At 72.0% G+C, this 81,436-nt stretch carries 68 protein-coding genes and 6 pseudogenes; 43 read left to right on the top strand and 31 right to left on the bottom strand.

The features are described from left to right. The 3 genes and pseudogenes from ACGF8A_RS18455 to ACGF8A_RS18445 all read left to right on the top strand — a co-directional run. Positions 1 to 390: pseudogene (locus ACGF8A_RS18455) on the top strand (hypothetical protein); the annotation flags it as partial. 64 nt (positions 391 to 454) lie between these two features. Beyond that, positions 455 to 825, top strand: a pseudogene (locus tag ACGF8A_RS18450) (FAD-dependent monooxygenase); the annotation flags it as partial. 224 nt (positions 826 to 1,049) lie between these two features. Then, the gene (locus ACGF8A_RS18445) at positions 1,050 to 1,952 is read left to right on the top strand and encodes a Bax inhibitor-1/YccA family protein (RefSeq protein ID WP_393109329.1); all 903 of its coding nucleotides are present in this window, start codon (positions 1,050 to 1,052) and stop codon (positions 1,950 to 1,952) included. A gap of 107 nt (positions 1,953 to 2,059) precedes the next feature. Here the strand turns inward: ACGF8A_RS18445 and ACGF8A_RS18440 are convergent, their stop codons facing one another. Beyond that, positions 2,060 to 2,287: a DUF4287 domain-containing protein gene (locus ACGF8A_RS18440; RefSeq protein ID WP_141311429.1), complete on the bottom strand. Its 228-nt coding sequence runs from the start codon at positions 2,285 to 2,287 to the stop codon at positions 2,060 to 2,062. 94 nt (positions 2,288 to 2,381) lie between these two features. Here ACGF8A_RS18440 and ACGF8A_RS18435 point away from each other — a divergent pair, with 94 nt between their 5' ends. Continuing rightward, positions 2,382 to 2,693: a hypothetical protein gene (locus ACGF8A_RS18435; RefSeq protein ID WP_393109327.1), complete on the top strand. Its 312-nt coding sequence runs from the start codon at positions 2,382 to 2,384 to the stop codon at positions 2,691 to 2,693. A 49-nt stretch (positions 2,694 to 2,742) separates the two neighbouring features. On the opposite strand, the gene ACGF8A_RS18430 is transcribed toward ACGF8A_RS18435, so the two are convergent. The 4 genes from ACGF8A_RS18430 to ACGF8A_RS18415 form a co-directional block, all read right to left on the bottom strand. Continuing rightward, on the bottom strand, positions 2,743 to 3,531 hold the full coding sequence (locus ACGF8A_RS18430) for a hypothetical protein (RefSeq protein WP_393109325.1): 789 nt from the start codon (positions 3,529 to 3,531) through the stop codon (positions 2,743 to 2,745). A 279-nt stretch (positions 3,532 to 3,810) separates the two neighbouring features. Next, on the bottom strand, positions 3,811 to 5,028 hold the full coding sequence (locus tag ACGF8A_RS18425; RefSeq protein WP_393109323.1) for an acetyl-CoA C-acetyltransferase: 1,218 nt from the start codon (positions 5,026 to 5,028) through the stop codon (positions 3,811 to 3,813). A gap of 40 nt (positions 5,029 to 5,068) precedes the next feature. Continuing rightward, positions 5,069 to 6,130, bottom strand: a complete 1,062-nt coding sequence (locus ACGF8A_RS18420; RefSeq protein WP_393109321.1) for an acyltransferase family protein — start codon at positions 6,128 to 6,130, stop codon at positions 5,069 to 5,071. Positions 6,131 to 6,376: 246 nt separating this feature from the next. Continuing rightward, positions 6,377 to 7,414, bottom strand: coding sequence for an SGNH/GDSL hydrolase family protein (locus ACGF8A_RS18415; RefSeq protein WP_393109319.1), 1,038 nt, complete (start codon positions 7,412 to 7,414; stop codon positions 6,377 to 6,379). A gap of 215 nt (positions 7,415 to 7,629) precedes the next feature. On the opposite strand from ACGF8A_RS18415, the gene ACGF8A_RS18410 reads away from it, so the two are divergent. Then, complete coding sequence (locus ACGF8A_RS18410; RefSeq protein WP_393109317.1) at positions 7,630 to 9,021, top strand: cystathionine beta-synthase; 1,392 nt, start codon at positions 7,630 to 7,632, stop codon at positions 9,019 to 9,021. Positions 9,022 to 9,361: 340 nt separating this feature from the next. Here the strand turns inward: ACGF8A_RS18410 and ACGF8A_RS18405 are convergent, their stop codons facing one another. After that, the gene (locus ACGF8A_RS18405) at positions 9,362 to 9,799 is read right to left on the bottom strand and encodes a hypothetical protein (RefSeq protein ID WP_393109315.1); all 438 of its coding nucleotides are present in this window, start codon (positions 9,797 to 9,799) and stop codon (positions 9,362 to 9,364) included. A gap of 315 nt (positions 9,800 to 10,114) precedes the next feature. Between ACGF8A_RS18405 and ACGF8A_RS18400 the strand changes: the two genes are divergently transcribed. The 3 genes from ACGF8A_RS18400 (at position 10,115) to ACGF8A_RS18390 (ending at position 13,264) form a co-directional block, all read left to right on the top strand. Next, a complete protein-coding gene (locus ACGF8A_RS18400; RefSeq protein WP_393109313.1) occupies positions 10,115 to 11,623 on the top strand; it encodes an aromatic amino acid ammonia-lyase in 1,509 nt (502 codons plus the stop codon). Further along, positions 11,620 to 12,480, top strand: a complete 861-nt coding sequence (locus tag ACGF8A_RS18395) for a MurR/RpiR family transcriptional regulator (protein ID WP_393109311.1) — start codon at positions 11,620 to 11,622, stop codon at positions 12,478 to 12,480. Before ACGF8A_RS18400 ends, ACGF8A_RS18395 begins: the two co-directional genes overlap by 4 nt. Positions 12,481 to 12,682: 202 nt before the next feature. Then, complete coding sequence (locus ACGF8A_RS18390; RefSeq protein ID WP_393109309.1) at positions 12,683 to 13,264, top strand: hypothetical protein; 582 nt, start codon at positions 12,683 to 12,685, stop codon at positions 13,262 to 13,264. A 9-nt stretch (positions 13,265 to 13,273) separates the two neighbouring features. On the opposite strand, the gene ACGF8A_RS18385 is transcribed toward ACGF8A_RS18390, so the two are convergent. From ACGF8A_RS18385 to ACGF8A_RS18365, 5 genes are all read right to left on the bottom strand, one after another. Beyond that, positions 13,274 to 13,648 (bottom strand): hypothetical protein, encoded by a 375-nt coding sequence (locus ACGF8A_RS18385; RefSeq protein WP_393109307.1) that lies wholly within the window; start codon positions 13,646 to 13,648, stop codon positions 13,274 to 13,276. A 16-nt stretch (positions 13,649 to 13,664) separates the two neighbouring features. Continuing rightward, positions 13,665 to 14,150 carry a roadblock/LC7 domain-containing protein gene (locus tag ACGF8A_RS18380; protein WP_393109305.1) on the bottom strand — a complete coding sequence of 162 codons (486 nt, stop codon included), beginning with the start codon at positions 14,148 to 14,150 and terminating at the stop codon, positions 13,665 to 13,667. Positions 14,151 to 14,262: 112 nt separating this feature from the next. Then, the gene (locus tag ACGF8A_RS18375; RefSeq protein WP_393109303.1) at positions 14,263 to 15,237 is read right to left on the bottom strand and encodes a transcriptional regulator; all 975 of its coding nucleotides are present in this window, start codon (positions 15,235 to 15,237) and stop codon (positions 14,263 to 14,265) included. Further along, entirely contained in the window at positions 15,234 to 15,680 is a 447-nt protein-coding gene (locus ACGF8A_RS18370) for a hypothetical protein (protein ID WP_393109301.1), read from the bottom strand. The genes ACGF8A_RS18375 and ACGF8A_RS18370 overlap by 4 nt, the downstream gene beginning before the upstream one ends. Before the next feature lie 147 nt (positions 15,681 to 15,827). Beyond that, positions 15,828 to 17,204, bottom strand: a complete 1,377-nt coding sequence (locus tag ACGF8A_RS18365) for a diaminopimelate decarboxylase (protein ID WP_393109299.1) — start codon at positions 17,202 to 17,204, stop codon at positions 15,828 to 15,830. Between the two features lie 196 nt (positions 17,205 to 17,400). Between ACGF8A_RS18365 and hutU the strand changes: the two genes are divergently transcribed. The 4 genes from hutU to hutI all read left to right on the top strand — a co-directional run bounded on the left by hutU (position 17,401) and on the right by hutI (position 22,932). Further along, positions 17,401 to 19,065: a urocanate hydratase gene (hutU, locus tag ACGF8A_RS18360; protein ID WP_393109297.1), complete on the top strand. Its 1,665-nt coding sequence runs from the start codon at positions 17,401 to 17,403 to the stop codon at positions 19,063 to 19,065. A gap of 98 nt (positions 19,066 to 19,163) precedes the next feature. Continuing rightward, positions 19,164 to 20,366, top strand: coding sequence for an allantoate amidohydrolase (locus ACGF8A_RS18355; RefSeq protein ID WP_393109499.1), 1,203 nt, complete (start codon positions 19,164 to 19,166; stop codon positions 20,364 to 20,366). Continuing rightward, positions 20,363 to 21,697 carry a formimidoylglutamate deiminase gene (locus tag ACGF8A_RS18350; protein ID WP_393109295.1) on the top strand — a complete coding sequence of 445 codons (1,335 nt, stop codon included), beginning with the start codon at positions 20,363 to 20,365 and terminating at the stop codon, positions 21,695 to 21,697. Before ACGF8A_RS18355 ends, ACGF8A_RS18350 begins: the two co-directional genes overlap by 4 nt. Positions 21,698 to 21,729: 32 nt before the next feature. Next, on the top strand, positions 21,730 to 22,932 hold the full coding sequence (gene hutI, locus ACGF8A_RS18345) for an imidazolonepropionase (protein ID WP_393109293.1): 1,203 nt from the start codon (positions 21,730 to 21,732) through the stop codon (positions 22,930 to 22,932). A 7-nt stretch (positions 22,933 to 22,939) separates the two neighbouring features. Here the strand turns inward: hutI and ACGF8A_RS18340 are convergent, their stop codons facing one another. Together ACGF8A_RS18340 and ACGF8A_RS18335 are read right to left on the bottom strand one after the other, a co-directional pair. Continuing rightward, entirely contained in the window at positions 22,940 to 24,520 is a 1,581-nt protein-coding gene (locus ACGF8A_RS18340; RefSeq protein WP_393109291.1) for an RICIN domain-containing protein, read from the bottom strand. Between the two features lie 273 nt (positions 24,521 to 24,793). Next, a complete protein-coding gene (locus ACGF8A_RS18335; protein ID WP_393109289.1) occupies positions 24,794 to 25,732 on the bottom strand; it encodes an RNA polymerase sigma factor SigF in 939 nt (312 codons plus the stop codon). A 252-nt stretch (positions 25,733 to 25,984) separates the two neighbouring features. Between ACGF8A_RS18335 and ACGF8A_RS18330 the strand changes: the two genes are divergently transcribed. The 5 genes and pseudogenes from ACGF8A_RS18330 to ACGF8A_RS18310 form a co-directional block, all read left to right on the top strand. Further along, positions 25,985 to 26,368, top strand: a complete 384-nt coding sequence (locus ACGF8A_RS18330) for an STAS domain-containing protein (RefSeq protein ID WP_393109287.1) — start codon at positions 25,985 to 25,987, stop codon at positions 26,366 to 26,368. 176 nt (positions 26,369 to 26,544) lie between these two features. Further along, the gene (locus ACGF8A_RS18325; protein WP_393109285.1) at positions 26,545 to 27,081 is read left to right on the top strand and encodes an ATP-binding protein; all 537 of its coding nucleotides are present in this window, start codon (positions 26,545 to 26,547) and stop codon (positions 27,079 to 27,081) included. A gap of 119 nt (positions 27,082 to 27,200) precedes the next feature. Then, positions 27,201 to 27,458, top strand: a pseudogene (locus ACGF8A_RS18320) (peptidase); the annotation flags it as partial. Further along, positions 27,458 to 27,709 (top strand): annotated as a pseudogene (locus ACGF8A_RS18315) (hypothetical protein); the annotation flags it as partial. The pseudogenes ACGF8A_RS18320 and ACGF8A_RS18315, both read left to right, overlap by 1 nt. Continuing rightward, positions 27,648 to 28,796 (top strand): annotated as a pseudogene (locus ACGF8A_RS18310) (hypothetical protein); the annotation flags it as partial. The pseudogenes ACGF8A_RS18315 and ACGF8A_RS18310, both read left to right, overlap by 62 nt. A gap of 64 nt (positions 28,797 to 28,860) precedes the next feature. Here ACGF8A_RS18310 and ACGF8A_RS18305 read toward each other — a convergent pair. Then, a complete protein-coding gene (locus tag ACGF8A_RS18305) occupies positions 28,861 to 30,354 on the bottom strand; it encodes an oligopeptide:H+ symporter (RefSeq protein ID WP_393109283.1) in 1,494 nt (497 codons plus the stop codon). 488 nt (positions 30,355 to 30,842) lie between these two features. On the opposite strand from ACGF8A_RS18305, the gene ACGF8A_RS18300 reads away from it, so the two are divergent. After that, the gene (locus ACGF8A_RS18300) at positions 30,843 to 31,520 is read left to right on the top strand and encodes a response regulator transcription factor (protein ID WP_141311399.1); all 678 of its coding nucleotides are present in this window, start codon (positions 30,843 to 30,845) and stop codon (positions 31,518 to 31,520) included. Positions 31,521 to 31,572: 52 nt separating this feature from the next. Further along, a complete protein-coding gene (locus ACGF8A_RS18295) occupies positions 31,573 to 32,841 on the top strand; it encodes an ATP-binding protein (RefSeq protein ID WP_393109281.1) in 1,269 nt (422 codons plus the stop codon). Positions 32,842 to 32,893: 52 nt separating this feature from the next. On the opposite strand, the gene ACGF8A_RS18290 is transcribed toward ACGF8A_RS18295, so the two are convergent. After that, a complete protein-coding gene (locus ACGF8A_RS18290) occupies positions 32,894 to 33,397 on the bottom strand; it encodes a GtrA family protein (protein ID WP_393109279.1) in 504 nt (167 codons plus the stop codon). Between the two features lie 145 nt (positions 33,398 to 33,542). Here ACGF8A_RS18290 and ACGF8A_RS18285 point away from each other — a divergent pair, with 145 nt between their 5' ends. From ACGF8A_RS18285 to ACGF8A_RS18270, 4 genes are all read left to right on the top strand, one after another. Then, the gene (locus tag ACGF8A_RS18285; RefSeq protein ID WP_393109277.1) at positions 33,543 to 34,682 is read left to right on the top strand and encodes a 5-(carboxyamino)imidazole ribonucleotide synthase; all 1,140 of its coding nucleotides are present in this window, start codon (positions 33,543 to 33,545) and stop codon (positions 34,680 to 34,682) included. After that, on the top strand, positions 34,679 to 35,203 hold the full coding sequence (gene purE, locus ACGF8A_RS18280) for a 5-(carboxyamino)imidazole ribonucleotide mutase (RefSeq protein WP_393109275.1): 525 nt from the start codon (positions 34,679 to 34,681) through the stop codon (positions 35,201 to 35,203). The genes ACGF8A_RS18285 and purE overlap by 4 nt, the downstream gene beginning before the upstream one ends. A 21-nt stretch (positions 35,204 to 35,224) precedes the next feature. Next, a complete protein-coding gene (locus tag ACGF8A_RS18275) occupies positions 35,225 to 36,403 on the top strand; it encodes a dipeptidase (RefSeq protein WP_393109273.1) in 1,179 nt (392 codons plus the stop codon). 477 nt (positions 36,404 to 36,880) lie between these two features. Continuing rightward, complete coding sequence (locus ACGF8A_RS18270) at positions 36,881 to 38,002, top strand: dipeptidase (protein WP_393109271.1); 1,122 nt, start codon at positions 36,881 to 36,883, stop codon at positions 38,000 to 38,002. A 140-nt stretch (positions 38,003 to 38,142) separates the two neighbouring features. On the opposite strand, the gene ACGF8A_RS18265 is transcribed toward ACGF8A_RS18270, so the two are convergent. Then, complete coding sequence (locus tag ACGF8A_RS18265; protein WP_393109269.1) at positions 38,143 to 38,502, bottom strand: VOC family protein; 360 nt, start codon at positions 38,500 to 38,502, stop codon at positions 38,143 to 38,145. 83 nt (positions 38,503 to 38,585) lie between these two features. Here ACGF8A_RS18265 and ACGF8A_RS18260 point away from each other — a divergent pair, with 83 nt between their 5' ends. Beyond that, on the top strand, positions 38,586 to 39,092 hold the full coding sequence (locus ACGF8A_RS18260; protein WP_393109267.1) for a CGNR zinc finger domain-containing protein: 507 nt from the start codon (positions 38,586 to 38,588) through the stop codon (positions 39,090 to 39,092). Between the two features lie 93 nt (positions 39,093 to 39,185). On the opposite strand, the gene ACGF8A_RS18255 is transcribed toward ACGF8A_RS18260, so the two are convergent. Next, a complete protein-coding gene (locus ACGF8A_RS18255; protein ID WP_393109265.1) occupies positions 39,186 to 40,529 on the bottom strand; it encodes a UDP-glucose dehydrogenase family protein in 1,344 nt (447 codons plus the stop codon). 184 nt (positions 40,530 to 40,713) lie between these two features. Here ACGF8A_RS18255 and ACGF8A_RS18250 point away from each other — a divergent pair, with 184 nt between their 5' ends. Together ACGF8A_RS18250 and ACGF8A_RS18245 are read left to right on the top strand one after the other, a co-directional pair. Then, positions 40,714 to 41,871: an acyl-CoA dehydrogenase gene (locus ACGF8A_RS18250; protein ID WP_393109263.1), complete on the top strand. Its 1,158-nt coding sequence runs from the start codon at positions 40,714 to 40,716 to the stop codon at positions 41,869 to 41,871. Between the two features lie 232 nt (positions 41,872 to 42,103). Further along, positions 42,104 to 42,454, top strand: coding sequence for a four-helix bundle copper-binding protein (locus tag ACGF8A_RS18245; RefSeq protein ID WP_393109261.1), 351 nt, complete (start codon positions 42,104 to 42,106; stop codon positions 42,452 to 42,454). A gap of 27 nt (positions 42,455 to 42,481) precedes the next feature. Here the strand turns inward: ACGF8A_RS18245 and ACGF8A_RS18240 are convergent, their stop codons facing one another. Both ACGF8A_RS18240 and ACGF8A_RS18235 read right to left on the bottom strand, forming a co-directional pair. Continuing rightward, positions 42,482 to 43,105 (bottom strand): HAD family hydrolase, encoded by a 624-nt coding sequence (locus ACGF8A_RS18240; RefSeq protein WP_393109259.1) that lies wholly within the window; start codon positions 43,103 to 43,105, stop codon positions 42,482 to 42,484. Then, positions 43,098 to 44,387 (bottom strand): LCP family protein, encoded by a 1,290-nt coding sequence (locus ACGF8A_RS18235; RefSeq protein ID WP_393109257.1) that lies wholly within the window; start codon positions 44,385 to 44,387, stop codon positions 43,098 to 43,100. The genes ACGF8A_RS18240 and ACGF8A_RS18235 overlap by 8 nt, the downstream gene beginning before the upstream one ends. A 118-nt stretch (positions 44,388 to 44,505) precedes the next feature. On the opposite strand from ACGF8A_RS18235, the gene ACGF8A_RS18230 reads away from it, so the two are divergent. After that, on the top strand, positions 44,506 to 45,072 hold the full coding sequence (locus ACGF8A_RS18230; protein ID WP_393109255.1) for an acyl-CoA thioesterase: 567 nt from the start codon (positions 44,506 to 44,508) through the stop codon (positions 45,070 to 45,072). A gap of 41 nt (positions 45,073 to 45,113) precedes the next feature. Here ACGF8A_RS18230 and ACGF8A_RS18225 read toward each other — a convergent pair whose 3' ends face one another. Next, positions 45,114 to 46,577, bottom strand: a complete 1,464-nt coding sequence (locus tag ACGF8A_RS18225) for an LCP family protein (RefSeq protein ID WP_393109253.1) — start codon at positions 46,575 to 46,577, stop codon at positions 45,114 to 45,116. Between the two features lie 137 nt (positions 46,578 to 46,714). Between ACGF8A_RS18225 and ACGF8A_RS18220 the strand changes: the two genes are divergently transcribed. After that, positions 46,715 to 47,749 (top strand): glycosyltransferase family 2 protein, encoded by a 1,035-nt coding sequence (locus ACGF8A_RS18220; protein WP_393109251.1) that lies wholly within the window; start codon positions 46,715 to 46,717, stop codon positions 47,747 to 47,749. Positions 47,750 to 47,787: 38 nt separating this feature from the next. Here ACGF8A_RS18220 and ACGF8A_RS18215 read toward each other — a convergent pair whose 3' ends face one another. From ACGF8A_RS18215 to ACGF8A_RS18200, 4 genes are all read right to left on the bottom strand, one after another. Then, on the bottom strand, positions 47,788 to 49,458 hold the full coding sequence (locus tag ACGF8A_RS18215) for an LCP family protein (RefSeq protein ID WP_393109249.1): 1,671 nt from the start codon (positions 49,456 to 49,458) through the stop codon (positions 47,788 to 47,790). Between the two features lie 93 nt (positions 49,459 to 49,551). Then, positions 49,552 to 51,309 carry an LCP family protein gene (locus ACGF8A_RS18210; protein ID WP_393109247.1) on the bottom strand — a complete coding sequence of 586 codons (1,758 nt, stop codon included), beginning with the start codon at positions 51,307 to 51,309 and terminating at the stop codon, positions 49,552 to 49,554. Between the two features lie 247 nt (positions 51,310 to 51,556). After that, positions 51,557 to 52,804 (bottom strand): LCP family protein, encoded by a 1,248-nt coding sequence (locus tag ACGF8A_RS18205; protein ID WP_393109245.1) that lies wholly within the window; start codon positions 52,802 to 52,804, stop codon positions 51,557 to 51,559. A gap of 347 nt (positions 52,805 to 53,151) precedes the next feature. Then, positions 53,152 to 53,907: a TIGR03089 family protein gene (locus ACGF8A_RS18200; RefSeq protein ID WP_393109243.1), complete on the bottom strand. Its 756-nt coding sequence runs from the start codon at positions 53,905 to 53,907 to the stop codon at positions 53,152 to 53,154. A gap of 129 nt (positions 53,908 to 54,036) precedes the next feature. Here ACGF8A_RS18200 and ACGF8A_RS18195 point away from each other — a divergent pair, with 129 nt between their 5' ends. Continuing rightward, positions 54,037 to 55,413, top strand: a complete 1,377-nt coding sequence (locus tag ACGF8A_RS18195; protein WP_393109241.1) for a peptidoglycan recognition protein — start codon at positions 54,037 to 54,039, stop codon at positions 55,411 to 55,413. 242 nt (positions 55,414 to 55,655) lie between these two features. Then, positions 55,656 to 56,738 (top strand): sugar phosphate nucleotidyltransferase, encoded by a 1,083-nt coding sequence (locus tag ACGF8A_RS18190; RefSeq protein ID WP_393109239.1) that lies wholly within the window; start codon positions 55,656 to 55,658, stop codon positions 56,736 to 56,738. A gap of 351 nt (positions 56,739 to 57,089) precedes the next feature. Here ACGF8A_RS18190 and ACGF8A_RS18185 read toward each other — a convergent pair whose 3' ends face one another. From ACGF8A_RS18185 to ACGF8A_RS18170, 4 genes are read right to left on the bottom strand one after another with little or no spacing between them, the layout of a single operon-like run. After that, on the bottom strand, positions 57,090 to 58,094 hold the full coding sequence (locus tag ACGF8A_RS18185) for a DNA-3-methyladenine glycosylase family protein (RefSeq protein WP_393109237.1): 1,005 nt from the start codon (positions 58,092 to 58,094) through the stop codon (positions 57,090 to 57,092). 59 nt (positions 58,095 to 58,153) lie between these two features. Continuing rightward, positions 58,154 to 59,449: a coenzyme F420-0:L-glutamate ligase gene (locus ACGF8A_RS18180; RefSeq protein ID WP_393109235.1), complete on the bottom strand. Its 1,296-nt coding sequence runs from the start codon at positions 59,447 to 59,449 to the stop codon at positions 58,154 to 58,156. After that, positions 59,446 to 60,405 carry a 2-phospho-L-lactate transferase gene (cofD, locus tag ACGF8A_RS18175; protein WP_393109233.1) on the bottom strand — a complete coding sequence of 320 codons (960 nt, stop codon included), beginning with the start codon at positions 60,403 to 60,405 and terminating at the stop codon, positions 59,446 to 59,448. Before cofD ends, ACGF8A_RS18180 begins: the two co-directional genes overlap by 4 nt. Positions 60,406 to 60,446: 41 nt before the next feature. Continuing rightward, positions 60,447 to 60,938, bottom strand: a complete 492-nt coding sequence (locus tag ACGF8A_RS18170) for a cysteine dioxygenase (protein WP_393109231.1) — start codon at positions 60,936 to 60,938, stop codon at positions 60,447 to 60,449. A gap of 711 nt (positions 60,939 to 61,649) precedes the next feature. On the opposite strand from ACGF8A_RS18170, the gene ACGF8A_RS18165 reads away from it, so the two are divergent. The 3 genes from ACGF8A_RS18165 (at position 61,650) to ACGF8A_RS18155 (ending at position 67,239) form a co-directional block, all read left to right on the top strand. Beyond that, positions 61,650 to 61,913: a WhiB family transcriptional regulator gene (locus ACGF8A_RS18165; protein ID WP_003975777.1), complete on the top strand. Its 264-nt coding sequence runs from the start codon at positions 61,650 to 61,652 to the stop codon at positions 61,911 to 61,913. Between the two features lie 197 nt (positions 61,914 to 62,110). After that, on the top strand, positions 62,111 to 65,782 hold the full coding sequence (locus ACGF8A_RS18160) for a glycosyltransferase (protein ID WP_393109229.1): 3,672 nt from the start codon (positions 62,111 to 62,113) through the stop codon (positions 65,780 to 65,782). Beyond that, positions 65,779 to 67,239 (top strand): DUF5719 family protein, encoded by a 1,461-nt coding sequence (locus tag ACGF8A_RS18155; protein ID WP_393109228.1) that lies wholly within the window; start codon positions 65,779 to 65,781, stop codon positions 67,237 to 67,239. The genes ACGF8A_RS18160 and ACGF8A_RS18155 overlap by 4 nt, the downstream gene beginning before the upstream one ends. Before the next feature lie 17 nt (positions 67,240 to 67,256). On the opposite strand, the gene ACGF8A_RS18150 is transcribed toward ACGF8A_RS18155, so the two are convergent. Next, positions 67,257 to 67,706 carry a metallopeptidase family protein gene (locus ACGF8A_RS18150; protein ID WP_393109497.1) on the bottom strand — a complete coding sequence of 150 codons (450 nt, stop codon included), beginning with the start codon at positions 67,704 to 67,706 and terminating at the stop codon, positions 67,257 to 67,259. A 294-nt stretch (positions 67,707 to 68,000) separates the two neighbouring features. Between ACGF8A_RS18150 and ACGF8A_RS18145 the strand changes: the two genes are divergently transcribed. The 7 genes from ACGF8A_RS18145 to ACGF8A_RS18115 all read left to right on the top strand — a co-directional run bounded on the left by ACGF8A_RS18145 (position 68,001) and on the right by ACGF8A_RS18115 (position 75,438). After that, on the top strand, positions 68,001 to 68,423 hold the full coding sequence (locus ACGF8A_RS18145; RefSeq protein ID WP_053760356.1) for a DUF3499 domain-containing protein: 423 nt from the start codon (positions 68,001 to 68,003) through the stop codon (positions 68,421 to 68,423). Between the two features lie 181 nt (positions 68,424 to 68,604). Further along, positions 68,605 to 69,783: an L-lactate permease gene (locus ACGF8A_RS18140; protein WP_393109226.1), complete on the top strand. Its 1,179-nt coding sequence runs from the start codon at positions 68,605 to 68,607 to the stop codon at positions 69,781 to 69,783. A 37-nt stretch (positions 69,784 to 69,820) separates the two neighbouring features. Beyond that, a complete protein-coding gene (locus ACGF8A_RS18135) occupies positions 69,821 to 71,185 on the top strand; it encodes a phosphomannomutase/phosphoglucomutase (RefSeq protein WP_393109224.1) in 1,365 nt (454 codons plus the stop codon). Positions 71,186 to 71,637: 452 nt separating this feature from the next. Continuing rightward, the gene (locus tag ACGF8A_RS18130; protein ID WP_125493546.1) at positions 71,638 to 71,808 is read left to right on the top strand and encodes a Trm112 family protein; all 171 of its coding nucleotides are present in this window, start codon (positions 71,638 to 71,640) and stop codon (positions 71,806 to 71,808) included. 90 nt (positions 71,809 to 71,898) lie between these two features. Next, a complete protein-coding gene (locus tag ACGF8A_RS18125; RefSeq protein ID WP_393109221.1) occupies positions 71,899 to 73,032 on the top strand; it encodes an SIS domain-containing protein in 1,134 nt (377 codons plus the stop codon). A 145-nt stretch (positions 73,033 to 73,177) separates the two neighbouring features. Next, positions 73,178 to 74,329 carry a mannose-6-phosphate isomerase, class I gene (manA, locus tag ACGF8A_RS18120; RefSeq protein WP_393109219.1) on the top strand — a complete coding sequence of 384 codons (1,152 nt, stop codon included), beginning with the start codon at positions 73,178 to 73,180 and terminating at the stop codon, positions 74,327 to 74,329. A 131-nt stretch (positions 74,330 to 74,460) separates the two neighbouring features. Beyond that, complete coding sequence (locus ACGF8A_RS18115) at positions 74,461 to 75,438, top strand: cation diffusion facilitator family transporter (protein WP_393109217.1); 978 nt, start codon at positions 74,461 to 74,463, stop codon at positions 75,436 to 75,438. Between the two features lie 240 nt (positions 75,439 to 75,678). Here the strand turns inward: ACGF8A_RS18115 and ACGF8A_RS18110 are convergent. After that, positions 75,679 to 76,099: pseudogene (locus ACGF8A_RS18110) on the bottom strand (PTS sugar transporter subunit IIA); the annotation flags it as partial. Between the two features lie 429 nt (positions 76,100 to 76,528). Here ACGF8A_RS18110 and ahcY point away from each other — a divergent pair. Continuing rightward, positions 76,529 to 77,986 (top strand): adenosylhomocysteinase, encoded by a 1,458-nt coding sequence (gene ahcY / locus ACGF8A_RS18105; protein WP_393109215.1) that lies wholly within the window; start codon positions 76,529 to 76,531, stop codon positions 77,984 to 77,986. Positions 77,987 to 78,161: 175 nt separating this feature from the next. Continuing rightward, positions 78,162 to 78,776: a hypothetical protein gene (locus tag ACGF8A_RS18100; protein WP_393109213.1), complete on the top strand. Its 615-nt coding sequence runs from the start codon at positions 78,162 to 78,164 to the stop codon at positions 78,774 to 78,776. A 58-nt stretch (positions 78,777 to 78,834) separates the two neighbouring features. Here ACGF8A_RS18100 and ACGF8A_RS18095 read toward each other — a convergent pair whose 3' ends face one another. Further along, positions 78,835 to 79,947: an RDD family protein gene (locus tag ACGF8A_RS18095; protein ID WP_393109211.1), complete on the bottom strand. Its 1,113-nt coding sequence runs from the start codon at positions 79,945 to 79,947 to the stop codon at positions 78,835 to 78,837. A gap of 131 nt (positions 79,948 to 80,078) precedes the next feature. On the opposite strand from ACGF8A_RS18095, the gene ACGF8A_RS18090 reads away from it, so the two are divergent. After that, on the top strand, positions 80,079 to 81,086 hold the full coding sequence (locus tag ACGF8A_RS18090; protein ID WP_393109209.1) for a stage II sporulation protein M: 1,008 nt from the start codon (positions 80,079 to 80,081) through the stop codon (positions 81,084 to 81,086). The last annotated feature ends 350 nt before the right edge of the window (positions 81,087 to 81,436 follow it).

The following is an 81,436-nucleotide window of genomic DNA, read 5'->3' as shown; positions in this document are numbered from 1 at the left end:
ACCGACACCGGTACGGACACGGACACCGGCACTGATGACGGCACCGACACCGGTACGGACCACGGCACCGACACCGACACCGGTACGGACACGGACACCGGCACTGATGACGGCACCGACACCGGTACGGACCACGGCACCGACACCGACACCGGTACGGACACGGATACCGATGACGGCACCGATGACGGCACCGATGACGGCACCGATGACGGCACCGACACCGACACCGACGCCGGCACGGACGACGGCACCGACACCGGTACGGACGACGTCCAGGTCGACCCCGGCGCCGGTGACGCGGACGACACGGGCGGTTCCGACAACGGCGGCGACATGGGCGGCGGCGACATGGGCGGCTCCGACTCCGGTGAGGGCATGAGCGAGTAAGTGAGGGAGAGAGCTGCGAGTCCCCGCCACCGAAAGGTGGTGGGGACTCGTCGCGTGCACGGCCGTTGCGGACGGCACGGACGCCGGGGAGTGGGACGACGAGGAGATCTGGGCGGAGCTGGAACGCCGCTTCGAGACCGCCGACGGCTGGCGGCTGGGGCGCGGGCCCCTCACCCAGAAGTCGGTGACGCCGATGCGTTCCTTCGTGCACGAGCCGACGCGGCACGGCCGGCTCTTCCTCGCCGGTGACGCCGCGCACATCGTGCCGCCGACCGGCGCCAAGTGGCTCAACCTGACCGTCGGTGATGTCGTCGTCTTCGCGCGGGCCCTGACGCACCAGAAGGAGACGGGCTCGCCCGGCTGGAACGGATCGCCTCCTCGCGGGCCGCCGAGACCGATCTGGCGGAGGGGTACACCGGATTCCCGCCGCACTGACTCACCCGGCCGGCGCGCACCGGCCGTCCGGTCTGATCACCGGTCGGTTCCGGGCATGTACCGGGTTCGTCAGGAATGACACCCTCCGTCGGCGGGAATCACGCATCCGGTTAGCGTGTTGCTCAGCACGAGGGGGAAAGATCCTCCCCAAGCACTAGGGTCATTCCTTTGCCTGTCTATTACTCTTGAGCCAAGGCTACGCAGGGTGGCCATGGAGGAGTGAAATGAGGAGCAGCAACCCGGTCTTCTCGCGACGGGGGTTCAGCCGCGACAACGGCTACGCGGGCTTCAACACCGCGCCGCAGGCCGGGGGCGCAGCTGTTGGCACCCAGGGCAACCCGTACGCGCAGGGTAACCCCCACGCCCAGCCCGGCGCCGGTAACCCGTACGCCCAGAACCCGTACGCGCAGCAGGACCTCCAGTACGGCGCGCCGCCGCAGGCGCCCGCCGGCACCGACCGGATGACGATGGACGACGTCGTCATGCGCTCGGCGATGACGCTCGGCACGGTCGTCGTCGGTGCCGTCCTCGCCTGGGCGCTGCTGCCGGTGTCTTCCAGCAGCTACGGCCTGGCGATCGGCGCAGCGATCATCGCCTTCGTCCTGGCGATCGTCCAGTCGTTCAAGCGCAAGGCCTCGCCCGCGCTGATCCTGTCCTACGCCGCGTTCGAGGGTGTCTTCCTCGGCGTGATCAGCGAGATGTTCAACACCCGGTGGTCCGGCGCGCCCTTTCAGGCGGTGCTCGGCACCATGGCGGTCACGGGCGCGACGCTGCTCATCTACAAGGCCGGGTGGATCCGCGTCACGGCGCGCTACGCCCGGATCGGCATGGCGATCGCCATCGCCTTCGTCCTGGTCATGGCCGTCAACCTCCTGCTCGTCGCCTTCGGCGTCGCCGAGGACGGCGGACTGCGCAGCATGGGCCCGCTCGGTGCGATCGTCGGCATCATCGCGATCGTGCTCGGCGCGTTCTTCCTGACCCTGGACTTCAAGCAGATCCAGGACGGCATCGCCTACGGTGCGCCGCGCGAGGAGTCCTGGCTGGCCGCCTTCGGCCTGACCCTGACGCTGGTGTGGATCTACATCGAGATGCTCCGTCTGGTCGCCATCTTCAGCGGCGACGACTGACCGGCACCGCGCGGCTGACCGGATGCCGGTGAGGTCGCGCGGGACGCGGAGGACGTATGAAGGGGCCTCGGGTTCTCCAGGGGCCCCTTTCGCTGTCCGGTGCGCGCTCAGAGCAGTTTGCGCGCCGCCCTCCTCAGGTCGTACTCGTGGATGATCGCCTTCGCGTGGCCGTACGCGAGGTCGTATTCGTGACGCAGCCAGCTGACCTTCTCCTCGAAGCGGAGAGCGGGGCCTTCCTCGACGGTGCGCAGCCAGTCGGATACTTCACGACCGGTGCAATGGGGGATACGGGCGAGCAGATTGCGATGGGTCTCCTCGGAGAAGACTTGGGACATCGGCGCCTCCGGATGCAATCGGGTGTAAGCCGGTCCTTCAGGTCACCGTGCCTGAGCGTTCGTCCGTTGGCAACAGTGCGGGTAGCCTGCCGGCGTGGTTGATACGACGCGTCTGATCAGTGCGGTTGATCAATTTGCCGATCGATTGAGGGCGGCGCCGCAGAGCCGGTTGCAGCGGGGGGCCGCGGCGGAGGCGTTGGCGCTGGCCAGAGCGCTGGCCCGGTGGACGCAGTCGGTGGAGGAGCCGGGGAGTGAGCCGCGGGAGATGCCGGACGCGGGGATGTTCGCCGCGGCCGACCAGATCAGTGTCGCGGGGCGAGATCTGGCCGTCGTGCTGACCAGCGAGGCCGAGGTGGAGGAGGCCGTGCGGGTGGTCGCGGAGGCCCAGACACGGGCGGGGGTCTGACCGAGGGGACCGACCGGGGGGACCGGCGTCCCGGGTCACCGTCCGTCCGCTAGAGCGACGCGATGACCCGGTCCGCCAGGATGTACACCGTCTCCCCGCCGCACGTGAAGGTCAGCGTGTAGGCGCCGGAGATGCCCGAGCCACCGAGCAGGGTCGGGGTCTCCCCGCAGCGGAGGGCCGCGGCGAGGCGCTCGGCGGTCTCGCGGTGGCCGGGGGTCATGCACAGGGTCGTCCCGTCGGCGAAGACGTAGACGTCGAGGGTGCCGAGGGGGCCGGGGCGGACGTCGGTCAGCTCGACGCGGGACGTGGCCAGTTCCTCCAGGACGGACACCGTGCGTTCGTGGTCGCCCACGGCCGGTGACGGGGCCGGTGTGAAGTCCGGGTGGGAGGGGTGGCGGCGGCGGGCGGCGGCCAGTTCGGCGGAGTCGCCGGCGAACTCCTCGGGTTCCGCGGCGGCCTCGGACACCGGCTCCAGCGGCTCCAGGCCCGCGAAATCGGCCTGCCGGGGGAGGAACAGGTCGTTCTCGGTCAGGCCGAGCGGTGACGGCGCGTCGGAGACGTCACGTGCCTCCTGGGCGGCCCAGAAGGCGCGGGCCTCGGCCAGTTCCCGCTCCCGTTCCTCGGCCAGCGCCTCCGTCACGGCGGCGCGTATCTCGTCGGCGTCGGCCGGGGTGCGGGCGGCGGGCAGCAGGGCATGGGTGGCGGCGCGGCCCGCGGCAAGCTCATCCCGCAGGGCCGCGACCTGGCGGCGCAACTGCATGAGGGTGCGCAGGACGGCTACGCCCACGGCGCCTGTGGCGGCCGTGGTGACCAGCAGGGCGATCGGCATGGCGCTCACTGACGTACTCCCGGTTCAAGGTCGACCCCCGACTTCCTACATCAGCTTGATGGGTGAACTAACCAGCTGTCAGTGCGTAACGTCACGAAACGGACAGTCCTTTGGGGCGAATGTTTGGTGCGGTACGGCCCTGACCTGCGGTGATTCCTGTGGCGAGGGAGATAGGTCACATCCTGGGGGAGATTGGGTCACAAAACGGCCCAGAACCCCGGTGCTTGCGGAGTTCTGGGCCAATGCGTGACGTGGGGTGCCGCCCCCGTCACGGAGGGGGTGCGGGTATCAGCTGAGGCGCTCGACGACCATCGCCATGCCCTGGCCGCCGCCGACGCACATCGTCTCCAGGCCGAACTGCTTGTCGTGCCACTGCAGGGAGTTGATGAGCGTGCCGGTGATCCGGGCGCCGGTCATGCCGAAGGGGTGGCCGACGGCGATGGCGCCGCCGTTGACGTTCAGCTTCTCCAGCGGGATGTTCAGGTCGCGGTAGGAGGGGATCACCTGGGCGGCGAACGCCTCGTTGATCTCGACGAGGTCGATGTCGTCGATGGTCAGGCCGGCGCGGGCGAGGGCCTGCTTGGACGCCTCGACGGGGCCGTAGCCCATGATCTCGGGGGACAGGCCGGAGACGCCGGTGGAGACGATCCGGGCGAGCGGGGTCAGGCCCAGCTCGCGGGCCTTGGTGTCCGACATGATGATCAGGGCCGCGGCGCCGTCGTTGAGCGGGCAGCAGTTGCCGGCGGTGACCAGGCCGTCGGGGCGGAAGACCGGCTTCAGGCCCGCAACGCCCTCCATCGTGACGCCGGCGCGCGGGCCGTCGTCCTTGCTGACGACCGTGCCGTCGGGGAGGGTCACCGGGGTGATCTCGCGCTCCCAGAAGCCCTTCTTGACGGCTTCCTCGGCGAGGTTCTGCGAGCGGACGCCGAACTCGTCCATGTCCTGCCGGGTCACGCCCCACTGCCGGGCGAGGTTCTCGGCGGTCTGGCCCATCGCGATGTACGGGTCGGGAAGCAGGCCGTCCTCGCGCGGGTCGTGCCAGGTCGAGCCTTCGGACTCGGCGACCGCGGCCGTGCGGGCCTCGGCGTCGGCGAAGAGCGGGTTGCGCGCGGTCGGGATGTCGGAGCTGCCGTTCGCGAAGCGGGAGACCGTCTCGACGCCGGCCGAGATGAAGACGTCGCCCTCGCCGGCCTTGATGGCGTGCAGGGCCATCCGGGAGGTCTGCAGCGACGAGGAGCAGTACCGGGTGACCGTGCAGCCCGGCAGGTGGTCCATGCCCATCTGGACGGCGACGATCCGGCCCAGGTTGTGGCCCTGCTCGCCGCCGGGCAGGCCGCAGCCGAGCATCAGGTCGTCGATGTCCTTCGGGTCCAGCTCGGGGACCTTGGCGAGGGCGGCCTGGATGATCGTGGCGGTGAGGTCGTCGGGGCGCAGGTCCTTGAGGGAGCCCTTGACGGCGCGGCCGATGGGGGAGCGGGCGGCAGAGACGATCACGGCTTCGGGCATCACGGCTCCAGACGACGTGGGAAGGGGTGCACGGGGGAAGTTACCCGTACGTAGGCTGCCGGTCACCGGCATCCTCGTGTGACGCGGACCTCTTTTCCAAGCGCTTGCTTAGCGTATCGGACGGAGCCGCCGGCGTCTGCTGGGCGGGCAGGGGGGCGAACAGCCAGTCCACCGGCGGCCTGGTCAGCGGCTGCGCCAGCCGGCGCACGAACGGGGACCCGAGCGCTGCCGCGAGCAGGACGGCCGCCAGCACCAGGCCGGCCAGCTCCAGGCGGGTGTCGGCCCGCTGGATCACGCCGAGCTCCCGCACCGGCAGGATGATCAGCGGATGCAGCAGGTAGATGGTGAAGCCGCCGGCGCCCAGCGCGGAGATCAGCGGGAGCCGCTTCCTGGGCATCACGCGCAGCAGGCACAGCGCGAGGGCCACGGACGTGGCGAGCAGGGCCAGCCGGATCAGCCAGGCGCCTTCGAGGCCCAGCTGGGTGTCGGCGACGTACGGGTGGCGCATGGAGGTCCAGTTGCCCTTGAGCTCGGCGTGCCACAGCCAGGCCACGGTGAACCAGGCGAGGATGCCGCCCACGGCGACCGGCAGGCTCCAGCGGCTGTCGAACCACTCCCGCAGCATGCCCTGGCCCAGCCGCCAGCCGAGGTAGAACAGCGGCAGGTACACGAGGGTCCGGCTGGCCGAGAACAGCAGGTTGAACTCCTCCAGGTACCCCACGCCCAGTGACACGATCGTGGTGATCAGCAGCGGGTGGCGCAGTTGCACGACCAGCGGCAGCAGCAGCCGCCAGAAGAAGAGCGACATCAGGAACCACAGCGTCCACGGCAGCTGGGCGATGTGCAGCCGGAACGGGCCGCCGAGCGCGTACACCTCCAGCGAGTAGAGCAGGCTGCACAGGAGGGCGGGTATCGCGATGTTGCGCAGCAGCGTGCGCAGATGGCGAGCGCCCAGCGGCCCCGCGCTGCTGAAGACCCCGGCGAGGACGACGAACATCGGGACGCGGAAGGCCCAGGTCGCGACGTTGAAGGCGTGCAGCGAGTCGTGGCGGCTCATGATGCTGCCGATGGTGTGCAGGACCACGATCAGTGCGGCGGACACGAACCGGGTGTTGTCCCACCAGGGGTTTCGGATCCGGCTCGGGGAGCCTGCGGTTCTCGGAAGCGGCTTTTCCATCGCGGCCTTGTGCTCCTGACAGACGCATGACAGTGAAGTGACAGTGAAGAGGTCACCTTCGTCGCGTCCGGGAGTGCTGGGGTTACGCCGGGCGGCTCCTGGGGTGAACGCTGCGTGTACGAAAGGGGACGCGGCCCGGGTGCGGGCCGCATCGGGCGCGGTCGGGGCGGGTCACGGCGGGGACGAGTGGCCCGTCCGCTCCGGCGGGGCCGCGTCGGGCTCCTGCACCCGGCGCCGGCGGCGGCGTTTCAGCAGGGCCCACGGACCCCGTTGCCCTGTCGGCAGGGCGGCCGTGACCTCCGTGCCCGCCTCGGAGGCTGCCTCGGCGGCGGCGCGGGCGACGGGGAGGAAGCCCTCGCGGCGGGAGACGTCCGGGCGCTCCTCCTCCGGCCACAGGCCGAGCGCGGCACAGACCGTCGGCAGGACCGCCATCGCGGCGGTGGCGTAGCCCTCGGCGGACGGGTGGTAGTTGTCGGGGCCGAACAGCTCACGCGGGTTCGCGGCGAACTCCGGACCCAGCAGGTCACCCAGCGACACGGTGCGGCCGCCCTGCTCGACGACTCCGATCGTCTGGGCGGCGGCCAACTGGCGGGAGGCACGTCTGGCCAGCCAGCGCAGCGGCTGCTGCACCGGCTCGATCGTGCCCAGGTCGGGGCAGGTGCCGACGACCACCTCGGCGCCTGCGGTGCGCAGCCGTCGTACCGCGGACGACAGGTGCCGCACCGAGCGGGTGGCCGGGATGCGGTTGGTGACGTCGTTCGCGCCGACCATGATCACGCAGATGTCCGGGATCCGGTCCTGGTCCGCGAGGGCCAGGGTCACCTGACGGTCCAGGTCGTCGGACATCGCGCCGGGCAGGGCGACGTTGCGCAGGTCCACGCGGCGTTCGGCGACCGCCGCGAGGCCCGAGGCGAGCAGCGCGCCCGGGGTCTGGCCGGCCCGGTGCACGCCCTGGCCGGCGGCGGTGGAATCGCCCAGTATGGTCAGCAGCAGGGGCGGGGCACCCGGGGTGTCGTACGTCTGTCCGTACCGCCCGTCCGCGTTCGGCACGTACGGCGTCGAGCCGTTGCCCACCTGGCGCCGGGCCAGCTGCACCTCGGCCAGCACCAGACCGACGACCGCCGCACCGGCCAGGCCGATGCCGCCACCGCCGTACGCCGCCCCGGCTGCGATGCGCCGGGCCACCCTCGCCCTGGACATCCTTGTCATGCGTCGCCGCCACCTCCTCGCACCCGTACATCCACTCCTTGCCCCGAAGCGAGCCCCCGCCAATCTCAACGACGCGTGAACGGCGGTGACCGGGCGCAGGACCCGTCCGGCCGTGTGATCACCCGCTGCGGGTTTCCTGAGGTCCGTCCCGACGGTCAGGCCATAGGCTGGCGGCATCACCCAGACCACTACTTCTGCGGCATCCGGAGACAACGGTGCAGTTCCACGACTCGATGATCAGTCTCGTCGGCAACACCCCGCTGGTGAGGCTCAACAACGTGACCAAGGGCATCAGGGCGACCGTCCTGGCCAAGGTCGAGTACTTCAACCCCGGCGGTTCGGTGAAGGACCGCATCGCCCTGCGCATGATCGAGGCGGCCGAGGAGAGCGGCGCGCTCAAGCCCGGCGGCACGATCGTCGAGCCGACCAGCGGCAACACCGGCGTGGGGCTGGCGATCGTGGCGCAGCAGAAGGGGTACAAGTGCATCTTCGTGTGCCCGGACAAGGTGTCCACGGACAAGATCAACGTGCTGCGGGCGTACGGCGCCGAGGTCGTGGTCTGCCCGACGGCCGTCGCTCCCGAGCACCCCGACTCGTACTACAACGTCTCCGACCGGCTGGTGCGTGAGACGCCGAACGCCTGGAAGCCGGACCAGTACTCCAACCCCAACAACCCGCTCTCCCACTACCACTCGACGGGCCCCGAGCTGTGGCAGCAGACCGACGGGCGGATCACCCACTTCGTCGCCGGCGTCGGCACCGGCGGCACCATCTCCGGGACCGGCCGGTACCTCAAGGAGATCAGCGACGGCCGGGTGAAGGTCGTCGGCGCCGACCCCGAGGGCTCGGTGTACTCGGGCGGGTCCGGGCGTCCGTACCTCGTCGAGGGCGTCGGTGAGGACTTCTGGCCGACGGCGTACGACCGCACCGTCGCCGACGAGATCGTCGCCGTGTCCGACAAGGACTCCTTCCAGATGACCCGGCGCCTGGCCAAGGAGGAGGGCCTGCTGGTGGGCGGCTCCTGCGGCATGGCCGTCGTCGCGGCGCTGCGGGTGGCCGAGCGGCTCGGCGAGGACGACGTGGTGGTCGTGCTGCTCCCGGACAGCGGGCGCGGCTACCTCAGCAAGATCTTCAACGACGAGTGGATGGCGGACTACGGCTTCCTGGAGGACGCCGGCCCGAGCGCCCGCGTCGGCGACGTGCTGAACGACAAGGAGGGCGGCGCCATCCCGTCCCTGGTCCACATGCACCCCGACGAGACGGTCGGCCAGGCCATCGACGTGCTGCGCGAGTACGGCGTCTCGCAGATGCCGATCGTCAAGCCGGGCGCCGGGCACCCGGACGTGATGGCCGCCGAGGTCGTGGGCTCGGTCGTGGAACGGGAGCTGCTGGACGCGCTGTTCACCCAGAGCGCCTCGCTCGACGACCCGCTGGAGAAGCACATGTCGGCGCCGCTGCCGCAGGTCGGCTCCGGCGAGCCGGTCGGGGACCTGATGTCCGTGCTCGGTACGGCGGACGCGGCGATCGTCCTGGTCGAGGGCAAGCCGACCGGAGTGATCGGCCGCCAGGACCTGCTGGCCTTCCTGGCCAGGAGCACGAAGAAGTGACGGCGAACCGCCGGTGAACGGGCCGTGAGGGCGGCGAACTCGCGGTGACGTGCGCGTTTGCGGACTTCGCGGAAGTGGTACGAGCGCGTCACGTCCGCGCAGCACCCGCTTAACACGGGTCCGGCACATTGGTGGGTGTCGGCAGGGCGGGAGCGGCTCCCCGCCCGGGCCGGCCCGAACGGCGCCAGGAACCTCCGGAGCGGCTCCCGGACCTCCATGGACGCCACGGACGCGCAAGCCCGGTCCTGACCCGGCCCGCGTCCCTCGCGGGGACCGCCGTCGTCCCGCCCCCCGGCAACGGGGGTGCGGCGGTTCCCGCGCACAACTCCTCCCCGGGAGGTCAGTCCTCCCAGTCGCCGTCCTGCCCGGACCGGTGGCGCCGCCCGCCGAACAGCCCCGGGTTGACCCGGGCCGCCTGGAAGGCGTTGACGCCGACGATGCCGGCCCAGGCGACGAGCAGGCCGGGCAGGCCGGCCACACCGCCGCCGATCGCCGAGAGCGGCACCGCCAGGACCAGCGAGACGATGCCGAAACCGAAGCGCTCGCCCCAGGAGTCCGTCGGCCTCGGCGAGCGCGCGTCCCGGGCCGTCACCATCTGCTGCTCGGCCAGCCGGCGCCGCAGACGGCGCTCCACGGCCCCGTCGATGCGCTGCTCGACCTTCTCGAGAAACGAGTCGACCAGCGCGGAGTCGTACTCCTCGCCCAGTTCTCTGCGGGCCTGCAGGGTGGCGTCGAGTTCCTTCTTCAGCTCGGTGTCCCGCGCGTCCGTTCCGCTCATGCGCTTCACGGTAAGGAGCGCGGACGCCGGTCGCACTGGGGGTAGCCCCCGTGTCGGCGGCGGGGGCAGCCGGTGGTCCGGCAGGGCCTTGCGGTGGCGTGGCCGGCCGGCCCGCCGCCTCCCGCCGCCGCCTCCCGCCGTCGCCGGCCGCAAGGCCCGCGTCGGACGGGATCATGAGATGCCCTTGCCCGGCCTGTATAACGTCATGCAGAGTTCTTGATGTCTGAATAGGCCGTCGAAGCTCCGGTGTCATCCGTCATGGCGGGTGACCGGCAGGCGAGAGCGGGTGTCCGGGTTGAGGAGGTTCTGCGCGTGATGTCATCTCGGACCGTGGACATTCCGGCGGGCGACGTGACCGCCCTCGTGGTGCTGGACGGGCGCGGGACGGGCGTCGCGGACGTCGTCCGGCTGGCCGACGGAACCGCGCGCCCGGTGCCCGGGACCGAGGCGATGAAGCGGGCGGAGGAGTCCTGGAACGCCGCCCGCATGATCGCCGCGACCGGGCGCGTCTACGGCCGGTCCACCGGAGTCGGCGCCAACCGGAACGAGGACGTGCCGACCGAGGCCGCCGCCGCGCACGGACTGCGGCTGCTGCGCAGCCACGCCGGAGCCATCGGCGAGGAACTGCCCGCGCGGCAGGTGCGGGCGATGCTCGCCGTCCGGGCCAACCAGCTGCTCGCGGGCGGCGCGGGACTGCGGCCGTCCGTGGTCACCGCGCTGTGCGAGGCGCTGGACTCCGGGGCCTACCCGGTGGTCAACGAGTTCGGCTCGGTCGGCACCGGCGACATCGCCGCGCTGGCCCAGATGGGGCTCGCGCTGGCCGGCGAACACCCCTGGCGGGGAGCGGGTGCCCCCGGGGCGCAGCCGCTGGACAACAACGACGCGCTCGCGCTGATCAGCAGCAACGCCCTCACCCTCGGCCAGTCCGCGCTCGCCCTGCACGAACTGCGCGGCCTGCTCGCCGCCACCCAGGTCGTCGCCGCCCTGTCCCTGCTGGCCGTGGACGGCTCGCACGAGGCCTACGCCGCTCCCGTGCACGCCGCCCGGCCGCACCGCGGCACCGCCGACGTCGCCCGCCGGATGCGGTGGCTTATCGGCGCCGCCGACCGGCCGCACCCGCCACTCGGGCGGATCCAGGACCCGTACGGCTTCCGCTGCCTGCCCCAGATACACGGCCCCGCGCACGACGCCGCCGACGCCCTGGAGGACGTCCTCACCGTCGAGATCAACGCGGCCGCCGAGAACCCGCTGATCTCCCCCGAGGACCTGGCCGCCTACCACCACGGCGGCTTCTACCAGGCCCAACTCGCCCTCGCCCTGGACCACTTCCGGCTCGCCGTCACGCAGGTCGCCCGCCTGTCCACGTCCCGGCTGTCGACGCTGAACGAGCCCGCCTACACCCGCCTGCGCCCCTTCCTCGCCGACCACGAGCCCGCCTCCTCCGGCGTGATGATCCTGGAGTACGCCGCCGGGGCCGCCCTGGGTGATCTGCGGGCCTTCTCCGCACCCGCGTCGCTCGGCCACGCTGTACTCTCCCGAGGCGTCGAGGAACAGGCCAGTTTCGCCTCCCTCGCCGCACGTCAGACACTGCGCGCGTGCGACGCGTACCGTCTCGTCGTCGGCTGCGAACTCGTCGCCGCCGTAAGGGCGTTGCGCCAGCGCGACCTGCGCCCCGAACCGGACCTGCCGGTGGGCCGGGCGCTGGAGCTCGCCGAGTCGGTGCTGGACGCGGACCCGGCCGACCGGCCGCTCACGCACGACGTGACGGCGGCGGCCGGCCTGCTCGACCGGTTCACGGACATCTGGAGGGGGAGCACGTCATGAGCGGGGACATGAGCACAGGGGGGCCGGACAGCCCGGCCGCCCGGTTGCAGGCGCTGTTCGAGGGACACCGGCTGACACCGACACAGCGGCGCATCGCGCACAGCATGGTACGGCGCGCCGCCGACGTGCCGTTCCTGTCCAGTGTGGAGCTGGCCGAACTCGCCGGGGTCAGCCAGCCGTCCGTCACCCGCTTCGCGGTCGCCCTCGGCTTCGACGGCTACCCGGCACTGCGCCGGCACCTGCGGGAGGTCGCGCCCGTCGAGCAGCCGGCCGGCGCGGCGTCGTACAACGAGTACCAGCAGGCCGTCGAGGCCGAGATCGAGAACCTCAAGCACCTCGCCGAACTGCTCGCCGACCCCCGCCCCGTGCGGGAGGCCGGGCGGCTGCTGGCCGCCTCCCGCCCGCTGCCGGTGCTGGGACTGCGGGCGGCGGCCTCCCAGGCGTACGGGTTCGCCTACTTCGCCGCCAAGGTCCATCCGGACGTCCGGCTGCTCCACGAGGGCGGCACCATGATCCACGACCGGATCGACGGGACCGTACGGGCGGGTGCCTCGGCGCTGCTGTGCTTCGCGCTGCCCCGGCACCCCCGCGAGGTGGTGGACACGCTGGCCTACGCCAAGGAGGCCGGGCTGACGGTGGTCACCGTCGCCGACTCGGCGTTCGCGCCGGTCGCGAAGGTGTCCGACCTGCTGCTGCCCGCCGCCGTCGGCACCGGGCTCGCCTTCGACACGGCCTGCGCGCCGATGCTGCTGGGGCGGGTGCTGCTGGAGGCGATGTGCGACGACCTGCCGGACGCGCAGGCGCGGCTGGAGGAGTTCGACGCGCGGGCGGCGGCGCGGGGGCTGTTCGTGGAGTGAGTGGCCGGCGCCGGCAGCAGTACCGGAAGGTGGCCGCCGGAGGCCGCCGCCCGCGGTCCTTCGGTGCCGCGCAGGCCACCCGGGCCAGTCCCGGACCGCGCCCGCCCCGTCCCGCGGCTTCTCAGACTCGTCTCACCTCGCCTCGCTAGCCTGCCCGTCCAAGGACCAGGTACGGCATGGGACATGGGACGGGAGGCGGGAGATGGTGCGCGGCGGTCAGGGACTGGCCCGGGTGGCCTGCGTCGTACGGGCGGGGGCCGCGCCGCTGTGGTGGCTCGGGGTGTGCGCGGCCGGTGCCGGGGCGCTGGTGCCGGGACTGACCGGGCGCCGGATCGGCGTCCTGGCCGGGGCGGTGCTGTTCATCCTGGCGGCTGCCCTGGTGGCGTACCCGCGCCGCAAGCGGTACGCCGACCTCGCCCGCGGCGCCGCCCGCGCCGCCAAGCACGACGTGCTCCAGGACCGCGCCGTGACCGTGCGCAACTGGCGGCGCGGCCACCGCTGGTGGCTGCTCCTCGCCTTCCTCGCCGCGCTGGGCGGCTCGTTGGCCGCGCCCGCCGCCGGCGGCATGCTGCTCGCCGGATGCGGTGCGGGGCTGTGGCTGAAGGCGGCGTGGCTCGGGCGGCGTGAGCGGGCCGGCGAGGCGTTGCTGTGGGTGCGCGTCGACTGGCTGCGCCGAGGCGGCCGCCCGGCCGGCAAGGCCGTCAAGGCGTACCGCAGCACGGGCGTCGCGGCGGGCGACGCGGCACCGGGTGGCTCGCGTCGCCGTACCGCCGCGCCGGTCTGAGCGGCTTTGTCAGACCTCGAGTTCCGACTCGATCCGCCGCAACTGGTGGCGGGCCATCGCGAGGTTGGCGCGCTTGGCGTCGAGGGCGAGGTAGAGGAAGAGCCCGTTGCCGCTGCGGCCGCTGAGCAGGCGGATCAGGTGGTACTGGTCGGTCAGGGTGATCAGGATGTCCTCGATCTGGCCCTTGAGCCCGAGGTGCTCCATCGTGCGCATCTTGGCGCGGACCACGTCGGTGTTGCCGGCGGCGGCGACGTTGAGATCGAAGGTCTTGCTGCCGCCCAGCGTGCCCAGCGCCATGCCGGTGGTGTAGTCGACGAGGGCGACTCCGGTGGCGCCCTCGATCGAGGTGAGGGCTTCCTTCAGAGTGATCTCGGTGTTGGCCATGGTGGTGGTGTTCCTCTCAGCTTTCCGTGGTGGTGGGTGTGTTCGTGGGGGTGCGGGGAGTCCGGCGGACGGGTTTCTGCCGCGTCGTGGGGGCCGTCTCGGGCTTCGCCGGGAGTGCGAGCGGGACCGGTGGCAGGGCGTCGACCAGCTCGCCGATCCGGGCGCCGGTGCGGCGGCCCTCCAGGTGCAGCCGGCCGACGTTGACGCGGTCCTCGGCGAGCAGGGTCAGCACGGCGGTGTGGCCCGCGGAGTACGTCGCCACATAGCCGCGCATGCCGCGCACCAGCAGTTCGCGCAGGTCCCCCCGGCCGGTCGCGTCCGTGACCCGTACCGCGACGCCGAGCGCGGCGGCGGTCAGCGCGGCGAGCCCCTCCGGCTCCACGCCGGGGGTGTCATGGGCGATGACCAGGCCGTCCACGCTGGCGGCGAGGGCGCCGGTCAGCTGCGGGACGCGGGCTCTCAGCCGGTGCAGTTCGTCGAGGATCGGGGGTTCCACCGCCATCAGGGCTCTCCTCTCGGCGGGCGGTCGAGGCGGTTGCCGCGGTGTCGCATGTCGTGGTGCGAGCTGTCCCGGCGCCGGCGGTCCCTGCGCGGGCTGTCGCGGCTGCTGCCGTTCAAAGGGCCTCCAGCGCATCCCTGACCCTCTTCAGCAGTGCGATGTCGGGGTGCTCGGCGGGGAGCCCGAGGGGGATGCTCGTCGTGCGGGCGGGGGTGCGGGGGGTGAGCGCACCGGCAGGTGGGGCGCCGACGGGGGACGGCCGGCCCTGGGCGACGGGCGCCGGCGGTGCGGGGCCTGCGGGATCGGGATGCCCGGCGGCGGGATCGCCCGGCGTCCGGTGCCCCGGCCAGGAGGCGCCGTCCGTGGCCGGGTGTGGTGTGCGGGGTGCCACCAGGCCGGCCGCGGCCAGACGGCGTATGGACACCAGGGTGTGGAAGGCCGGTCTGCCCAGGGCGCGGGCGATGTCCGTGGCCGTGCGCAGGCCGTCCACACGTGCCAGGACCGCGCTCTGCCGGGGCGGCACCGCGGGGGCCGCGGCGGTGTCGAGGCGTTCCAGCGGTGCGCTGTCGGTCGCCGGGTCCGGCCAGATGCGATGCAGCAGGGCACGGCGGCGCAGGGTCTCCTGTTCGACGGAGCCGACCGGGACCGGGTGCACCGAACCGAGCCAGTGTGTGGGGCCGTACCGGAAGCGGCCCGGCGTGCTGCTGGGCGCGAGGGCGAAGTAGGCGGCGTCGTAGAGCGCGCTCAGGTGGCACAGCTCAAGGGCGCCCGGGGCGAGCCGGCCGCCGTCGAAGAGGGCGCGGTCGGCGTCGCCGGACTGGTCGGCCCGGTCGACGGCGGCCTGCCAGTGCCGGGCGTCGAGGGTGCCGTGGGCCGTGAGGAGGATGTCCAGGCCGGGCGCGAGAGGGCTCTCGGCGTGCACCACCCGGCCTTCGGCGAGGTACAGGGTGCCGCTCGCGCGGACCAGGACGCCGGTGGCGCGCTCGGCCGCGAGGCGGGTGAGCATCGGGGAGACGCCGCCGGCCCGGTGGCGGGCCGCCTTGTCGCGTATCGGCAGTCCGGGGGGCGGGGTGGTGCCGACCATGGTCATCCCAGCACCAGCCGTCCGGCCATCTCGCCGAGCCGGATCCGGGCCAGCGCGAGGTTGCCGTCCGCCCGGCCCAGCCACAGGTGCAGGAAGACGCTGCTGTCGAACGACGTGCGCACGAACCGCAGGACGTGGTAGCTGTCCCGGTTGCTGAGAATCAGGTCCTCGACCGGCGGGTCGGCGGTTTCCGCCCCGTACTCGCCGTTCTCGCCGTACTCGCCGTTCTCGCCGCCCTCGCCGTCCGCGTCGCTCCTGGGCGCGAACGCCCGCTGCTCGGCGGCCAGCCGGGCCAGTTCCGCGGCCTCGGCGGCCGCCGCCTCGTGGTCACCGCCCGGCGCCTCGCCGACGGTGCCCAGCGCCAGTCCGCTCGTCCAGTCGACCAGCGCGGCCCCCCGGGCGCCGGGCAGCCGCATGGCTTCCAGTAAGCACTCGTCGATTCCGGGCACCCTGGACTCCCCTCCTGCCTGGGTTCGGCTGAGTGACCCAGAGACTACGCAACGTGTGTGCGGCAGGTGAGCGTTCTGGCATTTTCCGGTGGAACATGCGGCGAGTGGCTAATGTGGGTCAACTGTCGCCGTTTCCCGGCAAGTTGATCACCCCTGCGGCGGTGCGGGAAGCGCGCTCAGTGTGCCCGCGTGCGCCCCGCCGGACTCGGCCACGATCTCGTCGAGCGTCTGCGGGGTGCGTACGGTCGCGAAGGCAACGCCCCCCACGCCGTCCGGGACGAAACCGTAGACACCGGGGCGGGCCAGGGAGTTGTACGCGTAGTGGTGCGCGAAGTAGTACGCGCCCGTGTCCAGCGCCGCCGCGTAGTCACCCTGCTCCAGCAGCGGCAGCTCGCGGCCCTCGGCCAGCAGGTCGCCCGCGAAACAGGCCGGTCCCGCCACGTCCTGCACCACCGGCGTCCCCTCCTTCGGCCGCCCCTTGCCGTCGTACGCGGCGATCCGCAGGGGCCACGACCCCGGCGCGTACACGGTCCGCGTCGCCACCTGCACGCCCGCGTGCGTCACCGCCACCGGCCGGCCGCCCGCGCTCTTGGCGTACTCCACCCGCGCCACCACCGTGCCGTGCTTGGCCAGCAGCGACCGCCCGAACTCGGTGACGAGCCCGTACCGCCCGTCGAACAGACCCGGCACCGCCTCCTTCAGCATCCGCGCGTACTGCGCGTACGTCGGTGTCGTGGTCTCCGAGGCGAAGTTCACCGGCAGCCCGCCGCCGATGTCGAGCGTGTCGACCTGCGGCCGCCCGATCCGCCGGTTGATCTCCTCCGCCAGCGCGTACGTCGCCGCCACGCCCTCGGTCATCCGTGACAGCGGGATGCCCTGCGACCCGGTGTGCGCGTGCAGCCGCGTCAGCCAGGGACGCTCGGCGTACGCCCGTATCACCCATGCGCGCGCCCCCTCGTCCCGCAGTGCCACGCCGAACTTCGAGGTCGCCGTGGCGGTGGACAGCGCCTCGATGGAACCGCCGCCGACCTGCGGGTTCACCCGGATCCCGATCGGGGACCGGCTCGGCGCCGACCGCATCAGGGCGTCGAGGCGGGCCAGCTCCTGCGGGTTGTCCGCGTTGACGGCGATGCCCAGCGCCAGCGCCTGGCGCAGCTCCGCCGGGGTCTTCGCGGGCGAGTCCAGCACCGTCCGCTCGGGCGTCACCCCGGCCGCCCTGGCCAGTTCCAGCTCGCCCGGGCTGGCCACCTCCGCGCCGATGCCCTCGTCGTGCAGCAGTCGCAGCACCGGGACCAGCGGGGACGCCTTCACCGCGAAGGCGTGCAGCACGGGCGTGCCGGGCGCCGTCACCGCGTCGAACGCCGCGCGCAGTTCCGCCGCCGACCGCCGGATGCCGGTGACGTCGAGCAGTCCGGCGAGGGGAGCGTCCGGGCCCAGCAGCCCTTGCTCCACGGCGGCCCGCACCGCCTCGTCCCGCCGTGCGGCCCGCTCGTCGCCCGCCCGGTCTTCGAGGACGTCGTCCATGTGGCTCCCTGTTCTGCCGGTAACCCTGTCGCTTCGCTGCCCGTGGTCCATGCACCAAGCCAAACATCCGGGCCGGCGCCGTGCCGGGGCACCCCTCTATTGACTAGCTCTATTCATCTCGCCAGGATGTGAATAACCTTAGCAACATCCAGTGACATCCCGCAGGGACCCGCGAGCCATCACCAGGAGGCAGACCATGTCAGGACCCCGCCCCGTACGAGCGCCGCGCGGAACGCAGCCGAGCGCCCTGGGCTGGCAGCAGGAGGCTGCCCTGCGGATGCTGCAGAACAACCTCGACCCGGAGGTCGCCGAACACCCCGACAAGCTCGTCGTCTACGGCGGCACGGGCAAGGCGGCGCGGGACTGGCCGTCCTTCGACGCGATGGTGCGCACGCTGCGGGGCCTGAAGCAGGACGAGACGATGCTCGTCCAGTCCGGCCGCCCGGTCGGCGTCATGCAGACCCACGAGTGGGCGCCGCGTGTCCTCATCGCCAACTCCAACCTCGTCGGCGAATGGGCCAACTGGGAGGAGTTCCGCCGCCTGGAGGCCCTCGGCCTGACCATGTACGGGCAGATGACCGCCGGTTCCTGGATCTACATCGGCACCCAGGGCATCCTCCAGGGCACCTACGAGACCTTCGCCGCGGTCGCCGCGAAGAAGTTCGGCGGCTCGCTGGCCGGGACGATCACCCTGACTGCCGGACTCGGCGGCATGGGCGGTGCCCAGCCGCTCGCCGTGACCATGAACGACGGTGTCGCGATCTGCGTCGACTGCGACCCGCGGGCCATCGAGCGCCGCATCGAGCACCGCTACCTGGATGTGCGGGCCGACTCCCTCGACCACGCCCTCCAGCTCGCCACCGAGGCCCGCGACGCGCGCCGCCCGCTGTCCGTCGGAGTCCTCGGCAACGCCGCCGAACTCGTCCCGCAACTGCTGGCCATGGGCGCCCCCATCGACATCGTGACCGACCAGACGTCGGCGCACGACCCGCTGGCGTATCTGCCGCTGGGCGTCGGGTTCGACGAGATGGCGTCCTTCGCGGCGAAGGACCCGGCGGGCTTCACCGCGCGGGCCCGCGAGTCCATGGCCCGGCACGTCGAGGCGATGGTCGGCTTCATGGACGCCGGCGCCGAGGTGTTCGACTACGGCAACTCCATTCGTGGCGAGGCCCGACTCGCCGGATACGACCGCGCGTTCGCCTTCCCCGGCTTCGTCCCCGCCTACATCCGCCCGCTGTTCTGCGAGGGCAAGGGCCCCTTCCGCTGGGCCGCGCTGTCCGGCGACCCGGCCGACATCGCCCGGACCGACAAGGCGATCCTCGACCTCTTCCCGGAGAACGAGTCCCTCGCCCGCTGGATCAGGATGGCCGGCGAGCGCGTCCACTTCCAGGGCCTGCCCGCCCGGATCTGCTGGCTCGGGTACGGCGAGCGGGACAAGGCCGGCGAGCGGTTCAACGACATGGTCGCGAGCGGGGAGCTGGCCGCGCCGATCGTCATCGGGCGCGACCACCTCGACTGCGGCTCCGTCGCCTCCCCGTACCGCGAGACCGAGGCGATGCTCGACGGCTCCGACGCGATCGCCGACTGGCCGCTGCTGAACGCGATGGTGAACGTCGCCTCGGGAGCGTCCTGGGTCTCCCTGCACCACGGCGGCGGCGTCGGCATGGGCCGCTCGATCCACGCCGGCCAGGTGACGGTGGCCGACGGCACGGCGCTGGCCGGCGAGAAGATCCGCCGGGTCCTCACCAACGACCCCGGGATGGGCGTCGTGCGGCACGTCGACGCGGGCTACGGCATCGCCGAGTCGGTGGCGTCGCAGCGGGGCGTACGGGTGCCGATGTGTGAGGGTGACCAGGCGTGACGCGTGACGAGGGCGAACAGGGCAACGGTGCGGTGACGACCGGCGGTCCGTCGGCGGCCCCGGCACCCGCCGCCCCGCGCGGCGCCTCCTTCCAGGAGATGTGGCGCGAGCTGCTCCCGGTCGGCCGGCACCCCGGCACCCGTGGCTACCGCCGCTACGCCTGGACCGGTGCCGACGCCGAGTGCCGGGACTGGTTCCGGGCGCAGGCCGAGGCGCGGGGGCTGGTCTACGAACTGGACCGCAACGGCAACCAGTGGGCCTGGCTCGGGGATCCGGCGCAGGGGGACGCCGTCGTCACGGGGTCGCATCTCGACTCCGTGCCCGACGGCGGGGCCTTCGACGGGCCCCTCGGGGTCGTGTCGTCGTTCGCCGCGCTCGACGAACTCCGGGGCCGCGGCGTGCGCCTGGCCAGGCCTCTGGCCGTCGTCAACTTCGGTGACGAGGAGGGCGCCCGGTTCGGCCTCGCCTGCGTCGGCTCCCGGCTCGCCGCCGGGCAGCTCACCGTCGAGCAGGCGCATCGCCTGACCGACGGTGACGGGATCACGCTGCCGCGGGCCATGGAGGCCGCCGGGTACGACCCCGGCGCCATCGGAGCGGACCCGGAGCGGCTCGCCCGCATCGGTGCCTTCGTCGAGCTGCACGTCGAACAGGGCCGCGCCCTCGACCTGTCCGGCGACCGGGTGGGCGTCGCCAGCGCCATCTGGCCGCACGGCCGGTGGCGGTTCGACTTCCGGGGCGAGGCCAACCACGCGGGCACCACCCGGCTCGTGGACCGGCGCGACCCCATGCTGCCGTACGCCGAGACCGTTCTCGCCGCCCGCCGTGAGGCCCACCTCGCGCAGGCCGTCGCCACCTTCGGCAAGATCGCCGTCGAGCCCAACGGCGTCAACGCCATCCCCTCCCTGGTGCGCGGCTGGCTCGACTCCCGCGCGGCCGACCAGGCGACCCTCGACACCGTCGTCACCGGGATCCAGCGGGCGGCCCGTAGTCACGCCGACGCGCACGGCGTCGACCTCGACGTCGTCCAGGAGTCGTTCACGCCGGTCGTCGAGTTCGACCACGCCCTGCGCGACGAACTCGCCCGCATCCTCGGCGAGGACACCGGCCTCAAGGTCCCCGTCCTGGGCACCGGCGCCGGACACGACGCCGGAATCCTGTCGGGGACGATCCCGACCGCCATGCTGTTCGTGCGCAACCCCACCGGCGTCTCGCACTCCCCGGCCGAGTTCGCGGCCGAGGACGACTGCGTGGCCGGAGTGAACGCACTCGCCGACGTACTGGAAGGGCTGGCCCGCGCGTGACACGGACGTACTGGCTGGAGCACGCCTGGCTCGGCACTTGTGTCGAGCCGGGAGTCGCCGTCGACACCGCGGACGGCCGGATCACCGCGGTCCGCCAGGACACCGGGGCCCCGCCCCCCGGTGCCGAGATCCTCCGCGGCCTCACCCTTCCCGGCCTGGCCAACACCCACAGCCACGCCTTCCACCGCGCCCTGCGCGGCGTCGTGCAGGTCGGCTCGGGCACCTTCTGGACCTGGCGCGAGGTGATGTACGCCACCGCCGACCGGCTGACCCCGGACACCTACCACGCGCTGGCGAGGGCCGCCTACGCCGAGATGGCCCTCGCCGGCGTCACGGCCGTCGGCGAGTTCCACTACGTGCACCACGCCCACGGCGGTACCCCCTACGCGGACCCCAACGCCATGGGCGAGGCCCTCGTCGCGGCGGCCACCGAGGCCGGGATCCGCATCACCCTCCTCGACACCTGCTACCTCTCCGCCGGCTTCGGACAGCCGCCCAACGCCCACCAGCTGCGCTTCTCCGACGGGACGGCCGAGGAGTGGGCCGAACGCTGTTCAGTTCTCAAGGAACGGGATCACGCACGGATCGGTGCGGCGATCCACTCCGTGCGGGCCGTGCCCGCGGACCAGTTGTCGACCGTGGCCAGGTGGGCCGAGGAGCGGCGGGCCCCGCTGCATGTGCACCTGTCCGAGCAGACCGCCGAGAACGACGCCTGCCTCGGCGCACACGGCCGCACCCCCACCCGGCTCCTCGCCGACCACGGCGTCCTCGGCCCCCGCACCACCGGCGTCCACAACACGCACCTCACCGCCGAGGACATCGCCCTGATCGGCGGCAGCTCCACCGGCACCTGCATGTGCCCCACCACCGAGCGCGACCTGGCCGACGGCATCGGCCCGGCCGCCGCCCTCCAGAAGGCGGGCTCCCCCCTCAGCCTCGGCTCCGACAGCCACGCCGTCGTCGACCTGCTCGAAGAGGCGCGCGCCATGGAGCTGAACGAACGACTGCGCACCCGCACCCGCGGTCACTGGACGGCCGCCGCCCTGCTGCGGGCCGCCTCGGCGGACGGACATGCCGCGCTCGGCTGGGCGGACGCGGGCACCCTTGAGCCCGGCGCGCTCGCCGACTTCACGACGATCGCGCTCGACTCGGTCAGAACCGCGGGGCCGCTGCCCGGACTCGGCGCCGAGACGGCCGTATTCGCCGCGACGGCAGCGGACGTGCGCCATACGGTCGTGGGTGGGCGGCATGTCGTACGCGACGGGGCGCACACCCTCGTACCCGATGTTCCGCAGGCACTCGCGCAAGCCGTCGACGCCCTGCGCGCCTGACGACCGCCGACCCGAGCCCCCACGAGGACGCCATGAGCAGCAGCGCCACCAGCACCGACGCCGGCACCACGACGGTCATCACCAACATCGCCACACTGGTCACCAACGACCCCTCCCTCGGTGACGGATCCCCCCTGGGCCTGATCCGGGACGCGGCCGTCGTCATCGACGGCGACCGCGTCGCGTGGACCGGTGAATCAAGCAAAGCACCCGCCACTGACAACAGGGTCGACGCCGGCGGCCGTGCGGTGATCCCCGGCTTCGTGGACTCCCACTCCCACCTCGTCTTCGCGGGCGACCGCACCGAGGAGTTCAACGCCCGTATGTCCGGCCGCGCGTACAGCGCGGGCGGCATCCGGACCACGGTCGCCGCCACCCGCGCCGCCTCGGACGCGGCACTCGAAGCCAATCTCACCCGTCACCTGGCCGAGGCCCTGCGCCAGGGCACCACGACCTTCGAGACCAAGTCCGGCTACGGCCTCACCGTCGAGGACGAGTCGCGGGCCCTGCGCATCGCCGCCGCCCACACCGACGAGGTCACCTTCCTCGGCGCCCACGTCGTCTCCCCCGACTACGCCGAGGACCCGGCGGCGTACGTCGCCCTGGTCACCGGCGAGATGCTCGACGCCTGCGCGCCGTACGCCCGCTGGATCGACGTCTTCTGCGAGAAGGGCGCCTTCGACGGCGACCAGGCCCGCGCCGTCCTCACCGCGGGCAAGGCCCGGGGCCTGCATCCGCGCGTCCACGCCAACCAGCTGACGTACGGCCCCGGTGTCCAGCTCGCCGTCGAGCTGGACGCGGCCTCCGCCGACCACTGCACCCACCTCACCGACGCGGACGTCGACGCGCTGGCGGGCGGCTCCACCGTCGCCACCCTGCTTCCCGGCGCCGAGTTCTCCACCCGCGCCGAGTGGCCGGACGCCCGCCGGCTGCTCGACGCGGGTGTCACCGTGGCGCTGTCGACGGACTGCAACCCGGGGTCGTCGTTCACCTCGTCCGTGCCGTTCTGCATCGCGCTCGCCGTACGGGACATGCGCATGACCCCGGACGAGGCGCTCTGGTCCGCCACGGCGGGCGGCGCCCGCGCCCTGCGCCGCGACGACATCGGCCGCCTGAGCCCCGGCGCCCGCGCCGACCTCGCGCTCCTCGACGCCCCGAGCCACGTCCACCTCGCCTACCGGCCGGGCGTCCCCCTGGTGACGGGGGTGTGGCGGCGCGGCAGGCGCGTCTGCTGAGGTCCCGTCAGGCCGCGCCCGCCCGCCACCGCTGGTCCGGATCCCCGTCCGAGTCGTCCAGCGAACGGAGGTCCAGCCCGCCGTCGCCGTCCGGCGTCACCGCCGTCTCCTGGTCGAGGGCGGGCCGGATCAGTCCGGCGCCGTCGACCAGGAACATCAGGTTCCGGGCGTTCCTGCCCTCGACGGACGAGCAGGTCCAGATCCCGACCCCCCGGTCCGTCGAGCCCCGGCTGTCCAGGCAGTACTCCGGGTCGGCGGCCGACTGGAGCACACCCCGCCCGGTGTCCACCCTCCAGCGCTGTGTGACGGCAGGCGCACAGGGCGCCGTGATCACGTCCACGCCCTTGTCCAGCTCCCCGTCCCGGATGTCCAGGCAGAGCTCCGAGGCGACGTTCACGACCTGCGCGTAGGCGCTGCCCGGCGGATGGGCGGGCGGGGACGGCGGCGGGGTCGGGGACGGCTCCGGCGGCCGGGCCGTCCGCGACGGTGACGGACTCGCCGTCGGGGAGGGCGACTCGGCGGTCCTCGTGGGCGAAGGTGAGGGCGGTGCGTGGGGCGCCGGCACCGTCGCCGTCACCGTCACCGGCGGCGGGGTGGCGCCGATGTGGTGCGCGGCGTTCCCGGCGGGGGAGTCGCCGGGCGACAGCAGGAAGAACAGCAGCGGAGTGAGCGCCACCCCCAGTCCGGCCGAGGCCAGCGCGACCCGCCGGGCCCGCTCCCGCACCCCAGCGCCGTCCGGGCCCGGCGCGCCGGTGAGCCGCGACGCGTTCCCCGCGTCCGGCGCGCCGCCGGCCCGCGCCGCGTACGCCGCGCCGGCCCACGGCAGCAGCCCCTCCGCCAGCGCGGTCCGCGGGGCGTCGCGCAGGGCGGTCAGCTCCTCGTGTGCGGTGGCGCAGTGCGGGCAGCGCGCCATGTGGGTGGCCAGGTCGGGACTGTGCCGGGGCGAGCCGGGCCGTACCGACTCCTCGATCAGGCGCCGGAAGTCCTGGCACGCGGGGTCCTCGGAGGCGGCGAGCCGGGCCCGCAGCAGGGACCGGCCGAGCGCGCCCAGCGCCGGCTCGATGCCGTACGTCACGTCCTCGCGGGTGATGCCCAGCAGTACGGCCGTGCGCTCGGGGCTCTCCTGTTCCACGAGGCCGTACCAGATCAGGCCGCGGGAGCGGTCCGGCAGTGCCTTGTACGCGGCGAGCATGGGCGGCACGGGCCCGCCGGGTCCGCCCGTGCTGAGGACCAGCAGCAGGCCCGCGTCGAGCGCCGCCGAGCGGCCGCCCTCGGCCCAGGTCGCGGCCGCCCGGGCCGTCAGCAGCAGGAGCTGGTGCCGCCACGGGGTGGCCGGATCGGTTCCGTGGGCCGCCTTCCGGGCCGCCAGTGTGAACGCCTGCGCCGCCAGCTGACGCGCCGCCGAGTCGCCGGTCGTGCACAGCCGGGCATAGGCGAGGACCGACTCGCGGTGGCGGGCGCGCAGTTCCTGGAGCGCCGGGTAGGCGGCGGCGGTGCCGGCGCGCAGCAGTTCGGTCAGCCGTGCGTCCGGCGCGCCGGAATGCCCGCCGTCCGCCGCGCCGTTGTCGGTTTCCTCGGGCCGAGCCATCCACCCGCCTCCTCGCGTCCCCGCCGGAGCCCGGCCAAGTCCCTGACGTACCGGCCAGTTTGGAGGCTGACCATAGTGGTGGAGAGGGGCCTGCGGGGAAAGATGTTACCGAGGGTAATGAGATGGGTGGGACTCCGGGAGGGGTGGCGGGAGAGGCGACGCGGCGGAGACGAAAAGGCGCGTCCGGCGCCCGAGGGCGCCGGACGGAAAGCCTGTTGGCGGTCCGGTAGCACCGGCCCGATCTCACCCCGGCCCGGTAGCACCGGCCCGGTCTCACTCCTCGACCGTCAGCCCCTTGCGCAGCCGTCCCAGAGTGCGCGACAGCAGCCGCGAGACGTGCATCTGCGAGATGCCCAGCTCCTCGCCGATCTCCGACTGGGTCATGTTGGCGACGAACCGGAGGGAGAGGATCTTCCGGTCCCGGTGCGGGAGTTCCGCGATCAGCGGCTTGAGGGACTCGACGTACTCGATGCCCTCGATCCCGTGGTCCTCGTACCCGATGCGGTCCGCGAGGGCGCCCTCGCTGTCGTCCTCCTCGGGCTGCGCGTCCAGCGAGGAGGCGGTGTAGGCGTTCGACGCGGCCATGCCCTCGACGACCTCGTCGCGGGAGAGACCGAGCCGTTCGGCGAGTTCCGCCACCGTGGGCGCGCGGTCGAGCTGCTGGGCCAGCTCGTCGCCGGCCTTGGCCAGGTCGAGCCGGAGCTCCTGCAGCCGGCGCGGGACGCGCACGGACCACGAGGTGTCACGGAAGAAGCGCTTGATCTCGCCGATGATGGTTGGCATGGCGAAGGTGGGGAACTCGACGCCACGGCTGAGTTCGAAGCGGTCGATCGCCTTGATGAGGCCGATGGTGCCGACCTGGATGATGTCCTCCATCGGCTCGCTGCGGGAGCGGAACCGGGAGGCGGCGAACTTGACCAGGGCGAGGTTGAGTTCGACGAGAGTGTTGCGCACGTAGGAGTACTCGTGCGTGCCTTCCTCGAGCGATTCCAGCCGCTCGAAGAGGGTCTTGGACAGGGCCCGCGCATCGACGGGACCGACCTCGTCGTACGGGGGGATCTCCGGAAGTCCGGCCAGTACGTCGTCCTGGACGGCGAGAGCGTCCTCGGGGACGGCGAACGTCTCGCTGTCCTGCGCGATGGGATCCAGATGTTCCGAAGGGAATGTCGACGTCGCCGTCCGGGTATGCGATGCGTCGAGCCGGGGTGACATGATGTCCTCCATCGTTCTCGGCATTTGGCTGCCGAAGCCAATACGTGCACTGCGGTGTGCGGCGCCTCCAAAGCCGGCCGTGTTGGTTTACGTGTCTCTACTAGCCCTACCCGCTTTCCCGAAGCCTTCGCAAGTGCATTCTGTGTGCATATGTCCGTTTCTGGGCGGATGTTCGGCTGTCGAATGGCGTACGGAGGGCGTAGTGTTCGGGGGCGACAGTCAGCAGCCACGACCTCGGGAGAGAGAGACGGCATGGACCACGGGACGGTCGGCAGCGCACAGTCGGGCCGGCTTCTGGTGGAGGTGCGGGAGGAGGGCTCCAGCGCCGTTGTGACTCCGGCGGGTGAGCTGGACCACCACACCGCCGATCTGTTGCGCGAGCCACTGGACGAATGCCTCGCCAAGGGTTTCAGCCGCCTGGTCGTCGACTGCTCGCGCCTGGAGTTCTGCGACTCCACCGGGCTGAACGTGCTGCTCGGCGCGCGCCTGAAGGCGGAGGACGCCGGCGGTGGAGTGCATCTGGCCGGGATGCAGCCCGTGGTGGCTCGTGTGTTCGAGATCACGGGAGCGGATGCGGTCTTCACCGTGCACGACACGGTGCAGGCGGCCCTGTCCGGCGAGGGTGAGGCCGACTGAGCCATCCGGGTCGTCCCGAACTAGGGGGTGTTCCCCCGGATCGGTCGGGCAGGAGACATCCTGAACATGTCGGCGGCAATCATGATCGAGCGTGCGGACAGTGAGTACTGAGCACCGACCTATTCGTAACTGAACTCTTGAATCGTGAACTGGTGAATCGGTGAGGTGAAGCGCTGATGAGCACCACCCGGCCCTACTCGCCGGGCGACCGCGGCCCGGAGCCCAGCGGCGCTTCCGGGGCGTCCGAGGGGGGCGTGCCAGGGGCGGGGGCGTCCCAAGGGGGCGCGGCCGTGTCGTCGGGGACGCGTCAGGTCCGCAGGCTGTCGTTCGACGGCGAGAGCGGCGTCGTGCCGCTGGCCCGCGACTTCGCCCGTCAGGCGCTGTACGCGTGGGGCTGGCTGCCGGCCGCGACCGCGGACCGGCGGGCGGCGGCGGAGGACGTACTGCTTGTCGTCTCCGAGCTGGTCACGAACGCGTGCCTGCACGCGGAGGGGCCGGACGAGATGTTCATCACCTGTGACAACAAGGTGATCCGGATCGAGGTCTCGGACCGCGGGACGGGCCAGCCCGCGCCGCGGACGCCGCATCGCGCCGGCCGGCCCGGCGGGCACGGGATGTTCATCGTGCAGCGGCTCTGCCTGGACTGGGGGGTCGTGCGGGCCCCCGGGGTCGCCGGCAAGAAGGTGTGGGCGGAGCTCGGAGCGCCCGCGTAGCGCGCCTCACATCCCCGCACTCCCGATACTCCTCACGTCTTCCCTCCTCATCTCCCCGGGCGTACCTTGACGGCCCGATCTGATGTGCCGTCAGGAATGAGGGGGCGACGATGTCCACCGTGTCGTACCGGAAACGAACCGCGGCGCTCGTGTCCGCCGCGGCCCTGGCCGGCTCCGCCGTGCTGCTCGCCGCCCCGACCGCCCATGCCGAGGCCGTCGACGTCAACTACCGGTGCAGGACGCCGATCGGTGACAAGAGCGCGATCTCCCCGATCGACATCAAAGGCGTCGAGAGCGGCTCCGGCTACAAGATCACCATGTCCTGGCAGAAGGGCGTCTCCTCCAGCCCGGTCGAACTCGGCAAGGGCGCGATGAACTGTTGCTGCTCGCGCCGCCGCATGCCGCCGTGGCCGCCGGTGGGCCGGACGTGAGGCTGTCGAAGTCGCAGGCCGGAACCGGCGGTTCGGTCACCGTGACCGGCAGCGGGTGGCGGGAGCGGGCGCTGCTGATGATCCTGATCTGCGGGCAGTCCGTGCCGTCCCGGGGCGTGATCGGCGGCACCAACTCCTGTGCCAACGCGGACGACGGTGCAGCTCACCGCGCCGGCGACGGCGAAGGTGGGCGACGAGGTGGAGGTGGTCCGGAAGTTCGTGCAGGCCGCCTCCAAGAACCCCGGCCTCGTGGATCTGCCGGCGAACTCGGTGCAGCCGAGCGGCACCCTCAAGGCGGCCGGCGCCCAGGTCGCGGACATCGCGATGCGGGGGCCGCGGGAGAACCCGCCGATCCCCAGGGGCGGCGCCATGGTGCTGACCGACATGAAGGGCACGCTGACACTGACGACGCCGGGCGCGGTGACGCTCACACCCGGCGCGTACGCCATCAACGCCATGTCGACGGACACGAAGTGCGCTCCGCAGGAGGCCGTGCGGGCGGCGGCGACCATCAACGTCACGCCGGGCGACGGCGGCTCGGGAACGGGAAGCCCCACGCCCGGCCCCACGGGAAGCGGCTCCCCGTCGCCCACCTCCGCACCGACCGGCAGCCCGGCCCCCTCCGGCACTCCCGCGCCCACGGCGAGCGGGCAGACCGACTTCACCGGCAAGGTGGTCCAGGTCCCCTAGCGGTGCAAGACGCCGATCGGTGACAAGGAGGCCACCTCGCCGGTGCAGATCGACGCCCGCAGGAACGGCGGGAGCTTCGATCTCACCGTGCGGTTCAAGAAGTCGGTGATGGACAGCCCCGCCGAGATCCCCGAGGACTCGGTCAAGCCGTCGATGGAGGTGGCGCTGGGCGGCGCCGACACGGGCACGGTCCATGTCGGGGGACCCACCAACACCGAGGCGATCAAGGCGGGCGAGCCGATCGGGATCCCGGATCTCACCGGCACCTACAAGCCGGGCGCCAGCGGTGGGTCGACGCTGTCACCGGGCGTGCTGACCATCGAGGCCCTCGGGACGACGACGACGTGCACGCCGGCGAGGACCGAGGTCTCCCTCAGCCTGGACACCACCCAGCAGCCGGGCGGCGCCGCGGGCGGCTAGTCCTCGGGCGGCTCGTCGTCCGGCGGCTCCGGCTCGGGCGGTTCGTCCTCGGGCGGCGGCCTCGCCGAGACCGGATCCGGCGACCACGCCACCCTCAAGGCACTCGCCCTGGTGGCCGGCACGGCGGTCCTGCTGGGCGGCGCGGTCTTCACCTTCCTGCCCCGCAGGTCCTGAGCAACGACGAGGGCCACCGCGTCCGGCGAGGATGCGGTGGCCCTGCGAACCGTCCGGGCGTGCGTCAGTGCACGTCGCCCATGAGTTCCTTGACGCGCTTGCGGTACATGAAGACCGCCACACCGGCGAGGACCGCGAGGGCGGCCTCCGCGGCCACGACGCCCGTCTTGTTCAGGTCGACGCCGTAGGTGGAGAGCAGACCGGTGACGGCGTCGCCCGCGGTGACCGCGAGGAACCAGACACCCATCATCTGCGAGGCGTACTTCGCCGGTGCCATCTTCGTGGTCACGGACAGGCCCACCGGGGACAGCATCAGCTCACCGGCCGTCTGGCAGAAGTAGATCAGCACGATCCACCACGGCGAGACCTTGCCGCCGTCGGACGCCGTCAGGGGCAGCAGGAAGACGAAGAACGAGATGCCGACCAGTACCAGGCCGCCCGCGAACTTGGCGATCGTGCTCGGCTCCTTGCGGCTGCGGGCCAGCGCCAGCCACACCGTGGCGAACACCGGGGCCAGCGCCATCACCAGCACCGGGTTGACCGACTGGAACCAGGAGACCGGGAACTCCCAGCCGAGGACCTGGTTGTCGACGTGCTCGTCCGCGAAGATCGACAGGGTCGAGCCGCCCTGGTCGTAGATCATCCAGAACACGGCCGCGGCGACGAAGAACCAGATGTAGCCGGAGACGCGGGACTGCTCGGCGCCGGTGAGGTCCTTGTCGCGCTTGATCCGTGCCAGGACGGTGATCGGGACGACCAGACCGATGATCATCAGCGGGACCATCACCCAGTTCAGGGTGTAGTGGCCGGTGCCCACCACGATGGCGTAGAACACCACCGCGATCAGCAGCCAGATCATGGACTTGCGCAGCGTGGCGTTGCGCTCGTCCGTGCTCAGCGGCTTGGGGACGACGCTGGAGCGGTCCGACAGGTGACGGCTGCCGATCAGGAACTGGACCAGGCCCAGCGCCATGCCGAGCGCGGCGAGCGCGAATCCGAGGTGCCAGTTCACGTTCTGGCCCACGGTGCCGATGATCAGCGGGGCGGCGAAGGCACCCAGGTTGATGCCCATGTAGAAGACCGTGAAGCCGCCGTCGCGGCGCGGGTCGTTCGGGCCGTCGTACAGATGGCCGACCATCGTGGAGATGTTGGACTTCAGCAGGCCCGAGCCGATGGCCACGAGCAGCAGACCGAAGTAGAAGGTGCCCGAGGTCGGAAGCGCCAGGACCAGGTGACCGGCCATGATGACCGCTCCCGCGACCGCGACCGTCTTGCGCGGGCCCCAGACCCGGTCGCCGAACCAGCCGCCGGGCATGGCGAGCAGGTACACCGTCGAGACGTAGACGGAATAGATCGCGATCGCCGTACCGGCGTCCAGGCCGAGCCCGGCGGGGGCGACCAGGTAGAGGGGAAGCAGTGCCCTCATGCCGTAGTAGGAGAACCGCTCCCACATCTCGGTCATGAAGAGAGTGGCCAGTCCGCGGGGGTGGCCGAAGAAGGTCTTCTCGGAACCCGGGGTTCCCGGGGAGGCCGAGTCCTTCGTCAGGCTGGACGCCATGGTCGATCCTTGCTGGTCGGGACGCGCTCAGACAGCGATGCGCGCCCGGTGGGGGACGGCCGGCACCGGCGGGTCGGTCGTCCACCCCACGCCCAAGGGAGTCCGCTCCGGATCACGGAGCGGTGGACGACGCCCACCGGGATCCACGCCTCGCGTGCCTGGAAGTGCGCGCGCGGCCCGGCCACAGGTCATTCCTTCGAGGCCGGCCGGGGCCGGCCCGCACACAAAAGAGACCTCTGGCGACATGAAGTCCGCCAAAGGTCCCCGCGGTGCTACAGGCGTTCAATCACCATACGACAGGACACTGCCGGAAATGGAAGGACCTGAGGCAGGGATCACAGGTGTCGCCGGAACCACAGTCGCCCTTTCGAAGGTCCTTGCCAGAATCTCACGCTACAGAAGCAGGTTCGTACCAAAGCACGACAGGGCAAGGACATGGGCCTCGTCATCGCCCCCGGCCCAGGCCACGGGCGGACTACCATCAGCTCATGACCCGTGTACTGCTCGCCGAGGACGACGCGTCCATCTCGGAGCCGCTGGCGCGCGCACTGCGCCGGGAGGGTTACGAGGTCGAGGTGCGTGAGGACGGACCCACCGCGCTCGACGCGGGCATCCAGGGCGGCGTCGACCTGGTCGTGCTGGACCTCGGGCTGCCCGGCATGGACGGCCTGGAGGTGGCCCGCAGACTGCGCGCCGAAGGCCACACCGTGCCCATCCTGATCCTCACGGCACGCGCCGACGAGGTGGACACCGTCGTCGGTCTCGACGCCGGCGCCGACGACTACGTCACCAAGCCGTTCCGCCTCGCCGAGCTGCTCGCCCGGGTCAGGGCCCTGCTGCGCCGCGGTGCCGCCGAGCCCCAGCAGCCGCCCGCCACGCACGGGGTGCGGATCGACGTCGAGTCGCACCGCGCCTGGATGGGCGACGAGGAGCTCCAGCTCACCGCCAAGGAGTTCGACCTGCTGCGCGTCCTGGTGCGGGACGCCGGCCGGGTCGTCACCCGCGACCAGCTGATGCGCGAGGTCTGGGACACCACCTGGTGGTCGTCCACCAAGACCCTCGACATGCACATCTCCTGGCTGCGCAAGAAGCTGGGCGACGACGCGGCGAACCCCCGCTACATCGCGACCGTCCGCGGCGTCGGCTTCCGCTTCGAGAAGAGCTAGTCCCGCGCCGCCCCCCGGGGTGAGCCGCGGGTGATACACGGGTAAGAGGGACATGCGCCGCCGACTGATCCAGTCCACGCTCGCCGTGGTGCTCGTCGTGATCGCCGTCTTCGGCGTCTCCCTCGTCGTGGTGGAGACCCGGACGATCAGCAACAGCGCCCAGGAACGGGTCGAGTCCGAGGCGGTACGGCTGACCGGCATCGTCGACAGCCGGATCCTCGGCCATGAGCAGATCACCTCCGAGATCCTCGTCGACCAGGTCGGCGACGAGCGGTACGCCGTCGTCCACATCCCCGGCCAGCCGCCGATCGAGATCGGCGAGAAGCCCTCCGGCGACGTCATCGAGTCGACCCGGCAGGGCGAGCAGGGCGAGACGGTCACCGTCCAGGAGCCGCGCTCCGCGGTGACCCGGGAGGTCGGCCGCACCCTGCTGATGATCGGGGCGGTCGCGCTGCTGGCCGTCATCGCCGCGGTGCTGCTCGCCCTGCGGCAGGCCAACCGGCTCGCCTCGCCGCTCACGGACCTCGCGGAGACCGCCGAACGCCTGGGCTCCGGCGACCCCCGTCCCCGCCGCAAGCGGTACGGCGTACCCGAGCTGGACCGCGTCGCCGACGTCCTGGACGCCTCCGCCGAACGCATCGCCCGGATGCTCACCGCCGAGCGGCGCCTCGCCGCCGACGCCTCCCATCAGCTGCGCACCCCGCTCACCGCGCTGTCCATGCGGCTGGAGGAGATCACCCTCACCGACGACCCGGCCACCGTGAAGGAGGAGGCCACCATCGCGCTCGCGCAGGTGGAACGCCTCACGGACGTCGTCGAACGGCTGCTCACCAACAGCCGTGACCCCCGGACCGGCTCCGCGGTCACCTTCGATCTGGACGAGGTGATCCAGCAGCAGCTCGCCGAGTGGCGCCCGGCCTACCGCAGTGCGGGCCGTGCGATCGTCAGCTCCGGCAAGCGGCATCTGGAGGCGGTGGGCACCCCGGGCGCGGTCGCGCAGGTGCTGGCGGCGCTGATCGAGAACTCCCTGATGCACGGGGGCGGCACGGTCGCCCTGCGGACCCGGGTCACCGGCAACCAGGCGGTCATCGAGGTCACCGACGAGGGCACCGGCGTGCCGGCCGACCTCGGCGCCCGCATCTTCGAGCGCGCGATCAGCGGCCGCAACTCCACCGGCATCGGCCTGGCCGTCGCCCGCGACCTGGCGGAGGCCGACGGGGGGCGCCTGGAGATGCTCCAGGCCCATCCGCCGGTCTTCGGGCTGTTCCTGTCGCGTACGCCGGTCGCGAAGGCGTCGGACCAGGACCGGACGGTCCGCTGAGGCGAGGACCGGGGCCCGAGGAACCAGGGGACCGGGGCTCCCGGCCCCGGTGTCACACCCGGGCCCGCTGCGGCGGCCGGACCGGCTCGGAGGCCCCCAGGAACGATTCCGCGTTCGCCACGGCCTCGCGGGCGGGCAGCGCCCGGAACACCCAGCTGCGGTAGGACCAGAAGCGGAAGAGCGTCGCGACACCGATGCCGAGGAACTTGAAGATGTTGCTCTGCAGCGGGCTGTCCCAGCCGAAGCCGTAGGTGGCCGCGTACAGCACGCCGTTCTCGATCACCAGGCCGACCGCGCTGAACAGCAGGAACAGCGTCAGTTCCCGCGTACGGCCGCTCTTGTCGCGGTCGCGGTAGGCGAAGTAGCGAAAGCCCAGGTAGTTGAAGGCGATCGCCACCACCGTCGCGATCACGCTGGCACGCACCACCTGGAGCTCGGTCACATGCCGTACCAGGTTGAACACGAGGAGGTTGACGAGGAGACCCGCACCGCCCACAGCCCCGAACCTGGCGACCTCCCGTACGAGCCTGCGCAGCCCTGCGGAACCACGTCCCATGGTCGTACAGGCCCCCAGTCGGTCGCTTCGGTCAACTCCGCCATGCTAACCACCGCCTTCCCGTGATCGCCTGTGTATGTCCTCACGTCCGGCCCGGCGAAGAGGCGGAATCCGGCCGACCTGGCGTGGCCGTTACCCTGGGTGCGTGACGTTCCCGGTAGTCGGCATGGTCGGCGGGGGCCAGCTCGCGCGTATGACACACGAAGCGGGCATCCCGTTGGGCATCAGGTTCAAGCTCCTCAGTGACACCCCGCAGGATTCCGCGGCGCAGGTGGTCGGCGATGTGGTCGTCGGCGACTATCGCGACCTGGACACGCTGCGTGACTTCGCGCGCGGGTGCGACGTGATCACGTTCGATCACGAGCACGTGCCCACCGAGCATCTACGGGCCCTGGAGGCGGACGGCATCCCCGTGCGCCCCGGCCCCGACGCTCTCGTGCACGCCCAGGACAAGGGTGTGATGCGCGCGAAGCTCGACGCGATCGGCGTGCCGTGCCCGCGCCACCGCATCGTGAGCGACCCGCAGGACGTCGCCGCGTTCGCGGCCGAGGGTGACGGGTTCCCCGTCGTCCTCAAGACCGTCCGCGGTGGCTACGACGGCAAGGGCGTGTGGGTCGTGCGATCCGCCGAGGAGGCCGCCGAGCCGTTCCGCGCCGGCGTGCCCGTCCTCGCCGAGGAGAAGGTCGACTTCGTCCGGGAGCTCGCGGCGAACGTCGTCCGCTCCCCGCACGGCCAGGCCGTGGCGTACCCGGTGGTCGAGTCCCAGCAGGTCGACGGCGTCTGCGACACGGTGATCGCGCCCGCCCCCGGCCTCGACGAGGCGCTCGCCCTGCGCGCCGAGGAGATGGCGCTGACCATCGCCAAGGAACTCGGTGTCGTCGGCCACCTCGCCGTCGAGCTGTTCCAGACCCGCGACGGGAACATCCTGGTCAACGAACTGGCGATGCGCCCGCACAACTCCGGCCACTGGTCGATGGACGGCGCCGTCACCTCCCAGTTCGCCAACCACGTCCGTGCCGTTCTCGACCTCCCGCTCGGCGACCCGCGCCCGCGCGCGAAGTGGACGGTCATGGTCAACGTGCTCGGCGGCGACTACCCCGACATGTACTCCGCGTACCTGCACTGCATGGCCCGCGACCCCAAGCTGAAGATCCACATGTACGGCAAGGACGTGAAGCCCGGCCGCAAGGTCGGACACGTCAACACCTACGGCGACGACCTCGACGACGTGCTGGAGCGCGCCCGTCACGCTGCCGGCTACCTGAGAGGCACGATCACCGAATGAGCCCCGTTGTTGGCATCGTCATGGGGTCGGACTCCGACTGGCCCGTCATGGAGGCCGCCGCCAAGGCGCTCGACGAGTTCGAGATCGCCTACGAGGTCGACGTCGTCTCCGCGCACCGGATGCCGCGCGAGATGGTCACCTACGGCGAGCAGGCCGCGGACCGGGGACTCAAGGTGATCATCGCCGGGGCGGGCGGTGCCGCGCATCTGCCGGGCATGCTCGCCTCCGTGACCCCGCTGCCGGTGATCGGCGTCCCCGTGCCGCTGAAGTACCTGGACGGCATGGACAGCCTGCTCTCCATCGTGCAGATGCCGGCCGGCGTGCCGGTCGCCACGGTCTCGGTCGCGGGGGCCCGCAACGCCGGGCTGCTCGCGGCACGCATCCTCGCCGCCCACGACGAGGAACTGCTCGGCCGGATGCGGGACTTCCAGCAGGAGCTGAACGACCAGGCCACCGAGAAGGGCAAGCGGCTGCGCGCCAAGGCCGACGGCGCGGGCAACGGCTTCGGCTTCGGCAACTGACGCAACGACACGGGAACGGCGATGACGACACTGGACGAGGCCCGGGAACTGCTGCGCGAGTTCCCGGTGGCCGACGGGCACAACGACCTTCCCTGGGCGCTGCGCGAGCAGGTCCGCTACGACCTCGACGCCCGGGACATCGCCGCTCCCCAGGGCGCCCATCTGCACACCGACCTGCCGCGGCTGCGCGAGGGCGGGGTCGGGGCGCAGTTCTGGTCGGTGTACGTCCGCTCGGATCTGCCCGGCGCCGTGCCCGCGACGCTGGAACAGATCGACTGCGTACGGCAGTTGCTCGCCCGGTACCCCAAGGTGCTGGCACCCGCCCTGACGGCCGGTGACATGGAGACGGCGCGCGCGGAGGGCCGGATCGCCTCCCTCATGGGTGCCGAAGGCGGCCACTCCATCGCCGACTCCCTCGCGACGCTGCGGTCGTTGTACGCGCTCGGCGTCCGGTATCTGACCCTCACCCACAACGACAACGTGGCCTGGGCGGACTCCGCGACCGACGCGCCCGGGGTCGGCGGCCTGTCCGCCTTCGGCCGTGAGGTGGTGCGGGAGATGAACCGCGAGGGCATGCTGGTCGACCTCTCGCACGTGGCCGCGACGACCATGCGGGACGCGCTCGACACCACCGCCGCGCCGGTGATCTTCTCGCACTCCTCCGCGCGTGCCGTCTGCGACCATCCGCGCAACATCCCCGACGACGTGCTGGAGCGCCTGCCCGCCAACGGGGGCGTCGCCATGGTGACGTTCGTGCCGAAGTTCGTGCTCCAGGCCGCCGTCGACTGGACGGCCGAGGCCGACGAGAACATGCGCGCGCACGGCTTCCACCACCTCGACACCACGGCCGAGGCCATGCAGGTGCACCGGGCCTTCGAGGAGCGCCACCCGCGCCCCGTCGCGACCGTGGCGACCGTCGCCGACCACCTCGACCACATGCGCGAAGTGGCCGGCGTCGACCACCTGGGCATCGGCGGCGACTACGACGGCACCGCGTTCACCCCCCAGGGCCTGGACGACGTCTCCGGCTACCCGAACCTCGTCGCCGAACTCCTGGACCGCGGCTGGTCCAAGTCCGACCTGGCCAAGCTGACCTGGCGCAACGCGGTACGGGTCCTGGGCGCGGCGGAAGACGTCTCCCGCGACCTCCAGGCCACGCGCGGGCCGTCCAACGCGACGATCGAGTCGCTGGACGGCTGACGACGGGGTGCCGGGGCTGGCGCGGCGGCCGGGCTCCTGCCGCGGTCTTCCGGGGCCGGGCTGCGCCAGGCGCCGGGCGGCGGAGCGGGCTCGCCGGTGCGAAGGCGTCGGCCGGTTCGGCGGGGCCGGGCTGTTGCCGGGGGCCGGCACGGTCCCGGGGCTGACGTCCGGGTGAGCCGGCGTTCGGTGACGGCTCGTCCGGGGGCGGGCTCGGCGGGCCGCGCCGGGTGCCGGCGTTCGGTGACGCCGGGCCTTCGCACGACGCCGCGGCCGGCTCCTTCCGGCTGGGCAGGGCCGGCATCGCCCCACTCGTCGGCGGGCTGCGCCGGGTGGGGCATGCGGTGTTGCGGGGGCTCGGCGGTCCGGCCCCTCGGGCCGCTTCGCCGCCTCCCCCGAACGCCCCGCTCACCAGGAGCCCTCCGGTGGCCCGTGCGACGGTGACCGTAAGCGATCGCACGCCCACGTACGGAGCCCGCCATGGCCGATCTCCACAACGACCTGCAGACCACCGCGGAGGTCGGCGAGCTCGACGCCCTGTCCCTGGACCCCCCGTTCCCGCCGGAGCCGTACACCCGCGCCGACGACCCCGACGCCGAGCTCCTCGACCGGGCCCACGCCCTGCTCGCCGCCCATCCCGTCGCCGACGGCTACAGCGGGCTGCCCTGGGCACTGCGGCATCTGCCCTGGTACGACCTGGAGCTGGGGGAGATCGCCGTCGACACGGATGTGCCGCGGATGCGGCAGGGCCACGTCGGCGCGCTGCTCTGCTCGCTGCACCTCCCGGACGGACTGGCCGCCGACCGGGCCGTCGCCGCGACCCTGGAGCAGCTGGACCTGGTCCGCACGGTCATCGCCCACCATCCCGAGGGCCTGCGGCTGGCCCGCACCGCGGGGCAGGTGCTCGACGCCCGCAACTGCGGACGCACCGCCGTGCTGCTCGGCCCGGCCACCGCCGCCGCGCTCGACGACTCCGTGAGCCTCCTGCGCGTCCTGCACACCCTCGGCCTGCGCATCCTCACCCTCACCGGCACCTCCTGGGCCAGCGAGGCCGGGCTGACCCGGTTCGGCGAGGAAGTCGTCCGCGAGATGAACCGCCTGGGTGTGCTCGCCGACCTCTCCGGCGCCTCCGAGGGGACCATCGAACGCGTCCTGGCCGCCTCCAAGGCGCCCGTCCTGTGCACCCGCTCCGCCGCCCGCGCCCTGCGCCCCCACCCCGCCAACCTCCCCGACGCCCTGCTCGCAGCGCTGGGCAGGGCGAAGGGGCTGTGCCTGGTGCCGCTGACGGCGGAACAGACCGGGCCGACGGTCCGTGACGTCGCCGACCACCTCGACCACGTCCGCACGGTCGCCGGTCCCGGCAGTGTGGGCCTCTCCGGCACCTACGACGCCGGATGTGCCCATCCGCAGGAGCTGACCGACGCCTCCTGCTATCCGCACCTCGTCGCCGAGCTACTGCGACGCGGCTGGCCGGAGACCGACCTGGCGCTGCTGACCTGGGGAAATCTTCAGCGGGTCCTGCGCACGGCCGACTTCACCGCCCGGGCGGCGCAGGAGCGGCGCGAGCCGTCGACGGCACGGATCGCGGAGCTGGATGCCTGAGCGGGCGACGAAGGGGCTGCCGGTGTCAGGGAAGCGCGTCACGGACCTGCCGGTGTCAGGCGTCCTCGATCCGGCAGAGGCAGAACGGATGCCCCGCCGGGTCGGCGTAGACCCGGAAGTCCTTGGGGTCACCTTCCGGCTCAGCAGGCGCAAAGGCAGAACGGGTGCCCAGCGGGGTCCGCGTACACACGCCACGTGCGTGAGCGGTCCCCGGCGTCCAGCACCCGGGCGCCCAGCGCCAGCACGCCCGCCTCGGCCGCGTCCAGGTCCCCGACCGTGAGGTCCAGATGGAACTGCTGGGAGCCCTCGGCGGACGGCCACTTCGGCGGTACGAATCCGGGGGCCGCCTGGAAGGCCAGTTGCTGACCGCCGGGGACCTTGAGGTCCACCCACTCCCCGTCGCCCTCGACGGTGCCGCCGAGCAGCCCGGCGTAGAAGCCGGCCAGTGCGCGGGGGTCGGGGCAGTCCAGGACGACGACGCCGAGCTGTGCGAGAGCCATGACAACTCCTAGGGGTTACCCATGAGCGGGTCCAACCGGTAACGGTTACCCCATGGTGGCCCACGGGCGGTAACGTCGCAAGCATGAGTGAGAGATTGCCCGCGCCCGGTGGCCTCGCGCTGGTGGAGGCCCTGGTCAACACGGTCGACCTGGAGTCGGGCCGCGACGCGCTCGACTCGGCCGAGGGCCGGGCCCCGTTCGGGACAGGGGAGCGGGACCTCAGGGACGTACGCGAACTGCGCGAGTCCCTGCGCGCCGCCTGCCTCGCGCACGCCGGGCACCCCCCGCACCGTGCGGTGACACCGCTGGGCGAACTGCTGGCGCGGGCGCCGCTGTACGTCGCGGTCGACGAGCGGGACGGCTCCGCGCACCTCGCGCCGGTCGACGGGGAACCGCTGCTGTCACGGATCGCGGCGGCGGTGGCGCAGGCGCTGACCGAAGGCACCTGGCAGCGGCTGAAGGCCTGCGAAATGCCCGGCTGCCACTGGGCGTACTACGACCGCAGCCCGGCCGGCCGCGGCCGCTGGTGCTCGATGTCGGTGTGCGGAGCGCGGGCGAAGATGCGGCGGTACCGGGCGAAGGGAGCCTGAGGGGCGGGCCGGTGGTGCAGAATGCGTGAAGACGCCGGTTCGGCCGACTGAGCCTCGGCCGAACCGGCGTCGCCCGTCGCCCGTCGTCCGGCTTCAGGCGGCCGGGCGGCCCATCGCGCGGTACGTCCAGCCCGCCCGCCGCCACAGCTCGGGATCGAGGGCGTTGCGGCCGTCCAGGATGACGCGCGACTTCACGCTCTCGCCCAGCGCCGCCGGGTCCAGCTCGCGGAACTCGCGCCACTCGGTCAGGTGCAGCACCACGTCGGCACCCCGCACCGCCGCCTCGGCCGAGCCGGCGTACCCCAGCGTCGGGAACAGCCGCCGGGCGTTGGCCATGCCCTTCGGGTCGTAGACCGTCACCTGGCCGCCCTGGAGGTGGATCTGCCCTGCCACGTTCAGCGCGGGCGAGTCGCGCACGTCGTCGGAGTCGGGCTTGAACGCGGCGCCGAGCACGGCCACCCGCCTGCCCAGGAAGGACCCGCCGCCGAGCGCCTCCCGCGCCATCTCCACCATCTGCCCGCGCCGCCGCATGTTGATCGAGTCGATCTCGCGCAGGAAGGTCAGCGCCTGGTCGGCCCCGAGCTCACCGGCGCGCGCCATGAACGCCCGGATGTCCTTCGGCAGACAGCCGCCGCCGAAGCCGATACCGGCCCGCAGGAACTTGCTTCCGATGCGGTCGTCGTACCCGATGGCCTCCGCCAGCCGCAGCACGTCGCCGCCCGCCGCCTCGCAGACCTCCGCCATCGCGTTGATGAAGGAGATCTTGGTGGCGAGGAAGGAGTTCGCGGAGGTCTTCACGAGCTCCGCGGTCGGGAAGTCGGTCACCACGAAGGGCGAGCCGTCGGCGACCGGCGTGGCGTAGACCTCGCGCAGCAGCTTCTCGGCCCGGTCGCCGCGCACACCGACCACGATCCGGTCCGGGTGCAGGGTGTCCTCGACGGCGAAGCCCTCGCGCAGGAACTCCGGGTTCCAGGCCAGCTCGGCGTCCGCGCCGGCGGGGGCGTGCTCGGCGAGGTAGGCGGCCAGGCGGTCGGCGGAGCCGACGGGCACGGTCGACTTGCCGACGACCAGGGCGGGGCCGGTCAGATGCGGGGCGAGGGAGGCGAAGGCGGAGTCGACGTAGCTCATGTCGCAGGCGTACTCGCCGTGCTTCTGCGGGGTGTTCACGCAGACGAAGTGGACGTCGCCGAACGCCGCCACCTCGGCGTAGTCCGTGGTGAACCGCAGCCGCCCGCTGGACCCCTCGATCCCGGCGACGTGCTTGCGCAGCAGCTCCTCCAGGCCCGGCTCGTACATCGGGACCTCGCCGCGGCGGAGCATCTCGATCTTCTCCGGGACGACGTCGAGCCCCAGCACCTCGAACCCGAGCTCGGCCATCGCCGCGGCGTGGGTGGCGCCGAGGTAACCGGTACCGATCACGGTGATCTTGAGGGCCATGGGGACTCCACTGGGTAGCGTCGGTAGTGCGGGGCCGAGCATAACCGGCGACCTTGACGGGCAACTTTCCCGCTGTCGTCAAGCTCACGTACCCCTGGCGTGAGCCGGACCCCTAAAATTTGGGTTACTTAACGGTAATTAGCGCCAGCAGCATCACAGCGTCTTCCTTGGAGCGTGAGAGACCTTGGCCGGATCGGCTGACTTCGACCTGTACCGCCCGTCCGAGGAGCACGAGATGCTCCGCGACACCGTTCGCGCCCTGGCCGAGGCGAAGATCGCGCCGTTCGCCGCCGCGGTGGACGAGGACGCCCGCTTCCCGCAGGAGGCGCTGGACGCGCTGGTGGCGAACGACCTGCACGCGGTCCACGTACCCGAGTCCTACGGTGGCGCCGGCGCGGACGCCCTGGCCACCGTGATCGTCATCGAGGAGGTGGCGCGCGCCTGCGCCTCGTCCTCCCTGATCCCCGCGGTGAACAAGCTGGGCTCGATGCCGGTCATCCTGTCCGGCTCCGAGGAGCTGAAGAAGCGGTACATGACCCCGCTCGCCAAGGGCGACGGCATGTTCTCGTACTGCCTCTCCGAGCCCGAGGCGGGATCCGACGCGGCCGGCATGAAGACGCGCGCCGTGCGCGACGGCGACCACTACGTGCTGAACGGCGTGAAGCGCTGGATCACCAACGCGGGCGTCTCCGAGTACTACACGGTGATGGCCGTGACGGACCCGGAGAAGCGCTCCAAGGGCATCTCCGCGTTCGTCGTCGAGAAGTCGGACGAGGGCGTCTCCTTCGGCGCCCCCGAGAAGAAGCTCGGCATCAAGGGCTCCCCGACCCGCGAGGTCTACCTCGACAACGTCCGCATCCCCGCCGACCGCATGATCGGCGACGAGGGCACCGGTTTCGCCACGGCGATGAAGACCCTGGACCACACCCGCATCACCATCGCCGCCCAGGCCCTCGGCATCGCCCAGGGCGCCCTCGACTACGCCAAGGGCTACGTCCAGGAGCGCAGGCAGTTCGGCAAGCCGATCGCCGACTTCCAGGGCATCCAGTTCATGCTCGCCGACATGGCCATGAAGATCTCGGCCGCCCGGGCCCTGACCTACCAGGCCGCCGCCGCCTCCGAGCGCGGCGACGCCGACCTCACCTACCAGGGCGCCGCCGCCAAGTGCTTCGCGTCCGACGTGGCCATGGAGGTCACCACGGACGCCGTCCAGCTCCTCGGCGGCTACGGCTACACCCGTGACTACCCGGTGGAGCGCATGATGCGCGACGCCAAGATCACGCAGATTTATGAGGGTACGAACCAGGTTCAGCGGATCGTGATGGCGAGGAACCTGCCGTAGTCCCCGCTTCCGGCCGCGACGTCGGCCGTTCGGCGTATCGGCACACAGGCCCCCGGAGCGAATCCGGGGGCTTGTGTCGCTTCGCAGGGCCCTTGTCGCGATCTGATGCCGTCGCATTCGTAGCGAATTGTGGCTGTTCGCCCGATGGCGCGCGAGGTCCGGGAGGCGTACGACGGAAGGGCACGGGGTCCCACGAGGACCCCTCCCGCCCCCACCCGTCCCAGGAGGAGCCATGACCCAGCCCGGAACCATGACGGCGATGAGCAAGGCGATGCAGGACTGCGTCGACGCGTGCATGTCCTGCCACTCGGTGTGCGAGGAGACCATGAGCTCCTGCATGCAGAAGGGCGGTCAGGCGCAGATGCAGATCATGCGCGCGCTGATCGACTGCTCCGAGATGACCCGCATGTGCGCCGACATGATGATGCGCCGCTCACCGCTGTCGGCCGAGATGTGCGCGATGTGCGCCAAGGCCTGCGACATGTGTGCCGAGGCATGTATGTCCATGCCGGACGACGAGCAGATGATGCGCTGCGCCGAGTCCTGTCGCCGCTGCGCCGAGATGTGCCGCGCGATGGCGTAGGCCCTCGTGGACGGGCCCGGCGCCGGCTCAGAGCAGCGGCGTCAGGGCCCGTTCCAGGTCGGTGGGCCGCCGGAAGTGCACGGTGGTCATGCCGAGCGCGGCCGCCGTCTCCACGTTCTCGAGGGTGTCGTCCACGAAGAGGCAGCGGTCGAGCGGTACGCCCGCCAGATCGGCGGCGATGCGGTAGATCCGCGGGTCCGGCTTGACCAGCCCGACGCGCGCGCTGCTCACGACGTGGTCGGCGAGGTCGGACAGGCCGAGTGCCTCCAGGTCGGCCTCCAGGGTCACGGAGGCGTTGCTGACCAGGACCAGCGGCATCAGGGTCCGCGCCCGGCGCAGCAGCGACACCACGGTCCCGTCGGCGTGGGAGGGCGCTCCGGCGAGGGCGCGGGCGAGGTCGTACGCCACCGGCTCGGGCGCGAGCCCGTCGAAGCCGGCCACGATCGCCTCCACCCACTCGTCCATGTCGATCCGGCCCAGCATCAGCGGCAGGTCGGTCTCCGGCGCGAACGCCACCTTCATCGTGATGCCCTCGGCCAGCCCGGCGGCCCGCTCGATCGCGGTCACGCGGGAGGAGTCGTAGAACCGGATCACGTTGTCGACGTCGCACAGCACCGCGTCGAAGGGCCGCCGGCTTCGGGGGTCAGTCACCGGAGACGGTCACCTTCTCGTCGTTCTTCAGCTGTTCGACGAGCGTCTTCACCTTCTCCTTGTCCCACAGCAGGTTGCCGCCGGAGCTGCCCGCGAGCGGCATGTTCATCGACTTGCCGTCGCCGCCGCTGACGCCCTTCATCGCCCAGAACATGTCGGCCAGGCCGAACAGGCTCATGTCCTTGTCGACGACGAGGGAGTCCAGTCCCGCGCCCATGGTCGGGTACAGCTTGAAGGGGTTGAGGACCGTGCCCGGCGTGGCCACCTGGCTGGCGAGCGCGGAGAGGAACTTCTGCTGGTTCTTGGTGCGGTCCAGGTCGGAGCCGGCCAGCGCGTAGCGGGTGCGGACGAACGCGAGGGCCTGCTGGCCGTCGAGGACCTGCTTGCCCTTCTTGAGGTCCGCGCCGGACTTGGAGTCCTTGATGTCCTGCGGGATGTCCATCTCGACGCCGCCGACCGCGTCCACGATGTTCGCGAAACCGGCGAAACCGATCTCGACGTAGTGGTCGATGCGCAGCCCGGTGTTGAACTCGACGGTGCGGACCAGCAGTTCGGGCCCGTCCTCGGCGTAGGCGGCGTTCAGCTTCACGTGCCGGCCGGTGCCCTGGTAGGTCTTGCCGGACTCGGATCCGACGAACGTCGGGATCTCCACGTCCGAGTCGCGCGGCAGCGAGATCAGCGTGGGGGCGCCGCCGCCGGTGTGCAGGATCATCATCGAGTCGGTGCGCTTGCCCTCGGCGGAACCGGTGTGCAGGTTCTTCTTCTGCTCGTCGGTCATGCCCGCACGGCTGTCGGAGCCGACGATGAGGTAGTTCGTGCCCTCACCCGCCTCGGGCCGGTCGATCACCTTCGAGAGGTCGACCTCGCGGTTGAGCTTGGAGTCGGCCCAGAAGTACGTGCCGACGAGTGTGACGACCAGCACGGTGACCAGCGTGATCGATGTCACCTTGATGCGGCGCCGCCAGTCCGGCGCGGGCCGCGGCGCGCCGCCGCCGTAGCCGTCACCGTGTCCGCCGTGTCCGCCGGGGCCCCGGCCGCCCGGACCGCCGTAGACCTGGCCCGTGTTGTAGCCGCTGTCGTAACCGTCGTACCCCTGCCCGTCGACGTACGACGGCTGCTGCGGGACCCCGTACTGGGGAGCCGGCCGGCCGCCGGGCGGTGCCGCCGGGCCGCGCCGGACCTGGCGCATCACGCGGGCGCTCTCAGGCTGCGCGCCTGCGCTGCCGCGTCCGTACCGGTTGCCGCGGTCGTCGTCGGACCATCCCTGGGGCCAGTCATTCATGGGCCCAGTGTGCAGGGCAGGGATGTGTGCCTTACAAGGTTCGGCGGAAAATCACAGCGGTGCTGTTGCCAAGCTGACACAAATTCCGCGGTCCCGGCCTCGGCATAAGGTGGAGCCCATGACAGACCAGGCCAGTGCCCCGGAGCCGGAGACCCCGGACGCTCCGGACATAGCGGGTAAGCCCACCTCGGCGTCCCGGACCACTCTCAGCCACATCATGACCAACAGCGACACCAACCTGCTGGGCACGGTGCACGGCGGTGTGATCATGAAACTCGTGGACGACGCGGCGGGCGCGGTGGCCGGCCGGCACAGCGGCGGTCCCGCCGTCACCGCGTCCATGGACGAGATGGCCTTCCTGGAGCCGGTCCGCGTCGGCGACCTGGTCCACGTCAAGGCCCAGGTCAACTGGACCGGCCGGACCTCGATGGAGGTCGGGGTCCGCGTCCTGGCCGAGCGCTGGAACGAGTCCGCCCCGCCCACCCAGGTGGGCTCCGCCTACCTCGTGTTCGCCGCCGTCGACGCCGACGGCAAGCCCCGCCGGGTGCCGCCGATGCTGCCGGAGACGGAGCGCGACAAGCGCCGCTGCCAGGAGGCCCAGATCCGCCGCACCCACCGGCTGGCACGCCGCCGGGCCATCATGGAGCTGCGGGCGAAGCGGGCGGCTGACGGCATCGAGGACTGACGGGGCAGCGGCGGCGGCGTGCCCCGGGAACTGTTGCCGTCCTACGAGCACTTCACCTCGTCCCCCCGCACCACCCCGAACTCCCCCTCGCGCACATCCGCCGCCTTCACCTTCCGCACCTGCCGGTAGTCCGACCCGACGATCACCTTGAGCGTCGCCCCCTGCCCCTTGACCGGCCGCAGTTCGCTGCCGGGCAGCGCCGCCGCCAGGGACTTCGCGGAGCGATCCCAGCGCGGGTCGTAGGCGATCACCGTCCGGCGTACGGACTGGATCGTGGAGTTCGTGGGACGGCGGGTGGTGCTGAAGCCCGTCGCCGCGAGCGCCGCGTCCGCGCGGCGGGCGAGGCCCGGGGTCTGTGTGCCGTTCTCCACCTGGACGCGGATCTGCTGGGGGGCGACGTCGACGCGCACCGAGGTGTCCCTGGGCCGGTTGGTGGCCAGCGGCTTGTCGTCGCGCAGGGCCGTGAAGAGGCGGCCGGACTTCACCGGGTCCCACTTCAGCGTCGAACCGATGCCCTTCACGGCGTATCCCATCCGTCCGATGGGGACGGTCGTGAACTCCGAGGAGGAGGGCGAGAAGTTGCGCATCGCCCGGCCCAGGTCGAGCAGTTCGTCGGTGCCGAACCCCTTGTCCGCGCGCACCGAGCCCAGCACGGCCCGGGTCACGTCCCGGAACTTCATCGGGTTCAGCAGCACCCCGGAGGACGTCGACTGGTCGATCAGCCCGGCCAGGAAGTTCTGCTGGCGCTGCATCCGGCCGAGGTCGGAGGCCCCGTCGACGTGCCGGGCGCGAACGTACTGCAGGGCCTCGCCGCCCGAGAGCCGGTGCGTGCCCGCGGGGAGGTTCAGGCCGGTGTGGGAGTCCTTCAGCGGGCGGGCGGTGCAGACCTTCACGCCGCCGAGGACGTCCACGGTCCGCATGAAGCTGGCGAAGTCGATCTCCAGATAGTGGTCGATCTTCAGCCGGGTCATGTTCTCGACCGTCCGTACGGTCAGCTGCGGCCCGCCCTCCGCGTAGGCCGCGTTCAGCTTCACCGGATGCGCCGCGTGCGGTTTGCCGCTGTTGCGGTCGGTGTGCGCGGGCAGTTCGGCGTAGGAGTCGCGCGGCAGGCTCACCACGCTGGCCCGTTCCCGGTCCTCCGAGATGTGCACGATCATGATCGTGTCGGTGCAGTGGCAGGGCGCTCCGCCGAGGCGGTACCTGCGCCGCTCCGCCTCGGAGATCTTGTCCCGGCCGTCGGTGCCGACCAGCAGCACGTTCATCCCGTGCCCGGCGCGCGGCCGGTTCTTCATGTCCTTGAACGGGTCGATCCGCGTGATGCCCGCGTCCAGGCTGGAGACCACCGCGTGCCCGATCCCGGCCGAGGCGAGAATCACCACCGACAGCGTGGTCACCGCCCGCATGGCCCAACGCGGCTTCCTGCGCCGCACGGGGGGACGCACCGCACGGCGCGGCTGAGGGCGGTGCTGCGGACGGGCGGGGGACCGAGGCGGCGAGGCGGGCATGGGAAACCTCCGCTGGAGCGGGCGCTACGGCCGTACGTGGGATCATCAGCACCGTAGGCCCATACGATCTGCGGACCGGTGCACCGCCACGGGCGGGGCGGCTCGCTGTCCCCCGTTCGCGGTAACGTGAGCCCCCTATGAACGCGAAGCCCGACGTGCAGCTCCCCGCCGTGTCCGTGATCATGCCCGTCCTCAACGAGGAGCGGCATCTGCGCGGCGCCGTCCACGCGATCCTCGCCCAGGAGTACGCCGGCGAGATGGAGGTCGTGATCGCTCTCGGCCCCTCCACGGACCGTACGGACGAGATCGCCGCCGAGCTGGTCGCCGAGGATCCCCGGGTGCACACGGTCCCCAACCCGACCGGCCGGACCCCCGCCGCGCTGAACGCCGCGATCAAGGCCTCCCGGCACCCGGTCGTGGTCCGCGTCGACGGCCACGGCATGCTCTCCCCGAACTACATCGCGACCGCGGTCCGGCTCCTGGAGGAGACCGGCGCGCAGAACGTCGGCGGCATCATGCACGCCGAGGGCGAGAACGACTGGGAGCACGCCGTCGCCGCGGCGATGACCTCGAAGATCGGCGTCGGCAACGCCGCGTTCCACACCGGCGGACAGGCGGCCCCCGCCGAGACCGTGTACCTCGGCGTCTTCCGCCGCGCGGCCCTGGAACAGCAGGGCGGGTACAACGAGGAGTTCATCCGCGCCCAGGACTGGGAGCTCAACTTCCGCATCCGCGAGGCGGGCGGGCTGATCTGGTTCTCGCCCGAGCTGAAGGTGTCGTACCGGCCGCGGCCCAGCGTGAAGGCGCTGGCCAAGCAGTACAAGGACTACGGCCGCTGGCGCCACGTCGTCGCCCGCTACCACGCCGGCTCCATCAACCTGCGCTACCTCGCCCCGCCGACCGCCGTCTGCGCGATCGCGGCCGGTCTCGTCGTGGGCGCCGCGCTGACGCCGTGGGGATTCGTGATCCCCGGCGGCTATCTGGCGGCGATCGCGCTGGGTTCCGTACCGGCGGGCAAAGGCCTTCCGCTGAAGGCCCGGCTCCAGATCCCCCTCGCCCTGGTCACGATGCACATGTCGTGGGGGTACGGCTTCCTGACCAGCCCCAGGTCCCTGGCCAGGCGGGTCATCGCGTCGCGCCGCCCGGCCGTGCGGGACTCCGCCACGGCGTGACCGTCAGGGGGCACGCCCGCTCGCGCGCCCCGGCACGGTTACCAGCGGTAGGGCGCGTACACGTCCATGCACTGGCCACGGTCCGACCCGTTGATCGCGCCCGCCGACTCGGGAACGTCCCCCGCCCGGGGCGCCCCCTGCTTCGGGTACTTCGTGCCGTCGCGCCAGTCGGCGCCCACCACCAGCGTGACGCCGGTGACGTCGGTCGACTTCCGCACCGAACTCAGCGGAATCCCCAGCGACTTGGCGACCCGCTGGGCATCGCCTTCCAACTCGGCGCTCGGGTAGCGGACGAGCGTCTTCTGCACGGACAGCCCGCCCGCCGTGTCCGCCGCCGCCCGTGTGAAGCCCTTCGCCACCAGTGCCGCGGCGAGCGCGTTCGCCCGTCCGTCGACCGGCCCTTCGGCGGCGCTCCCGGTGGCGTTGCGCACCAGCACCCCGATCTCGGCGTCGTCGGTGGCGGGGTCGGCCGACGCCTTGCCCTGGTCGCCGTCCGTGCTTCCGGGCTTGCTCGTGGAGGCCTTCCCGTTCTTGTCGAAGGGCACGTCGTCCCGGATCATCGACCAGACCTGCTCGGCGTCCGCCCCGGCCGGCACCAGGTGGTTGGCGTTCTGCGGGTCGGTGGCGGTCGGCATGGTCGTCATGGTGATGCGGTTCGTCGGCACCGTCTTGAGCTGCAGGGCGAGGTCGTACAGGCTCCTGACCGTGCCGATCTCCTCCGAGACCTTCAGCGCCTTCGTGGCAGTCTCGGCGAGGTTCATCAGCCGGCCGGTGTCCGTGAAGACGTTCTGCTGCTTCAGGGTGCGGATCATCGCGTTCATGTACATGTGCTGGGCCTTGGCCCGGCCCACGTCGCTGTAGAAGGCGTGCCGGGTACGCAGCCACTGCAACGCCTGCTTGCCCTGCACCTTCTGCCTGCCCTGCGCCAGCTTGAGGCCGGAGCCGCCGGGCACGCCCGGCAGCGGGCGGTCCCACACGTTCTGCCTGACGCAGACCTCGACGCCGCCGACCGCGTCGGCCATGTCCACCACACCAGCGAAGTCGATCGTCATCCAGTGGTCGATGTAGACGCCGGTGAGGTTCTCCCAGGTGGTCAGCGTGCAGCCGGCGCCGCCGCGGGCGAGGGACTCGTTGATGATCCGGTTGGTCGCGGGGTAGCTCTCGCCGGTCTCCGGGTCCTTGCAGGCGGGTATGTCGACCCGGGTGTCACGCGGAATGCTCACCACCGACGCGCTCTTGCGGTCCGCCGAGAGGTGGATCAGCATCTGCACGTCCGCGAGCGGTTTGCCGCCCACGCTGCTCCGGGAGCCCCCGAGTTCCAGGTTCTCCGCCGTGTTCCGGCTGTCCGAGCCGATCAGCAGGATGTTCAGCGGCGTCTGCCCGGCCGCGTTCGGCTCCGGCCGCTCGGCCTTGGAGTCGCCGCCGCTGCGCCGGCCCGTCTCCAGGTTGTCGTTGAGATGTTCGTAGTAGAGGTAACCGGCGCCCGCGGTGGCGAGTATGACCACCGACAGCACCGTCGCCGACCAGCGCAGCACGCGCCGTCTGCGGGGCCGCCGTGGGGTGCCGCGGCGCCCCACGGGCCGCCCGGGCCCACCGTGCCGCCCGCGGAGGTCCGACGCGTCCGTGGACCTCTCGTCCCGCGTGGTGCGGGACTCCGTGCCCTCGTCCTCCACTGCCGGAACGTTCCCGCGCACACTGCTCCGCGCCACCTGCCCGCCCTCCCACCCCTGCGCCTTCACCAACGGCTACGCCCCGCGACAAGTCAGACGCGCGAGGGACCCGTTGGGTTACCCCCCAATTTGCTACTTGGCGCACACGACCTTGTCGGCCGTGGACTTCTCCACGTCCGGCGCCTTCGTCGGAGCGGTGAGGGAGACGCCCGCACCCTTGAAGTCCTTGCCCAGCGTCAGCGTCATCGTGGGCAGGCCCTGGGAGTTGGTCTCGCTCTCGCCGGGCTTCATCGCGGACCCGGACAGGCCCATGATGTCGGCCAGCCTGCGTGCCTGGTCCGCCTGGTCGGGCGCGTACTCCAGGGTGGTCCTGCCCAGCTCCTCGTCGGCGTTGCCGGCGTTCTCGGACTTGCCGACGCCCTCTTCGATCTGGAGCCAGTTGAGGGTTTCCTGCGCGCTGCCCGACGGGGCGCCGCCGTTCAGGATCCGCACCCGCACCTCGGACGGGTCGGCCTTGCTGCCTTTCAGCCGGGCGGCCACGGCTGCCTTCTCCTCGGCCTTCTGCTGTTTGACGGCGGTGAAGGAGACGTCGTTCTGGATGGCCGCGAAGACCTCGGGCGCCTTGGTCTCGTCGACCACGACGGTCGCCTTGACCGTCTCGGCCGGGTTGTCGACGACCGGCACCGTGGTGAACGTCAGGTTCTTGACGTCGAGCTTGCCCAGCTCCAGACCCAGGTCCTTGAGCTTGCCGATGGTGTCCAGCTGGGAGTCGACGGTCAGCGCCTCGGTGCCCGCCTCGGCGAGCTTCAGCATCTTCGACGGGTTGGTCAGCGTGTCGTTGGACTTCAGCTTGCGCATCAGCGCGCTGAGGAACTGCTGCTGCAGGCCGATCCGGCTGAGGTCGCCGCCGGTGCCGACGGAGTGCCGGGTGCGGACGAAGGCGAGGGCCTCCTCGCCCGCGATCGTGTGGTTGCCGGCCGGCAGGTCGAGCTTGGAGTCGGGGTCGTCGATGTCCTTGGCCAGGCACACCTCGACGCCGTCGACCGCCGTGGTCAGCGTCTTGACCGCGTTGAAGTCGGCGACCATGAAGTTGTCCGGCTTGATGCCGGTCAGTTCGGTGACCGTGCGCATGGTGCAGGACGGCGTACGTCCGCTCTGGCCGAGGCTGGTGTTGAAGCGGACGCCGGTCGAGCCCGGGATCACCTCGGTGCTGCCGTCCTCCTGGGTGGTGGGGCAGTCCGGGATGTCCACGATGAGGTCGCGGGGGATGCTCAGCGCGGTGGCGTTGGAGCGGTCCTTGGAGACGTGCAGCAGGATCGTGGTGTCCGCGTGACCCGGGCTGCCCGCGTCGCCGTACCGGTCGTTGCCGGCGCCGGTGCGCTTGTCGGTGCCGATCAGCAGGATGTTGATGGCCTTGTCCTTCTGGAAGCCACCGGTGCCGGCACCGTCGTCGGCGACGGAGGTGATGTTGCCGTTGAGGTGCTCGAGGTAGAGGTATCCGGCTCCGGCCCCCGCGACGAGGAGGAAGGCCAGGACACCGCCGGTCCACAGCACGGCCTTCTTCGCCTTCGCCTTCTTCGCGGGCCGGCGTCCGCGTCGCCCGGGCGCGGGTTCGGCGGGCGCGCCACGGCGCCTGCGCGGACCCGGCACCTCACGGTCCGGCGCGTCCTGCGTGTCGCGTCCGGCGGGCGGCTTGTCCCGGCCCGCGGGCGACGTCCGGGCGCGGGGCACCGCGCCGGAACCGCGGGTGCCTGCTCGGCGCGGGCCGGGAACAGTCGACTGCGGTGCGGAAGGGCTCAGTCGCAGTTCGTATTCGCCGGTGTTCGGGTTGAGTACCCACTGGTCTGCGGGATCGACGTTCTCCGCCCGCCCACGGCCTTGCGCGTCCACGGTTGCCTGAATCCTCCGTCGGGGCCACGCGGCGCCTTCCCCCTTGAGGCGCTCGGTCTCGTACAAACCTCGTACACAGTGCGCGACCCCGGAAAAGGACTGCGTGGCCGGGGGCCGGTTGCACCGGAAGCGCTCACACTATCCGGCCGGTTCGACGGCAAGCGACGACGGTGACAAATTCCACGTCCCTACAACTGGGCAATCCGCCCATTTCCCGGAACGAATGTGGGCCGGCCTGGCGCGCGCTTTACCGGCAGTCGTCCTCGGCGGCGGTCTTGCCGCTGAAAGTGGGTGCCGGAGAAGCGGGGGAGAGGGCGGAACCGGCGTACGCACCGTAACCGTACGACTGCGAAACCGTACCGCCGTTCCCCTCGTACGTGCTTCCGGCGAAATCCAGAACGGTCTTTCCGGAGACTTCCACGGGCGCGTCCGAGCGCAGCCGCTCGAAGAGCCGCTCCGCCGCGGGCTCCGTCAACTGGTCGCGATTGGCATTGCCCTCGTACGACTCCCGCGGCACCGTCAGGAACTGCACCCGTTCCGTGGGAATGTCGCGCAGGCCACGGACGAGGTCGTACAGACCACGCAGACTCGCCAGTCCCGGGTCCGTGGTGAGCGACGACGTGGCCGCGTCCAGCACGGGATACAGCTTCACCGGATTCAGCAGTACGTCGTTGCCGCGCAGCTTCTGCACCAGGGCCGCGAGGAATCGCTGCTGGCGCTCCATGCGGTCGGTGTCGCTGCCGTTGCCGAGGGACTTGCGGGCGCGGACGTAGCCGAGGGCCTGCTCGCCGTCGAGCGTCACGACGCCCGCGGGCAGCCGCAGCTTGGCCTCCTTGTCGACGATCGGCTCCTCGAGGCAGATCCGCACGCCGCCGACGGCGTCCACCAGCTTCTTGAAGCCGCTGAAGTCGACGACCATGTGGTGATCGATCCGGATGTCCGTCATCCGCTCGACGGTGCGGATGGTGCAGGCGGAACCGCCCGTCTCGAAGGCGTAGTTGAACATCGCGAACATCGGGTCGGTGCGCTTGCCGTCCGGGCGCAGGCAGCTGGGGACGTCCACCATCAAGTCTCGGGGGATGGACACCGCGGTGGCGCTGCCGCGCCCTGCCGAAAGGTGCAGCAGGATGGTGGTGTCGGACCGCTCGGTGCCCAAGTCCCGCCCGTACGCGCCGTTGCCCTCGCCCGCCCGCGAGTCCGACCCGATGAGCAGGATGTTCTGGGCGCCCCGTACCAGGGCGGTGGGCCGCTCCCGCTCGTAGCGCGCGAGCTCGGCGGCCGCGGCCTCGTCGGGCGTGATGTTCCCGTCAAGCTTGGTGTACACGATCCAGCCGGCGACCAGCGCGCCGGCGACGACCCCCGCGACACCTGCCGTCCCGCCCCGTGTCCAGCGCCGCCGACGCCGGCGTATGAGCCCGTCGCCGGTCGCCGAAGCCCCGCCGGCCGGCCCGGGAACCACCGCCGGCGCGTTGTCGTCCGGGCCCCCGGATGGCAAGCCTGCGGTGTCCCTCACGACGGAATCCACCCCTCATGGAGTACGACCGTGTACGAACGGTACGAGCGTGTCGTGCTGCCCTTACTGCTCTTACGACCATGACCCGGCTGGGGTGGGGGCGCGGGTGCTGGGGGGCCGATCGGGTGACACCGGGGGTCCGAGGGGCGCCCTCCGGCGGGCGTGCGGGGAGCCCGCTGCGGGACCCGGCGGGGCTTCTTCCCGGCAGGGCCCGGGGTCCGTCGTGCGGATCGGGCCGCTGGGAGGCGACGGTGCTGACCGGTGCCGGCGGACGGGGTCGGCCGCGGATGCCGGACCCCGCGTCCGCGGTCTGATCCGGACGGCGGGGCCTAGCGGGCCGTCGCCGTGACGCGTTCGGACTCGATGCGCTTGGCCAGGGGCTCGCCGTCCAGGCGGTCCAGGTTCCGGCACAGCACCACGGACCCCCCGATCGCGAGCGGGGCGTACAGCCCGGCGCTGAGCCCCTCCCAGGTGTCGTACGGGCGTGCGGACAGGATCCTCGATCCGGGTCCCGTCAGGTCCAGCCCCGGCGCGTCGGCCACCGCGTGTTCCACGACCTCCGCCCCGGTGTACTCCGCCCCCGCCACGATCAGCGCGGGCGCCTCCGGGTCCACGGGCGCGTACGGCGCGAACCGGTCGCCGTGGCTCGGCACGTCCACGGCGTAGTCGGCGTAGCCTTCCGGCGGCGTCGGGAAGCGCCGGCCCAGCGGTGCCAGGGACAGCGCGTACCGCTCGCCGCGGCAGGCGAGGCCGTCCTCGAAGCGGCCGGGACCCGCCACCACGAAGTCCGCCCGCGACGGGTCGCCGTCCATGTCGGCGAGCGCGCCCACCGACGAACAGGCCAGCAGCCACACGGCCGTCTGCCAGTGCGCGGGCAGCAGCAGCGCGATCCGGTCGCCGGGCTCGGCCGACAGTCCGTCCTGGATCAGGTTCGCCGTCTTGGCCACCCAATTGGCGAAGGTGGCCACGGACAATTCGACCCGTTCTCCGGTGGCGTCGTCGTAGAAGGTGACCAGGGGGCGCGCGGGGTCCGCGGCGAGCGCGGAACGCAGCAGGTCGGCAGGGGTGCGGTCGGTGGCGTTCACCCGCGCAAGCGTACGCGCGCGGCGGGGTGCGCATCGAGTGGCGGGGCCACCGGTTCGGGCGAATACCTGCCGACGCCGCGTCAATTCCCCGATGGACAGATTTGTATGGCTATGTCCAGGATCAGGAGCATGCGTGGATTCCTTGCTTCCTCCATCGGCGTGACGTGTGCCGCCGCCCTCGCCCTACCGCTGACCCTGCCCTCCAACGCCTTGGCGGCGCCCGCTTCGAAGGCCGCACAGACGGCCGGCCGGTCCGTGCAGCCCGGCATCCCGGGCAGCACCCAGTCCATTCCCCTCGTCACCCTGACCGGTGAGCGTGCCCCCGGCGCGCCCGCCGCGCAGGGACTGCCCCGCCGCGACGTGCAGCGGTTCTCCCTCATCGGCGTCGTCTGGGACGACCCGGCCGCCCAACTCCAGGGCCGCGTCCAGGTCCGGACCCGGGCCGCCGGAACCGGTGCCTGGTCCGGCTGGCAGGACGTCGAGACCCACACCGCCGAGCACGCCCCCGACCCGGGCACCCCCGAGAGCACCTCCGACCGCCTCCGTGGCGCCACGGCACCGCTGTGGGTCGGGGACTCCGACGGCGTGGAGGTGCGGGTCGAGCCCGGGGGCACTGCCGAACGCACTGCCGCCCCGCTCCCCTCCGGCCTGCGCCTCGAACTCGTCGACCCCGGCCGGGCGGAGACCGGCGGTACCACCGCCCCTCGCACCGGTGCCGACGGCGACCCCCCGCTCACCGGCCCCCTCAGCGCCGAGACGGCGGCCTCCGCGGAGCCCAACGCCCTGCTCGCGCCGATCGGCGCCACCGTGATCCCCGAGCTGGGCCGGGCGGACACCGAGGACGAGCTGTTCGTGCTGCGCGCCGGCGAGATGACGCAGGAACAGCTGGCCCAGCCGTACATCGGCCCGCGCCCGCGCATCACCACCCGGCACGGGTGGGGGGCCGACGAGAAGCTGCGCGAGAAGGAGTTCCTCTACACCAAGTCGGTCAAGGCGGCCTTCGTGCACCACACCGCCACCGGGAACAACTACACCTGCGCACAGGCCCCGTCCGTCATCCGCAGTATCTACCGCTACCACGTCCAGAGCATGGGCTGGCGGGACATCGGCTACAACTTCCTCGTCGACAAGTGCGGAAACCTCTACGAGGGGCGCGCGGGCGGCGTGGCGAAGGCGGTCATGGGAGCTCACACCCTCGGCTTCAACAACGACAGCACGGGGATCGCCGTTATCGGCACGTTCAACACCTCGTCACCGACCGCGACGACCGTGAAGGCCGTGGGGCAGTTGGCCGCCTGGAAGCTGGGCCTGTTCGGAGGCAACCCGGGAGGCACGACATACCTGAAGTCCGGGGGAGGCAACCTCTTCAAAAAGGGTACGAACGTACGACTGAGCGTCATCTCCGGACACCGGGACGGTTTCGCGACGGACTGCCCAGGACGGCTTCTGTACGGCAAGCTCGGATCCATCCGTGAGCAGGCGTCACGCCTCCAGGGGCGGCCGTGATGGCCGGGGGCGTGGCGCGGGAGCCGGGACGAGTGACGGGGGCGTGCGGTGGGGGCGCAACCGGCGGTCGCGTTCGGCGGACGTGTTCAACGGACGCAGTAGGCAGACATATCGGGCGGACGTGTTCAGTGGGGGGCTTTCGGTGAAGGCGTACGGCCGTCGAAGGCGCCGGACATCGGTCTGCATACACTGGCCGGCCGAAAGACAGTTCGGCCGGTCCCGGCAGGAAGCAGAGACGACAGGTGACAGAAGCGATCCTCCTGGTCGGCGGCAAGGGCACCCGGTTGCGCCCGCTCACGGTGCACACGCCCAAGCCCATGGTCAGGGCGGCGGGGGTGCCGTTCCTCACGCATCAGCTGGCGCGCGCGAGGGCGGCGGGCGTGGAGCACATCGTGCTCGCCACGTCCTATCTGGCGGAGGTCTTCGAACCGCACTTCGGGGACGGTTCGTCGCTGGGGCTGCACATCGAGTACGTCACGGAGGACGAGCCGCTCGGCACGGGCGGGGCGATCCGGAACGTGGCGTCGCGGCTGCACTCCGGTCCTGACGATCCGGTCCTCGTCTTCAACGGGGACATTCTGACCGGGCTGAACATCAGGGCGCTGGTGCGTACGCACGAGACGTCGGGGGCGGATGTGTCCCTGCATCTGACGCAGGTGACGGATCCGCGGGCGTACGGGCTGGTGCCGACGGACGAGACCGGGCGGGTGACGGCGTTCCTGGAGAAGCCGCAGACGCCGGAGGAGATCGTCACCGACCAGATCAACGCGGGGGCGTACGTCTTCCGGCGGTCGGTCATCGACACGATTCCGGCGGGCCGGCCGGTCTCGGTGGAACGGGAGACCTTCCCGGATCTGCTGTCGGCCGGCGCGCATCTGCAGGGGATGGTCGACTCCACGTACTGGCTCGACCTGGGGACGCCTGCGGCCTTCGTGCGTGGTTCGGCGGACCTGGTGCTGGGCCGGGCTCCCTCTCCGGCGGTTCCCGGCCGCTGCGGTGACCGTCTCGTCCTGCCTACGGCGAGGGTGGCGCCGGACGCCAAACTGGCCGGCGGCACGGTGGTGGGCGAGGGGGCGTTCGTCGCGAAGGGCGCGCGCGTCTTCGGCAGCACGATCCTGCCGGGCGCGGTGATCGAGCCCGGCGCCGTCATCACCGACTCCCTGATCGGCACCCGCGCGCGCGTCGGCCGGCGATCCGTCCTCACCGGCGCGGTGATCGGCGACGGAGCGGTGGTGGGGCCGGACAACGAACTCCGGGACGGGGCGCGGGTGTGGTGCGACGTCCGGATTCCGGGGGGCGCGGTGCGGTTCTCGTCTGATCAGTAGGGGGCAGGGGGTGTGGTGCCTGCGGCGGCTGGTCTCTGGCCGGTGGGGGGTGCTGTAGCGCCTGCGGCGGCTGGTCTCTGGCCGGTGGGGGGTGCTGTAGCGCCTGCGGCGGCTGGTCTCTGTCCGGTGGGGGGTGCTCCAGCGCCTGCGGTGCGTGTCGTGTCGGGGCCGCGCCGGGGGTGTCCGTCCTCCGAACGGCGCGGAGTCGGTCTCTTGCCGACTCGCCCGTGTCGACGCGCCAACCGCTGCGGGCCGACACCCCCGACACGGCCCCTTCCCGCCGTACGCGACTGCGGGTCCGCGAGAACTGCGGTGGGCCGTGCGCGGCCGGTTCGCGAGAGTCGGCCGGCCTCACAGCCGGCCGATGTCTCCTCGCGACATCCGCGGTGCCCTCCTCGGTGGGACCCTGCCGCTCAGGAGGATGAGCCGGGCCGCGCGATGCCGTTGCCCGGCGTAGGGCTCCAGCAGGGAGAGCATCACGGCGTCGTCCGCGTCCCGGTCGCCGGCCAGGGCCCACCCCACGATCCCCGGCAGATGCAGATCCCCGACGGTCACCTCGTCCGGCGCTCCGTGGCTGCGCTGGACGGTCTCCGCCGACGTCCACGGGCCCACCCCGGGTACGACCTCCAGGCGGGCCCGCGCCGCCGGGGGTTCCATCCCCATCGCCTGTTCGAGCCGCGCGGCGACCCGTACCGAACGCTGGATCGTCGACGCCCGCTTGTCGTCGACGCCGGCCCGGTGCCACTCCCAGGAGGGGATCAGCGCCCAGGTCCGCGGCGCCGGCATCACGTACATGCCCCCGGGCGCCGGCCCCGGCGCGGGCGTGCCGAACTTCCGTACGAGCAGCCGCCACGCCCGGTACGCCTCGTCGGTCGTGACCTTCTGCTCCAGGATCGAGGGGATCAAGGACTCCAGCACCAGCCCGCTCCGCCCCAGCCGCAGCCCCGGCCGGCGATGCCGGGCGAGCGCGACGATCCGGTGCCGAGGGGCGAAGGGGGAAGGGTCGTCCGAGGCGCCGAGGAGGTCGGGTAGCTGGTCGAGGAGCCAGTCGGCGCCGGGTCCCCACGCCTCGCCGCGCACCCGACCGGCGCCGGCCGACACCCGCAAGGTGCCCGGCCCGGCCGGCGTGAGGCACGCTCGCCACACCGAACCGTCCGGCGTGGTCCGGAACGTCGGGTCCCCGGGGCCCCGCCGCAGCGGTCCCAGCGCCAGCCCCGCATCGAGCGGCCCCTCCGGCGCCCAGGTCCGCACCCGCGCCGCCGCGCGCGCCGGCTGCCGCGGCACGCTCGCGGGCACGGCGACCTCCCCACCGCGCACCGTCGTACGCGTGGGCCGGGGGGCGAAACGTCCAGCCACGAATGTGATCCAAGGGGTAGAGGAACTGCTCTCTGAGGGTAGGCGCCGCCAGGGCGTGATCACCGCACCTCGATGAATCTCCCCGCGTCCCGGTCCGGACGTGGCCGCGGCTCCTCTGCCGGGTGGCCGATCGCCACCGCCCCCATGGGGTCCCAGTCGGCCGGCAGTCCCAGCACCGCACGCACCACGTCCCGGCAGAACATCGTCGACGACACCCATGCCGAGCCCAGCCGCTCCCCGGCCAGTGCCACCAGGAAGTTCTGTACGCCCGCCCCGGCGGCGACCACGAACATCTCCCGCTCGGCACCGTCCCGCCGGGCGTCCCCGTAGGTGTGCGACCCGTCCATGACCAGGCAGGGAACCACGAGGTACGGCGCGTTGCGCAGGACGTCCCCGCGCTTCACCCGCCTGGCGACGGACTCCTCCGTCTTGCCGTCCCGCCGCAGGTCCGCGATCCAGGCGTCCCGCATGGCGTCCAGCAGCGCGGTCCGCGACCCGGGCGACTCCAGCAGGACGAAACGCCACGGCGTCGTGTGGTGCGGCGCCGGTGCCGTGACCGCGGCGGCCACGGCCCGGCGTACCGCCTTGGGGTCCACGGGTCCGTCCGTGAAGGACCGGACCGTGCGCCGCTGGGTCACCGCCTCGCGCACCGCCTCCGACGTGCCGAGCCGGAACATGTCGTCCCGCGCGCCCCGCACCAGCGCCCGTGCTCCTTGGCCGTCCTCCTCGGCCACCGTGTGCGCCAGGCCGCGCACGACGGCGACCGGCAGCCCGGACGCCTTGCCCTTGACCAGGTCGCCCGCTGCCGCCAGTTCGTCGGCGGTGGCGACGACGGTGGCGCTCAGCGGATTGCCGTGCGCGTCGGTGCCCCCGCGCAGGTCGTCGAGGACGCGCACGCCGGCGGCGCCGATCGCCACATCGGTGAGTCCCGATCGCCAGGGGCGCCCGAAGGTGTCGGTGACGATCACTCCGACGTCGACGCCCAGGGCGCCGCGCAGGCCGTCGCGGATCGTCCGCGCCGAGGCGTCCGGGTCCTCGGGCAGCAGCAGCACGGTTCCGGCCGGGGTGTTGGAGGCGTCGACGCCGGCGGCGGCCATGATCAGGCCCTGCCGGTTCTCGACGATGCGCAGTGGCCCGCGCCGGGCCACCACCCGCACCGTCTCGGCGTCGATCGCGGTCTCCCGGTCGTCCGCCCGGACGATCCGCCCCTCCGCCTTGGAGACGATCTTGGACGTGACGAGCAGTACGTCCCCGTCGGCCAGGCCCGGTTCGGCGGTGGCGATCAGCTTGGCGAGGTCGTCGCCGGGAGCCACCTCGGGAAGGCCGGGCACCGCCCAGACCCGGTAGCCGGTCACGACGCCCGCACCTCGTCCGCCAGTGCCAGCGCCTCGCGCGCCATCTGCGCGGCCGCCTCCTCGTCGGTCATCAGCAGCGGTACGGCACGGCAGCGGATGCCCGCCGCCTCGACCCGCTCCACCGCGCCCGCGTCCACCATGTCCACGAGCCAGCCGTCGAGCAGCCCGGAGCCGTAGTGCTCGGCGACCGCCGCCGCCGTGGCCTGCACGCCGACCGCCGCGAGCACCTTGTCCGCCATCCCGCGCACCGGCGCGTCCCCGATGATCGGGGAGAGGCCGACCACCGGCACGCCGGCGTCGGCGATCGCCTCGCGGATGCCGGGCACGGCGAGGATCGTGCCGATCGAGACGACCGGGTTGGACGGTGGGAAGAGGACGACGTCCGCCTGGGCGATGGCCTCAAGCACGCCGGGCGCGGGCTTGGCCTGCTCGGCGCCGACCGGCACCACCGCGTGGGCGGGGACCGACGCGCGCAGCCGGACCCAGTACTCCTGGAAGTGGATCGCCTTGCGCACGCCGTCGAGCTCGACCGCCACATGCGTCTCGACGCGGTCGTCCGTCATCGGGATGAGCCGGACCCCGGGCTGCCAGCGGTCGCAGAGGGCCTCGGTCACCGCGCTCAGCGGGTACCCGGCGCCCGTCATCTGCGTGCGCACGATGTGGGTGGCGAAGTCGCGGTCGCCGAGGCCGAACCACTCCGGCCCCACGCCGTACGCCGCGAGTTCCTCCTTCAGGTGGAAGGTCTCGTCGGCACGCCCCCAGCCCTGCTCCTCGTTTATGCCGCCGCCGAGCGTGTACATCACCGTGTCGAGGTCCGGGCAGACCTTCAGCCCGAAGAGGTGGATGTCGTCACCGGTGTTGCCGATGACGGTGATGTCCGCGTCCGGCACGGCCCGCTTCAGACCGCGCAGGAACCGGGCACCGCCGATGCCGCCTGCCAGAACCACAATCCGCATGGAGCAAGTGTTGCAGGCGGGTACGACAGCGTGGCACGCGGTTACCGGAGCTCGGCGAGTGCCGTGCACTGCGGGGTGTGCATCGGCATCTCCGTCAGGCCCGGGTGGTAGAGGTGCAGGCTGACCGCCGGTTCGAGGGTGTCGTTGAGCACCTCGTGCGCGTAGCCAGGCGCGAACACGCGCTGCCGGCCCGGCCCCAACGCGCGCGTGCCCCGCTCCGTCCGCTCGGTGAGGGTGCCGTCCAGGACGGTGAGGACGCCGGAGGAGGGGCCGTGGTCGTGCAGCCCGCTGCCCTGACCGGGCACCCAGGACAGCAGCCACACCTCGTAGCCGGGGCCGGTGCGCAGCCGGTGGTACCAGCGGCTGGTGGCGTCGTACCGGACGAGGTGCTCCCACTGGGCGCGGTCGGCGGCGACGGAGCGCGCCAGGCCGACGAAGTCGGCGACGGTGGCCGGGTGCTCGCGCGGGGCCTGGAGCAGGTGCGGGACTTCGAGGATGTCGCCGGCGATCTGGAGGTCGCTGTCGCTGTTCATGGGGTGGGGAGGTTCCTCGGCGGGGAGAGGTGCGGGGCTGGATGTCACGGCCGTCCGCCCGGATCGCGGGCGGGAGGAGCGCCCGGGTGGGGCGTGGGGAACAGCAGCCGAGTCGCGGTGGACTCAGAGGCAGCCGGAGCGCGCTGGGCTCAACAGCTGGAACAGCAACAACAGCTACGGCGAGCGTGGGCAGCACCGAGGGACCCGGCGGAGCGGGTCGAGGTGGGCGCCAAGTTCGCGAGCATGCCCCCTAGGACAGCGGCTGACACCCCCACTGTCAACTCGGCGCCCGAAATGTGGGACATGTTTCACCTCTTCCGGTTCATCGGTCAGGTGAAAGGTTTGCTCAGGCCTTCACCGGGACACATGGCGCACAACCGGGCGCGCAAGCCCCGTTGCGATCCTGTGATCCGACTGTGATCCGGTTCGCTTCGGCGTGTGCGTCGGAACGAGATTGAGCCACTGGGCGTCCTTCTCCGTACAGGGTGCGTGTGAGGCCGACGGCCTCCCGGGCCCCAACAGCGTGTCAAGGTTTATGGCGATTTGAACACTTTCCGCACGGCCTTGGTTCCGCAGAGTGAATAAGGGGCTCAATAGCAGATCTCGGCTTGACTCGCCCGGAGCAGCACACTTGTAATTTCACTCGTGTCGTTCAGCCGGAATCGGTAACGGCTACATCACGGGGACGCGAAAGACAGACGAGGGGCGCACATGACCGAGCTGGTGCAGCAACTGCTGGTCGACGACGCGGACGAGGAACTCGGCTGGCAGGAGCGCGCGCTGTGCGCCCAGACCGACCCCGAGTCCTTCTTCCCCGAGAAGGGCGGCTCGACCCGAGAGGCCAAGAAGGTCTGTCTCGCCTGCGAGGTCCGCTCCGAATGTCTTGAGTACGCCCTGGCCAACGACGAGAGATTCGGCATCTGGGGCGGCCTGTCCGAGCGGGAGCGCCGCCGCCTGAAGAAGGCGGCCGTCTGAGCCGACGGCACACAACGTCCTCGTACATACGGGGCGAAGTACATACGGGGCGAACGGCCCGTCGCGGGTGGGTTGTCCACAGGCGGCGGGCCGTCGTCATGGGCAGCCGATAGTGTGGGCGCTCGTCCGAGACACCCCGCCGCCCCCATGCGGCACAGGTGTCCACCGCAGTCCACCGAACCGGGGCCCGTACCTCGATGTCCGTGCACAGCCACACGGCAGCCCATCACGATGCCGCTGCCACACCAGAGTTCCCGCGTCATGTGGTGACCGCGGTCCTCGTCTCCCACGACGGCGCCCGCTGGCTGCCCGACGCGCTCGCCGGGCTGCTCGGCCAGGAGCGGCCGGTTCAGTTCGTCATGGCCGCCGACACCGGCAGCGGCGACGACTCCGCGGAGCAGGTCACCGCCGCGCTCGGCCCCGACCGCGTGCTGCACCTCGCCCGGCGCACCGGCTTCGGCCAGGCCGTTGAGGAGGCCAACCGCTCGGCGCCCGTCCTCACCCCGGACGAGCTGCCGTACCTGAAGCGGCCGAGCGGCTGGGACCCCGTCACGCGCACCTGGCGCGACGACGCCTACGACATGCCCGAGCTGCCGCACGGAGAGCCCGTGCAGTGGTTGTGGCTGCTGCACGACGACTGCGCGCCCGAACCCGACGCGCTGGCCGAGCTGCTGCGGGTGGTGGAGAACGAACTCGAACTCGGCCGCGACGACGTGGCCGTGGTCGGCCCCAAGCTGCGCGGCTGGTACGACCGCAGGCAGCTCCTCGAAGTCGGCGTCAGCATCGCCAACTCGGGCCGCCGTTGGACCGGCCTGGACCGCCGCGAGCAGGACCAGGGACAGCACGACCACGTCCGGCCCGTGCTGTCCGTGTCCACCGCCGGCATGCTGGTCCGGCGCGACGTCTTCGAAGAGCTCGGTGGATTCGACCGGCGCCTGCCGCTGATGCGCGACGACGTCGACCTGTGCTGGCGTGTCCACGCCGCCGGGCACCGCGTCCTCGTCGCCCCCGACGCCGTCGTACGCCACGCCGAGGCCTCCTCCCGCGAGCGCCGGGCCGTCGACTGCGCCGGCCGCACCACCGCCTCCCCGCACAAGGTCGACAAGGCCGGCGCCGTCTACACCCTCCTCGTCAACGCCCGCACGGCCACGCTGCCCTGGGTGCTGTTCCGCCTCGTCCTCGGCACCCTGCTGCGCACCGTCGCCTACCTCGTCGGCAAGGTGCCCGGGCAGGCGGTCGACGAGATCCGCGGTCTGATGGGCGTGCTGCTGCGGCCCGAGCGGATCGTCGCGGGCCGCCGCAGGCGCGGCCGGCCGATGGTCGACAAGGGCGAGTTGCGCCCCCTGTTCCCGCCGCCGGGCGCGACGGTGCGGGCCACCGTCGAACAGGTCGCGGGCAGCGTCATGAGCAGCTCCGACCCGGAGGTCACCTCCGGCGCGGGACGCCACGGCGGCGCTGTCGAGTCCGGGCCCGGCGGCGATGACGCGGAATTCCTGGAGATCGAGCAGTTCGCCCGCCTGAAGCGGATCGCCCGCAACCCCGGCCCCGTGCTGTTCCTGGTGCTGCTGCTCGTGTCGCTGGCCGCCTGCCGCGACCTCCTGGGCGGCGGCTCCCTCGCGGGCGGCGCCCTGCTGCCCGCACCCGGCGACTCCGCTGAGCTGTGGTCGCGTTACCTCGACTCCTGGCACCCGGTGGGCGCCGGAGGGGACGGCTCCGCGCCGCCCTACCTCGCGCTCGTGGCGATGCTGGCCTCCGCGCTGTTCGGCTCCGCGGGCCTCGCGGTCACGGTGCTGCTGGTCTGCTCGGTGCCCCTGGCCGGAGTCACCGCGTACTTCGCCTCCCGCCCGCTCGTCGAGTCCCGCCTGCTGCGCGCCTGGGCCGCCGTCGTGTACGCGTTCCTGCCCGCCGCCACCGGCGCCCTCGCCGGCGGCCGGCTCGGCACCGCCGTCCTCGCCGTGCTGCTGCCGCTCCTCGCGCGCGCGGGCGCCGCCGCCGGCGGCCTCGCGAACGCCTCCGGCGCGCGCGGCAGTTGGCGCGCCACCTGGGCCTACGCCCTGCTGCTGACCGTCACCACCGCGTTCACGCCGATCGTGTGGCCGCTCGCGCTGATCCTCGGCGTCGGGCTGCTCGTGGTGCGCCGCGGCGACATCACCGCCTACGGCCTGCGCTTTGCTACCCAGCTGGGCACGCCCCTGCTGGTCCTCGCCCCCTGGTCGCTGTCCCTGCTGCCGTTCGGCTTCTTCCGCGAAGCGGGCCTGGAGTACGGCGCCTCGGCCGCCTCCGCCTTCGACCTGCTGGGCGCGAGCCCGGGCGGGCCCGGCACCGTCAGCGGACTGATGCTGATCGGCATCGTGCTGGCGGCGCTTGCCGCCCTGCTGCGCGACGAGCGCCGGCGGGGCATCAGGGCGGCCTGGGTGGTCGCCCTGGTGGGCCTCGTCCTCGCGGTGCTGTCCAACGGATCAGCCTGGGCCGGCCCCGCGACGCTGGTCTACGCCCTCGCGCTGCTGACGGCCGCCGTCATCGGCGCCGAGGGGGCACGCACGCGGGTGGCCGAGCAGAGCTTCGGCTGGCGCCAGCCGGTCGCCGCGCTGATCGCCTTCGCCTCGGCCGCGGGCCCGCTGCTCGTCGCCGCCGGATGGATGATCCGCGGCGCAGACGGACCACTGGAGCGCCGTGACCCGGTGCAGGTGCCCGCGTTCGTCGCCGAGGAGAGCGGCACCCGCGACCAGGCCCGCACCCTCGTCCTCGACAGCGACTCCACGGCCCGCGTCGGCTACACCCTGGTCCGCGGTTCCGGCGCCCGCCTCGGCGACGCCGAACTCGCGGCGGCCGACGGCGGCCACGCCGTGCTCGACAAGGTCGTCGCCAACCTCGTCGCCGGTTCCGGCGCCGACCAGGCCGACCAGCTCGGCGCCTTCGCCGTGCGCTACGTCCTCGTGCACAAGGGCGCGCCCCGCGAGGTCAGCCGCGTCCTGGACACCACGCCCGGTCTGAGCAGGCTCAGCCAGCAGGACGGCGGCGCCCTGTGGCGGGTCGACCGCCAGGTCGCGCGCGCGGTCGTCGTCCCGGCCTCCGGCTCGGGTGCCCCGCAGCCGGTGGCCGCCGGACCCGTCGAGATCCACACCGACGTCCCGGCCGGCGCCGACGGCCGGGTGCTGCGCCTCGCGGACACCGCGTCCGACGGCTGGACAGCCACCCTCGACGGCAAGCCGCTCACCCGCACCACCGTCGACGGCTGGGCCCAGGGCTTCGAACTCCCTGCGGGCGGCGGCACCCTGGACGTGACCTACGACGATCCGATCGGCCACACCGCCTGGCTGTGGGCGCAGGGGTTCCTCGCCGTCGTCCTCGTCGTGCTCGCCCTGCCCGGGCGCCGGCGCGACATCGACGACGACCTTCCCGAGGAGCCTGTGATCCCCGTTCAGGCCGTCGCAGGCGAGGGCCGCCGGGCCCGCCGCCTGCGCGCGCAGGCAGAGGCCGAAGAGGCCGCCCGGGACGAGGAGTTCCCGCCTTCTGCGCAGGAGGAGCCCCAGGTGCCGATCCCGCAGCAGCAGGCCTACGGCCAGTACGACACCGCCGGCTACGCGGGCGCCGAGTACGGCACCTACGGCGGCGAGCGGTACGAGGGCGCCGGCCCGCACTACTCCACGGACGGTTACGGGCAGCCGTACGGGCACGAGCAGTACCAGGCGGACCCCTACCAGGGCGGGCAGTACGACCCGTACGCGTACGGCGGTCCGCAGCAGCCGGGGACGTACGAGCAGCCCTACGACCAGTACCCGCAGGGCTACGACCCGGCCTACGACCCCGCCCAGCAGCAACACCCGCATCGCAGCGGCAACGAGCGCCCCGACGGGAGCCAGCAGTGAAGCGCACCACCCTGTCCCTGATCGCCGGCGCCGGCGCGCTCGCCGCGGTCACCGGTTTCGCCGCGCTGTCCGCCCCGGAGGCGACCGGCACGGACACGACCAAGGCGGCCGCCCAGTTGCCGGTGGAGCGTTCAAGCCTGGCGTGCCCCGCGCCGAGCACCTCCGACCTCGCCGAGACGACGTACACGTCCTTCACTCCGGTCACCGACGGCACGGGTGGTGAGGGCAAGGGCGAGCTGCTGCCCGCCGGCGGCGGCAAGGCCGAGAAGCCGGTGCTGAAGCCCAAGGAGCCCGGCTCGCCGGTCTCCGGCGACAGTTCGGGAGGCGAGGCGCCCGCGCTGATCGGCACGGCGGAGGGGAAGTTCGCGCCCGGGTGGACCGTGCAGCAGACGACCGAGGTCGCGGCCGGTGCCGGGCGCGGGTTGCTCGGCGTCAGCTGCTCGGCGCCGGACACCGACTTCTGGTTCCCGGGGGCCAGCACGGCCGACGGGCGCACCGACTACGCCCACCTGACCAACCCGGACGACTCCGCCGCGGTCGTGGACATCGAGTTGTACGGCAAGGACGGGGCGCTCGAGTCCACGGTGGGGGAGGGCATCACCGTCGCCCCCCGGTCCAGTGAGCCGATCCTGCTGTCGACCCTGACGGACGCCGAGGAGACCGACCTCACGGTCCATGTGAACGTCCGCAGCGGACGGGTCGGCGCCGCGGTGCAGGCACTGGACGACAAGGCGGGCGGCGACTGGCTGGCCGCGGCCGCCGACCCGGCGGGGAGCCTGGTGATGCCGGGAATCCCCAAGGACGCGACGGCGGTGCGCCTGGTCGCGTTCACGCCGGGGGGCACCGACGCGGACCTCACGGTGCGCCTGGCCTCGCCGAACGGGCTGATCACCCCGGCCGGGAACGAGACCCTGCGCGTGAAGTCGGGCATGACGACCGCGCTGGACCTCGGCGACGTCACCCGCGGTGAGGCCGGTTCGCTCGTGCTGACGCCCTCGGACCAGGCCGTGCCCGTCGTCGCGGCCGTGCAGGTGGTGCGTGGGAAGGACGGCTCCCAGGAGACGGCGTACATCCCCGCCACGCGGGCCGTCGGCACGCGCGCGACATCGGCGGGCAACGCCGGCAAGGGCGTGACCCTGTCGCTGACCGCGCCGGGTGAGGCGGCGCAGGTCAAGGTCACGGTGTCGGCGGGCACCGAGGGCGGCACGGCGGCGTCGAAGACGTACTCGGTCAAGGCGGGCACGACACAGGACGTCCAGGTGCCGGTGCCGAGCGGGCTGGAGGGCACGTTCGCGCTGACGGTGGAGCGGGTCTCGGGCGGCCAGGTCTACGCGTCCCGGACGCTCGCCGCGACGCAGGACGGCGTCCCGGCCTTCACGGTCCAGACCCTGCCCGACGACCGGGGGACGGTGGCCGTGCCGGAGGCGGAGCAGGATCTGTCGGTGCTCCAGAAGTAGGCGCCGTGCCGGGCTGCTCAGTCCTCGCCGTACCGGGGATCCACCGTCTCCGGCGTCAGACCGAGCAGCTCGGCGACCTGCTCCACGACGACCTCGTGCACCAGCGCCGCCCGCTCGTCGCGTCCCTTGGTGCGGATCTCGACGGGACGCCGGTAGACGACCACCCGCGCGGGACGCCCCTCGCGTGCCGCGACGATGCCGCCGAGGGGTACCGCCTCGTCGTTCCACGCCTGGCCGGGGCCGTCCAGCCGCGGTACCTCGAGGACGAGGAAATCGATGTCGGCGAGCTGCGGCCACCGCCGTTCGAGGCGCTCCACGGAGTCCTGCACCAGATCGGCGAACGCCTCGGCACGGCTTGCCGCGAGCGGCACCTGAGGGGGCGCGATCGGGCCGCGCATGCCCCGGCCGTGACGATCACGGCGACGGGGCCCGGGGTCTGCGGCACGGGGCGGTACTCGGTTGTCCATCACTGGTGAAGCGTAGTCCTCGCGCGAGGCGTGTGCCGGGCGTCCACACGGCATTCCGGACCGCCGCACGACGCCGCACCGCCTGTCGCCGGATGACCATTCCAGCCAAGATTGGGCTCGATTCCGTATCCCTCCGCGACCGGCGATCACGAGGCAATTGACGGCGTTTATGTGGGGTGTTGACCACTTTCGTGGTCGTACGAGACCGCGCACAAGCGTGTCCGCGCAGGTCAGCGGCGTGTGCCGGAAGGGGCCTGTGGGGTGCTTCACAACACGACACGGTGGAGTGACCTGGTGGAGAGTCGTCGCGGCCCGCTCAAGAGTGCGGTACCGTCCAACGTCGTGAGCCCTGTACGTCGCTGTTCGCGCACCGCTTGCGGCCGTCCTGCCGTAGCGACGCTGACGTACGTCTACGCCGACTCGACCGCCGTTCTCGGCCCGCTCGCCACCTACGCGGAACCCCACTGCTACGACCTGTGCGCCGAGCATTCCGAGCGCCTCACCGCCCCCCGCGGCTGGGAGGTCGTCCGGCTTCTCGACGGCTCCGCTCCGGCCCGCCCCAGCGGGGACGATCTGGAAGCGCTCGCCAACGCGGTGCGCGAGGCCGCGCGGCCTCAGGAGCGCGCTGCGCAGGCGGGCGGCGGTGGCCGCGCGGCGGATCCGATGGAGGTCGCGCGCCGCGGTCACCTGCGGGTTCTGCGTTCCCCCGACAACTGAGCGCCCGGTCGGGGCCCGCATCATTTCGTTGCACGCCGCACATCCATTGACCAGCGCTTGTCGCGTACACGATCGTTTCGTCACCCGTGAGAAATCGCTTACCGCATGGCGGCACCCGGGAAGGCGTTCGTGTACGTCCCGGAACTGGCCCGTCGCCGGCTCGCCCGGTCCGTCCGCCCTGGTGGCGGCGCTGCCGCTGGTGATCGTCCTGATCCTGCCCGGCGGCGTGCGCATGAAGGCCCGTCTGGCGGGTCTCACCGGCCTGCCGACGGCCTTCCGCCCTCGATCCGGTGAAGGGCCGCGATCGTTCGCGCTGGTCGCCAGCACCGCGCTGGTCGCCAGCACCGCGACGGCCGCCAACACCGCGCCGGTCGCCTTCGGCGCCATGGGCACACCGGTGGCGACGCTCGCTCAGGTAACCGGGCTGCCCCCGGAGGACGTGGCGTCCGTGGCGGGGCGTCAGACACCGCTGCCGGCGCTCGTGGTGCCGCTGATGCTGGTCGGCCTCGTGGGCGGACGGCGCGGCCTGCGGGAGACCTGGGTGTCGGCCGGGTGGCATGCGGAATCGCCTTCGCCACCTCCCAGTTCGCCGCCTCGAACCACTTCTCCCGGGCAACTCGCCGACATCGCCGCCGCCTTGGCGGGCGCCGGCGCCCTGGTCGCCGTGCCGCAGTCGCGCGGGCCCGCCGCCGGGCCCGTCCGCGCGTCGGTGCTGACCGGCGCCGGCATCGAGGAACTGGACGCGGAGGAGCGGCGCGCGGAGGTCGTGCGGGCGTACGGGCCGTACGCGCTGATCGTGGCCGTCTTCTCCGAGGCGCAGATCCCGGTCGCCAAGGACTGGCCGGCCGGGGCCACGCAGACCTGCCACCGGCCCCTCCTGGACGTCGTCGGCCCGGACGGGGAGCGGGTCGGCGGCAACGTCTTCATCTGGCCGGTCGTGTCCACCGGCGGCACGCTCGTGCTGCTCGGCGGTGTGCTCCTGGGCTGGTTCGGACTCGCCGTGTCCGGCTCCGACACCTCGGCCAACGCCCTCTTCGGGGCGCTCCAGGTGACCGCCGCGCGCGAGTCGGGGCTGTCGCCGGCGCTGCCGGCCGCCGCCAGCAGCTCGGGCGGTGTCCTCGGCAAGATGATCTCCCCGCAGAACCCGTCCATCGCCTGCGCGGCCGTAGGGCTCGCGGGCCGCGAGGGTGACCTGCTGCGCAAGGTGCTTGCCGTGGAGTCAGGCGCTGTTGCTCGTGGTGTGTCGGATCGTGGTCGGCCAGAGTTCGCCGGTGCTCGGCTGGATGCTGCCCTGACCTCACGGTTACGGCTGGGGGACCAGTTTCGGTCCCCGCCGTGCGTTGGCGGCTGCGGCGGGTAGTTTGGGGGCACCGATAGGACTTTCAGGAGGGTTGGCCGTGGCTGCTGATCTGTCGCAGATCGTGAAGGCTTACGACGTGCGCGGCGTCGTTCCCGACCAGTGGGACGAGCCGCTGGCCGAGCTCTTCGGGGCGGCCTTCGCCCAGGTGACCGACGCCGAAGCGATTGTCATCGGGCACGACATGCGGCCGTCGTCCCCCGGACTGTCACGCGCCTTCGCGCGCGGGGCGGCGCTCCGTGGCGTCGACGTCACCGAGATCGGCCTCTGCTCGACCGACCAGCTGTACTACGCCTCGGGCGCGCTGAACCTGCCGGGTGCCATGTTCACGGCCTCGCACAACCCGGCCCGCTACAACGGCATCAAGATGTGCCGCGCGGGCGCAGCGCCGGTCGGTCAGGACACCGGCCTCGCCGAGATCCGTGAACTTGTCGAGCGGTGGAGCGACTCCGGCGCTCCCGAGCCCGCCGCGCGGCGGGGAACGATCACGCAGCGCGACACGTTGGAGGACTACGCGGCCCACCTGCGCTCGCTCGTCGACCTGACCTCGATCCGCCCCCTGAAGGTCGTCGTCGACGCGGGCAACGGCATGGGCGGCCACACGGTCCCCACGGTCTTCGAGGGCCTGCCCCTGGAGCTCGTGCCGATGTACTTCGAGCTGGACGGCACGTTCCCCAACCACGAGGCCAACCCGCTGGACCCGGCCAACATCGTCGACCTCCAGGAGCGCGTGCGCACCGAGGGTGCCGACCTCGGCATCGCCTTCGACGGCGACGCCGACCGCTGCTTCGTCGTCGACGAGAACGGCGACCCGGTCCCGCCGTCCGCGATCACCGCCCTGGTGGCCGCGCGCGAGCTGGCCAGGCACGGCGGCGAAGGCGTCGTCATCCACAACCTGATCACGTCCTGGACGGTCCCGGAGGTCGTGAAGGAGAACGGCGGCACGCCGGTCCGCACGCGCGTGGGCCATTCCTTCATCAAGGCCGAGATGGCCCGCACCGGCGCGATCTTCGGCGGTGAGCACTCCGCGCACTACTACTTCCGCGACTTCTGGAACGCCGACACGGGCATGCTGGCCGCTCTCCATGTCCTGGCGGCCCTCGGCGGCCAGAAGGGCACGCTCTCCGCCCTGGTGGACGAGTACGACCGCTACGCCGGCTCCGGCGAGATCAACTCCACCGTCGACGACCAGCAGGGCCGCCTCGCCGCCCTCAAGTCGGCCTTCGAGGACCGCGAGGGCGTCACCCTCGACGAACTCGACGGCCTGACGGTCACGGCCGGCGACTGGTGGTTCAACGTCCGCCCGTCCAACACGGAGCCGCTGCTGCGCCTGAACGCCGAGGCGCGGGACGAGGCGACGATGGTGAAGGTGCGGGACGAGGCGCTGGAGATCATCCGGGGGTGAGGCCGGGGTGAGGCCGGGGTGAGGCGGGGTGAGGCGGGGTGAGGAGGGGGTGGGGTGGCCTGGGGCGCGGGGTCGGGCGGCGCGGCGGCATCCCCGCCGCGGGTCCGGCCGGCTGCCGGGCTCGATGGGGGCGCGGCGGCGTGTCCGGGGCGCGGCTCGGTTTCGTGGCAGCGCCCGCGTAGGGGCGTCGGCTTGGCTTCGTGGGGGGCGAGTACGTCATCCAGCCCCTCCCCGTCGGTCACCGCACGTGTGGCCCGCCCACCGGTGACCGCGCACCGACGACTCCTGCCCCCGTCCCCCGGCGCCACTCACCGTGCCTCCGCCGCAACGCCCTTGACGGCACACCACAACCCCCCACGCCCCCGCCTCCACGGCGGTACCCTGACCAGGCACAACCGCACAGCCACACGTACCCGGACCGGTACGCACACCCCGCCCCGAAGGGACCCCCCATGCCGCTCGAAGCCGGCCTCCTGGAGATCCTCGCCTGCCCGGCCTGCCACGCCCCTCTCAAGGAGCAGGACGCGGAGCTGCTCTGCACCGGCCAGGACTGCGGCCTGGCGTACCCCGTCCGCGACGGCATCCCCGTCCTCCTCGTCGACGAGGCCCGCCGCCCGGCGTAACGGCCCGCAGACGTCCGCGCAGACCGGGCCCGCCCCCAAGGACCCGCCGCCCGCACAACCGCCGACCCCGGCGTTCGGAGGCTGCCGCACATGCTCGACGAATCGCTGCTCGACTCCCCGGAGGGCCTCGCAGAGGCCGACCAGCGCGGCCTGCTGCGCGGCGCCGCAGAAGCCGGTGCCCGCGTGCGTACCGCCGCCCGGTTCGCCGTCGAGGCCGGAGTCGGTGAGCTGAAACCCGACGGCCGGCCGCGGGCCGTCCTCATCGCCGGCCCCGGTGCCGCCGCCACCCACGCCGCCGACTTCCTCGGCACGCTGGCCGGCCCCGGCAGCCCGGTCATCCGCCTCGCACCGACCGGCGTGGCACCCGCCGCGGGCGCCCTGCGCTGGGAACTCCCCGGCTGGGCCGGCTCGGTCGACCTGCTCCTGATCGCCACCCCGGACGGCACCGAACCGGGCCTCACCCTGCTTGCCGAACAGGCCTACCGGCGCGGCTCCACGGTCGCCGCCGTGGCCCCGGCGGGCACCCCGCTCGCGGAGGCCGTCGCCGGCGCCCACGGTCTGTTCGTACCGATGGCGACGGCCCCCTACGAGCAGGACGAGCAGCCGCCGCTCGCCGCGTCCGCCCCCGGGGTCCTGTGGGCGCTGCTCACCCCGCTGCTCGCGCTGCTGGACCGCATCGGCCTGCTCACCGCCCCGCCGGACGCGCTGGGGAAGGTCGCCGACCGCCTCGACCACATCGCCGAACGCTGCGGGCCGGCCATCGAGGCGTACAGCAATGCCGCCAAGACCCTGGCCGCCGAACTCGCCGACGCGCTCCCGGTGATCTGGACGGAAGGCACCTCGGCCGGCCCTGCGGGCCGCCGTTTCGCCGCCGCGCTAGGGGAGCTGTCGGGGCGGCCCGCCGTCGTGGCCGAACTCCCCGAGGCGCTCGCCGCGCACAGTGCCCTGCTCGCCGGCCGGCTCGCCGCCAGCGCCGACCCCGACGACTTCTTCCGAGACCGCGTGGAGGACCCGCCCGCGCTGCACGCGCGCGTGGTGCTGCTTCGCGACCGCCCGATCGGTGGGCTCACCGCCGCCCCCGCAGCCCGTGACCTGGCCCTGAGCCACGACACGCCGATCAGCGAGCTGGAACCCGAACCGGGCGGTGAGCTGGAGACCCTCTCCGAACTGATCGCCATCACGGATTTCGCCGCCGTTTACCTGGCGCTCGCCTCGAGGGCCTGATCTGGCTCAGGACGCCCGACCTCCGTACGCGGGGGGCACCGGCGACCGTACGCGAAGAGAACCGAAGGCGTACGAACGTCGTACGAACGAGGTACGCGTGCCGTACGCCCACCTGTGCCCCGCCGGCCCCGGCAGAGAGAATCGAATGGACCGCCTCGCCAACACCGTCCGCCCCTACGCCTGGGGTTCCACCACCGCGATCCCGCAGCTGCTCGGCGTCGAGCCGACCGGCGAGCCGCAGGCGGAGATGTGGATGGGCGCCCATCCGGGCGCACCCTCGCGCACCGACCGCGGCACGCTCGTCGACGTGATCGCTGCCGACCCCGAGAAGGAGCTGGGCCCGGCCGCGGTGGCCAAGTTCGGCCCCGGACTGCCCTTCCTGCTGAAGATCCTTGCGGCGGGCGCCCCGCTCTCGCTCCAGGTGCACCCCGACCTGCAGCAGGCGAAGGAGGGTTACGAGGAGGAGGAGCGCCGCGGCGTCCCCGTGGACGCCCCGCACCGCAACTACAAGGACGCCAACCACAAGCCGGAACTGATCTGCGCGCTCACCGAGTTCGACGGCCTGTGCGGATTCCGTGACCCGATCCGCACCGCCGAGCTGTTCGAAGGACTCGGCGTCGACTCCCTCAAGCCGTACGTCGATCTGCTGCGCGCCCACCCCGAGGACGCGGCGCTGCGCGAGGTGCTCACCGCCGTCCTCACCGCCGACCCCGAGGAGATGGCCCACACGGTCGCCGAGACCACCGCGGCCTGCTCGCGACTCGGCGGCGACTACGCCCCGTATGCCGGCCTCGCCCACCACTACCCGGGCGACCCGGGAGTGATCGCCGCGATGCTGCTCAACCACGTCCGCCTGCAGCCCGGCGAGGCGCTGTACCTCGGCGCCGGCATCCCGCACGCCTACCTCAGCGGTCTCGGCGTCGAGATCATGGCCAACTCCGACAACGTGCTGCGCTGCGGCCTGACCCCCAAGCACGTCGACGTCCCCGAACTCCTGCGCGTCGTACGCTTCGAGGCGAACGACGCGGGCGTCCTGCGTCCGGAGGCGTCCCCGGACGGCGAGGAAATCTACGAGACCCCGATCGACGAGTTCCGGCTCTCCCGCTACGTCCTTGCCGAGGGCGGCCCCACGCGCGACCTCACCCGCGCCACCCCGCAGATCCTGCTGTGCACCGCGGGTTCGGTACGGGCCGGCGAACACGTGCTGGCGCCGGGCTGCTCCGTCTTCGTAGCAGCCGGCGAAAGGGCCGAAGTGTCCGGTACGGGCACGCTGTTCCGGGCGACCGTGGTGGCCTGATCCCGCGGGTGTGCTGACCAGGCGCACCCCCGCCGGGCCGGGCTGCAACAATGGCCCACCGGCAAGGGCCGGCGAAGCCCGCGAGCGGGCAAAGCCCTGATGGACGGCGTACGAAGGGACATCGCGAACTCATGAGCGCGTCAGGCGGCACCAAGGCGATCGTGGCGGCACTGTTCGCCAACCTCTCGATCGCCGTAGCGAAGTTCGTGGCGTTCCTCTTCAGTGGTTCGTCCTCGATGCTGGCGGAGTCGGTGCACTCGGTGGCCGACTCCGGCAACCAGGGGCTGCTCCTGCTCGGCGGCAAGAAGGCCCAGCGCGTGGCGACCCCGCAGCACCCGTTCGGCTACGGCCGCGAGCGCTACATCTACGCCTTCCTGGTCTCGATCGTCCTCTTCTCGGTCGGTGGCATGTTCGCCATCTACGAGGGTTACGAGAAGATCAAGCACCCGCACGAGATCGAGCACTGGTACTGGCCGGTGGGCGTGCTGGTCTTCGCGATCATCGCGGAGACGATCTCCTTCCGGACGGCCATCAAGGAGTCCAACGCCGTGCGCGGCCGCAGGTCCTGGAAGGAGTTCGTGCGGCACGCCAAGGCGCCCGAGCTGCCGGTCGTCCTCCTGGAGGACCTCGGCGCGCTCGTCGGTCTCATCCTGGCCCTCGGCGGCGTCGGCCTCGCCCTGCTCACCGGCGACGGCATCTGGGACGGCATCGGCACCCTGTGCATCGGTGTGCTGCTCATCCTGATCGCGCTCGTCCTGGCCGCCGAGACCAAGTCGCTGCTGCTCGGCGAGGCGGCCGGCGCCGAGGACGTCAGGAAGATCGAGGCAGCGGTCGTCGACGGCAGCACGGTCACCGGCATCATCCACATGCGCACGCTCCACCTCGGCCCCGAGGAGGTCCTGGTCGCCGCCAAGATCGCCGTGCGCCACGACAACACCGCCGGTGAGGTCGCCTCCGCGATCGACGCCGCCGAGGCCCGTATCCGCGAGGCCGTGCCGATCGCCCGCGTCATCTACCTGGAGCCGGACATCTACAGCGAGGCCGAAGCGGCCAAGGGCCCGGACCGGAAAGCCTCGCCGGGGGGCCCGACCCCGTCCACGGAGCACTGAGCTCCCTGGCACCTCCCCATGTCCGGTGACCCGCCGACCTGTTGATGCAGCGTCACCTGTTCGGCGGTCCCCGGCCGGTTGTGAACCCGGCCGGCTGTGAGTCCGGCCGGTTGTGAGTCCGGCCGGCTGTGAGTCCGGCCGGTGTGCCCCCGACTGGTTGAGCCCCCGGCCGGTTGTGGCCCCGAGCGAGCCACCCTGGTCCGGCGGAGCGGCCCGGCTACTCGACCTCGCGCAAAACGCCACGCCCAGCACCGCCCCCTCGTCCGCCGCCGCCAGCAACCGCTCCCGGAATCCGGCAGCGATCAGCTTCCGCGACAGCAGCGCCAGAATCCGCAGATGCTCGTCGCCCGCGGCGGCCTCCGGTACGGCCATCATGAACACGAGCCTCACCTTCGTACCGTCGGAGCGAGCCCCACTCCACGCCCTGCGCTGAACGCGCGAACCCGACGACCGGCGCGGTCACCGCGTCCGTCTTGGCGTGCGGGGCCGCGATCTCCTCGCCGAGCCCGGTCGTGCCCTGCTCCTCCCTCCGCAGCGCCGTGCGCACCAGCTCGCCGACGTCGGCGACCTTGCCGCTGCGCGCCGGCAGCTCCGCCATCTCACGGATGGCGGCCTCCTTGTCCGGCGCACCGAGCCGGGCTCGTACGGTCCGCCCCGTCAGTACTCGAACAGAACCTCGCCCTCCGCATCACCGGAAGCCTCCGCCTCGACCGGCCGGCCACCGACCCCCTCGACCGTCCCGTCACCGACGGCCTCGACCGTCCTGTCACCGAGGGCCTCGCCGCTAGGCCGTGCCCGCCGTCACGGCACCCCGGTGGCCCCGAGTCACCAGGTGCCGTGTTCGGCGTGAATTGTTCGGAGGTGGACTGGGGGCGGCTGGGCCGCCCGGTGTAGCTTGGGACGCAGTCAGACGTCGCTGCTGATGGCGGTCGGGCGGTCCCCAGCGGGACCGGCCGAGGGAGAGAGGGCCTCCGACGGACTGCGTTGCGCGCACACGGGCATGCCCGCGTGCTCTTCGGGCACCCCTGTGTCCGCCGCCGCGCAGATCAGCCGTACCCACCTCGACCCAACCACCGAGGAGCAGCCAGCAATGACCACTGTCGAGAACCGACAGGACTTCAAGGTCGCCGACCTCTCCCTGGCCGAGTTCGGCCGCAAGGAGATCACCCTCGCCGAGCACGAGATGCCGGGCCTCATGGCGATCCGCAAGGAGTACGCCGAGGCGCAGCCCCTCAAGGGCGCCCGAATCACCGGCTCCCTGCACATGACCGTGCAGACCGCCGTGCTCATCGAGACCCTGGCCGCCCTGGGCGCGCAGGTCCGCTGGGCGTCCTGCAACATCTTCTCCACCCAGGACCACGCGGCCGCCGCCATCGCGGTCGGTCCGAACGGCACGCCCGACAACCCCCAGGGCATCCCGGTCTTCGCCTGGAAGGGCGAGACCCTGGAGGAGTACTGGTGGTGCACGGAGCAGGCCCTGACCTGGCCGAACACCCCCACCGGCGGCCCCAACATGATCCTGGACGACGGCGGTGACGCCACCCTCCTGGTGCACAAGGGCGTCGAGTACGAGAAGGACGGCAAGGTCCCCTCGCCCGACACCGCCGAGTCCGACGAGCACCGCGTCATCCTCGAACTGCTCACCCGCACCGTGAGCGAGAGCCCCCAGAAGTGGACCCAGCTCGCGTCCGAGATCCGCGGCGTGACCGAGGAGACCACGACCGGCGTCCACCGCCTTTACGAGATGCACCGCGACGGCACCCTCCTGTTCCCGGCGATCAACGTCAACGACGCGGTCACCAAGTCGAAGTTCGACAACAAGTACGGCTGCCGCCACTCCCTGATCGACGGCATCAACCGTGCGACGGACGTGCTCATCGGCGGCAAGACCGCCGTCGTCTGCGGCTACGGCGACGTGGGCAAGGGCTGCGCTGAGTCCCTGCGCGGCCAGGGCGCCCGCGTGATCATCACCGAGATCGACCCGATCTGCGCCCTGCAGGCTGCGATGGACGGCTACCAGGTGACGACGCTGGACGAGGTCGTCGACAAGGCCGACATCTTCATCACCACGACGGGCAACAAGGACATCATCATGGCCTCGGACATGGCCAAGATGAAGCACCAGGCGATCGTCGGCAACATCGGCCACTTCGACAACGAGATCGACATGGCCGGCCTCGCCAAGATCCCCGGCATCGTCAAGGACGAGGTCAAGCCGCAGGTCCACACCTGGACCTTCGCCGACGGCAAGGTCCTCATCGTGCTGTCCGAGGGCCGCCTGCTGAACCTGGGCAACGCCACCGGTCACCCGTCGTTCGTGATGTCCAACTCCTTCGCGGACCAGACGCTGGCCCAGATCGAGCTGTTCACCAAGCCCGACGAGTACCCGACCGACGTCTACGTGCTGCCCAAGCACCTCGACGAGAAGGTCGCCCGCCTCCACCTCGACGCTCTCGGCGTGAAGCTGACCACGCTCCGCCCCGAGCAGGCCGAGTACATCGGCGTCCAGGTCGAAGGCCCGTACAAGCCCGACCACTACCGTTACTGACTCCACAAGCCGGCCCGCTGAGCCGCCCGCCCGTGCACTGACGCGCAGCTCAGCAGCAGGACCTCCGAGGCAGGCCCCCGCACCCCCGTGCCGGGGGCCTGCCCCTTTGGCCGTGCCGGAACGTCACCGACCTGTCGCGGCGAACCGGACCAGCCCGTCACACCCCAGGACCCTCATGCCCCGCGGCCGCTATTCGCTCCACGATCCGCACGATCACACCCCCCTCGCAGAAGAGCACTTCCACTGCGCCCCCGGCCCCTCCGGCTGGCGCTATGTCTCGCAACTGACCTCCCCCTCGGGCGATCACCGCGGCTCCGTCGACCTCACCCTCGACGAACTCGGCCGTCCCCTCCGTCTCGAACTGCACGCGTCAGGCTGGCAGGTGCGCGGTGCCGCGCTGGACGGCGTCACCTGGGTCCGCACCGACCCCACCGGTACCGACGCGACGGAAGGCAATGTCCGCGCCCATGCCTTCACGGGTACCTCTCCCGCGTTCCTCATCGCCACCACCCGTCTGCTGCGCCTCACCCCCTCCGGCTCCGCAACCCGCGTACGCCTGGTCGCCCTCACAGACCCGGTCCTCGCTCCGCGCACCGTGGACCAGTCCTGGGCTCTGCTGAAAAGAGAAGCACACGGCACTGACAACGGCCCTCTGACCGTGGAGGAGTACCAGGTCACAGCCCTGGACACCGGCGAACAGCACGTCGTGCACATCACCGGAGACGTGGTGCTCGCGGCACCGGGCATCGAGTTGGAGGACCTGGACTCGCCGCCGTCGGTCTTCACGTGAAGGGGGGTTCCCGCCGTCCTTCCGTCAGCGGGCGCCGAGGCAGGCTGCCGTGTCGTGCCTACGCGGGAGGGGCGAAGCCGGTCGTGGGCCGGTCGGTGTCGGCCGACTCGGTGGCCGCACTCCCCTGCCCCCTGTGCGCCGGGCCGGGCTGCGGCGGCTGCGCAGGGCTCCCGGGAGGGCTATCGGGCTGCCCGGTTCCTCGCGCCGACTGAGCAACCTCGTGGAAGTGCCCGGACCCGGCCGGTGGCGGCGGCGGGGTAACCGCCGAGGGATAGGAGGGGTATGCCGGATAGGAGGGCAGCGGCGAATGGGTGGCCTCGGCGGGGTGGGCTGGGTGGTCGGGGTGGGAGGGAGACGGATACGCCCCGGGGGCCGCGCCACCGCTCCCGTACTGGCCACCATCGGCCGTTCCACGGATACCGACCCCGTCGGCGTGGGCCTTCCGCATCTCCCTCGTCTGCCTCTCCTGCACCACCGCAGCCAGATAGGCGGCCGGCGGTACCCCTTGCGGCACCGGCGTTCCTGTTCGCTCCGCGAGATCGGCGGCGAGCCGTTCCGCCATGGCGCCGCCGACTTGGGGGTCCAGCTGCTGCATGCGTGTGAGGTATTGCCGGATGGCGAGCCACAACCCGTCGGGGACCGCTGAGAGATCGAGTCCTGAGAACCGCCCCGCAAGCCAAGGCGGCGGGGGCACGGAACGTACGCGGGCAGCGGGTATTCGCTCCCTCACCACCAGGGTCCCCGCGAACACGTCGCCGAGCCGTCGCCCTCGCTCCGACACGAGCGAAGCGATACAAGCGATGACCCCGAGCGTCAGCAGGATCTCGACGACGCCGATCGCCCCGCGCACCAGAGCGTGCCGGAACCGGATAGGCCCGCCGTCGTCGCGAACCACCCGCAAACCGAACGCCAGCTTGCCCAGCGACCGCCCATGGCTGAGCGTCTCCACAGCGATGGGCGCGCCCACGAGAACCAGCAGAAACGTGGCTATGGACACCGCGATCTGAGCGGCTTCGTCCAGGGAGGCCGTGGAGATCAGCAGCACCATGCTCACGATCACATACGCGGCGAAGGCCACGATGAGATCGAGCAGGACGGCCAGCGCCCTGCTGGGCAGCCTCGCGGGGCGCAACTCCAGCGCAACCGCCTCACCCGTCACCAGCTCACTCACGCCCGTTGTCCTTCCCCTGGCCTGCCCCGAGAGCGCCCAGTCTGCCAAGCTGAGGGCCTTGAGCATCGCAGTACGACAAGCTGACACTCACGACGGGCCCGCCGACGAGCAGCCGAGGAGCAGGCACACCGATGGACCTCGACGTCTTCGTCTCCGCCCACCGAGCGGAATGGGACCGCCTGGAGGACCTGCTCCGGCGCCAGCGCCGGCTCTCCGGCGCCGAGACCGACGAACTTGTCGCGCTCTATCAGCGCACCGCAACTCATCTTTCCCTGATCCAGTCCGCCGCACCCGATCCCCAGCTGACCGGCCGCCTGAGCCAACTGGTCGCACGCGCGCGTAGCGCCGTGACCGGCTCCCGACGCGCCTCGTGGCGCGACGTCACCCGTTTCCTCGCCTACGGCTTCCCTGCAGCCGTCTACCGATCACGCCACTGGTGGGTTCCCACCGCACTTCTGTCGACGCTCGTCGCGGCTCTTCTCGGCTGGTGGATCGGCGCGTACCCCGAGGTCCAGGCGACCATCGCGGCACCCAGCGAACTGCGCGAGCTCACCCGCCCCGGTGGCCAGTACGAGAGCTACTACTCCACCCATCCGGCTGCGTCCTTCGCCGCCCGCGTCTGGACGAACAACGCGCAGGCAGCCGCCATGTGCCTGGTCTTCGGCGTCTTCCTGGGCCTCCCCGTCCTGTGGATCCTCTTCCAGAACATGCTCAACCTGGGGATCGGCTTCGGCCTGATGTCCTCGGCTGGCCGACTCGACACGTTCCTCGGCCTGGTCCTCCCGCACGGCCTGCTGGAGCTGACCGCGGTCTTCGTGGCCGCCGGAACAGGGTTGCGTCTTGGCTGGACGGTGATCGACCCGGGCCCACGCACGCGTAGGACGGCCCTTGCGGAGGAGGGCCGGGCTGCTCTCGGCATGGCGATCGGCCTTGCCCTGGTCCTCTTCGTCGCCGGCGCCATCGAAGGCTTCGTCACCCCGTCGGGCCTGCCGACCTGGGCACGGATCGGCATCGGGGTCGTGGCCGAGGTGGCGTTCCTCGCGTACGTCTTCGTGCTCGGACGGCGAGCCGCTCAGGCCGGGGAGACGGGGGACGTGGACTCGGCCGAACGGAGCGCCACCGTGCCGACCGCCGCTTGATGTGCGGCCAGGCCTGCGAGGCTGCTAGTCTCCTCTTCGCCCCACAGGACCCGTTGACACGGAGCATGTGGGGAGGTAGATTCGAACAGTTGCCTGGACTGGAGTTCATCCGGTCGGCACCTTGAGAACCTACTCGCTTCTCGGAACTTCAGCTTCGAGAAGCTCCCCCGATTAATCGGAATGGATGGGCGGTCAGACCGGCCCGAAACCTCTGATAAAGTCGGCACCGCCGGAAAGGAAAGCGCGAAAGCGTAGACCTTGAAAGCACCGAGGAAATCGGGTCGAGAAAAGATCTGATAGAGTCGGAAACGCAAGACCGAAGGGAAGCGCCCGGAGGAAAGCCGCGAGAG

The sequence above is a fragment of the Streptomyces sp. NPDC047706 genome, from assembly GCF_043204795.1.
Taxonomy (GTDB): domain Bacteria; phylum Actinomycetota; class Actinomycetes; order Streptomycetales; family Streptomycetaceae; genus Streptomyces.
This window is presented reverse-complemented; position numbering and strand designations above follow the sequence as displayed.

What these genes read in the sequence shown, in the direction of transcription:
- ACGF8A_RS18445 (WP_393109329.1), top strand. Translation starts at nt 1,050, where the DNA reads ATGAGGAGCAGCAACCCGGTCTTCTCGCGACGGGGGTTCAGCCGCGAC.
- ACGF8A_RS18440 (WP_141311429.1), bottom strand. Translation starts at nt 2,287, where the DNA reads ATGTCCCAAGTCTTCTCCGAGGAGACCCATCGCAATCTGCTCGCCCGT.
- ACGF8A_RS18425 (WP_393109323.1), bottom strand. Translation starts at nt 5,028, where the DNA reads ATGCCCGAAGCCGTGATCGTCTCTGCCGCCCGCTCCCCCATCGGCCGC.
- ACGF8A_RS18415 (WP_393109319.1), bottom strand. Translation starts at nt 7,414, where the DNA reads ATGACAAGGATGTCCAGGGCGAGGGTGGCCCGGCGCATCGCAGCCGGG.
- ACGF8A_RS18405 (WP_393109315.1), bottom strand. Translation starts at nt 9,799, where the DNA reads ATGAGCGGAACGGACGCGCGGGACACCGAGCTGAAGAAGGAACTCGAC.
- ACGF8A_RS18400 (WP_393109313.1), top strand. Translation starts at nt 10,115, where the DNA reads ATGTCATCTCGGACCGTGGACATTCCGGCGGGCGACGTGACCGCCCTC.
- ACGF8A_RS18395 (WP_393109311.1), top strand. Translation starts at nt 11,620, where the DNA reads ATGAGCGGGGACATGAGCACAGGGGGGCCGGACAGCCCGGCCGCCCGG.
- ACGF8A_RS18390 (WP_393109309.1), top strand. Translation starts at nt 12,683, where the DNA reads ATGGTGCGCGGCGGTCAGGGACTGGCCCGGGTGGCCTGCGTCGTACGG.
- ACGF8A_RS18385 (WP_393109307.1), bottom strand. Translation starts at nt 13,648, where the DNA reads ATGGCCAACACCGAGATCACTCTGAAGGAAGCCCTCACCTCGATCGAG.
- ACGF8A_RS18380 (WP_393109305.1), bottom strand. Translation starts at nt 14,150, where the DNA reads ATGGCGGTGGAACCCCCGATCCTCGACGAACTGCACCGGCTGAGAGCC.
- ACGF8A_RS18375 (WP_393109303.1), bottom strand. Translation starts at nt 15,237, where the DNA reads ATGACCATGGTCGGCACCACCCCGCCCCCCGGACTGCCGATACGCGAC.
- ACGF8A_RS18365 (WP_393109299.1), bottom strand. Translation starts at nt 17,204, where the DNA reads ATGGACGACGTCCTCGAAGACCGGGCGGGCGACGAGCGGGCCGCACGG.
- hutU (WP_393109297.1), top strand. Translation starts at nt 17,401, where the DNA reads ATGTCAGGACCCCGCCCCGTACGAGCGCCGCGCGGAACGCAGCCGAGC.
- ACGF8A_RS18355 (WP_393109499.1), top strand. Translation starts at nt 19,164, where the DNA reads ATGTGGCGCGAGCTGCTCCCGGTCGGCCGGCACCCCGGCACCCGTGGC.
- hutI (WP_393109293.1), top strand. Translation starts at nt 21,730, where the DNA reads ATGAGCAGCAGCGCCACCAGCACCGACGCCGGCACCACGACGGTCATC.
- ACGF8A_RS18340 (WP_393109291.1), bottom strand. Translation starts at nt 24,520, where the DNA reads ATGGCTCGGCCCGAGGAAACCGACAACGGCGCGGCGGACGGCGGGCAT.
- ACGF8A_RS18335 (WP_393109289.1), bottom strand. Translation starts at nt 25,732, where the DNA reads ATGTCACCCCGGCTCGACGCATCGCATACCCGGACGGCGACGTCGACA.
- ACGF8A_RS18330 (WP_393109287.1), top strand. Translation starts at nt 25,985, where the DNA reads ATGGACCACGGGACGGTCGGCAGCGCACAGTCGGGCCGGCTTCTGGTG.
- ACGF8A_RS18325 (WP_393109285.1), top strand. Translation starts at nt 26,545, where the DNA reads ATGAGCACCACCCGGCCCTACTCGCCGGGCGACCGCGGCCCGGAGCCC.
- ACGF8A_RS18305 (WP_393109283.1), bottom strand. Translation starts at nt 30,354, where the DNA reads ATGGCGTCCAGCCTGACGAAGGACTCGGCCTCCCCGGGAACCCCGGGT.
- ACGF8A_RS18300 (WP_141311399.1), top strand. Translation starts at nt 30,843, where the DNA reads ATGACCCGTGTACTGCTCGCCGAGGACGACGCGTCCATCTCGGAGCCG.
- ACGF8A_RS18295 (WP_393109281.1), top strand. Translation starts at nt 31,573, where the DNA reads ATGCGCCGCCGACTGATCCAGTCCACGCTCGCCGTGGTGCTCGTCGTG.
- ACGF8A_RS18290 (WP_393109279.1), bottom strand. Translation starts at nt 33,397, where the DNA reads ATGGGACGTGGTTCCGCAGGGCTGCGCAGGCTCGTACGGGAGGTCGCC.
- purE (WP_393109275.1), top strand. Translation starts at nt 34,679, where the DNA reads ATGAGCCCCGTTGTTGGCATCGTCATGGGGTCGGACTCCGACTGGCCC.
- ACGF8A_RS18275 (WP_393109273.1), top strand. Translation starts at nt 35,225, where the DNA reads ATGACGACACTGGACGAGGCCCGGGAACTGCTGCGCGAGTTCCCGGTG.
- ACGF8A_RS18270 (WP_393109271.1), top strand. Translation starts at nt 36,881, where the DNA reads ATGGCCGATCTCCACAACGACCTGCAGACCACCGCGGAGGTCGGCGAG.
- ACGF8A_RS18265 (WP_393109269.1), bottom strand. Translation starts at nt 38,502, where the DNA reads ATGGCTCTCGCACAGCTCGGCGTCGTCGTCCTGGACTGCCCCGACCCC.
- ACGF8A_RS18260 (WP_393109267.1), top strand. Translation starts at nt 38,586, where the DNA reads ATGAGTGAGAGATTGCCCGCGCCCGGTGGCCTCGCGCTGGTGGAGGCC.
- ACGF8A_RS18255 (WP_393109265.1), bottom strand. Translation starts at nt 40,529, where the DNA reads ATGGCCCTCAAGATCACCGTGATCGGTACCGGTTACCTCGGCGCCACC.
- ACGF8A_RS18245 (WP_393109261.1), top strand. Translation starts at nt 42,104, where the DNA reads ATGACCCAGCCCGGAACCATGACGGCGATGAGCAAGGCGATGCAGGAC.
- ACGF8A_RS18235 (WP_393109257.1), bottom strand. Translation starts at nt 44,387, where the DNA reads ATGAATGACTGGCCCCAGGGATGGTCCGACGACGACCGCGGCAACCGG.
- ACGF8A_RS18230 (WP_393109255.1), top strand. Translation starts at nt 44,506, where the DNA reads ATGACAGACCAGGCCAGTGCCCCGGAGCCGGAGACCCCGGACGCTCCG.
- ACGF8A_RS18225 (WP_393109253.1), bottom strand. Translation starts at nt 46,577, where the DNA reads ATGCCCGCCTCGCCGCCTCGGTCCCCCGCCCGTCCGCAGCACCGCCCT.
- ACGF8A_RS18220 (WP_393109251.1), top strand. Translation starts at nt 46,715, where the DNA reads ATGAACGCGAAGCCCGACGTGCAGCTCCCCGCCGTGTCCGTGATCATG.
- ACGF8A_RS18195 (WP_393109241.1), top strand. Translation starts at nt 54,037, where the DNA reads ATGCGTGGATTCCTTGCTTCCTCCATCGGCGTGACGTGTGCCGCCGCC.
- cofD (WP_393109233.1), bottom strand. Translation starts at nt 60,405, where the DNA reads ATGCGGATTGTGGTTCTGGCAGGCGGCATCGGCGGTGCCCGGTTCCTG.
- ACGF8A_RS18170 (WP_393109231.1), bottom strand. Translation starts at nt 60,938, where the DNA reads ATGAACAGCGACAGCGACCTCCAGATCGCCGGCGACATCCTCGAAGTC.
- ACGF8A_RS18165 (WP_003975777.1), top strand. Translation starts at nt 61,650, where the DNA reads ATGACCGAGCTGGTGCAGCAACTGCTGGTCGACGACGCGGACGAGGAA.
- ACGF8A_RS18160 (WP_393109229.1), top strand. Translation starts at nt 62,111, where the DNA reads ATGTCCGTGCACAGCCACACGGCAGCCCATCACGATGCCGCTGCCACA.
- ACGF8A_RS18150 (WP_393109497.1), bottom strand. Translation starts at nt 67,706, where the DNA reads ATGGACAACCGAGTACCGCCCCGTGCCGCAGACCCCGGGCCCCGTCGC.
- ACGF8A_RS18130 (WP_125493546.1), top strand. Translation starts at nt 71,638, where the DNA reads ATGCCGCTCGAAGCCGGCCTCCTGGAGATCCTCGCCTGCCCGGCCTGC.
- ACGF8A_RS18125 (WP_393109221.1), top strand. Translation starts at nt 71,899, where the DNA reads ATGCTCGACGAATCGCTGCTCGACTCCCCGGAGGGCCTCGCAGAGGCC.
- manA (WP_393109219.1), top strand. Translation starts at nt 73,178, where the DNA reads ATGGACCGCCTCGCCAACACCGTCCGCCCCTACGCCTGGGGTTCCACC.
- ACGF8A_RS18115 (WP_393109217.1), top strand. Translation starts at nt 74,461, where the DNA reads ATGAGCGCGTCAGGCGGCACCAAGGCGATCGTGGCGGCACTGTTCGCC.
- ahcY (WP_393109215.1), top strand. Translation starts at nt 76,529, where the DNA reads ATGACCACTGTCGAGAACCGACAGGACTTCAAGGTCGCCGACCTCTCC.
- ACGF8A_RS18100 (WP_393109213.1), top strand. Translation starts at nt 78,162, where the DNA reads ATGCCCCGCGGCCGCTATTCGCTCCACGATCCGCACGATCACACCCCC.
- ACGF8A_RS18090 (WP_393109209.1), top strand. Translation starts at nt 80,079, where the DNA reads ATGGACCTCGACGTCTTCGTCTCCGCCCACCGAGCGGAATGGGACCGC.